The sequence below is a fragment of the Sphingobacterium deserti genome (assembly GCF_000757725.1).
Lineage (GTDB): Bacteria > Bacteroidota > Bacteroidia > Sphingobacteriales > Sphingobacteriaceae > Sphingobacterium > Sphingobacterium deserti.
On the sequence record NZ_JJMU01000054.1, the window covers coordinates 1 to 115,343 of the forward strand.

At 43.9% G+C, this 115,343-nt stretch carries 88 protein-coding genes, 2 tRNA genes and 1 pseudogene (1 of these 91 running past the window's edge); 50 read left to right on the forward strand and 41 right to left on the reverse strand.

Annotated features, from left to right (window positions below):
• Both DI53_RS14535 and DI53_RS14540 read left to right on the forward strand, forming a co-directional pair.
• A pseudogene (locus DI53_RS14535) lies at positions 1-217 on the forward strand (hypothetical protein); the annotation flags it as partial.
• Positions 218-307: 90 nt separating this feature from the next.
• Positions 308-535 carry a hypothetical protein gene (locus tag DI53_RS14540; protein WP_131555300.1) on the forward strand — a complete coding sequence of 76 codons (228 nt, stop codon included), beginning with the start codon at positions 308-310 and terminating at the stop codon, positions 533-535.
• Positions 536-727: 192 nt separating this feature from the next.
• On the opposite strand, the gene DI53_RS14545 is transcribed toward DI53_RS14540, so the two are convergent.
• From DI53_RS14545 to DI53_RS14555, 3 genes are read right to left on the reverse strand one after another with little or no spacing between them, the layout of a single operon-like run.
• A complete protein-coding gene (locus DI53_RS14545) occupies positions 728-1,456 on the reverse strand; it encodes an MIP/aquaporin family protein (protein ID WP_037501187.1) in 729 nt (242 codons plus the stop codon).
• A 29-nt stretch (positions 1,457-1,485) separates the two neighbouring features.
• Positions 1,486-2,982, reverse strand: coding sequence for a glycerol kinase GlpK (glpK, locus tag DI53_RS14550; RefSeq protein WP_037501189.1), 1,497 nt, complete (start codon positions 2,980-2,982; stop codon positions 1,486-1,488).
• Positions 2,983-3,024: 42 nt separating this feature from the next.
• Positions 3,025-4,590: a glycerol-3-phosphate dehydrogenase/oxidase gene (locus DI53_RS14555; protein ID WP_037501192.1), complete on the reverse strand. Its 1,566-nt coding sequence runs from the start codon at positions 4,588-4,590 to the stop codon at positions 3,025-3,027.
• Positions 4,591-4,718: 128 nt separating this feature from the next.
• Between DI53_RS14555 and DI53_RS14560 the strand changes: the two genes are divergently transcribed.
• Genes DI53_RS14560 through DI53_RS14570 form a run of 3 tightly spaced genes read left to right on the forward strand, consistent with a single transcriptional unit; the run spans position 4,719 to position 10,181 of the window.
• Positions 4,719-5,477, forward strand: a complete 759-nt coding sequence (locus tag DI53_RS14560; protein WP_241462437.1) for a DeoR/GlpR family DNA-binding transcription regulator — start codon at positions 4,719-4,721, stop codon at positions 5,475-5,477.
• A 30-nt stretch (positions 5,478-5,507) separates the two neighbouring features.
• Positions 5,508-6,776, forward strand: coding sequence for a Gfo/Idh/MocA family oxidoreductase (locus DI53_RS14565; RefSeq protein WP_037501198.1), 1,269 nt, complete (start codon positions 5,508-5,510; stop codon positions 6,774-6,776).
• 12 nt (positions 6,777-6,788) lie between these two features.
• Complete coding sequence (locus DI53_RS14570; protein ID WP_037501201.1) at positions 6,789-10,181, forward strand: 3-keto-alpha-glucoside-1,2-lyase-like domain-containing protein; 3,393 nt, start codon at positions 6,789-6,791, stop codon at positions 10,179-10,181.
• 551 nt (positions 10,182-10,732) lie between these two features.
• On the opposite strand, the gene DI53_RS14575 is transcribed toward DI53_RS14570, so the two are convergent.
• The 11 genes from DI53_RS14575 to DI53_RS14625 all read right to left on the reverse strand — a co-directional run bounded on the left by DI53_RS14575 (position 10,733) and on the right by DI53_RS14625 (position 26,731).
• The gene (locus DI53_RS14575) at positions 10,733-13,006 is read right to left on the reverse strand and encodes a multicopper oxidase domain-containing protein (protein WP_037501203.1); all 2,274 of its coding nucleotides are present in this window, start codon (positions 13,004-13,006) and stop codon (positions 10,733-10,735) included.
• An 8-nt stretch (positions 13,007-13,014) separates the two neighbouring features.
• Positions 13,015-13,893: a DUF3347 domain-containing protein gene (locus DI53_RS14580; RefSeq protein ID WP_037501421.1), complete on the reverse strand. Its 879-nt coding sequence runs from the start codon at positions 13,891-13,893 to the stop codon at positions 13,015-13,017.
• Between the two features lie 100 nt (positions 13,894-13,993).
• Positions 13,994-14,329 carry a hypothetical protein gene (locus DI53_RS14585; RefSeq protein WP_131555302.1) on the reverse strand — a complete coding sequence of 112 codons (336 nt, stop codon included), beginning with the start codon at positions 14,327-14,329 and terminating at the stop codon, positions 13,994-13,996.
• A gap of 103 nt (positions 14,330-14,432) precedes the next feature.
• Positions 14,433-15,077, reverse strand: a complete 645-nt coding sequence (locus DI53_RS14590; RefSeq protein WP_052072431.1) for a Pr6Pr family membrane protein — start codon at positions 15,075-15,077, stop codon at positions 14,433-14,435.
• A gap of 118 nt (positions 15,078-15,195) precedes the next feature.
• A complete protein-coding gene (locus tag DI53_RS14595; RefSeq protein WP_052072432.1) occupies positions 15,196-16,398 on the reverse strand; it encodes an enolase C-terminal domain-like protein in 1,203 nt (400 codons plus the stop codon).
• A 171-nt stretch (positions 16,399-16,569) separates the two neighbouring features.
• A complete protein-coding gene (locus DI53_RS14600) occupies positions 16,570-17,376 on the reverse strand; it encodes a response regulator transcription factor (RefSeq protein WP_037501209.1) in 807 nt (268 codons plus the stop codon).
• Between the two features lie 132 nt (positions 17,377-17,508).
• Positions 17,509-19,011 (reverse strand): family 43 glycosylhydrolase, encoded by a 1,503-nt coding sequence (locus DI53_RS14605; RefSeq protein WP_037501212.1) that lies wholly within the window; start codon positions 19,009-19,011, stop codon positions 17,509-17,511.
• 37 nt (positions 19,012-19,048) lie between these two features.
• The gene (locus DI53_RS20645) at positions 19,049-20,197 is read right to left on the reverse strand and encodes a DUF4998 domain-containing protein (protein ID WP_037501214.1); all 1,149 of its coding nucleotides are present in this window, start codon (positions 20,195-20,197) and stop codon (positions 19,049-19,051) included.
• Positions 20,198-20,241: 44 nt separating this feature from the next.
• Complete coding sequence (locus tag DI53_RS14615; protein WP_052072433.1) at positions 20,242-21,441, reverse strand: DUF5000 domain-containing lipoprotein; 1,200 nt, start codon at positions 21,439-21,441, stop codon at positions 20,242-20,244.
• Positions 21,442-21,474: 33 nt separating this feature from the next.
• Positions 21,475-23,430, reverse strand: a complete 1,956-nt coding sequence (locus DI53_RS14620; RefSeq protein WP_037501217.1) for a RagB/SusD family nutrient uptake outer membrane protein — start codon at positions 23,428-23,430, stop codon at positions 21,475-21,477.
• Between the two features lie 25 nt (positions 23,431-23,455).
• On the reverse strand, positions 23,456-26,731 hold the full coding sequence (locus DI53_RS14625) for a SusC/RagA family TonB-linked outer membrane protein (RefSeq protein ID WP_081939473.1): 3,276 nt from the start codon (positions 26,729-26,731) through the stop codon (positions 23,456-23,458).
• Between the two features lie 593 nt (positions 26,732-27,324).
• Here DI53_RS14625 and DI53_RS14635 point away from each other — a divergent pair.
• Positions 27,325-28,659 carry a sulfatase family protein gene (locus DI53_RS14635; protein ID WP_071790504.1) on the forward strand — a complete coding sequence of 445 codons (1,335 nt, stop codon included), beginning with the start codon at positions 27,325-27,327 and terminating at the stop codon, positions 28,657-28,659.
• Between the two features lie 110 nt (positions 28,660-28,769).
• On the opposite strand, the gene DI53_RS14640 is transcribed toward DI53_RS14635, so the two are convergent.
• Both DI53_RS14640 and DI53_RS14645 read right to left on the reverse strand, forming a co-directional pair.
• Positions 28,770-30,767 (reverse strand): RagB/SusD family nutrient uptake outer membrane protein, encoded by a 1,998-nt coding sequence (locus DI53_RS14640; RefSeq protein ID WP_037501223.1) that lies wholly within the window; start codon positions 30,765-30,767, stop codon positions 28,770-28,772.
• A 35-nt stretch (positions 30,768-30,802) separates the two neighbouring features.
• The gene (locus DI53_RS14645) at positions 30,803-34,090 is read right to left on the reverse strand and encodes a SusC/RagA family TonB-linked outer membrane protein (RefSeq protein ID WP_117624897.1); all 3,288 of its coding nucleotides are present in this window, start codon (positions 34,088-34,090) and stop codon (positions 30,803-30,805) included.
• 424 nt (positions 34,091-34,514) lie between these two features.
• Here DI53_RS14645 and DI53_RS14650 point away from each other — a divergent pair, with 424 nt between their 5' ends.
• Together DI53_RS14650 and DI53_RS14655 are read left to right on the forward strand one after the other, a co-directional pair.
• The gene (locus tag DI53_RS14650; RefSeq protein ID WP_037501227.1) at positions 34,515-37,703 is read left to right on the forward strand and encodes a ligand-binding sensor domain-containing protein; all 3,189 of its coding nucleotides are present in this window, start codon (positions 34,515-34,517) and stop codon (positions 37,701-37,703) included.
• Positions 37,704-37,708: 5 nt separating this feature from the next.
• Positions 37,709-38,476 (forward strand): response regulator transcription factor, encoded by a 768-nt coding sequence (locus DI53_RS14655; RefSeq protein ID WP_037501442.1) that lies wholly within the window; start codon positions 37,709-37,711, stop codon positions 38,474-38,476.
• Between the two features lie 38 nt (positions 38,477-38,514).
• Here DI53_RS14655 and DI53_RS14660 read toward each other — a convergent pair whose 3' ends face one another.
• Entirely contained in the window at positions 38,515-39,627 is a 1,113-nt protein-coding gene (locus tag DI53_RS14660) for a glycoside hydrolase family 88/105 protein (protein ID WP_241462438.1), read from the reverse strand.
• A 240-nt stretch (positions 39,628-39,867) separates the two neighbouring features.
• Between DI53_RS14660 and DI53_RS14665 the strand changes: the two genes are divergently transcribed.
• The 6 genes from DI53_RS14665 to DI53_RS14690 all read left to right on the forward strand — a co-directional run bounded on the left by DI53_RS14665 (position 39,868) and on the right by DI53_RS14690 (position 44,751).
• Positions 39,868-41,784, forward strand: coding sequence for an AAA domain-containing protein (locus DI53_RS14665; RefSeq protein ID WP_037501232.1), 1,917 nt, complete (start codon positions 39,868-39,870; stop codon positions 41,782-41,784).
• 11 nt (positions 41,785-41,795) lie between these two features.
• The gene (locus DI53_RS14670; RefSeq protein ID WP_131555304.1) at positions 41,796-42,293 is read left to right on the forward strand and encodes a hypothetical protein; all 498 of its coding nucleotides are present in this window, start codon (positions 41,796-41,798) and stop codon (positions 42,291-42,293) included.
• Entirely contained in the window at positions 42,277-43,104 is an 828-nt protein-coding gene (locus DI53_RS19695; RefSeq protein WP_052072435.1) for a tetratricopeptide repeat protein, read from the forward strand. The genes DI53_RS14670 and DI53_RS19695 overlap by 17 nt, the downstream gene beginning before the upstream one ends.
• A 106-nt stretch (positions 43,105-43,210) precedes the next feature.
• Positions 43,211-43,699 (forward strand): T6SS effector amidase Tae4 family protein, encoded by a 489-nt coding sequence (locus DI53_RS19700; protein ID WP_052072436.1) that lies wholly within the window; start codon positions 43,211-43,213, stop codon positions 43,697-43,699.
• Positions 43,700-43,765: 66 nt separating this feature from the next.
• Positions 43,766-44,284 carry a hypothetical protein gene (locus DI53_RS14685; RefSeq protein ID WP_037501237.1) on the forward strand — a complete coding sequence of 173 codons (519 nt, stop codon included), beginning with the start codon at positions 43,766-43,768 and terminating at the stop codon, positions 44,282-44,284.
• Positions 44,285-44,466: 182 nt separating this feature from the next.
• Positions 44,467-44,751: a hypothetical protein gene (locus DI53_RS14690; RefSeq protein WP_037501240.1), complete on the forward strand. Its 285-nt coding sequence runs from the start codon at positions 44,467-44,469 to the stop codon at positions 44,749-44,751.
• A gap of 122 nt (positions 44,752-44,873) precedes the next feature.
• Here DI53_RS14690 and DI53_RS14695 read toward each other — a convergent pair whose 3' ends face one another.
• On the reverse strand, positions 44,874-45,254 hold the full coding sequence (locus DI53_RS14695; protein ID WP_037501243.1) for a response regulator: 381 nt from the start codon (positions 45,252-45,254) through the stop codon (positions 44,874-44,876).
• 400 nt (positions 45,255-45,654) lie between these two features.
• Between DI53_RS14695 and DI53_RS14700 the strand changes: the two genes are divergently transcribed.
• From DI53_RS14700 to DI53_RS14720, 5 genes are all read left to right on the forward strand, one after another.
• Positions 45,655-46,266 (forward strand): RNA polymerase sigma factor, encoded by a 612-nt coding sequence (locus tag DI53_RS14700; protein ID WP_052072437.1) that lies wholly within the window; start codon positions 45,655-45,657, stop codon positions 46,264-46,266.
• Between the two features lie 43 nt (positions 46,267-46,309).
• Positions 46,310-47,527: a FecR family protein gene (locus DI53_RS14705; RefSeq protein WP_037501246.1), complete on the forward strand. Its 1,218-nt coding sequence runs from the start codon at positions 46,310-46,312 to the stop codon at positions 47,525-47,527.
• Positions 47,528-47,662: 135 nt separating this feature from the next.
• Positions 47,663-51,040 (forward strand): SusC/RagA family TonB-linked outer membrane protein, encoded by a 3,378-nt coding sequence (locus DI53_RS14710; protein ID WP_037501248.1) that lies wholly within the window; start codon positions 47,663-47,665, stop codon positions 51,038-51,040.
• Between the two features lie 6 nt (positions 51,041-51,046).
• Positions 51,047-52,717, forward strand: a complete 1,671-nt coding sequence (locus DI53_RS14715) for a RagB/SusD family nutrient uptake outer membrane protein (RefSeq protein WP_071790505.1) — start codon at positions 51,047-51,049, stop codon at positions 52,715-52,717.
• 196 nt (positions 52,718-52,913) lie between these two features.
• Positions 52,914-53,738 carry an endonuclease/exonuclease/phosphatase family protein gene (locus DI53_RS14720; RefSeq protein ID WP_037501251.1) on the forward strand — a complete coding sequence of 275 codons (825 nt, stop codon included), beginning with the start codon at positions 52,914-52,916 and terminating at the stop codon, positions 53,736-53,738.
• A 110-nt stretch (positions 53,739-53,848) separates the two neighbouring features.
• On the opposite strand, the gene DI53_RS14725 is transcribed toward DI53_RS14720, so the two are convergent.
• The 6 genes from DI53_RS14725 to DI53_RS19705 form a co-directional block, all read right to left on the reverse strand.
• Positions 53,849-55,072: a sensor histidine kinase gene (locus tag DI53_RS14725; protein WP_052072439.1), complete on the reverse strand. Its 1,224-nt coding sequence runs from the start codon at positions 55,070-55,072 to the stop codon at positions 53,849-53,851.
• A 1-nt stretch (position 55,073) separates the two neighbouring features.
• Positions 55,074-56,084, reverse strand: coding sequence for an ATP-binding protein (locus tag DI53_RS14730; RefSeq protein ID WP_037501254.1), 1,011 nt, complete (start codon positions 56,082-56,084; stop codon positions 55,074-55,076).
• A complete protein-coding gene (locus tag DI53_RS14735; protein WP_241462439.1) occupies positions 56,077-56,493 on the reverse strand; it encodes an anti-sigma regulatory factor in 417 nt (138 codons plus the stop codon). Before DI53_RS14735 ends, DI53_RS14730 begins: the two co-directional genes overlap by 8 nt.
• A complete protein-coding gene (locus tag DI53_RS14740; RefSeq protein WP_037501255.1) occupies positions 56,471-56,875 on the reverse strand; it encodes an STAS domain-containing protein in 405 nt (134 codons plus the stop codon). Before DI53_RS14740 ends, DI53_RS14735 begins: the two co-directional genes overlap by 23 nt.
• Before the next feature lie 3 nt (positions 56,876-56,878).
• On the reverse strand, positions 56,879-57,739 hold the full coding sequence (locus DI53_RS14745) for an STAS domain-containing protein (protein ID WP_037501257.1): 861 nt from the start codon (positions 57,737-57,739) through the stop codon (positions 56,879-56,881).
• A gap of 310 nt (positions 57,740-58,049) precedes the next feature.
• A complete protein-coding gene (locus DI53_RS19705; RefSeq protein WP_052072440.1) occupies positions 58,050-58,601 on the reverse strand; it encodes a copper resistance protein NlpE in 552 nt (183 codons plus the stop codon).
• A gap of 357 nt (positions 58,602-58,958) precedes the next feature.
• Here DI53_RS19705 and DI53_RS14755 point away from each other — a divergent pair, with 357 nt between their 5' ends.
• Positions 58,959-59,387 carry an EamA family transporter gene (locus DI53_RS14755; protein WP_037501259.1) on the forward strand — a complete coding sequence of 143 codons (429 nt, stop codon included), beginning with the start codon at positions 58,959-58,961 and terminating at the stop codon, positions 59,385-59,387.
• An 87-nt stretch (positions 59,388-59,474) separates the two neighbouring features.
• On the opposite strand, the gene dapA is transcribed toward DI53_RS14755, so the two are convergent.
• From dapA to DI53_RS14775, 4 genes are all read right to left on the reverse strand, one after another.
• Entirely contained in the window at positions 59,475-60,356 is an 882-nt protein-coding gene (gene dapA, locus DI53_RS14760; protein WP_037501261.1) for a 4-hydroxy-tetrahydrodipicolinate synthase, read from the reverse strand.
• A gap of 20 nt (positions 60,357-60,376) precedes the next feature.
• Positions 60,377-62,395: an NAD-dependent DNA ligase LigA gene (ligA, locus tag DI53_RS14765; RefSeq protein ID WP_037501263.1), complete on the reverse strand. Its 2,019-nt coding sequence runs from the start codon at positions 62,393-62,395 to the stop codon at positions 60,377-60,379.
• Positions 62,396-62,517: 122 nt separating this feature from the next.
• Positions 62,518-63,549: a glycosyltransferase family 2 protein gene (locus DI53_RS14770; protein ID WP_037501264.1), complete on the reverse strand. Its 1,032-nt coding sequence runs from the start codon at positions 63,547-63,549 to the stop codon at positions 62,518-62,520.
• Positions 63,546-64,412 carry a lysophospholipid acyltransferase family protein gene (locus tag DI53_RS14775; RefSeq protein ID WP_037501266.1) on the reverse strand — a complete coding sequence of 289 codons (867 nt, stop codon included), beginning with the start codon at positions 64,410-64,412 and terminating at the stop codon, positions 63,546-63,548. The genes DI53_RS14770 and DI53_RS14775 overlap by 4 nt, the downstream gene beginning before the upstream one ends.
• Before the next feature lie 79 nt (positions 64,413-64,491).
• Here DI53_RS14775 and DI53_RS14780 point away from each other — a divergent pair, with 79 nt between their 5' ends.
• From DI53_RS14780 to DI53_RS14795, 4 genes are all read left to right on the forward strand, one after another.
• A complete protein-coding gene (locus DI53_RS14780) occupies positions 64,492-65,103 on the forward strand; it encodes a WbqC family protein (protein WP_037501268.1) in 612 nt (203 codons plus the stop codon).
• A gap of 66 nt (positions 65,104-65,169) precedes the next feature.
• Positions 65,170-65,832: a hypothetical protein gene (locus DI53_RS14785; RefSeq protein ID WP_037501270.1), complete on the forward strand. Its 663-nt coding sequence runs from the start codon at positions 65,170-65,172 to the stop codon at positions 65,830-65,832.
• Positions 65,833-65,835: 3 nt separating this feature from the next.
• The gene (locus tag DI53_RS14790) at positions 65,836-67,491 is read left to right on the forward strand and encodes an ABC1 kinase family protein (protein WP_037501273.1); all 1,656 of its coding nucleotides are present in this window, start codon (positions 65,836-65,838) and stop codon (positions 67,489-67,491) included.
• 90 nt (positions 67,492-67,581) lie between these two features.
• Positions 67,582-68,391, forward strand: coding sequence for an alpha/beta hydrolase (locus DI53_RS14795; RefSeq protein ID WP_037501276.1), 810 nt, complete (start codon positions 67,582-67,584; stop codon positions 68,389-68,391).
• Between the two features lie 54 nt (positions 68,392-68,445).
• Here DI53_RS14795 and DI53_RS14800 read toward each other — a convergent pair whose 3' ends face one another.
• Positions 68,446-69,069, reverse strand: a complete 624-nt coding sequence (locus tag DI53_RS14800) for a sugar O-acetyltransferase (RefSeq protein ID WP_037501279.1) — start codon at positions 69,067-69,069, stop codon at positions 68,446-68,448.
• A gap of 100 nt (positions 69,070-69,169) precedes the next feature.
• On the opposite strand from DI53_RS14800, the gene DI53_RS14805 reads away from it, so the two are divergent.
• Positions 69,170-71,431: a glycosyltransferase family 4 protein gene (locus tag DI53_RS14805; protein ID WP_037501468.1), complete on the forward strand. Its 2,262-nt coding sequence runs from the start codon at positions 69,170-69,172 to the stop codon at positions 71,429-71,431.
• Here DI53_RS14805 and DI53_RS14810 read toward each other — a convergent pair.
• Entirely contained in the window at positions 71,377-72,846 is a 1,470-nt protein-coding gene (locus DI53_RS14810) for a glycoside hydrolase family 130 protein (protein WP_037501282.1), read from the reverse strand. The two genes, DI53_RS14805 and DI53_RS14810, sit on opposite strands and share 55 nt — an antisense overlap.
• A 118-nt stretch (positions 72,847-72,964) precedes the next feature.
• On the opposite strand from DI53_RS14810, the gene DI53_RS14815 reads away from it, so the two are divergent.
• Positions 72,965-74,425 (forward strand): aminoacyl-histidine dipeptidase, encoded by a 1,461-nt coding sequence (locus DI53_RS14815; protein WP_037501471.1) that lies wholly within the window; start codon positions 72,965-72,967, stop codon positions 74,423-74,425.
• A gap of 114 nt (positions 74,426-74,539) precedes the next feature.
• Here the strand turns inward: DI53_RS14815 and DI53_RS14820 are convergent, their stop codons facing one another.
• Positions 74,540-75,172, reverse strand: coding sequence for a nitroreductase family protein (locus tag DI53_RS14820; RefSeq protein WP_037501285.1), 633 nt, complete (start codon positions 75,170-75,172; stop codon positions 74,540-74,542).
• A 4-nt stretch (positions 75,173-75,176) separates the two neighbouring features.
• On the reverse strand, positions 75,177-75,776 hold the full coding sequence (locus tag DI53_RS14825; RefSeq protein WP_037501288.1) for a TetR/AcrR family transcriptional regulator: 600 nt from the start codon (positions 75,774-75,776) through the stop codon (positions 75,177-75,179).
• Positions 75,777-75,905: 129 nt separating this feature from the next.
• Between DI53_RS14825 and DI53_RS14830 the strand changes: the two genes are divergently transcribed.
• A complete protein-coding gene (locus DI53_RS14830) occupies positions 75,906-76,739 on the forward strand; it encodes a patatin-like phospholipase family protein (RefSeq protein WP_071790506.1) in 834 nt (277 codons plus the stop codon).
• Here the strand turns inward: DI53_RS14830 and DI53_RS14835 are convergent.
• The gene (locus tag DI53_RS14835; RefSeq protein ID WP_037501477.1) at positions 76,702-77,526 is read right to left on the reverse strand and encodes an alpha/beta fold hydrolase; all 825 of its coding nucleotides are present in this window, start codon (positions 77,524-77,526) and stop codon (positions 76,702-76,704) included. The two genes, DI53_RS14830 and DI53_RS14835, sit on opposite strands and share 38 nt — an antisense overlap.
• Before the next feature lie 172 nt (positions 77,527-77,698).
• Here DI53_RS14835 and DI53_RS14840 point away from each other — a divergent pair.
• The 4 genes from DI53_RS14840 to obgE all read left to right on the forward strand — a co-directional run bounded on the left by DI53_RS14840 (position 77,699) and on the right by obgE (position 79,827).
• Positions 77,699-77,772 (forward strand) — tRNA-Arg (locus DI53_RS14840).
• Between the two features lie 316 nt (positions 77,773-78,088).
• A tRNA-Arg gene (locus tag DI53_RS14845) sits at positions 78,089-78,162 on the forward strand.
• A 73-nt stretch (positions 78,163-78,235) separates the two neighbouring features.
• A complete protein-coding gene (locus tag DI53_RS14850) occupies positions 78,236-78,805 on the forward strand; it encodes an adenylate kinase (RefSeq protein ID WP_037501292.1) in 570 nt (189 codons plus the stop codon).
• A 17-nt stretch (positions 78,806-78,822) separates the two neighbouring features.
• Positions 78,823-79,827 carry a GTPase ObgE gene (gene obgE / locus DI53_RS14855; RefSeq protein ID WP_037501295.1) on the forward strand — a complete coding sequence of 335 codons (1,005 nt, stop codon included), beginning with the start codon at positions 78,823-78,825 and terminating at the stop codon, positions 79,825-79,827.
• Positions 79,828-79,870: 43 nt separating this feature from the next.
• Here obgE and DI53_RS14860 read toward each other — a convergent pair whose 3' ends face one another.
• Entirely contained in the window at positions 79,871-80,479 is a 609-nt protein-coding gene (locus DI53_RS14860) for a hypothetical protein (protein ID WP_131555305.1), read from the reverse strand.
• A 6-nt stretch (positions 80,480-80,485) separates the two neighbouring features.
• Positions 80,486-81,301 carry a 3-methyl-2-oxobutanoate hydroxymethyltransferase gene (gene panB, locus DI53_RS14865; protein WP_037501301.1) on the reverse strand — a complete coding sequence of 272 codons (816 nt, stop codon included), beginning with the start codon at positions 81,299-81,301 and terminating at the stop codon, positions 80,486-80,488.
• Between the two features lie 113 nt (positions 81,302-81,414).
• On the opposite strand from panB, the gene DI53_RS14870 reads away from it, so the two are divergent.
• The 5 genes from DI53_RS14870 (at position 81,415) to DI53_RS14890 (ending at position 85,138) form a co-directional block, all read left to right on the forward strand.
• On the forward strand, positions 81,415-82,158 hold the full coding sequence (locus tag DI53_RS14870) for an RluA family pseudouridine synthase (RefSeq protein ID WP_037501304.1): 744 nt from the start codon (positions 81,415-81,417) through the stop codon (positions 82,156-82,158).
• A gap of 11 nt (positions 82,159-82,169) precedes the next feature.
• Complete coding sequence (locus DI53_RS14875) at positions 82,170-82,769, forward strand: TlpA family protein disulfide reductase (RefSeq protein ID WP_037501307.1); 600 nt, start codon at positions 82,170-82,172, stop codon at positions 82,767-82,769.
• A 1-nt stretch (position 82,770) separates the two neighbouring features.
• Complete coding sequence (gene pyrF / locus DI53_RS14880; RefSeq protein WP_037501310.1) at positions 82,771-83,604, forward strand: orotidine-5'-phosphate decarboxylase; 834 nt, start codon at positions 82,771-82,773, stop codon at positions 83,602-83,604.
• A 166-nt stretch (positions 83,605-83,770) separates the two neighbouring features.
• Positions 83,771-84,520 (forward strand): hypothetical protein, encoded by a 750-nt coding sequence (locus DI53_RS14885; protein WP_037501313.1) that lies wholly within the window; start codon positions 83,771-83,773, stop codon positions 84,518-84,520.
• A gap of 18 nt (positions 84,521-84,538) precedes the next feature.
• Entirely contained in the window at positions 84,539-85,138 is a 600-nt protein-coding gene (locus DI53_RS14890; RefSeq protein WP_131555307.1) for a hypothetical protein, read from the forward strand.
• A 326-nt stretch (positions 85,139-85,464) separates the two neighbouring features.
• Here DI53_RS14890 and DI53_RS14895 read toward each other — a convergent pair whose 3' ends face one another.
• Positions 85,465-86,601, reverse strand: a complete 1,137-nt coding sequence (locus DI53_RS14895; RefSeq protein ID WP_241462440.1) for an acyloxyacyl hydrolase — start codon at positions 86,599-86,601, stop codon at positions 85,465-85,467.
• A 111-nt stretch (positions 86,602-86,712) separates the two neighbouring features.
• On the opposite strand from DI53_RS14895, the gene DI53_RS14900 reads away from it, so the two are divergent.
• From DI53_RS14900 to DI53_RS14940, 9 genes are all read left to right on the forward strand, one after another.
• Positions 86,713-87,624 carry an AEC family transporter gene (locus DI53_RS14900; protein ID WP_037501318.1) on the forward strand — a complete coding sequence of 304 codons (912 nt, stop codon included), beginning with the start codon at positions 86,713-86,715 and terminating at the stop codon, positions 87,622-87,624.
• Positions 87,625-87,705: 81 nt separating this feature from the next.
• Positions 87,706-88,689: a formylglycine-generating enzyme family protein gene (locus DI53_RS14905; protein ID WP_052072442.1), complete on the forward strand. Its 984-nt coding sequence runs from the start codon at positions 87,706-87,708 to the stop codon at positions 88,687-88,689.
• Positions 88,690-88,716: 27 nt separating this feature from the next.
• Positions 88,717-90,030, forward strand: coding sequence for a Gfo/Idh/MocA family protein (locus DI53_RS14910; protein ID WP_037501321.1), 1,314 nt, complete (start codon positions 88,717-88,719; stop codon positions 90,028-90,030).
• Between the two features lie 2 nt (positions 90,031-90,032).
• Positions 90,033-91,019 (forward strand): FAD:protein FMN transferase, encoded by a 987-nt coding sequence (locus DI53_RS14915; protein ID WP_157836786.1) that lies wholly within the window; start codon positions 90,033-90,035, stop codon positions 91,017-91,019.
• 9 nt (positions 91,020-91,028) lie between these two features.
• Complete coding sequence (locus tag DI53_RS14920; RefSeq protein ID WP_037501328.1) at positions 91,029-91,940, forward strand: hydroxypyruvate isomerase family protein; 912 nt, start codon at positions 91,029-91,031, stop codon at positions 91,938-91,940.
• 77 nt (positions 91,941-92,017) lie between these two features.
• Positions 92,018-93,262 carry a nucleoside permease gene (locus DI53_RS14925; RefSeq protein WP_037501331.1) on the forward strand — a complete coding sequence of 415 codons (1,245 nt, stop codon included), beginning with the start codon at positions 92,018-92,020 and terminating at the stop codon, positions 93,260-93,262.
• A gap of 23 nt (positions 93,263-93,285) precedes the next feature.
• Positions 93,286-94,968 (forward strand): GMC oxidoreductase, encoded by a 1,683-nt coding sequence (locus tag DI53_RS14930; protein WP_037501334.1) that lies wholly within the window; start codon positions 93,286-93,288, stop codon positions 94,966-94,968.
• A gap of 32 nt (positions 94,969-95,000) precedes the next feature.
• The gene (locus DI53_RS14935; protein WP_037501338.1) at positions 95,001-96,428 is read left to right on the forward strand and encodes a Gfo/Idh/MocA family protein; all 1,428 of its coding nucleotides are present in this window, start codon (positions 95,001-95,003) and stop codon (positions 96,426-96,428) included.
• Between the two features lie 11 nt (positions 96,429-96,439).
• Positions 96,440-97,009 carry a gluconate 2-dehydrogenase subunit 3 family protein gene (locus tag DI53_RS14940; RefSeq protein ID WP_037501341.1) on the forward strand — a complete coding sequence of 190 codons (570 nt, stop codon included), beginning with the start codon at positions 96,440-96,442 and terminating at the stop codon, positions 97,007-97,009.
• Positions 97,010-97,168: 159 nt separating this feature from the next.
• Here DI53_RS14940 and DI53_RS14945 read toward each other — a convergent pair whose 3' ends face one another.
• Complete coding sequence (locus tag DI53_RS14945; RefSeq protein ID WP_037501344.1) at positions 97,169-97,891, reverse strand: acyl-[acyl-carrier-protein] thioesterase; 723 nt, start codon at positions 97,889-97,891, stop codon at positions 97,169-97,171.
• 141 nt (positions 97,892-98,032) lie between these two features.
• Between DI53_RS14945 and DI53_RS14950 the strand changes: the two genes are divergently transcribed.
• Positions 98,033-98,299, forward strand: a complete 267-nt coding sequence (locus tag DI53_RS14950; RefSeq protein WP_037501347.1) for a hypothetical protein — start codon at positions 98,033-98,035, stop codon at positions 98,297-98,299.
• Positions 98,300-98,654: 355 nt separating this feature from the next.
• Positions 98,655-102,686 carry a hybrid sensor histidine kinase/response regulator transcription factor gene (locus DI53_RS14955; protein WP_052072444.1) on the forward strand — a complete coding sequence of 1,344 codons (4,032 nt, stop codon included), beginning with the start codon at positions 98,655-98,657 and terminating at the stop codon, positions 102,684-102,686.
• Positions 102,687-103,250: 564 nt separating this feature from the next.
• Here the strand turns inward: DI53_RS14955 and DI53_RS14960 are convergent.
• Genes DI53_RS14960 through DI53_RS14975 form a run of 4 tightly spaced genes read right to left on the reverse strand, consistent with a single transcriptional unit; the run spans position 103,251 to position 109,918 of the window.
• Positions 103,251-104,654: a sulfatase family protein gene (locus DI53_RS14960; RefSeq protein WP_081939476.1), complete on the reverse strand. Its 1,404-nt coding sequence runs from the start codon at positions 104,652-104,654 to the stop codon at positions 103,251-103,253.
• The gene (gene hepC, locus DI53_RS14965) at positions 104,655-106,619 is read right to left on the reverse strand and encodes a heparin-sulfate lyase HepC (RefSeq protein WP_037501350.1); all 1,965 of its coding nucleotides are present in this window, start codon (positions 106,617-106,619) and stop codon (positions 104,655-104,657) included. It lies immediately after the preceding gene.
• 13 nt (positions 106,620-106,632) lie between these two features.
• A complete protein-coding gene (gene hepC, locus DI53_RS14970; RefSeq protein ID WP_052072446.1) occupies positions 106,633-108,660 on the reverse strand; it encodes a heparin-sulfate lyase HepC in 2,028 nt (675 codons plus the stop codon).
• Positions 108,661-108,688: 28 nt separating this feature from the next.
• The gene (locus tag DI53_RS14975; protein WP_241462441.1) at positions 108,689-109,918 is read right to left on the reverse strand and encodes a glycoside hydrolase family 88 protein; all 1,230 of its coding nucleotides are present in this window, start codon (positions 109,916-109,918) and stop codon (positions 108,689-108,691) included.
• A gap of 292 nt (positions 109,919-110,210) precedes the next feature.
• Between DI53_RS14975 and DI53_RS14980 the strand changes: the two genes are divergently transcribed.
• The 3 genes in view from DI53_RS14980 to DI53_RS14990 are tightly spaced (at most 48 nt apart) and all read left to right on the forward strand, a layout consistent with a single transcriptional unit that may run on beyond the window.
• Positions 110,211-113,369: a SusC/RagA family TonB-linked outer membrane protein gene (locus DI53_RS14980; protein WP_052072447.1), complete on the forward strand. Its 3,159-nt coding sequence runs from the start codon at positions 110,211-110,213 to the stop codon at positions 113,367-113,369.
• A 17-nt stretch (positions 113,370-113,386) separates the two neighbouring features.
• On the forward strand, positions 113,387-115,276 hold the full coding sequence (locus DI53_RS14985) for a RagB/SusD family nutrient uptake outer membrane protein (protein WP_052072448.1): 1,890 nt from the start codon (positions 113,387-113,389) through the stop codon (positions 115,274-115,276).
• Between the two features lie 48 nt (positions 115,277-115,324).
• Positions 115,325-115,343: the 5' portion of a heparin lyase I family protein gene (locus DI53_RS14990; RefSeq protein ID WP_052072449.1), read on the forward strand. It continues 872 nt past the right edge of the window; the window shows 19 of its 891 coding nt (coding positions 1-19); it begins with the start codon at positions 115,325-115,327; the stop codon falls past the right edge of the window.

A 115,343-nucleotide genomic window follows, 5' to 3' on the forward strand; every position in this document is an offset into this window, starting at 1 on the left:
AACCAAATTAGGAAGGAGCACCACTATGGGAACGAGAGAATATCTATTGGATAAAGCTACGAAAGAAGGTAAACTTGAGGGTCGTCTTGAAGAGCGTGCAAAAGCGGAAGCTGATAAAAAAGCGTCAGCGAGAAAGATGTTGCAAAACGGTTTTGACGTGGCGCTTATCTCCGATATCATCGGTCTTTCGGTTTCTGAGGTCGAGAAGCTTAAGTAGTTTTTTGGTAGGTGTAAGTTGTTGGTTCATATAATATCACCAGCTATCTTTGAGAGAGAAGTAGAAACCAAATTAGGAAGGAGCACCACTATGGGAACGAGAGAATATCTATTGGATAAAGCTACGAAAGAAGGTAAGCTTGAGGGGCGTCTCGAAGGTAAACTGGAGGGACGGCTGGAAGAGAGAACCAAAGCAGAAGCAGAAAAATTAGCAGATAAAAAAGCGTCAGCGAGAAAGATGTTGGAAAACGGTTTTGAAGTAGCGCTTATCTCCGATATCATCGGTCTTTCGATTTCGGAGGTCGAGGATCTCAAGTAGTTCTTTGCATTTAACAGATTTCTTAGGGATTATTTTAGGTTGCAATTAACGGTATGATCATAAGCTCTGAAGCTGATTTAGCTCGCTGTTTGCGTACTTTGCTTAAGCAAAATAACATATATTGCCATGACAAATGAACATACGGAAACTGAACTTCCAAAAAGTGCAGTTCCCGTTTCATCTACAAAAACCTTATCCGTAAATCAGAACATACAGCAGTACCGCAAACAGGGCGCCTGCTATTGGGCCGACAACTGGAATCCAGGCATATGCTACATCGAAGCCTGCTTTGTTACGGATCGGCAATAACGCATGCATAATACGAGGACCAAGATCTCGTGCCGGGTTAATGGCATAGCCGGTCGTCCCACCCAGTGAAAGGCCGATTACCCAAACCAAAAACGCAACAGGGATAGCACCAATAGAGCCTAGTCCTATCGGCGTTTTGTCGCCCATCATCGGTTCTGTGAAATGGAGAATCGTAAAAATCAAGACGAATGTTCCTACAATTTCACTGATCAGGTTAATTGGTAAATTGCGTATGGCTGGCGCTGTACAAAATACGGCTTGCTTGGTGGCAGCGTCATCTGTGCGCTGAAAATGGTCTTTATATACCAGCCACACGAGCAGCGCTCCGGTCATAGCGCCCAAAAACTGTGCAGCAATGTAAACGAGCGACGTGCTAAGGTCAAGCTTTCCTAAAACAAGGTTTGCTATAGTAACGGCACAGTTAAGGTGCGCGCCACTGTAGGGTCCAGCTATCGTAACGCCTACAAAGACAGCCATTGCCCATGCGGTACAGATTACAATCCAGCCCGAGCTATTGCCTTTGGTATCTTTCAATACCACATTGGCAACCACGCCGCCGCCAAGTAAAATCATGGCTGCGGTTCCTATAAATTCTGCAAGAAAAGGACTCATAAGATATGGTGTTAAAATGTACGATCAGTTTATTTGTAATTTGCCCAGAATTTGACCGTCTCGGTCGCTCTTTTCCATTCTTTAAGCCGTTGGCTATAATCACCTTGTTCATCAAAAGCGAAAGTTTTATCTTCCTGCCATAAGTTCTTTAGGTGGTCTATATCCTTCCAAAATCCGACAGCCAGTCCTGCCAAGAATGCCGCACCAAGTGCCGTGGTTTCTGTAATGGCAGGACGCACGACATTCGTTTTCAGGAGGTCTGCTTGAAACTGCATTAAAAAGTTGTTTTGCGTTGCGCCGCCATCAACACGAAGTTCTTTGATGCTGGCTTGCGAATCTTTCTCCATAGCTTGCAGGATGTCATAGGTCTGATAAGCAATGCTTTCCAATGCGGCTCTTGCGATATGCGCATCATTTGAACCTCTGGATAGTCCTAAAATGGTCCCTCGCGCTTCGGCATTCCAATGTGGAGCGCCCAAACCTGAAAACGCAGGCACTACGTAAACCCCCTCTGTCGTATCTACCTTCATTGCTAAGTCTTCAATTTCGCGTGCATGTCGTACAATACCCAGCTCATCGCGCAACCACTGTACCACAGCGCCGCCAATGAATATGCTCCCCTCCAAAGCGTACTGAACTTCATCGCCGATTTTCCAAGCCACCGTGGTTACCAACTTATGAGTTGAGATAACTGGTTTTTTTCCAATGTTCATCAACAAAAAGCACCCTGTGCCGTAGGTGTTTTTCACCATTCCCTCTTGCGTGCAGAGCTGCCCAAACAGCGCTGCCTGTTGGTCGCCGGCGATGCCGGCAATCGGGATAGGGCGGCTGCCAAGTTCCGTACTTGTTTCCCCGTAAACTTCAGAGCTGCTACATACGGTAGGAAGCATTGATGCCGGAATGTCGAAGATAGCGAGCAGTTCCTCATCCCAAGCGAGAGTATGGATGTTAAAGAGTAGGGTGCGCGACGCATTTGTGACGTCTGTAATATGTTTCTTGCCGCTGGTTAGGTTGTAAACCAGCCAAGAGTCAATTGTACCAAAGGCAAGCTCCCCCTTTTCAGCAAGTTCGCGGGCACCTTCCACGTGGGTCAACATCCAGTTAATCTTGGACGCAGAAAAATAGGCATCAATAAGAAGGCCTGTTTTTTCCTGGATAGTTTTTGCAAGCCCTTTCTCCGCAATCGCTTGGCAATACTCTGCGGTTCGTCGGTCTTGCCATACGATAGCATTATGGATAGGTTCGCCCGTTTTTTTGTTCCATACGACGGTCGTCTCCCGTTGGTTAGTAATACCAATCGCTTTGATTTCATCCAGCTTTACTTTCGATTGCGCGATTACTTCCGTTAGGACGGCCAATTGTGTAGACCAAATCTCTTGGGCATTATGTTCTACCCAACCTGACTTTGGGAAAATTTGTTTAAATTCTTTTTGGGCAACATTTTCAATCTTCCCTTCCTTATTGAACAAGATCGCACGCGAGCTGGTGGTGCCTTGATCTAATGCTAAAATGAACTCTTTTATCATGCTTTTTAGTTTATTTGGTATCTCTCTATATTTCTGTGTTCCTTATATAACGTATTTTTGAACAAGCTGCTTATAGTCGGCCAGCTCATTTTCTATCCATTGCTCGTCTTTGCCCAGTTGTTCTGCCATTAGCGTTGCTACTGCAGGTGCTGCCTGCCAAGATGCCTCTGCATCAAGTAGGAGTAGGCGAATTCGGCGCGCCAAAAAGTCTTCTACCTTACAAATCATTTCATGCTGACAGGCCCAAACCACTTCCGCCAGGCGAAAGTCGTAGCTAGGATGGATCTTTTCCGCCAGTCGAGGTTGGCTATTCATCAGCTCTTCAATATGTGGCATATCGGCACCATAAACCTGCCAGTGCCCTTCCAGCTTCTGTTGGCTGTATCCATGCAGGTGAAGCGCCTGCGTTTTACAGTCTGTCGGTGCAAGGTTAGCGGTGCGAATGGCAAGGTCAACCGTCTCTTCGCCCATTTTCCGGTAGGTAGTCCATTTTCCGCCCGTAATGGTGATCATTCCTGATGCACTCCGTATAAGCTTATGGTCGCGTGATATCTCTTTGGTGCTGTTGCTGTCACCATTAGTCGGGGCAGCTAACGGTCGCAAGCCCGCAAATATACTTTTGATGTCCGCGCGCGTAGGAGCGCCCTCCAGATAAGCATTCGCCGTGTTTAAAATAAAGTTTATCTCTTCTTCTAGAGGACGGGGTTCAATTTGGTGTGCGTTTAGTGGCGTATCGGTGGTGCCAAGCAACACCATGCCATGCCAAGGTACGCCAAAAAGGACGCGACCGTCACTTGTTTCGGGTATCATTAATGCGTCCTGATTACCCAAAAATTTCTTATCAATAACGATGTGGGCACCTTGGCTCGGGCGGACAAGGTTTTTATGTTCTGCCGTATCCAGCTTCAAAATTTCATCAACGAATATCCCTGTTGCATTAATAACGGCTTTCGCTTTCACGCTGTAATCTTTTCCACTTTGTGTATCCTTGAATAGCAAGCCGTTTACAAGATTTTTTTCATCCTTAGTAATCGCTAATACATCTGCGTAATTCAGAACAGAAGCACCTTGTTCAGCCGCCGTCTGTGCCAAGTTGATGGCAAGGCGAGCATCGTCAAACTGTCCATCATAATAAAGAATACCGCCCTGTAAGCCTTTCGTTTTTATTTTGGGAAGTTTTGAAACCACTTCGCTCTTGTTCAGTAGACTTGATTTACCAATTCGAAGCTTACCCGCCATCCAGTCATATAATTTCAGGCCGATAAGAAACTTCATTTTGCTGAAAAAGGAGTAGGAGGGGATCACGAAGCTCTGTACAGAGGAAACATGGGGCGCGTTTTGGAAAATAAGCCCGCGCTCCTTTAGTGCAGATAGCACGAGCTTCACATCTCCATTTGCGAGATAACGTACACCGCCATGTACAAGTTTTGTACTCTTGCTGGATGTGCCTTTGGCAAAATCATATTTTTCCAACAATAGTGTTTTATAGCCGCGAGAGGCAGAATCTACTGCTATTCCCAGCCCTGTCGCTCCACCGCCAATAATGACGATATCCCAATCGGCATCTTGCTCGACTTTTCTTATGGCTTCGATTCGTGTGAATTTCATTTTGATTTCTTTCGTTATTTGTTGTTTTGTAGTGTAAAAATAATAAAAAACGTAAACAAACGAAATCTTTCGAAATAAAAATTGCTTTTTAATCTTTCGTTTATGGCCTAAACATGTATATTAGAATTATGAATAATGTAGAGCGGCATCAATTTATCATTCGAAAAGTAGAAAAGCACGGACACGTTTCCGTCGTTAACCTTTGTGAAGAATTGGGGGTATCATCTGTAACAATTCGAAAGGATTTGCAATTTTTGGAAGATGAACAAATGTTATTGCGCACACACGGTGGTGCAACAAGCGTTAATCCCTATCAAAAAGACCGCTCCATCAATGAAAAGGCGCAGCTCCATGCAGATGCTAAAGAACGGATCGGGCTGGAAGCTGCGAAGTTAGTAGAACCTAACGATTCGATAATTATTGCATCGGGCACCACCATGCAGTTTTTCGCGCAGGCCATTGTGCCGCAAGAGCGCCTCACCGTCATCACTTCCGCTATTAATGTTACGATGGAACTTATCAAACACGAGATGGTAGATGTTATACAGTTGGGCGGGTCAGTGAGGAAAACGTCGGCTTCCATTATGGGGAGCTATGCCGAGGCCTTGCTGAGTGATTTTTTTTGTTCGAAGCTTTTCCTTGGTGTGGATGGCATCGATGCGGAGTTTGGTATTACCACAACCAATGCACAAGAGGCTTTACTGAATAGAAAGATGATGGAATCTGCACATCAAGTAATCGTATTAGCGGATTCCTCAAAATTCGACCGGAAAAGCTTGGGAAAAATAGCTGCAATGGCAAAAATTGATATGTTAATCAGCGATGCGATTCCCCCAAAATACCAACAATTGTGTGACAATTTAGGTATTGCGTATAAAATATGCTAATTTGAAAACTATTTATACTAACTATTAGAAATGAAAGAACAAAATACTTCACGGCGTGATTTCATCAGAAATACGTTGATTGGAGCCGCTGCGTTTACCATTGTACCCCGCCATGTGCTGGGTGGTAACGGTTTTCTGGCTCCGAGCGATCATCTAACAAAAGGTGTTATCGGAACGGGGTCTATGGGGCGGGGGCACTTTGCCTATGCTGGTACGAAAACTGTGGCTATTTGTGATGTAGATACCCGACATTTAGCCTTAGCGCAGAAAGAGCTCGGAGGCGGTATAAAAGAACATCACGACTACCGGGAGTTGATCCAAAACTCGGAGGTAGATATCGTACACATTGCGACACCACCGCATTGGCACGGTATTATGGCAGTTGAGGCAGCACGTTCTGGAAAAGATATATGGTGCGAGAAACCCATGACGCGCACTATTGGCGAAGGGAAGAAAGTGAAAGAAGCCGTTGCGCAGCACGGCAATATTTTCAGGCTTAATACTTGGTTTCGTTTTGATGCCAATTTCTATGGCATGAATGTACCGGTCAAGAAAATTAAAAAACTCGTAGACACAGGGATGTTGGGCTGGCCATTAAAAGTCACGATTAGCAAGCATACTGGTTTCGACTGGAAATTTTATTGGGTAGGTAAAGAAAACTTGCCTATAGAACAAGCTCCGAAGGAATTAGATTACGATATGTGGTTGGGACCAGCCGCTTACAAGCCCTACAGCAAACATCGGGTACACACGACGTTCAGGGGCTATTGGGATTATGATGGTGGTGGCCTGGGTGACATGGGGCAGCATTATCTAGACCCTGTCCAGTACTTTTTAGGAAAAGATGAGGAAAGTCCAATTAAGATAGAAGTGGATGCGCCGCAACAACATTACGATGCTGTAGGCACTTGGCGTAAGATAACATATACCTATGCAGATGGCTGTCAGATTATACTGGATGGTGCTGGTACGGAAGAAGGGCAAGCTTATATCGATGGACCTAAGGGCAAGTTGTACAAAGGATTTGTTTCGGATATTCCTGATATGGAGCGCAAACTATCCCAGTATCCAGAGCCGGCTGCGCAGGTTACTGATTTTGTGGAAGCTTGCCGCACGCGGCAGAAGTTCGCACTGAATGAACAAAATGGTTATTATTCAGCCACGTTGGTAAACTTAGGCTTAGCCGCGTTGCGTTTGAATCGCACCTTGCATTTCGACTCGCAGAAGCAGGAATTCGTCAATGACGAGGGTGCTAATCGCCTGATTAATCAACCTATGCGAGGGCCCTGGACAATCTAACCTATCTGAACCATGAAAAACATATTTAATACGTTATCCGCTTTGCTGTTGTTACAGGTGGCGGCATACGCACAACAACCCGCGAATAGGACTTCCGTAACGAAAATTGCTGATGTTTTGGCACAACAACCTGCTGAGGAGCAGAGCAAGTTTCTTGCTGCCATGAAAGAGCTAGAAGGCTTTACAGCCGACGATATCGCTAATTTACTGAGCGGGATGAAAGGAAACTCGATTGAAAATGTGCCGATTACCTACGCCGCAAATTCATATGCATTTTATGTGATGCAAGAAGGTAAGGAAAGCCTGCGTGCGCAGTTTTCTCAAGGTCTTGTTCAAGCGTTGGAACGTTTACAGGACAAAGAGCACAAAGCCTTTGTGCTGCAATTGATGAAGCAAGCTTCCAAAGATGAGGCCATAGCGGCTATCGTCCCTTATTTAAAAGACGAATATCTTGTTGACAAGGCCGCACTTGCACTAAACGGCGTGCGCACGCCGCAGGCTGTAAAAGCACTCTCATCAGCACTAAACGCGGTATCTTCTGAAAAGATAACGATAGCAATCGTTTCTGCCTTGGGCGATTTGCGGTCAAAAGCTGATGAAGATGCTATCATCGCGACGTTGAAGAAGTACGATGATGAAAATTTTCAACGCGGTGTTTATACGGCTTTAAGTAAAATTGCAGGCGCTAAATCAGCCCCGGTATTTTTAAATAAATTAAAAGCTGTAAACTATTCCTTCGATAAGACGAACGTCGGTGGATTAACCTTGGATTATGCGCACAACCTATTGCGCGAAGGTAACCAAAGACTAGCCCTTTCTGTCGCAAACACCGTTATGAAAGGCGCTGCTACACAAGGATCGGCAACTTTGCAAGCTGGTGCGTTGGGGCTATTGGTGGAAATTAATCCTGCCAAGGCTAAGAAGCAGCTGCTAAAAGCGGCGCTTTCGGAAAATGCGCTTTACCGTAGTACGGCATTGTCTCTATTAAGGGAAAAACCTTCCGCAGCTGATGCAAAAAAATTGGTGACCGCATTAAAATCTGCCTCACCTGATGTTCAAGAAAGCATATTTCTTTATTTAGCTAAAAACGGAGATAATTCAAACGTATCCTCATTAAAGGATCGTGTATCGACCATAAAGGACACGCGCGCAAAAATTGCAGCATTAAATGCCATGTCTTCGCTAAGCGATACACAAAACGCGGCGCAGCTTATCGGAGAGATTAAAGCTAGCGACGAGGCTACTGTACAGGCGATAAGTGCATTGTTGCTATCTAGCAAAGACCCACAAACCGTTCCATTGATCACGAAGGCACTTCCTTCTGCTGATGTGAAAACGCAGCTTGTGTTGTTGGATATTTTGTCGAAACGTACAGATGCCTCGGCATCAAAAGCTGTGCTGCCACTTGTTTCCTCTACAGACGCGCAGGTAAAAGAGGCTGCACTGAAAGCGTTACCCACTGTAGCACAACCCGATGATTTCGATACGCTGGTGCAATTGCTGTCTGCCGCCCCAGAAGCAGATGCCGCTCACCTTCAGAAAGCATTGGTGATGGTATTGAATGCGAGTGACGATAAGGATGCGAAAATACAACGCTTAGCAGCAAATATTTCGCGCTCTGCGGCACCTTCCGCAGCCAATTATTTTCCGGTCTTTGCTGGTGTCGGCGGTGCGGAAGCGATGCGTGCCGTACAAAACTACCTGCCGAATGACGGGCTGAAGGCGCAAGCGCAGCAGTCGCTCGCAGCATGGTCGGACCCAGAGGTGTTGCCAGTGCTTATTGAACTTAGCCGCAAAGAGAAGGGAAACAATTTTGCAACGTTGTTTGCTGGATTGGTGAAACAGATCAATGCGAGTGATCACACAGCGGCGCAAAAGACATTATATCTAAAAGATGCTTTTGCTCAAGCGCAAAATGCGGCGCAGAAAAAACAAGTATTGTCTAGTCTTCAAGCCACAGAAACCTATCAAGCGATGATGTTTGCATCGTTATTTTTGGATGATGCCGAGCTGAAAGGTGCGGCGACTAATACCGCCATGAACATCGCGATGGACAATCCTGATTTTACGGGAACCGATGTGCGTAACATTCTTGAAAAAGCCATGGCAAACCTTTCGGGAAGTGAAAGTTCCTACCTGCGTGAAGCCATTGTGCGGCACCTCGCAGAGATGCCGAAAACACAGGGTTTTGTGTCTATATTTAACGGTAAAGACCTGACGGGATGGAAAGGTTTAGTTGATGACCCTATTAAACGCTCCAAAATGTCGGCAAAGGTACTCGCGGAACGTCAAACTGCTGCGGATAAAAAAATGCGTGAGAGCTGGAAGGCGGTAAACGGAGATCTAGTCTTTAGCGGTCATGGCGATAACATTGCCACGGTAAAGCAATACGGCGATTTCGAAATGTTGGTTGATTGGAAGCTGGATCCAAATGGTAAGGAACCTGACGCGGGCGTCTATCTTCGTGGAACACCGCAGGTGCAGATCTGGGATATTTCACGTACAAATGTTGGTGCGCAAGTGGGCTCTGGTGGGCTTTATAACAACAGCAAAAATCCGAAAGACCCACTCAAAGTAGCTGACAATGCATTGGGCGAATGGAATACCTTTAAAATCCGCATGCAAGGAGAGAAGGTTTCAGTATGGCTGAACGGTGAACTGGTAGTAGATAGCGTGACTCTGGAAAACTATTGGGACCGCAGTCAACCAATATTCCCAATGGAACAAATCGAACTACAAGCCCACGGCTCGCAGGTTTGGTATCGGGATATTTATGTCAAGGAACTACCTCGCAAAGAAAAGTATAGCTTGTCAGATACGGAAAAGAAAGAGGGCTTTGAAATGCTATTCGACGGTACAAATTTGGATAAATGGACGGAAACCTCAGCCTACGAAATAAATCCTGAAGGGTTTATTAGAGCTAATCCTGACGCGAAATTTGGAAAGAATCTGTATACCAAGGCGGAATATGCTGATTTTGTATATCGTTTTGATTTCAAGCTGACACCGGGTGCCAATAATGGCGTAGGCATACGCACACCAATAGAAGGTGACGCCGCGTATGTAGGTACAGAAATTCAGATTCTGGACAATGATGCGGATGTGTATAAGAATCTTAAACCGTATCAATATCATGGTTCTGCCTATGGCATTATACCTGCCAAGCGCACGGCGATGAAACCGATAGGAGAATGGAATAGTCAAGAGATCCGGGTGCAAGGAAACAAGATCAAAGTGACCTTGAATGGTGTCGAGATTTTAAACGGCGATCTAGCCGAAGCTTCCAAAAACGGAACGTTGGATGGTAAAAATCATCCTGGCCTGAAGAATACAAAAGGTCATATTGGCTTTCTGGGTCATGGCTCGGAAGTGTTTTTACGCAATATTCGTATACAACGGTTGTAATACGGATTAACGGTTTTGCAACTAAAAAGAGCGAGGGCGGTTGTTCCTCGCTCTTTTGCGTGATGGGGTAATGCGTATTGGGACAGAATGATTAAATAGTATTTAGTACTTAGTATTTAAAAACGTAGCATTAAAAAATAATTGCACATCCTTCCTTAACAAAAATGTCGCATCGAAAGCTTTGCAATGTGTGAAAATTTGCCATCGCACAAACCTTCCCTGCAAAGGTTTCAAGCGACGGGGTTTTGATTACTTTTGCCCTACAAAAGTAATGCCCTGTCCTGGCAAAGGACGGAAGGGGCGTGCGACGGACAACCGTTTGAACAAACCTTCCCTGCAAAGGTTTCAAGCGACGGGGTTTTGAATACCTTTTGCCCTTCAAAAGTATTTGCCTTGCCTTGCCGCGGCATGCGGCGGAAGGGGTGTGCGATGGACAAACCTTTTAAATAAACCTTCACCCTACAAAGTAATGCCCTGTCCTGGCAAAGGACGAAGGGGACGTGCGATGGACAAAATGCTTACAAGCAAATCATTACTTTACAAAAGTTAAGTTAGTAGTTGAGAGCCAAGCCAACTCCAAATCCCATATCGCTATCATAGTGTGTGCGTATGCCCATATTCTTGTGAAGAATGTACCGAAGGTCTACCATATATTCACGGTCTGTATTCACCATAAATCCAGCGCGTACCCTTCTAGAAATAGGAATATCTTCACGCATGAGAGCGAAGCGAACAATGCCGTCATGATAAACTTCTGCCTGCAGGTTTATCAACAGCGGCAACGTGTACATCACCCCAAGACTAAATGCTCCACGGTCGTCTTTTTTATTAGTTTGGCCGAAGATGTTGGTTTCGTGCTCGTCCATTCCGAGCCTTCTATAGCGCCAGTCGAAACCCACAAACGGCATCAACCATTGCATTTTGCCAATGTAACGTCCGACATGCGTTTCTACCTCGTAGCCGTGCATGTCATTGTAGCCCAGTCTCCATTCCGTTCCGACGCTCCATCGTGCATTTTGCAACATGGCGGAACCATCGTTTCCATTGGTAGCAAAGTCGTTATCAGCCATGAAATGCCACATATTGCTTTCCCGTTGCAACATTTTGTATGATCTATCTGGATTTGGAAGCAACGGGTTTTCGTAATCACCTACCTTAAAAACGCGGTTCATTCCAGCCATCATGTGGTATAGAATATGGCAATGGAAAAACCAATCGCCGTCCCTGCTAGCAGCAAACTCGATGACATTGGTCTCCATGGGCATAATGTCCAACACGTTTTTCATGGGCGAGTAATCACCGTTTTCGTTCAACACCCTAAAATCAAAACCATGCAAATGCATGGGATGTCGCATCATCGAATTATTGTAAAGCGTGATGCGAAGAATCTCCCCCTTCTTAATCTGGATTTTATCCGACTCTGATAAAACGTGATTATCCATACTCCACACATAACGATTCATATTTCCAGTTAGCTCGAAGTGCAATGCTTTCACCGGCGCTGTGCTATCTAGTAGCGTCGAATGCGTGGCGCGAAGCATATTGTAGTTTAAGGTAACTTTCCCTGTGCTCGTTCCAGACCTATGTTGATGATGGTCGTGGCCTTGATGAGGATCGGTATGGCCAGCATGCTCGTCCGTGGCGTCAGGGGATGAAGCGTGCTCGGCCGATTTCTGTTGTTCTGGATACATCACCGCATTCATATCCATTTTTTGCAAGCTCATATCCATCCCCATGTCATTCATGTCGCCATTCATCTTCATCATGTCGTTCATCATCTTCATGCCTTCGAAATATTGCAATCGAGGTAAACGACTGGTGAGTTGCTTGATACCTTTCCCAAGGAATAGAGAGGCCGAGCCCGTTCTATCTTCGGCAGTAGCCAACAGTTCATAAGCCGTGTTTGCTGCGGGAATTTCCACAACAATATCGTAACTTTCCGATACCCCAATAATGAGCTTGTCGACAGCAACAGGTTCCACATCGTTACCATCTGTCGCAACAACGGTCATTTTTTTGCCTGCGTAGGTTAACCAAAAATAGCTGGATGCTCCGCCGTTTGCGATACGCAACCGAACCTTATCGCCCGGCTTAAACTGTGAAAGCTGTTGCTCTGCGTGTCCATTGATTAGAAACTGCTCATAATAGACATCGCTTACATCCATGGCCTCCATGCGTTTCCATTCGTTTGTCAGCTTTGTCTTGAAACGCTTTGCTGCAATAGCTTCTGCATAACTTTGCACGGTATTCTTTTTAATGCTAAACCAATCGTTACCCGTATGCAATAGCCTATCGACCGTGTGCGGATTCATATTGGTCCATTCGCTGAGCACGACGGAGACGCTTGGCAGATCATCAATTCCTTTTCGGAATGTTGTATCGCTCTGCCGCTTATTGAAAACCATAGATCCGTACATGCCTATCTGTTCCTGTAATCCCGAATGGCTATGGTACCAATACGTCCCATTTTGCATAATAGGGAATTGATAGGTATGCGTGGTGCCAGCAGCTATGGGCTGCTGGGTCAAATGAGGCACGCCATCTTCCTTGTTTGGTAGCCATACGCCATGCCAATGCAGGGAAATGCTCTCGTTGAGTAAGTTGTGCACAATTATTTCCGCGGTGTCGCCTTCGGTGAAGGTAAGCGTGGGCATAGGGATTTCTCCGTTTACGGCAATAGCCCGCTTTTCCTTGCCAGCGAAATTTACCAATGTATCTTTCACATACAACTCATAGCGAACTGTTTGTTGCCCATAAACAGTAAAGCCTACGCAAAAATATAGGAGTAGCAGCAGCCACCTCGCTGTGCTTGAAATGTTCCACATAATATTCCCTATAACGTATCTACTGTTTTTCCGCAACTAAGCATTTCTGATCCGTAGTATGGATTTTCTATTGCGCTTTTCTCGCTTATCCAATAAGCGCCCTTCCCATCATTGTACATAGGACAAAACTGGTAATACAGCGCGCCAGATGCTTTATCTGCTTTTAGCAGTTTGTAAAATGAGCTGGAAATCTTCGCAAATTCTTGCCGTTGTTGATCCATAGATTTTGCAGCTTGGAAAGCTTGAAGCGTCTGGTTAAGATGCTTACTCTCGGTATTCCAAATAGCTGTTTCGATGCTGGGTAACTTTTTGCTATTTAGCGCTTGCAGAGCTTCGCTTAGTTCTTTAGCGGCCATGACAGCCTCTTCTTTGTTTGCCTCAACCAGTGCGTTTTTAACCTCTAAATAGGGTGTGATGAGTTTACCCAAACCGGAGGCTGGGCTATGTGCAGCATGGTTTTCATCCGTCGCGTTGGAAGCTATCTTGCGTCCCTCATGTTTGTGTTCAGGTGTATGTTCTGCATCGGCTGTCGCTGTGTCTTCGGTTTTTTTGCTGCGTTCATATTGGCAACAATCATGTAGTGCGCTATATGCTTCGTCGGGTGCTAGATAACGTTCATTGTCATAGCCGGAAAGTGCAATCCGTTTTAAAATCGCATCCTCATTTGTTTTGGTACCGTCGAAAGTAATGGATGCTTTACCGTTTTTGCTGTTCCAAATGACGGCGGCCTCATTTTCTTTATTGCCAGCCTTTTCGATGTTTGATTTGCACATGCCGCAGTTACCATTGATGTCAACGGTAACCAGCTTGCTGTTCCTAATTTGTGCGAATGTTGTGTGCGATAATAGCATTATTGCTACTATCCCTATATATGCGGATAATTTCATGATATATACGAAATAAAATGTAAAAAAATCGTTTGCGTGAACCTGTTGCATACATGCTGAATGATACAACAAGACGTACCTATGGCTAGGCTACGAAAATTTATGCTATTTTAGGAAGTAACCAAGTTGCTGCAAATCCAGACTTAGGTGCGGCTGTAGAAGCTGTAGGATAATGTGCAGGAACAAGTATTGCAATATGGTTTTCGACTGCTGAAAAAGACGTTATAAACATGGGTGTTTTAACGATCGGACAATGACAAGATGCATCGTTTGCACAGTTGTCTTTATTTCCTTTGGCATCGTCTGTGTAATCCGTGCAGCAGTCCTTTGTTAATTCTTTATCAGCTTTTTGATCTTCATCGCAACAGGACATAGAGGCATGCGTATCTGCTTCTTCGCACGCGAAAGAAGCGACAGGCTGTAAGAGTAAGCCCATCAGGAAAACCGATATGTATATAAGCCGTTGCAGCATAGTAAGAAAACAAAAGTAACGATTTTTTTGTAGATGTTCAAAACGACAATATTTTGATTGCGGCGTTTCACTGCTGCTGAACGTTTGGTCTTGCCAATCGCTGAATTGTTTTTCCGATGACAATAAGGAGAGTGAGCATCAAGATCGTGACTAGCGCTATCAGCCCGATGTTTATTGCGGTTTGAGTAAGACCAATGTGCTTCATATTTAGAAACGGATAAGGGTAGAAGCCTGAAGTATACCCGCGACCCAATGCGAATAGGAGATATCCAACAGGGTATAATAGCCAGTTGTATACCGACTTCCATCCGAGATTCTGGTGCTTTATTGTCCCTATCCAATATGCCAACATAAAAAGCGGGATAACGGCGTGCAAGAGTTGATCAACAAGAAGACTTAATCCGGTAGGTTGCCAAAGATCTTTCAGTAGTGCCTGGTAGATGATTCCAACGATTAATATGCAAGTTGTAATTGCTGTTGCAGCCCCGCTGCTGCGTAAACTATTTCGCCAGCCCGTGTTTTTGGGAAACGCTATAGCGGTAAAGTAGCATGCTACTAAAAGATTTGTCGTAATGGTGAAATAGCTGAAAAACCGAATAATTGACTCCATTAACGAAACCTCGCGATTCAAAAGCATAAGCGCAAACTGTGCGAGGATGGCAAACCAGCTCAAACACATGCCAGCACTTGCTAACTTCTTCTTAATGCCCATTGTTAGCGTATAAAGTAAAACTGATTTAAGATAGGTATTATAAAGCTAACTAATAAGTATTGAGGCATTTTACTTGATAGCAAAATAACCTCAATACTTTTGTTATATGCTTTTTGCACTATACCTTTTTGAGTAGCTTCATGCCGAAGCCAGGGCTGCTGGGCGGGGTGAGCTTGCCTTCCTGCAGCTTGTATCCTGACAAGTCAACGTCGTCTGACACACTGCTTACGCCCTCGATGGTGGCTGTGTTGCCGAGTCCGCCCGATAAATGGGCGGTGTAGTAGGTTTTAAGGAGCGAGCCCCAAGCGTGCGGAGAGGCTTGTGCACCCATTCGTTTCAGCTCAGGCATTAATTTCCGCCAGTTGGTAAAGCCTAAACCCTCAATATCTGTTAAATGCACGTCAAGAAGTTTTTTCTCAATTAGTTCTTTAAGCTGTCGTTGGTCTGGGTCTGCCTCGCCGTCGGCCAACAAGGTTTTTATATTTTCTTTCTTTAACCAAGCTCTTAACTTAGTGTAGTCAGCGACTGTTTCGTGGAAAGGTTCCTCAATCCAGAATAAATTGATACCAGCGATACCTTGTAAATACTCCGTAAATCGATCTACGGTGAACCCATTGTTCCCGTCCACAAGAATTTTGCAGTCCGGAAATGCTGCTGCGACCTGCTTCGTCACTTCGATATCTCTTTTTAACCCTTCATCGGGTGACATCCAACGATGGCCACGGCCTATTTTGAGTTTGAACTGCCGATAGCCTAAATCATAGTCTTGTTTACATTCCTCCACAATTTTCCCTACACCAGCTGGCTTCTCTTTCGGTTCTAAATCATCGAAATATAACATACCACTGTAGCAGTCATGAATAATCGGACTTTCCCGACCGAGCAAAGCGAATACCGGCTTATTCAAGATAACGCCTGCCAGATCATGCAAAGCGATATCAAATGGAATGTATTTCGCTGCTGTGAGCCCGATGTTAGTTTGAAATACATCAGCAACCGATTTGCCTAAAAGCTCTTTTGCCAAAGGCTCCGCTTCTTTGCGTGACCCGCGGAGTGATGCCCATCCCATCGCACCCTTATCGGTATGTATGGTACAGATGTCTACCTGCGGGCCATGTCCGTGAAGATCTAAACGGGCATTTTTTCCGACCAGACGGGGATAGCGGAGCTGCACATTTGAAAATCGGATGTCTTTGATGCGGTGGTAACCAAGTTCCTTGTCCATGGCGGTTTTCGTTTGCATGGCAAAAAGGTCGGTACCAAACAATGTGGTGGATGCTATGCCCATGTTTAGGGCATGTAAAAATGTTCTTCTTCTCATAGGTGGTTTATTTTGTGGTTAGGATGAGTGCTCACCAACAATTAATACTAAAACGTTTAACTACTTGTGCTAATATAAACATATTTTGTATTAAATTCGATAACTGCATGAGAGTGAGTAGCTTTTTCTGCATAATTTTTTGTGATGAGGATAGTAGGTGATGGCTGAATCTTAAAAAGGATTTTTTGAAGACGCTCTTTTTGTTAGTTGGTTTCTTCGGTACGTTTTCGGACTGATACCAAATTCCCGGATGAAATTTCGAACAAAGTGCGAGGGTGAACTAAACCCAACCATATTGGATATCTCGTATATCTTGTGGCTGCTCTGAAGCAAAAGTTCCGCACCTTTTTTGAGGCGTGCCATGTTTATTAGCTCCTTCGGCGATAAACTTGAAAGCAACTTGATGCGGCGGAAGAGTGTGGGTCTGCTGATATGCATACAAGCAGCCAAATGGTCAACACATAACGTTCTTAACCCCATGTGTTCCGTAATAAAGAGATTTAGTTTATTTAAAAAATCGCTTCCAGGATTTTCTATATTATGATTTGGAACCGTCCTCGCTGGCGAATGATTGTAATGAAAACGGATATGCTGCCTATTTCTAAACAAACTATCTATGTGTGCTAAAAGAAGGTCGGGAAGGAATGGCTTTTCCAAATACACATCGGCTCCATGTTCGAGACCTTCAATTTTTGCTTTCAGCGTGTTTTTGGCCGTGAGCATAATAAAAGGAATATGCTGCAGTTGCACATCTTCTTTGACTTGTTTACATAGTTCAAACCCGTCGACTAGTGGCATCATCACATCACTAACGATAAGATCAATTGGACTGTCATCGAGGTAGTGGATCGCTTCCATACCATCGCTTGCTTTAATAATGTAGTAACGATCGCTTAGCGCATCTTCCAAGAATTCTATCATATCCGGATTGTCGTCAACGATCATGATGCTGTATTTGACTTTGTTGCTGTTGTGCATAGCCAGGAGGCGAATTTAATGACAAATTAATTAAGCACATTATAAAGAGTAGTACCAGTAACGCACGATGTCCCCAAAGGGTACACATGCGCTACCGGTATAGATATCTTAACGGTTTTTACAACGAGCTACTTAAGGGCTCTTATAGCGGAAAGTACTCACTTCGGCTAATCCGGGTTGTTGTTGGTTGTCGTAGCCTGTTACAGGGTTTAGCTTGAAATACCGAAAGCGTGCGCTATTCGGAAGCGCCACATATTGGTTTCGGCCTTCGATATTTAGTAGTTCAAACTCGCCTAAAGATTGCCAAGATGTATTATCATTGCTGAGAGCTATCGTTAGCGTTTTTACCTTCCTATCGCCATTTTTTTGCGTGATAACGAAGCCATCGACATCGAGTTCCTGATTCATATCTATTGTGATCCAGTGATCTGGATAATTTGTCGGATTATTCGAGTATCGTGTTATCCAATATGAAGAAAGGTTGTTGTCAATAAGACGGTTGGCAAGTCTGTTATTAACAACTTCTTCCGAACTAAAACCTGAGATAGACCAATCGTCCTTAACATGTAGTTCGCGCAGCAGCTCGCCGGACGGCCGTTTGTAGGCTTGGCCTATTTTGGCAGGTACGCCAAAGTTTGGTGTGCCATCAGCCAGCCATTGGAAAGCTTGAATTCGTGCGTTTCGACCATTGTTGCTTCCTCCATTTGGGAGGCTGCGGGCGTGGTAGATGATCCAGTCTTCCGTGCCGTCGGGCGATTGGAAAAAGCCGTTATGTCCAGGACCGTAGGCACCACTTTCAGCAAGCATGGAGAATACAGGTTCGGCTTTCTTCGTCCAGTCTGCAGGGTTCATCGGATCACCGTTTGTTTTAAGACGCAATAAGCCAAGGCAATAGTTGTCTACCCAGTAGCCACTCCCCGAATATACCACGAGTACATCATTTGCTGGATTGCGCAATATCTGGGGCCCTTCATTGATAGGGTTACCAAATTTTTCCCACGGATAGTTAGGCGTTGCTATGCGCACTTTTGGGCCTACGATAGTCCATGGGTCGCTCATTTTTGCAATAAAAATATCTTGGGGAGGGGCCCCGGCATTACCGCCAGACCATAGCATATACATATCATTGCCGTAATGGAGTATGGTGCCATCTATTGCCCATTGATTTGTTGCATCACCCACTTTCCCCTTGAATATCCACTCACCTTCCATAGGGTTTGGTGAATCATTTTCAACAACATACATGCGGTGATTTGCGTTGCTGCCGTTGTCTGCAGAGAAATAGATATACCATTTACCATTTATTTCATGTAACTCTGGTGCCCATAAATTTTTTGAGTAGGCAGTGCCGGCTGGCGGAATCCATGCATCATGGCTTTTGGCAAGAGCAAGTTCCGAAATCCGCCCCGTTTCGTATAGCACTAATTTACTCCCTTGGGTGTAGGTGAAATAGTATTTTCCGTTTTTCTGCGTCACCCAAGGATCGGCTCCTCGTGGTAAGATGGGGTTTATAAAACTATCTTCCAAGACCACGTTGTCTTGTGGAATCACAATATTGAGCTCGCCCATTTTTTCGCATGATACGACAGATAGTAACGCAAGTAAACAGCCTAGTTTAATCATAATTTTTTCCATTTTTAAAGTTTCTTAAAACAGTTGTAGCCTATTATTATTAGTTGCCAAGGGTAAACGTGCCTATTTCTGCCAATCCAGGTTGCTTTTGCGAGTCGTGCCCGCTGAGCGGAACGATTTTGAAGTATCGGAATGTTTTGCGAGCACTCAGATCAATGTATTGATTGGTGCGGTCTACAGCGGCCAGCAGATGTCTCCCCATGCTTTCCCAAGTTTGATTGTCTTGGCTAATTAAGATTTCCAATTCCCGGACTTTTCGGTCGCCATTTTTCTGCGCAAAGAAAAAGCCATCCACCTCTAAGGCGTCTTTCATATCGATGGTGATAAAATGGTTCGGGTAATCAGTCGGATTCACGGAATAGCGTGTAATCCAGAAAGTGGCTACATCACCGTCTATTGCTTTTGTCGCGGAGCGATTGTTAGCAGGTTCTTCGGAGCTAAACCCTGCGACGGACCAGTTTGTTCTGGAATGCAGTGTGCGCTCCGTAGGGATATAACTTAGGGGATCTATATTCTGCGTAGCGGCATAGAAGGTATCAATGGCTAATGGCGTGGGCTGAAAAAGTGTGCGGTAGTTTATACGAGTATTGGCTTTGTAGTTTATAAGTCTTGTTTGGTGAATAGCAGCCTCCGTAAACACTTTTGCTGAATCTCCGGCAGGCGTCAAGTAGGTTACTTCCGTTCCGCGTAGCGTGGTATCTCCCGATTCAGGAATCCAATTAACAACAAGGTCTTGTCCATCTTTCCGTATTTGCTCGATAATTCGGTTGTTTAGATTGGATGAATAATCCGGGCCATATACCCGACCAAAAACCTCGGCCCGCATAGATTGGTTTCCTTCCGCATCAAAGGTGCGGATATCAAACGTGTATATTCCTTCCTCAATGTTTGGGATGAGAATTTCTTTATAGTGGGCAATATCTTCGGCATTGATGGCTGTTTCAAAAGTGCCATTCAGTCCCCAAGAGATCTTCAGTCTCGTCACGCGAGCATCCGTGCTGATTAGTGATTGAATTGCCGCCCTGTTGTAACCAGGCTTGAATGAAATGGAGTCTACGCGCCCGGGATATACCTTTTCGGCATTTTCAAGAAAATCACTGTAATAATAATCGATTGGTGTACATCTGCACAGCAGCATCACGCTCGCGACGAGGAACGTCATGCTAATGAAGTTTTTTGTTCGTTTCATTGTATTTAATCGTAATGATATATCTGCTTTATCTCATGCTTGTATTACTGCGTTTGTCCATAGAAGGTCAATTCGCCCAATGCAACATCTGAGTTTCCACCCCAAGTATCGAGCGTCCGAAAACGCCAATAACGATAGGGTGCGGTTTGTGATTCGACGTCGAATTCTTCACCCGCACGTGCATAATTTATATCGTCTGCCGTTTGTTCACCCAATGGAAGACCAGATGGTTTGATGGAGGTGAATGTGCCTACCAATGTCCAGGAATCGAAGCTTCCATCGGTGCTTGGGTTGCTGGATCCCCATAACTCAAATACTTTGGGATGATTAAAGCGGTACTCGTTGCTCAGGCGCGAATACATGACGAATCGGCTCAACATAGCGCTCACACCCATATCAAAACTGAAGTGTTGTGGAATGCCGGAGCCCGGCTTGGTATGTAGTATTGTCGTTGCGACACGATCTGCACCATCCCAAAGAACTTCCGTAGATCTAAAGCCGGTGTGCGCAGCATACGTATCAGTAGGGAGGTTGTACGTTTTGAAAAGCGACTTATTCATCATCACCTCAAAGACCGGTACAAAGGTGCGCACTAAGGTGTCTGAACGATTGTTCCAGCGGTCGGTGATGTAAACGCCAAAGTCCCGGGCTTCAGCGGAGTATCCACGAACGTTGAATAGACCTGTGCTTCGCTTGGTGTAGTGGTCTGTAGCACGTTCCCATTGCCCTTGCGCATTTTTTGCCAGCACATGGATAACTAAGGGGGCTTCCGCGCTGTTCTCATAATTTAGGCGTATCCCACCGAAGGTAGGAAGCAGGCTTCCATCTTTTTCCAGTGCTTCCAATGTTTTAAGATAGGGTGGGGTGAGCGTTTTAACGGTCAACGGTTGTGGATCTGATTCGACTTCTCCGACACTCACCGAAATAAGGCTGACCGGATAGTCGCCGGCTTGTGCAAAGCCATCGACGACAATGCTGTTCTTGTATATCGAGGCCTTGTTCTCCCGGATACTGCCATCACCAAGTGTATATACTGCTTTGACGTAGCGAAGGTCTCTATTGTTTGGAAGGTCATAGCTTATGATTGCTCCGCCCGCTATGCTTTGTATTTGATAGTTGACGATAGGATCTGGTTTCTCCCCAACACGGGAGGGGGCTGGCTCTTGGTTGTCTTTGCAGGCGCCAACTAGCAAGACAAAATATACTGCTATGCTAATTTGTAATATTCTATGTAGGGTAATCATTACAGTCTTTGTGTTTAGTAAAACCATCGTTCGTTACTGCCAAAGGGGGGATTGCAACAGCCGCGGATTTCTGCGGATTTCTGCAATACTGATCGGCCAAAAGTAGTCGCGCTGCGTAAACGTTCGGTTGTACATCACGACTCTTCGGTAATAGGTTTGCGGGGTAATCTGTCGAATGTCCCAACCGTAAATCGGGGTATTCAATTCTGTTTGTGCAGTCTTCCACCGTCTTAAATCCCAAAATCGTTGCGATTCAAAAGCCAGTTCGATGCTACGTTCGCGGCGTATAATTTCCCTTAGCCCTTCCTGTGAATTTGGCTTGCCTGGATTAATCGAAAAATCTGCCCATGATTCTACCACGCCGCGCAATCCGCTACGCTCGCGTATGCGGTCTAGGTAGGTAAATGCTTCTTCACTGGGTCCATCAATTTCATTGAGTGCTTCGGCGTAAAGCAAGTATAAATTTCCGAGCCGCATCATCGTAAAGGGATAGAGGTAGGTGGTAAAGTTGTTGTTTTCGCCGATCGTATTCATATAGCTGACGAGTTTTTTCGCCGTGTATCCTGTACCGGAGTATTGCGTGGGCGAGTTTGTAGCAGCGATGTTTCCGCCCGGCCGAGCGTTGGTTGCGTAGGCCAGCGAATCGTTGTTATTGTTGTTCATAAAGTAGCGACCGCCGTCGAAAGATAAAGCGCCGTAAAATCTATCTTCCCGATCAAAGTGCATGCCCACGGTGGTATAGCCCGGTGTGAGGTTGTAGGAATATACAGACTCGCCGATAGGCACGGTACGTAGTTCAAAACGCTTAGCGTAATCGTAGGTGAAGTCTTCTTCGATAGGCACCCCATTTTTACTGTAAAATTTTAAAGCCATATTTAGGGTAGGTGCCATGTATCCACCCATTGATTGGTTCGTGATGCGGGCTGGATCAATGCTTCGTGGCATAAACGCCTTTGCTTGTTGATCTGTTCCCGCTGAACTGCGGTTGTTCACCCAAATGACTTCGGAATTATTTTGTCGTTCGGTGACGGCCTGTCTAAGGTTCATCTGGTTAATTGTGCTCTGTTGGGGTATCTTTGCCATAGTAGGTGCGGGCACCCATTTTTGTAGGGAACGTCCAGCAGCATGTGCTGCTTCTATCGCCTCCTTGCATGCTTGTGCTGCCGCGCGCCATTTCTCTGGACTAAATGTGGCATTAAAAAGGGGTTGACCAGCGGCATTGATATACCCAGGGTAGTCGGTATTACCGTTAAATAGCGGACTTGCGGCCGTCACCAGTATCTCCGCTTTCATGGCTTTGGCAACAACTTGAGTAACTCGACCATTTTCCTGCGCGGGCAACGATAGATCTGGCATCAACGCCGGCATCACACTATCTATCTTGGCGACGATATATCCAAAAACTTGATCTGTAGCGGCTCGTTCAAAGATAATGTTTGCCGGGTCTTCAAAGGTGGGTATGTTTGTATCCACGATAGGAATAGGACCATACATGCGCAAAAGATAATAGTGGTAGTAAGCCTTCAGAAATTGAACTTCTGCCGCCCAGCGATCTTTTTCTGTTTGGTCCATATCTGGCACGCCCTGCACATTTTCTAAGAAAATATTACAATCCCGAATGCCGCGCCAAAGTGAAATTTGTTCGTCGTCGCTGCCGCCCTGACTGTTGCCGTCCCAATAATTCAATAGCGGGCTGTTGGTATTTTGTCCAGCTCTGGCGACATACCAGTTAGGCCAACTTCCTTGCGAAAAGTTGGTTATCGAATTCAACCAAAATTCGTCTCCGGCGAGTAGTGCTGGGTTTGAACTCAGGTTGTAGCCTTTGGGCATCCAGCTGTAACAGGTAAAAAGATACCGTTCTGCCATAGTGCGCATCGTAAATGCTTGTTCCAGTTGGGCAACATTGTCGGGGACAATATCCATAAATTTATTGCAGCTTCCGAAGAGCATCAGGCTCAAAAAAAGAACTGCTTTTATGTTATTTTTCATATGTATAGCTCGATTAGTCATCTTTTTATAAAGTCATTAGCAGACCAAGGTTAAATACCCGTTGAATAGGGTAGCGCAGTCCGGCTCCTCCCATTTCAGGATCCCAAAGATCAAAAGAGCTTAGGTTGAAAAGGTTGGTACCACTTGCATAGATCCGGAAGCGATCAATCTTGTACCGCCTTGTAAAATCAGCATTCAGCGTATAGGATAGTTCAACTTGTTTTAGGCGTAAAAACGCACCATTACGCATCCAATGCGTGCTATTTTGCGTGTTATTCGCTAAGGGGTTTTGACTTAACCGTGGCCATAGTGCATATACATCACGATTATCTTCCGACCAATGGCTATCTGCCCAAGCCTGTAAGACAGCATTGGGCGCGGTGAGGCTGCCGAATGGTGCCGAACCACTGTTCTGGGGGTTGTTGGGGTTCCAGGATAGGGGGTTGATAAATAAAGATGTCCTTGACATACCGCTGAAGAAAAAGGAAAAGTCGAAACTTTTATAGCCCGTAGTCAGTCCAAACCCAAAATTTACCTGCGGTGTTGTTGGAAACCCTATAGGAACCACATCATTCGAGTTGACCACCCCATCGCCATTCACATCGAGGTATTTGATATCGCCCCCCATCACCATCTCGCCAAACAGCTGCTGTGGGCTGTTGCGCACCTCTTCGTCATCAATGAATAGCCGCTCGGCAATGTATCCGCGGCGTTGATTCGCGTCTGTACCAATACGCGTGAGATAGGGATATTCAAAATTAGGCTCTTCATAATAGAGGTACTCTCCTTTAGCAAAGGTGAATGTACCGCGTCCTTGAAACCAAAGGTTTTGGTTCACGCTTTGCATATACGTCAGCTCGGCATCAAAGCCCTGACTTTTGTATTTTCCTAGATTGGCGAGTACGGTAGCAGCAAGTCCCATCGATGAGGGCAGGGCAGCCCGATCCTGTACGATATCGCGTCGGATTTGCCGGAACATATCGCCCGTAAACGTGAATTTGCCATTGAACAAACCAAGATCGATACCCAAATTTGTCTGTTGAGAAACTTCCCACTTGACATATGGATTGGCGTAACGCTCTATGCTCACCCCATTTCTATTGTAGTTCTCATTTCCTGTGCTCACGCCAAAGCTGTAACGGCGGGCGGCGTTGTTTAACGCGACCTGTGATAGGTAAAAGAAGCGCGTATCGTGAATGTTGTCGTTACCCACCAGACCGTGTGTCATCCGTAATCTGGCTGTACTGACGATATTCTCCAGGGGCTCCATAAACTTTTCATTATGTATCGTCCAGGCGATACCGGCAGACGGGAAGAAACCCCACCGATGATTTTTAGCAAAAACTTCGGATCCATTGTAACCAAAGGTAAACTGGGCGTGGTAGCGATTGTCGAATACATACGTGAAATTTCCAGAAAAGCTGGCGTTGCGGTAGGGCAGCGTATTGATAACTGTCCCGGCCTCGTCTCTGGGCAGCGTAATACGGTTTCTTATGGTTGAAATCAGCATACCTGTGACGCTGTGTTTCTCTTGGAAAGTACGTGCATAGTTGATCGCGTTTTCCATGTAGAAGAGTGATTCTTGTCCGCGACCGTTGTCGCTGTAGTCTAGGTATTCAGTACCATCTAATGGATTTAAGTTCAAGAAGGAGTACTGATCTGTAGCCGGGTCAATCGATGTTGGCGCGTAGTAGAACGGGTTATATTGCCTGCGGTATTCCATGTAGGCCCCTCTGGATGCGTTTGCCAATCCGCGGTAGCTCAGCCCTTCGATCCATTGCGAAAGATCTTGTTTCAACTCAATCTGCATTTGCATATTGCTTTCAGACCATTCCGAATATCCCCGCACGATTTGTGCATAAGGGTTTAGGTACATATTGCCGCTACCGTCTTCAAAGTTACCAAACAACGGGTGGCGGATGTACGATTGCTGCTGCCCGACTTGATACACGGGTTGGAACAAGGCGGGATTGGCACGCAATGCATTGCGGAATGAAGAGCTACCGCCATCTGGCGGGCCGCTGTAATTTCTATAGTTAGCGATGGCGCGCACCATCAATTGTGTAGACTTGCTGACGTTGATATTGATGTTGCTGCGCAGGTTGTACACCTTGAAGTCTACGTTATTATTAAAATTATTGATCGGGTTTACGCGGATGAGACCATCATCCTGAGTTAAGTTCCCACTGACGAGGTAGCTGGCCACCTGTCCACCGCCCGATATGCTCAGGTTGTAATTTTGGGTGCGGGTGTTCGGCTTCGTTACCTCGCTAAGCCAATCGACAGCTGGATAGCGAATAGGATCTTCACCTGCCGCCGTCATGGCAATCTTCTCTTCGGAATACAGCGGCGGATCAAGAGGATTACGCGTTAGTACAGCTTCATTATGCATTTTCATGAAAGTCACCGGATCCGCTATTTTCGGCATGTTCGTGGGTGTAGAAAGACGCTGCTCTGCACGGAAGGTGATTTTTGGTTTGCCCTCCTTCCCGAGTTTGGTTGTAACGAGAATAACGCCATTTGCGCCACGCGATCCATAGACGGCAGATGCGGTAGCATCTCTTAAGATAGAAAAGCTGGCGATATCATCAACCGGAATTCTTGCAAGATCATCGGTAGATACCTCCATGTTATCAATTAAGATCAACGGTCGTTGATTAACGCCAAAAGTGCCCACACCGCGTATGAAGAAGTCGGCATTATCCAACCCGGGCTCGCCACTTCGCTGAAAGGATATAACACCAGCAACACGCCCCTGCAAGGCACCGGTAAGATTACTACTCGGGATGCGCAATTCTTCCGGGTTGATAGACGATACAGAACCTATCAAGTCATTTTTGCGCTGACGTTGTCCAAATGCAGTCACTACCGTTTCCTCGATCATGTTTTCGGATTCGCTCAGTGTAACGTCAATGACATCGCGACCTGTAGTCGTAAATTCTTGCGTTGTAAATCCAATAAGGGTGAACACGAGCACCGCGTCGGCCGGTACTTTTAAAACGTAACGGCCATTTAGGTCGGTCGTCGTACCTACGCTCGGTTTATTCTTGACGGTGACGGATACCCCCGGCAGAATATTCCCCTTATTATCTTTGATGATACCGCGAATATCTTTTTCCTGTTGCCACACTTTTTCAGAATGGACAGTTTCAGGTGGACTGATAAAAATAACAATAGCTGACTTTTCAGATGCTATTGCATTTGCGGCATAGAGCACGTGTAGCAGAGACACTATTTTTAGAAGTTTGTACCGCTTCTTTTTTTGGTGACTACGTGTACAGTGAGAATCGAGTTTACGCATTCCTGGTACGTTTTAGATTTATAATCGTGGTTAAATTTCAAGCATTCTTTGTTGCGTGCATGCAGCAGAATGCTGTGCATAACGAGGTAAAAATGCAAAGTAAGATCCCTCTTCCTAGCAAGATGACGGCAGGAGGCTTAGCTCTAGCCTAGCACCATTAAGGTCGAGTTTATAGAAAGATTGTTTATCAATAAAAAGTAGTATGATACTGAATTATTTTTAGATTTTTTTCGTTAAAATTTAACGAGATCATGGTTCCGAGGTTAGCGTTTTCTCTCATAAGTATAGTGCGTAAGCGCTTGTCTTACTTGTTTATAATTTGGTGGTTCGTTATATTACAAAACAAATATCCTCAATCAAATTGATATAAAGTTTCTGCTGCGTATCAATTGATAGTTAATTTGTCTCAATGTGCGGAGCAGTTATTGCGATGTGTAATGAAGAACGGTTAATTTGTAGGATAGCCTTATTAAATATCTACAATTTATCTATCATCAAATACTTAAATTATGCTATATATACAAACACAACGGTCCGCCAGTTTCGGGATTTTAATAATAAGCTGTCTAGCTTTTATATGCTGCCACACGCATGTGAGGTCACGGACAGGAGTCTCAGCTGTTGAAAAATTACACGCGTCCGCCAGACCCAATGTGATTATTGTTATGGCCGATGATTTGGACAGTAGACAGCTGAGCTGTTATGGCGGTGTGAATTTGAAAACTACCCATATCGATAGGCTGGCGAAGGAGGGATTGCAATTCAACAACTTGATTGCGTCTGAAGCGATGTGTGTACCCACACGCGCATCTTTATTTACTGGACTTTACCCAGCTAGACACGGCGCTTACCAAAATCATAAACCAGTTATTGATACGCTAAAAAGTGTTGCGCACTATTTGTCCGACTTGGGTTATCGGGTGGGCTTGAGCGGCAAAGACCATGTCACGAAACCTACGTCTTCTTTTCCATTTACAATTGTTCCAGGGTTTGAAACAAATTGTGTAGCGGAAACAGACGAATATTTTTTGGATAGCATTGCAGATTTTATACAAGATGAAGGTCCCTATTGCCTTTTCCTAATGAGTATCAACCCGCATGCACCTTGGACTGTCGGTAATCCGGATGAGTTTGATCCGAAACAGTTAAAATTACCGGCGCATTGGGTAGATACTGAACAAACACGGAAGCAATTTGCAAAGTATTTGGCTGAGGTACGCCGTTTGGATAATCAGGTGGGCGAAGTGTTAGCTCTATTGGAGCGGCAGGGCCAGCTTGATAATACCATTGTAGTTTTTTTAGGGGAGCAGGGGCCGCAGTTTCCCGGAGGTAAATGGACGTTGTACGATAATGGGCAAAGAAGCTCTATGCTCATCCGCTGGCCGGGTGTTGTAGAATCATTATCTAAGACAGATGCTATCGTGCAATATGAAGATATCACGCCTACGCTAATTGACATTGCAGGGGGAAAGCCAGCACGTGGTCTTGATGGGAGAAGCTTTCGAAAGGTGTTAAAAAGTCCGGGTAAGACGCATCGGGATTTTGCTTACGGCATCCATAATAACATTCCGGAAGGGCCAGCTTTTCCCATCCGCAGTGTGCGTGACCAACGTTACAAATTAATTTGGAACATTAATCCGGACAGCCTTTATCACATTAAATTCATGACCAATACGTCCAATAAAGGTCAAGTGTTTACGTCTTGGAATAAGCTTGCTGCTACTGATACGCACGCTCGACTCTTAACAGATCGTATCGTTAAGCATCCAGAATTTGAATTTTATGATCTGCTGCACGACCCAGATGAGTTGCATAACTTGGCAAAAGATAAAGCTTATCAAAAAATTATGGGCAAAATGCATCAGCAGCTGCGGCAGTGGATGAAGGCACAGCATGATCTTGGCGTTGGCATGGATACACCTTTCTAAAGTATAGAAAAGCCCAACAGTTAGACAAAGAAAAGCACGCGTTTCAAGCTTGCAGTAAGCTGTGAAACGCGTGCGCGTGATACGACTTTGAAAGATAAATTGCCTGCTAATTACTCTGTGCTGTTTTCATCGGCTACGGCATCTTCCCAGTTTTCCCACTTCGGCGTTGCTGCGTTATACCCATCGTAGCCAAAATTTTGGCTGAGCTGCCCACGTTTATTGCCCGTGATGGCTGCTTCGGGAATAGGCCAATACATATTCTTTTTGTCCATTGTGTAATTCGGGTTGCTATTTCCAGTGGAATTGATTTGGATAGGCCCCTTATTATACATACTGTAATGGACAATACGTTGGTACCAGTAGCTTCCGCCTTGGGAATCTGTTCCCGCCTGTTTGTCAAATGTTTCTAGCGAATATGTGTTTCCCCATTCGTCTGGGCGACCGCTACGCGCCAGGCATACCGATACTCTTTTTAACTCCACATTACGCCATTCTTCCCAATACAGCTCCCGGGCGCGCTCGTTCATAATATCGCCTATGGTTACCGCGCCTTGGTAAAGCTGCGTACATTGGGCCCTTCGCCTGATGATATTTAGATCATCCTTAATTGTTCCATCGCCAGGGTTAAGGTAGAATTTGGCTTCCGCGCGTAGGAGGTAAGCTTCCGCTAAACGATACAGATACCAATCTGCTGTCGAGCCGTTGGTGGCTCCGCGGTGGCCGTCCGAACCAACAATGTTAGCCTCGCTAACGGGATCGTCTAGGTAAAACTTATAATGCGGCACATCAAACCACCGACGAATTGTATCGCTACATAACAAACGTCCATTGTCAAAAAGCATAAGTGGTTTTCCAAATTCTGTCGATGTTTTATTATTTACTTTGTAATCTTCCATACGGATCCAATTTCCACTGGCTGAACTGTGTCGCAAATCCGTGGCATCCATAGCGCCATTGACACGCCATAAGGCCTTTGTTTGAAAGCTGGTGGGTCTGAACGTTGCGATACCGCGCCCGAAAGCCCGCATATAATCATACGTTGGATTGTAATCTCCCGTGTTACGACGTATGTTTAAAAGGGCTTGCTTACCATCTTTTGTTTGTATGCGATTATCAAACACGAAAGGGTATAGGATACGCATGGTTAGCATTTTTACAAACGATTCCGCTTCGGCACCACGATTGGGCATGCCCATAATAACTTCCCGATTTGCTGCAATAAGCTTATTTTCCGGGCGGTGCATGTCCCAGATCACATTTCTCGTAATCGGCCATGTCCGCGCCTCACCACCGTCGTTAAAAGTTCCGAAACTATTCTCCATAAGAGCATAGCCCGACTCGTTGATGATGATATCCGTTTGTTCCTTTGCTTTTGCATATTCGCCTATGGCTAGGTAGCATTTGGCCAGTAGCATACGACAGGCGCCTTTATTGACAACGCCCACCAACCCAACTTCGCTTTGATTAGGCACCCACTGCACGGCAAGTTCCATATCACGGGTGATCATCTGTAAGATCGCATCACGCTGTGTGCTGCGGTAATTCTGTTTTGGAGCTTCCAAAAGAGTGGCTACTAGAGGTACATCACCAAACTGAAAAACGAGCGCCATGTACCGAAACGCGCGGTGGAAGTAAGCCCTGCCTTTATATGCATTTTTGGTAGCCTCATCAATTTCCTGAACACCATCAACATAGTGAATAACGGTATTGGCAAACATAATGCCTTTGTACGTTTCCTCCCAAAGGTACCAGATGCTGTTTGTGCGGTCTATGTTTTGGTAGGAAGTTTCACTTGTTGGCGTCAGCATATTGGCAATGTCACAAAGCATATTGCGCTTGTCTGTAGCTGCAGCAACCATAAGCTCAGAGAAGATATATTCCGTACCCATGGTGAGCATCTCGTTATGGTCGGTCGCCCAATACAGTTTCAGATGCCTATCCGCTATCGCCATCGCTGACATTAGGCCTGCTTCCGTTGTAAATGTAGCATTAGGCTCGTAAAAAGATAAGGGTTTTGGTGTTAAGAAGTCTCGACTGCAACTGCCGGTCAATAGCATACTAGCCATCAAGAGCGCGAATGATATGGTGTTTACTTTTTTAAATTTCATCGTTGAATAATTTATAAACGCAAGAGCGTTCTGGATTAAAAAACAAGGTTCAGACCAAGGTTGTACAATCGTGTTGCTAAGCCACCGCCTTGATCGAAAGCGGGATTTGCTTCTGGATCACCGTATTCCCAGTCCTTGGCCCAAGTAGCAACATTGCGGATGGTGCCAAATATTTTAACCCGGTTGATGTTATAGCGGGATGTCCAGGCATGTGGCAAGGTGTAGCCGACTGATATATTCTCAAGTCGGATGAACGACCGGTCATACAGTTTTCCTGCACCCGCGGCACCCGTAGGACCAGCAGCTTCAATACGACCATATTCATTTGTTGGGTTATCCGGTGTCCAATATTCCTTCGCCGGCAGATTGGCCATGCCATACTGCATTCTACCACCGTTATCATCGTTATTCAGGTAATCACCGAATAAGCTTTTATGTCCGGCGTAGGAATAGATGTTGAATGAAAAATTTAAGTTCTTCCACAGAATAAACTCGTTACGCATTGACCAGTGGTAAGGGGCGATGCTCTGACCGAGAAACTCTTTGTCAAAATTATTGTAAACGTGCGTCACGGTTCCATTGGCATTCACCACATCATCTGCTGTATAGTTATTTGCGACCTTAGGGTCACCGGGCTTTTGCCCATAACGAGCCGCCTCCTCCACTTCGTTGGATTGCCAGATACCCGTAACACGATAGTTCCATATAACGCCGATAGGCTTGCCGATAAACCAATTGTTTTGTAGATCGTCCGACTCTTTCCGACCTACTACGTTACCTTGATCATCCAACACATCTACGTAGTCATAGTATAAATGTTTGATGGTATTCTTGTTGTAGGAGAAACCAAGTGTTGTAGACCATTGGAAATTGTCTTTCCGGATATTGACTGTGTTTAACGCTAATTCAATACCGCTATTGTCTACCCTTCCGAGGTTGGTAGCGATGCCTTGAAAACCAGTAAAGCTAGCGAGGCGCTCCGTCATAATCATATCCTGCGTCATGGTCTTGTAATACTCAAACGTACCCGAGATACGATCATTCAAAAAGCCAAAATCAAGACCTACATTATAAGAATCCGTTTTTTCCCAGCGTAAATTTGGATTAGCGAGTCGATCCATCATGAGATAGCGATAGAGCGATAAGTCGCCGGTTGAATTGATATACCCATGCATTCGGCCTGCGCCGGCAGAAAGGTTAGCGAGTGCAAAGTAGGGGTTGCCAAGGGCGCGGTTTCCGTTCTCTCCATAAGAGAGTCGTAACTTACCGGAGTTCATGATGTCTCCCCATTTGAAGAACTTTTCGTTGGTGAAAGACCAAGCGCCCGAGATGGAACGGAAAGTTGCATAGGGATTAGATGTGCCAAATGCAGATGAGCCGTCGCGACGGATAGAAGCGGTTACTAAATAGCGGTCGTCGTAGGAATAGAAAAGACGTCCTAAAAGACCATCCGCAGTTTCTTGTGTGTCATCATTGAAGAAATTACTATCCTCCTTAGATCCATAACCTACGTTGTGAAATCCGAGGGCGTCCGACGGGAGTATATTACGCGCTTCGATTCGATCGCGCCACAATCTAAGTTCTTCCGCTTCTTGAACGAGTGTTACGGTAAAGCGATGTTTATCGGCAAATGTCTGATCCCAGGTAATGGTGTTGTTAAGCGACCAGTCCAGCCGTTTCGCTTGTTCACGATTTGCGCCCCGTGTGGCGGGGTTTGATCCGGGTAGTTCTGCCGACATGAAATATCGATCATAGAAAAATTGAAAACGTGGCGAAGCGTTAAATGCATACGTAATATTAAATGGCAACTTAATCTTTGCATAGACGATGCTGTTTAGCACTGTATATCCCTTGTCCAATTCCAAGTATTGGCGCTGGAAATCGTAGTTGTAGCCGCGTTGGCTATATTCTGCGCTCAACGGGAATTGCGTGGGGTTGCCAAACTCATCTCCATAATCAGCGAACGGACTGTTACGCATAGATTGATCCAAATCTATACCCACATTTCCATCCGATCGGTCTTGGAAATTAACGTTTGCACCTACTTCAAACCAGTTGGTTATTTTCGTGTCTACTTTCATATTGGCGCGAATAGCGCGGTAAGCATCACTTACCTCAGCGCCTTGGTTTTTCAGGTAGCCCATAGAAAGGTAGTAGTTCGTGCGGTCGCTTGCTCCACTTACACTGATGTTATAATCTTGATCGAATCCGCTCCGATACGTGCGATCGCGCCAATTCTCTGTTTTGCCGTCAAGAAAATTCTGCAATATATTTCCCTGAAAGCCCAATCTTCTCGCCCAGATACTTAAGTCAGACTGATCGCCCACATTTTGGTCATAGGCGCGCCAGTCTTCCACGGCAACGGAAGAGGGCAAGCGATCTGGGCGAACAAAGTATCCGGGTCTATTGTTGTATCCTCCACCTTGGTACGCTTCGTAGGCACCTGTTTCAGGATTCACGCCGTAGGTATTTTTGGTTAGCCAGTCTTCGCGATGCTGTAAGTAATCCTCTGTGCTGAACCGCTCCCGAATTTTGGCAACCGTAGTTGTACCAATGTTGCTGGTTAAATTGATGACAGGTTTCCCCTGCTTACCCTTTTTGGTGCTGATGATAATAACGCCGCTTGCTGATTTGGATCCGTAGATCGCAGCGGCTGAAGCGTCTTTAAGAACGTCGATTTGCTCAATGTCATCGGGGTTTATTTCGGAGAGTTCCCCATAAAATGGCATACCATCCAAAATCAACAGTGGGCTGTTGCGGTTTCCTGCATCAAAAACGGAACGTTGGCCGCGTATGTTGATACCACCACCGCCCTTTGCGGATGCGTTGTACCCTACGCGAATACCCGGCGTGCCGCGAAGAATATCTTGAACGGTCTTCGGGTTTTCGTTTGCAATCTTATCGGGGCGAATTTGGATGATCGAGCCCGTCAGATCTTTCTTCTGCATGGCACCGTAACCCACGACTACAACCTCTTCAAGAGATTCATTTGTCGAGGTGAGGGTAATTTGTAATGTGCGCCTGCTTTGCAATGGGATAGTTTGGGTTGCATAGCCCACCGAAGAGATAAGTAAAACCGCGTTGGCTGGCGCCTCTATGGTGAATTTCCCCTCGAGGTCCGAACTTGTCGCTACATCAGTGTTCTGTATTTTAATGACCGCACCTTGTACGGAAGTTTCCGTTTGCGCATCCGTCACTGTACCTGTTACGGACAGGTTTTGCGCCCAGGTAAGCATCGGTATAAGGAGGATGCATAGCGATAACAGGAAGTCTTTTTGTTTCACAAACTTACAGGTATGCCGTAGCATGTAGGTGTTTATCATAGGTTTATATTTAGAAGTTTATCATGTTAGGTTTTTGTCGGCAAGTATTGGATGTCGCTGGGCATCCCTATTCGTCATATTTACATAAGCATTCTCCTCGTTTTGGTATCTCATCATCACGCAAATTTTTCCGTTGGCATTCAGGTTTATAGATACTCCGTTGGTAGGAGTAACGGTTCATAGCGCAGGAAAAAGTATTGTGCTGTGTTTATAAATGCGTTAACTATATTTCAAAGTAAAGCAATGCCTATTGTAAAATTTGTTCATCTTTTTGTCGATGCGTCTCAAAATGCATTTCGAAGATTTTAGGCTAGTGGAATCATTGTTTCTTAAGGCGGCTTTAACAACCACTAGCGGCAATAAATCTGCTTTAATGGAGTTGTAACTTCTCCCCCGAATTGTATATATTTGGATATTATAAACTATGCGAAGCCTAATCTTATTGATCTTTATTGAAGTCCTTTCATTTGCTACCGCATTTATATGTCGGGGACAGGATCAATATTATTTCAAGCATTATCAAACGGAAGATGGCTTAGCGCACAATTCCGTTTCTGCCATTATGCAGGACAGCAAAGGCTTAATTTGGGTGGCTACACGCGGCGGATTAAACCGCTTTGACGGGTATAACTTTAAAAGTTTTCGCAATAAGCATGACAAGTATGGCTACCTAGGAAATAATATTATCACGGCGTTAGCGGAGGATAACAACGGGATGTTATGGATAGGTACGGGGCGAGGCATCTTTTGCTACGATCCATTCAAGGAAGTGTTTACCATGCTTAAAACGGTGCCTGACTCCTATGTTAGTCATCTGCAGGTAGATCGTCATAACAACCTCTGGTTTTCACTGAACGCCGAGCTACACCAATATGATATTGCCCAGCAGCATTTAGAAAACTTGAGGATTCAAGCTTCCTGTATCAGTATTGATCAACAAAGAAATGCACTTTGGATAGGAAACCATCAAGGCTCTATTACGGTATACGACATTGACCGACGGCAGCAAGCTACTATTCCCGTACTTGGGCAGCATATTCCGGAAAATTTAAGATCCATCAGTAAGATACTATTCACCGAGCGTAACGAGGTGCTGATAGGTTGCTTTAAACAGGGGTTAAAATCATATGATTTAGGTACCCGTGAATTGAAATCTTTAAGGCTACGATCGCAGGCGAATGCCGATATATATGTTCGCGATCTAGCGCTTTCGGGAAGTGATGAATGCTGGGTGGCAACCGAATCTGGCATTTATATCTACAATTTAAAAACACAGCAGAGTATAAATTTACGTAAACATGCTGACGATCCGTACGCAATCGCTGATAATGCTGTATACAGTGTTTATCAGGATCGGGAAGGGGGCATGTGGGCTGGTACATTTTTCGGAGGGTTGAATTACTATTCACAAGAAAACGCACGCTTCAAAAAATACTATCCCGTGGCGGGTGTAAATGCCATCTCAGGAAGTGCTGTTCGAGAGATTTGTCCAGACAGTCAGGGAAATCTTTGGATAGGCACCGAAGACGGCGGGCTAAATAAGTTAAATTTAGGGAACGGACTATTTACCAATTACATGTATGCTACGGAAAAAGCGATGGTACCCTACCCAAATATTCACGGCATGCTAGCATCGGGTGACGATTTGTTTTTTGGACCCTATTACAACGGTTTGGAGATCCTCGATATAAAGAAAAATGTGGTGAAGAATCGTTTTAAACTGATTGGCGAAAATGGTGGTCCGTCAAGTGATTTCGTACTCTCCGTATATGAAACGCGTGATCATACGATTCTTGTAGGAACGGGATATGGCGGTTCTGGCCTGTTTACATTTGATAGAAAAAAGAACACGTTTGCCCGAGTAAAAGAAATCCCAACGAACAGTTATGTTTTTGACATCATTGAAGATAAGCAAGGTCGAATTTGGACCGGTAGCATCAATAAGGGGGCGTTCTTCTACCATCCTAAAACAGCTGAGAAAGGCAATGTTCGATTCTCCGATAAGGTCAATGGAAAATATGTAGATGAATTTGCGGTGTATGGGATCTATGAGGATAGCGACCATTGCCTTTGGTTTACCACGGGTGGGGGTGGATTGATGAAAGTAAGTCCTGAAGGAAAGCTTCTTCAAAAAATTACCATGGAGCATGGCTTGCCGACCAACATACTTTTCCGTGTGCTTGAGGATGACGAGAAGCGACTTTGGATAAGTTCGCTAAAGGGGCTTATTTGCTATGATCGCCAAAGCGGTAACATAAAAACGTATACGAAAGCAAATGGATTGATCACCGATCAGTTTAATTTTAGTTCAGCCTACAAAGCGCCAAACGGCAAAATGTACTTTGGATCAGTGAAAGGACTGATTGTTTTTGATCCAAAAGATTTTCGACGAACGAGTTCCGGACCTGCAACCTACATTACTGGCTTTCAGATTAACAACAAGGAAGTGGTTCCGGAAACGGAGAACAGTCCGCTCACACGCTCCGTGCTGTATACCGACACGATCGTTTTAAGCTATTTGCAAAATAATTTTAGTATTGAGTTTGCCGCCCTAAATTACGCCTCCCCAGAGGTGACAAGATATGCTTTTTTTATGAGTGGGCTGGACAGCAAAGGTACTTACCTGAGCAGGAATCGTAAAGCCTATTTTACCGATTTATCTCCCGGTGATTATACCTTCACCGTGAGGGCAAAATGTAATGTAGATAGTTGGATTGGCCAAGAACGCCGATTGCATATTAAGATTCTGCCACCATACTGGCGAACGGCCTACGCCTATGCCTCTTATGTGCTCATCTTCATTCTTGCTATTGTTTATGGTGTGCGGGCTTACCATCGATATTTAGAACGTAAAAATCTCCAAAAGCAAAGGCTATTTGAACATGAGAAGGAAAAAGATGTCTATCGTGCAAAAATCGAATTCTTTACCAATATCGCCCATGAGATTCAAACACCGATTACGCTAATCGTGGGGCCGATAGAACTTATGGCTGGACGTGCAAAGGAAGAGTCGATGAAGAAAAGCTTAGCTATGGTGCAGCGAAACGCCAAACGGCTGGTAGAGTTGACCACGCAGCTATTAGATTTTCGAAAAACCGAGATTGATCAGTTTGGATTGAACTTCGTAAATACAGATATTAGTGCATTGCTTATGGAGCAGGTTTCCAATTTTATGCCGGAAGCGCAGCAACAACATATTAGCCTTATGGTGGATGTGCCAGCGGATCCGATATTAGGCTTTGCAGATAAAGAAGCGTTGGTCAAAATTTTTACAAATTTGCTTTCGAATGCTATAAAATATGCCGATAAAATGGCCTCCGTAAAGTTATTTGTTGCAAATGATGGAAAGCAAGAATTTACCTTGCGGGTGCGCAACGATGGTAAAGGTATCCCCGCCGCATTGCGGGAACGGGTGTTTGAGCCATTTTTTCGATTACGCGGAAATAATAGGCCCGGAACGGGGATAGGCCTTTCGCTCGCTAAATCCTTAACGGAATTGCATCATGGATCGTTGACACTGCTTCCTGACCATGAAGGACATGTTGTTTTCGAGCTTAAACTTCCCCTTCGCCACAAAATAGAATTTGAATTAAGTAGTTGGAAAAAAATGTAGAAGGTATGCAGCATAAAATTTTGATCGTTGACGATAATGAAGAAATTTTGGATTTCCTTGCCCAAGTATTGGGCGATGCCTATACGCTTTACTCGGCGATGGATGGCGAGAATGCCCGGAGGATATTGGATGTTGAAATTATCGATTTAGTGATTTCTGATATTATGATGCCCGGTATAGATGGCTTTGAGCTGTGCCGGCTGATCAAATCTAATGTGGATTATTGCCATATTCCTGTTGTACTGCTGACTGCTAAAAACAGCTATGATGCACATATTGAAGGCTTGGAAGTAGGTGCTGATCTCTACATACAAAAGCCATTTTCGCCCGAACTTTTACTCTTGCAGGTAGCAAATCTTTTAGGCAATCGCTTAAAGATAAAAATGCATTTTGCCAGTTCGCCATTCGAAGATGTGCGAGTTATGGCGCATTCCAAAACAGATGAAGCTTTCCTGAAAAAGCTTGATGGCTACATCCGTAAACACCTCGATGATACGGCGTTGAGTATTGATCTATTGGCAGATCATATGAATATGAGTCGGCCAACATTTTACCGGAAAATTAAATCCATATCAGACCTCACACCAAAAGAGCTGATTGATGTAACACGTTTAAAGAAGGCCACGAAGCTTATTGCGCAAAACGAATTTACCATGTCTGAAATCTCAAAGATTGTTGGTTATAGCAGCCAAAGTTTATTTAATAAAAACTTTCAACGCTACTTTAATATTTCACCGCAGAGCTACCGAAATTCATTGGAAAAAGAATCCTGATAGCACGCAAACAAAGTTTGGCGCTATCAGGTTGCAGATTACTTTACATTTTCAAGGAGCGCCACTGTGCACCAAAGGTAGGGCGCTTGGCCGTGGTAATCCCCCACATGTCTAGGCCTATCATAGTAATATTGTTTATCATTCTTTTTGTTCGTGCCTACACAAACCTCTCTGACATCACCATTTTCATTGATGTAAGAGACCAGTGCCAACCATGCTTTGCGAGCGGCGGGTCCATATTCACGGGCATCTAGCCAACCATGCTTTACGCCAGTGATAAAGGCATAGGTAAACATAGCAGATCCCGATGTTTCTGCCCATGAATCTTTTTCGTCAATCAGTTGATTCCACATACCATCCGCAGTTTGGTATTGTTTCAAACTGCTCATCATTAATTGATAGCCTTCCAAGATACGTGGTCGGTGCTTATGATCTTTAGGAAGATAACGAAGCAACTCCGTTACCCCAGCCGCCATCCAGCCATTTCCGCGTCCCCAGTAGAAAGGCACATCGGGCGCATGATAGAAAAGCCCATTGGGGCGTTGCAGTTCATCCAGGTAAAGTACCATCTCTGCAGCAGCACGATCAAGGTATTTTTGGTCCTTTGTCACTTGATAGGCCTGCGTTTGTACAATCGTAATCATATACATATCATCGATCCATAAGCGCGTTTGCCAGGAATAGCCTTTCAATGCCCATTCCTTTTCTTGGGTCTTTGCATTTTCTGGTACCATCCATTGTGTGTCTGCATAGGGCAAGCCTAGCTGATAATAGCGTTGCTCTTTTGTGGTTTGAAAAAGCAAAAGCGGCAAGCTACCAAACATATTTAGATCAACGTGATTCATAGGTGGCAACAAATGTTTTTCTGTCGTGAAGAGCGGCTCAAATCTATCTTGAAGCAGCTTAGCGAGCTTGTCATCTTTTGTTAAAGTAGCGAATTTTACAGCACCTGCCCAGTTGAAAGTTTCCGGATAACTGATCCACTTGCCTGCATGCAACATATGCTTGCCTTCTACAAAGCGGTAGCCTAAACGTTTACCAACTTGTTCAGGGGTGTAACCATCCGGGAAATTTGTCAATAGCTTTTTCTGCCCAAGAAGTCCTGTAGAGAACAACCCAGCAAGTAGAATTAAAAGAAATTTATACATCATAAGGGCTTTAAGTTTATACTCAAAGAAAGGAAATACTACTTGATATTCTCACTCAACCTTTTGTCGATTTGTATCATATTCCTCGTTTTATTCTATAGTGAATAAAGCAAATTTGGTAAATATGGATATGAAAGGTGCAGTATAATGACGTTAGACGGCGAGCGTTTTTTAAAGAAGCTGTTCTGGCGAAATCCCCTTAAAATCCGTTTATTTGTGAGATTGCACTACAATTAGTTTCGTATGGATAATTATTTTGATGAGCTTGCAGCCTTGTTGCGAGATGAGGAAGATTTTGATAGGAATATGCACGAGGCGCTATTACTTAATAAATCTGTAAATGAACGTCGCGCGCAAGGCGTCACTTGGTTTCCTGTGATGTTGACCGATAGTGAAATTGGTCGGGGTGACTATCTAAGTATCACGATCAAAAGGACGAACAGCTTAGAGGAATCGCATAAATTCCGTTTTGGTATGCCCGTCGCGTTGTTTTCAAATTATGCGCCAAATGAAGATCGGGTGAAAGGAACAGTTGCGTATGTCAATAACGATAGCATGCGGATCGCTTTTCGTTTGGACGAGTTGCCCGATTGGAGCAGGAGGGGAAAGCTAGGCATTGACCTGCTATTCGATGAAAATTCCTATAGAGAAATGCATGCTGCACTACAGCAAGCGAAGAAGATAAAGGATGATCCGAAGCAAGGTACACTCGTTCGCATGCTTACAGGCGCACAGCCTATAGATCAGGGTGTTGCTGCCGACTTTTACAAAAACAATATGCTCAATGCCAGTCAAAATGCTGCCGTGCAGCAGGTATTAACAGGCGAAGCGCTTACAATTTTACACGGCCCTCCAGGCACGGGAAAGACAACGACCATTACCCAAGCTGTGAAAGCATTGCTGTCAAACGGGACAAAACAGATTCTTTTGGTTGCTCCCAGCAATACCGCTGTTGATGTGTTAACGGAGCGTTTGGATGCGCTAGGCGTTTCTGTGGTTCGTATAGGGAACCCTGTGAAGGTGTCATCGCATCTTCAGGCCTTGACGCTAGATGGTAAGATAGATAATCATCGCGCAAATAAGGAATGTAAAACCTTGGAGAAACAGGAGCGTGCATACTTGGATATGGGACATAAATACAAGCGTAATTTTGGAAAGAATGAACGCGAACAACGTAAAGCCCTCTTCGAAGAAGCCCGTAAAATACGAAAAGAAATAGATAAAGTCCAGGATTTCATTATGGCTGATATTCTGGATAGTGCATCGGTGATAACAGCTACTTTGGTCGGCGCAAACCACCATAGCATTCAGCAGAGAAACTATGACATCGTGATTATAGACGAAGCTGTACAGGCCTTGGAGCCCGCCTGCTGGATTCCTTTGTTGAAGGCGGATCGTGTGGTGCTCGCGGGGGACCATTGCCAATTACCGCCGACCGTAAAATCGTCAATGAATACACAGAAAGGACTGTATATAACCTTGTTCGAGAAGCTTGTGAAACGTTACCCTGCGCAGGTGTCGCTGTTAGACCTGCAATACCGTATGCATGCCAACATTATGGCCTACCCATCTTTGCGCCTTTATGACAATCGATTACTCGCAGCTTCCGAAGTAGCTGATTGGACGTTGAAGGATGACGATGCGCCAATCCTTTTCATCGATTCGGCAGGAGCGGGTTTTGAAGAAACAGAAGAGGATGGCGCTATTTTTAATACAGAGGAAGCGCAGTTTGTGCGCGCACATCTTCGGGAAACTATCAAGGCATGCGCTATGTCTTATTCAGCCGAAGATATGCCCTCTCTTGGTGTTATAACACCCTACCGAAAGCAGGCACAACTACTGAAGACGCTGATCGAACAGGACGAATATTTGAAGCCTTTTCAAGGAGCAATCCAGATAAATACTATCGATGGTTTCCAAGGGCAGGAAAAGGATATTATCTACATCAGCCTAACACGGTCTAACAATGAGCAACGGATCGGTTTCCTTGCTGATGTGCGCCGTATGAATGTGGCCATGACTCGGGCAAAGAAGAAATTGATTGTGGTAGGGGATAGCAGTACCATTGGCGAACATGAATTCTATAAGGGTTTTCTTGACTACGTGGAAACGCATGGCGCATATAATAGTGTCTGGGAGTGGGTGGGGCATAGTGACTAAATAGTCGAAAAATGAAAATAGCAAATCGCTTGCTCAATTGCTTGTTAGTCCTATCCGTCATCCTTTGGTTGTTCGACATATTTTATATGAGCGAGCACGTAACCGCCATTTCTTACGATAAGACGCTCGGTGATAAACAATCGGATACTGGGTATGGTCTTTATTATCAGTATTATAATTTGGATTCTTTGGAGAGCAGGTATAAGGTAAGAAAGGAGCTAGGAGGATGCTTGTTGGATCCAGCGACACGTTTTCCCGAAGATGGTCTTCTTACCGCTCGGTTCTTGGTTCACAAAGATGGCAAAGCAGACCGTTTTAGAACGGATTACCTAGATGAGAATTACCGCAAAATTGTGGGAGCTGAGGCATTTTCCGGAGTAAAGCATGTTGTTAGCTGCCTGAAGAAAAAGAAACATTGGCAAACGGGAAGGGTAAATGGAAAACCGCGAAAATATATACAATTGTTAAATTTCAGGATAAGAGGAGGGCGTATTGAAGAAATCTTCTAACCAATTATCGGTACGCTCCATCATTGTGTTCGTCAAGCTTCTGTTGGTTGCGATCTTGTTGGCCCCGCTGCTTTACAACTATTATTTAGGGCCTTTTGACTACCGTTTTAAATACGCTGAAAATCGTCAGGGTACGCGTGCATCTGATTATATATTTTCCGTAATGTCTTCCCAATATCCAGATCGCGCGGCTGTGCCTTTGGAACGTTCAGTAGCGTATAACAAGCGCGGTCTGTACGTCAAGGGTTTTGAATTACTGAATAAAGCTGTTGCTATAAATCCGGTGACATCATTAGGATATCGAGGCTACATGAAATTGTATAAAGTAAGAGACTATGCGGGAGCGCTAAGCGATTTTGAGCGGTTAGACTCATTGACAGTGAACCATGTAGATTATCCCATGAGTGAAAATATCCATTTCCTGAAAGCAATTTGTTTGTACAAATTAGGTCATATAGATGCGTGCCTTTCCTCATTTGATGATGCATTGGAAACATCGCTCCCGGGTTTTGTAGATTACAAGATTAAGCTGTATAAGGCGGCAGTATTAATGCAGATGGGAGAATACCTTGATTCACAAAAACTCTTACGTAGCATTTTGCAGGAATACCCAAAAAGTAGTGAAGCAAATTATTACTTTGCGGTAAATCTATTGAGATCGAATCAACTTATTGAAGCAAAGCAGTATGCGTATTTAGCGAAGCGTTACGGCCAGGAGGGATATACGATAACGGATGCTTACAGTGAACTTCCATTCGCAGTTTATCCCGAGAATATTGAAGATTTGATAAATACAATAGAAGAGAGGTAACCTTGTTAAATAAGATCTACATGTAAGTGTTTCAATAATAGGTAGTAAGCAATAAAAAGTCAGGGTAATCGTTTCAATTATATCTAAATTAAGTTGAAAGGAATATATGGCTTTATTCGATAGATTATGGACTAACTTACCTACCAATCTGGTCTTTCCTTGCGATCAAGTTAGGTATCAAAACCAATGTGCGATCCGTATGAGTGTTGCATTGCAAAAGTCTGAGATAAGTGTTAGAGATTGCCCAGCCGTTAAATGTGATTTTCACCTCTCGGAACACAACACTATCAAACACTTCTTGCGTGCTCAAGAACTGGCAAATTGGTTTAAGCAAAGCGGGTTGTTCGGCAAAACGAACATTTACGAGCGAGCTACGCTAAACAAACTGGGAACTAGAGCTGTTTTTAGTAATCGTAAAGGTATAATTTTTATTGAAGACGGTTGGGGACCTACAGATCATATCGATTTATGGAACGGTCAGTTTATAAAGAATGGGGGTTCGGATTATTTAGAAAAGGGTGTTCGAATATGGTTTTGGGACGTATTGCAGAAGGGGCTTCCGGGTTTAGACCATTGCTTGATACCTGATAGATGACACGGCCCACTAACGTGTGGGGATAACAAAATACGTGTATTGAGTTCCTGAAATAATTATATAGACATGAAAAAATATCTTGTTGTAATGAGCAGCCTCTATGCGCTGTTGTGTTTTAGTTTTTGTTCATCCTCCGGTAAAAAAGCGACAGAAGATAACGAAGTTGCTATCAAAAAGGATAGTGTCACTGACTCGTGCACGATCAATGGAACGCGCTTCGTGGTATACCAGAGAGATTCGCTCGCCTATATCAAAGCTTTTGGGAAGCAAGATACCATTTATGGCGAATTGCAATTGCGGGCGCCGGTGTACTTTGTTCGAGCGCATCAGAGCGAGAAAGTGCTGCATTATGCCTATCCACAATTTCAGGTGAATCAGGTGTTGATGTTGTTCGGCAACAAAGCAGATTCCGCGATGCTGGAAGCACGAGGGTTAGCGCCAGATTTATGGTGCGGCACACATATTCAAGGCTTGTTATTGAAAAATGGCCAGGCGTTATTAACCAAGAAGCTCCATGACGGTATAAAATGTAAGGGGTTTTCATCTGATGAGAAAGACTTTTATTCCTTGGCTAGCGAACGCTAAAATCGAAGCTTATTGCATTGTGATTACGAAATTGGTTAGACTGCTCTTTACGCTACATAGATTGCTTTTTAATACTATACCTCGTTTTGTAGTTAATTACCTGTTGATTCGGGTTGACAGGTTGTTTAACAGGGGATTTTTTTATAAATTTAAGTTTCCGCAACCTAAATCGGAAAAAGCTTATGAAACGGATAGACTTAAAAGCAAACGGGGATTCCCTGCAGACTCTAATAAGTATGGATGGTGGCCACGTAACAGAATATTACACTGTACACTGTGATGGTTTTTTAGTCGGCGTAGGCATTTTTCACAACCACAATGAAAAGTGCACTTGCGCCATGGTAAAAGATGAAGTGGGCGAGAAGCATATACTCGGCCGGCTATCCGACGAATTTCCACTAGAAGTGACGGAACTGCATCAGCTCGAAGAGTACTACAACAAGATGTTTCCCGATAACTCATTGTAAATATTCCATCATGATGAACACGTAGTAGGTATACACCTCCAAAGCATACCATCTTGCATGGCTTATTTATCAGCTATGCTATCGAAAAGTGTGTCGTCGAGTATATTGAACCTGCCTAATCTTTATGCGCTTGCACGGATATTTCGACAGTTATTCTCAATTATTTGAAGAATGTCGGTCATTTCAAATGGTTTTGGCAGAAATTGATTTGCACCGGCACGCATCGCGACTTCCTCGCCGTCATCACTGGCGGATAGGCATAAAATGTACATGTTTTTCATTTTATCATCCATCCTGATCTTACTGATGATCTCTTGTCCGGAAAGATTTGGCATCCATAAATCTATAATCAATAAATCTGGACGGTCTTCATTTAGCCGACCAAATAGTTTTGCGCTATCGTCTTCGACCAATACTTCGGCTCCGGAAAATTCGACAATAAGTTTTAATACTTCTAAAATATGTCGGTCGTCATCGCAGACTATTACTTTTTTTGCATCCATAACCCTTCACGTATATCTATATCTATTTTGCATATCTTCCCAAGGTATGTTCAGGAAGCTCCCCTTCTGCACTATAACCTATTAGCAAATTAAGAACCAATAAGTTGTAATTTAATGCGGAATAGCATTTCGCGTATAAATTTGTTTATCGCAGCGTATAAATAATCTGCTCAAATGGAATTAATCGCGCTTATTGAAATCTGTAGCGCAATATAAGATATCACCGAGGGCTCCCATGTTGGCCCACCTTATGTTCGTAGTTGAGGTAGCAGTAAGCGTATATTTCTTCATTTATGCTGTTAAATTGGTTGAGACCATGCTGATTGTTAATATAAAATTAATAATGTAAGCAACGAAATTGAAAAACTGTTATATTAGCTTTGCACGGAGTAAGTAGTGTATGCAAAACCTAAGCAACCATACAAAAGAAATTGAGCTATTAGAGTCTATTCGTCAGGGCGATGAAAAGGCTTTTCAACGGTTGTACCGTATACACGTTGGTCGGGTAGCGCACGAAGTAAGCCGAACGATCCCTGCAAAGGAGCAGACCATGGAGGTGGTCCATGATACTTTTTTAACGCTTTGGCATGGCCGCGCGGAAATTTGTACTATCCGAAATATGGAGGCCTACCTCATAACCGTAGCGCGGCGCCTTTCCCTAAATGCCCTGAAGCAAACCGTTCGAAGAGCCGCTATAGAGAAAAGGTTTGCCTTAGATAATGAATCAGAATTGCACAATCTACCCGAAGACAATAGTGAAGAGTTGCAGTATAGTTGGTTGAATAAAGCTATCGACAGATTGCCACCTCAGCAAAAGCGCGTGTATCAGCTGAGCCGACACGAACGGAAAAAATATGTAGAGATCGCAGAAGAGATGCAGATTTCCCGTGAATCGGTTAAGAAATACTTACAGATTGCTTCTGATTCTATTCGAAAGTACCTAGTGAACAATAGAGATTCCATCGTTTCTATATTTTTTATTTTTTTACCCTTGCAATACCCCCCTTTCTAATCCCGTGTTGTCTTGTATTAAAGCGCGTGCCTTTATACGAAGAATGCAAGACGATAATAAAACATTTATACAATTACTGAAGAAGCAGATTAATGGCACACTGAGCGACGATGAGTTGTTTTTGTTGAATACGCTGTTGGCTGTAATCCCAGAAACCGAACAACGAGCGCTTTTTGATAAGCTGATCGATGAGCATCTGGATGCTGTCGAAACTAACGATCAATATTTGAGCAAAGAGGAAGAAGAAGCAATTATTCAGCGTATTATAGAAAACGAAGATAAAGATCCGAAACCATGCAACCAGCGGAACCAATGGTTTCCGTACAAATGGTTCGCGGCGGCAGCATGTTTGCTCGTGCTGGGCTACAGCACGATAACCTTATGGAATAGGAATGCCGCCTCAACCGAGAAAGTGGTGTCAGCAAGCTTGAACGCTCCAAATGCATCTTTAAACCCTGCTGGGGAGAAAGCAATACTGACTACTGAAGACGGTAGCTTGATCGCACTTGACTCTATAAAGGTGGGAGAGGATGTATTGGGAAGTAATTTCAAAATTGTGCGGATGCCATCAGGTGAATTGCACTATCAGAGCTTATCCAATGTGACTGCCGATGCGAAACACATGATCAATACGCCAAAGGGTGGAATCGTAAACTTTGTTTTGCCCGATGGTAGCAAAGTCTGGTTAAATGCGGCATCGTCACTTACGTTTAATCTCGGGATGCAGCAAGCGGATCGTTTGGTGGAAGTAACTGGAGAGGCATATTTCGAAGTTGCTAAGCGAAAGGCCCAAAAATTCATCGTCAAAAGTCTGTTTGGTGAGATTGAAGTGTTGGGCACAAAATTTAATGTGAATACCTATGTCAGGCAACAAAATAAAATTGCCCTGTTGGAAGGAAGTATACGTCTAAAGACTGCCAAAGCTGCTGTGCGCATGATCCCCTCACAATTAGCTGTTGTGGGCGCAAACGGTAAAACCGAATTAGCGCACCGCACAGATATAGCTGATGTATTACTTTGGAAAGATGGATTTTTCAATTTTCAGGATGCAGATGCTTATCAGGTGGCTGATGAACTTTCACGATGGTACAAAGTAGATGTAGCCGTAACGGGATCAAATTCGAATCATGAAATCAACGGTAAGATTTCCCGCGATCTGGAATTATCAAAGATGCTGGAAATGTTGGGATACCTTGGTCTTGAAGGAAAATATAAAAGTAATAAACTGATTATTAATGTTAAAATGAAGCCACCTATGTAAACAGAAACAGCGCACAGGTAGGGCGATAAAAAGATCAGGAAGTGAGGGAACACTCCCTGAAAGCGATTTCTCGTCCTGCGTAAACAGACTCTTGACATCATCAATATTTTTACAGAACTAAAATCGAACTAAAGTATGCATTTTGATTTAAAAGTTTATGGCGTTAACCGGAATAAACTTTATCGACTTCTAGGAATCATGAAATTTGCTGTAGCAATTCTCCTCCTTTCACTCACATCTGTGAGTGCATCCACTTTCGCCCAACGCATCTCGCTGCATGAACAAAGGGCCAGCCTAACAACCTTACTCTCGAAAATTGAAAGACAGATCCCCTATAGATTTGTTTACGACAATGCTGAGATCGGTGAGATCTACATCGAAAACGCCTATTTAGAGGCGGTAGATCTAAACGCCGGACTGGATATCGTCTTGCGCAAAAGAGGCTTGGACTATAAAATTATTGAAGACTATATCCTGGTGAAAAAAATGGATAGACCGAACATTCCCGTTTTGAAACCTTTGCAAACGATGCTTCGTGGAACGGTACGTGATGAGGCAGGTAAGCCTATAGAAGGAGTAACAATTTCCGTTAAAGGTCAAACCGCCAAAAGAAGCAATAGCGACGAAAACGGAACCTTCAATTTGGCATTAGACCCGGGTAATGCGACGCTTATTTTGGAGCATATAGCTTTTGCAACGAAAGAAGTAGAAACACAAGGACGCCCCAATATTGAGATTACACTACAACCGCAAATGGGTGATATCGAAGAGGTTGTCGTCGTGGGCTACGGTACCCAAAAAAAGGCAAATCTGACGGGCGCTGTAAGTGCCATTTCGGGCGAAGAGTTGGAAAACCGACCTATCGCCAATATAGGGCAAGGCTTGCAGGGACAGCTACCAGGACTTACCGTGCGCAGCACCGGCAATACGGCGCCAGGTAATCGCGCACCACAGTTCCGCATTCGCGGTGTAGGCACCTGGGGCGATGCAAACCCTCTTATCGTTATTGACGGGATACCGGGTGGCAATCTAAATATTCTCAATCCGGATGACATCGAAAGCATTTCGGTATTGAAGGACGCTGCATCGTCTTCCATATACGGTGTGCGAGGCGCGAATGGCGTTATTATGGTGACGACGAAGAAGGGCACTTCGGGTACGCCAAATATCAGCCTAAACAGCTACATGGGTTGGCAAACGCCAACGGCGTTACCTAAATTTCTTGGATCGGCCGACTATATGACTTTACAGAATGAGGCCAACGTGAATGCAGGGCAAAACCCAACGTATACCCCCGAACAAATCGAAATCGCGAGAAATGGCTCGGATCCAAATTATTTCGCGAATACCGATTGGATTTCCGAAGTGTATCGCGCCAGTGCGCCACAGCAAAACCACAACCTGAGCATGAATGGCGGTGCAGATAAAACGCAATATTACGCTTCTTACGGCTATTTAAATGAAGGTGGACTGGTTATAGGTGATAATTTTAAAGCGCATCGCCACAACGCGCGTTTGCGCGTAAGCACACAACTGCTTGATCGATTGAATGTAGATGGAAACTTAGGCTATGTGGATAGATCTTATGACGGTAGCGCCAACGGGTTAAGTGCGCTTTCCGCCGCGACAAGCATACGTCCCCTCGTTCCTGTTAGGTTTACAAACGGTAGCTGGGGATATCACGGCGGGCAGTCGAATCCGGTAGCAATAGCTACTGACGGCGGAACAAATAGCTTTACCTCACAAGAGATTACAGCCAATATCAGCGCCACGCTTAATCTTTTCAAAGGTCTGGATTTAAAAGGTCAATATGGATTAGTGAAGTACAACTCTAAACGGACGACCTTGCTAAAAACCATCAATTATTATAGCCCGGATGACAATGCATTGATCTACCAAACTAACAATCCCAACCGGGTTAATATGGATCATTATTCCGGTACTTATCAAACATTTATTGGAACGGCCAATTATTTCACATCGATCAAAGACAAACATAATATAAAAGGTTTATTGGGTTATTCTCTGGAAGAAAATGTGGGCAATGATTTTGGGGCCTCGAGAACGCATCTTCCTGTCGACTTACCTTCGCTAGCTATTGGGACGGAAAATCAGCTGAACAGCAGTGGAAGTGGACAAAACGCCTTGATGTCTTTCTTTGGACGGGTAAATTATGACTTTGATAATAAGTATTTGTTTGAAGGGAACTTCCGTCGTGACGGCTCATCGCGCTTCCATCCTGATGTGCGCTGGAACTGGTTCGGCTCTTTTTCCGCCGGATGGGTGTTTACCGAAGAGCGCTTTTTTGAACCGCTTAAAAGTTTCTGGAACTTTGGTAAGCTGCGGTTTTCCTACGGAACACAGGGGAATGATAAGGTAGGTCGTGACCATCCATTTATGGCTATCCTTGCTTCAGCCCAGGTAACGTCAAATAATCCCATCGGAAATGTAGGACGCGTAGGTTTTAGGCAGAATTTCATCCCCAATGAGCTGGTAACATGGGAATCCTCTGAAAAGCTTAATGCAGGTTTGGATCTTGCGTTTCTATCGCGCAGATTGAATGTTACCGGCGAATTTTTTGTTAATAAAACGAATGCGTTACTGCTAAACACACCATTGCCGGATGTTATAGGCGTAGGAACTGATTACCCTTCGCAAAATGCTGGAGCGATGGAGAACAGAGGGTGGGAACTCGCAGTAAGTTGGCAGGATAAAATTGGCGCTGTTGGATACCGCGCAAACTTCAACCTTTCCGATGTCCGCAATGAGGTTACTCGTCTCGACGATTATGCGATAGCCTTAGGTGATAAGGTACGTATTGTTGGAGCACCTTTCGATGCGCTATATGGTTTTAAGGCCGATAGGATAGCGCAAATTAGCGACTTTGATGTGGTCAATGGTGAATACGTCCCTAAATTTCCGTTTCAACGCGGTGATCTTGTGGGGCCGGGCGATTTGATCTATGTTCCGACGGATCCCAATGCAACAGAGATTACGGTTGGAGCAGATAGACATGTGTTGGGAAGTGAGATACCTCGCTATACCTATGGCTTTCGCGGGGATCTTTCATACAAAAACTTTGACTTCAGTTTCTTTTTACAGGGGGTTGGCAAGGCTGATGGCTACTTGACTGGAAATGCGCGTCATCCTTTTATCAACAACAGTGCTATGCCGCAGGACATACATCTTGACCGTTGGACACCGGAAAATACCGATGCCAGCTACCCGCGCTTTGTGTATATGCGCACGCATAACACACGTCTATCTTCAAAGTGGGTTGAAGATGCCTCTTACCTTCGCTTGAAAAATGTGCAGATTGGCTATACCTTCTCTCCACAATGGACAGAGAAAATTCGTGTTGCAAAATTCCGTATTTACGCATCGGCCGATAACTTGCTAACAAAAACTGATTTCTTTTACGGATACGATCCTGAGGTGCCGACAGGAAATTCCGGAGATTATTACCCTCAAGTAAAGACCTTTATTATTGGACTGAACTTAAACTTAAAATAGCTAACGATGAAATTTCACTATAAAAATTATACTAGACTTGCCATCCTATTGGGTGGTGTAAGTATCCTTGCATCATGCAGTGATTTTCTTGATAGAGTGCCGCAGGATCAAATTGTAAATGAAACCTATTGGAAAACCCAAGAACATTTGGAAATGGCGGCAACGGGCATATACTCCCGAGTTAAAGCCAAGAATTTTGTAGATATGGAAAACTTGGCGGAAAACACGATGTGGCCTACTACAAACCAATACAAAGATATTGGGTCGGGTGTGTTTCCCGTTACACAACCTACGGTAAATAGTGAATGGGCAAATATGTATCGAGATATTCGGGAATGCAATGCGTTTCTCGAAAATTATCAAGGAGCAACTGAAAACGAACCAGGCGCAAAAGAGCGGCTAGCCGGTGAAGTACGCGTGATTCGTGCCCTGGCGTATAGTTTTCTAACCTCTTTCTATGGTGACATTCCACTCGTTACTAAGACATTAAATCCCGATGATCCAGAACTTTACGGGGAGCGCACGGCGCAAAGTGTCGTGGTAGATTTCTTGTTGAAGGAGTTGGATGAGGCGGCTGTAGCACTTCCTGAGACGATTCCTACTGGCGAGAACTTGGGTCGCGTTAGTCGAGGCACCGCCCTTGCCTTAAAATCTAGAATTGCCCTTACCTATGGGCGTTTTGAATTGGCCGAGCAAGCTGCAAAAGCCGTGATGGATATGGGCGTTTATCAACTTTATACCAGCGGCAATCCAGCAACAGCATATGGTGAGCTTTTTACACGTGCCGGTAAGCTATCGGGCGGACGAAACAAAGAAACGATCTTTGCGCGCTTGCATTTGACGGATGTTATTATGCACAACTTAAGCCGCGAGATCCAGGTGCCCGACCAGTTCGCGCGCTTCGTGCCTACGCGCTCGTTAGTAGAATCTTACCTCTGTGCGGATGGCCTCCCAATAGATAAATCACCGTTGTATAGCGATGCTTCGTATGCGGATGTCTTCAAGAACAGGGATCCACGTATGACACAAACCATCTTGGTGCCCGGCGATAAATGGGGCGGACGTTACGACGGACGACCAGTGGCACAAAATCAAGACCCCTCTATTTTCCAAGTGCCTAAATTTAGTCAGGATGGACGGGGTTCTGTTACCACTACCGGTTATTACTTCAAAAAATATGTAGAACCTACAGCGGTGCCTAATTACAACCGGGATGATAATGATATTCATCATATCCGCTACGCGGAGGTCTTGCTAAATTATGCGGAAGCGCGTCTTGAGCAAAACAATTTAACCCAAGCAGATTTAGATATGTCTATTAATCTATTACGCGATAGGGTAGGGATGAAGCGCATGGATTTAGCCTTCCTTGCACAGCACAATATGGATGTGCGCGAGGAAGTACGCCGCGAGCGTCGGGTGGAACTGGCACTCGAAGGGCATCGGTATTTTGATGTGCGGCGTTGGAAGCAGGGGGAGCTACTTGGGAATGATATAGAAGGCGTAAAAGCGTCGTGGTTTCCGCAACTAAATTCGGCTACCTACAGAAAGGGCGAAGACGGCTATCTATCCGTGCAGTGGAATCGGGCATTTGAAAGTCCAAAAAATTACCTATGGCCCGTGCCGCAAACGCAGTATGATCGGAATAATAAACTGGGACAAAACCCAGGCTGGTAAACCATCAAATTTAAGGTTATAGGTATCGATAATAGGCTGCGGAGGAATTATTCCGTAGCCTATTACTTCTTTCACTTCTGAAATATCCATTATTGTCAAGTGCGAACAAATTTAAAATGAGCAGGCACCTGACATTAAGAAGGATGCTAGTAATTGACAAACTGCGCACAGTGCGCTCATATAATCGTAATAACTTATGAAAATGATACTATTCCGTTATCTGCTCGTATGCAGTTTATCCGTTTACTTAACCGCTAGCGTTGGTCAACATCGGCAGGAACCTGATAAAGGTATACCGCTCAAAGTGATGAGTTACAATATTCACCATGCAAACCCGCCGTCCAAAGATTCGCTTATCGACATTGACGCGATCGTGCAGGTCATCCGTGCCGCAGATGCGGATGTTGTGGCTTTGCAGGAAGTAGATCAATTGACGAAGCGAAGCGGAAAAATGGACCAACCCAAGCTAATTGCTGAAAAGCTTGGCATGCATTATTTTTTTGCAAAAGCTATGGATTATGATGGTGGGGCATATGGTCAGCTGTTATTATCAAAATATCCTATTGCGTCTACGGCAATACATAAATTACCCTCGGTTGCAGGTTTCAAAGGTGAGCCGCGGATTATGGGTGAGATACAAGTTCAGTTGGATCAGAACACAGTAATACGATTTGCAACGGTGCATTTAGATGCCCAAAAAGATAAGGAAAACCGTTTGTTGCAAGCAAAGTACATTGTTAATAGCGTAGGGAAAAAGAAAATTCCAGCTATCGTAGCAGGCGATTTTAATGCTACAGAATATAGCATGCCAATCGAAATTTTAAAGGGTAGCTTAAAACCAACTTGTACAAATTGCGCATTTACCATTCCTGTAATCAATCCGAAAAAGGCAATAGATTTTATTATGCTGGATAAGCGATCAAACTGGGAGGTTGTTTCGCATCAAGTCATTGATGAGCAGTATGCTTCCGATCATTTACCGGTATTGTCTTCGTTGATTTTGCAACGCAAGAAAAAGTAAGCCACAAACCATACGCCCTTAACGTTTGCAGGCATTTGAGGGCGTATTTGTTAAGGCAGACGAGGTTCCGAAAGGCAGATTTGTAGCCAGTATTTTTATGTTAGTCTAAATTATAAAGCTATAGCTTCGTCGTGCCTGTTTGATAGTGTAGGGATTCGAACGTAAAATGTTGATCCTTTGCCTAAAGTACTTTCCGCCCAGATCTCGCCAGCATGATCGAAAACAATTTTTGATGAAATATACAGTCCTACACCCAAACCGGCGATCTTTTTGCTAACGTTTGTAACCCGATAAAACTTGTCAAATACCTTCTTTAAATCATCTTCGGCAAGGCCGATGCCGCTATCTTGAACGGCAAGCAGAATACAATCGGTTTCGTCTTCATAAGATAGTGATACGTTGATAGTGGAACCGTTTTGGGAGTATTTCGCAGCATTACCTATTAAATTGTTGACAACTTGCTCCATGCGAAGTTTATCAATCCGTGCTGCGCAGGGCTCTGGGGAGTCCGTAAAAACTATAAAATGCTGCGGCACGAGGTTTTTGATTAAATCGTGCTGGCTGCGCAAATAGCTATTCAGCTCGACCTCCTCAAATTTATAGTCCATCTTATCGTATTCCGATTTAGAGATATCCAAAAGCTGAGAGATCATATCTTGCATCTTACGCGCCTGCATATCTATCTTTAGCAGTTGTTCGGATAGATCGGCATCCGCATTTTTCTTTAAGGCGAGTTGCGTTAATGCCCGTAAAATGGTCATCGGTGTTTTCAACTCATGGCTTGCCACAGAAAGAAATTCATTCTTTTGTTCGATAATGTACTCCGCAGTGCGCAAAGCCTCGGCAGACTGTTCGTTAGTTTTGAAAAGTTCGGTGTTTCGCTTGCGAAGATTTTCGTAGGGCGTTTGCGGCTCGATCTCCTGAAAGTAGTGTTTTATGCGATTAACGTGGCTTCGGCTTATACCTGCGCTTTGCGGAATTTTCAGCTTGAGAACGACAGTTCCAAATCCATCTTGTACCTGGTGATCGAAGTAAGTTAACAATTTTCCCGCGTAGATGAACCCTTCGCTTCTCTCGTTAAGCGGAATAACTTCTTTATAACGAAGATTCGCTACGATGTGATAACCAATACTTTCATCCGTTTCTACCGCAACGTATAGCTGCCCGTCCAGTCCTTTTTCTATCACTTCCCTGCATACCTCGGATACAGCGGTAGCAAAAGCGGTCCGCATCGATATGGAAATCTTCGTCAGTTCGCCCGCTTTAATAGATTTTCTATAAGCTAACGTTAAATCAAGCTCATTCTCTACGGGTACTTCTATTAATTTAATCATCTCAAAACGTCTTTACAATAACCACAGACATGTCATCAGTTTGCCTTCCATAATCTTTATAGATGGCAGCCGCTTGAATACTGGCGTCATACCTCGTGATAGCCGGTAACTTTCCGTGTTCCCACTTTGATCGGATCCCATCGGAACAAAGCAAGAGATGTGGATATTCCACAGCATCGACCACTTGACTATTAATGGTATTTGGGATGGTATGCCCAATGATGCCATTATAAGGAATGATACTCTTCGTTTTCAGGTAGCTGAAAAATTTAGTGCTGATATTGCCAACACCTGCTATATTCCATTTTTTGGTTTCCAAATGTAGCACGCCGATTGTGGCAACAATGCCTCTGGTTTTCTTTATCGCGTCATGCAGGTGGCGAATTCGTTGCTCTGCCCGGGAGGAACTGTGGGCCTTAAAAGCCTTAATTGCTTCCATCACCGCTTCATGTGCCAGTTGTCCGTGTCCCAAACCGTCGGCTACCAAAAGAAACAAGTGGTTACCTACCTTTTGGTAAAAAGTGCCATCACCGCTTTTCGTCTCGCCCGGCATTCTTATCACCATAGGCTTTATTGTGACTCCGGGTATTGACGGGTATTTTGCCACGCTAATATTTATTCTGCTTAATACGATTGTTCCCCAATTTTTTTGCGAGTATATTTCGAAATAATCTGATAGCCGTTTGATACTGCCCAGACCGATACCCATCGATTGACCGGTAGAAAAGCCATCGACCATAGTGCGTTCGATATCAGCAATTCCGACGCCTCGGTCAAGGCAAATAAGCTCAAGATAGCGCTTTTCATGGCTTTCAAATACGCCCACTAAAATTTCACCTTCTTTCGCATACTTCGTGAGATTAGATGTCATTTCAGAAAGGACAATGTCTAGGTTAGCAAGGCGTGCGCTATCCATACCTTCCAACTCGGCAAATTGCCGTATATCTCTTTTGAGCGTAGCGAAATAACTCCGATCATCTGCACGGTAGCTTACATATGTTTCTTCACCCATTTACCCATTTTATTATGGTAACAGTGGTTCCGCTTCCTACCGTCGATTTGATATCAAACTCGTTCACAAGGCGTTTGGTTCCGGGCAATCCCAGCCCTAGGCTGTTTCCTGTAGAGAATCCGTCTTGCATAGCTTGGTTAATATCGGCGATGCCCGGTCCGTCATCTTGAAACGTCAATTTTACGCCTTGATTCCTTCCAACAGAAACCGTTTCTACGAGTACAGCGCCGCCCTTGGCATAACGCAGCATATTTCGTACAAGCTCGCTCGCCGCAGTAATAAGTTTGGTTTGGTTCACCAGGCCCATCTTAATTTTAACGGCGCATTGCTTGACGGTATTTCGCAGTGGTACGACATCTTGCTCCTTGACAACCAGAACTGTCTCCTTAGTGATCGTTATCGGTATCATCGTCCCACTCTTCTGTAGTGTCGTCAAAAGTTATCAGACTGTTTAGCAATTCCATTCCTCGTTCCACATTCAATGCGGTCCGCACTCCGGTTAGGGGTAAGCCTAATTCTACCAACGTAATAGCTACAGCCGGCTGTATGCCTACCACGACTGTTTGCGCATCAAGAAGTCGCGACATATTGGCTATGTTGCCTAAGATACGTCCCATGAAAGAGTCAACAATACTAACCGCTGAAATATCGATCAATACCCCTTTGGCAGCATTCTTTTCCACGGCATTGATTAAATCAGCTTCGAGGTCTAATGCCAATCTATCATAAAGATCTACTTGGATGGTCACCAGTAAAAATTGACCCATTTTTAAGATTGGGATTCTTTCCATGAATTACTTTTTGATGGTTTTGGTTGTATCGTTATTTCTTACTGCTAAGTTTAAGATGCGAAAGGCATGTTGCAATGCGCTGGCGAGAGTAGATTTGGTCACTATCTGTGAAAGATCGATGCCTAGATACACAATGGTCTGCGCTATCTCTGGGCGGATACCACTGATGATACATTCAGCTCCCATAAGTCGCGTAGCACTAACCGCTTTTAATAAATGTTGTGCGACCAGAGAATCTACAGTTGGCACACCCGAAATATCAAGTATAGCGACGCTGCTGCCCGTTTCCACGATTTCCTGCAATAAATTTTCTAATACCGTTTGTGTACGTGAGCTATCTAGGGTTCCTATTATGGGAAGTGCTAATATCCCGTCCCAAACTTTGATTACAGGTGTGGATATTTCTGAAATCTCGTCTGTTTGTCGATTGATAACGTCTTCCCGCCCTTCGATGAATGTTTCAAAAGTTACGGTAGCTAAGCTGTCCATCAACCGGCTCAACGTGATAATAAATGGAATAGCTTCTTTGCTTTTCTTCAAGTCATCACTCAATACTTCCAGAATGGACTCCTTCAACGAGAAAATGAATAGCCCTGTTTCCCGCGGACTAAAGCCTTGACGTGCGCGTTTGAAAGATACCTCTCGCAATAATTCGATTACAGCATCAAAGTCTGCAGACTTGATGTCGTCGATATTCGAATTTTCAATACTATCAACGAACGTATCAACTAATTTTTCGACGTAGTCATTAATCTCCCCCTCGTCAAAAGGGTTGCCATTGAGGGCTGCGTCGTGTGCCTGCTTATCCAACCAGAGCTTCAAAACATTTTGCTTTCTTTTTTTTAATACCTGAACAATTTCCATAGGGTATGCTGATCTTATAAGTAGAAGAAATTAAACATTCAAATGTAATTAAATTTGTTCCGATTTGAAGATGCTTATTATCGCCAAAAGCCCCTGTAGTAAGGGGCTTCGGAGGTATGAGGATATCCAATATGCTTGTTTTCAACAGAAAAGAAAAGTCTAAAAAATGCCATGTAATATGGTGCGTATTTTTACCAATGCAAAACACGTATTTTCCTATCACTTTTACGTAGATCGCTTGTTGTACAATGAGATGACTTACATCTTAAACGATACGCTAAATTAGGACGTTACTGGAATAAGAGGTAGACTATTGTACTTTGCTATAGACAAACTTCTCGGCCGCATCTCCTTCGATCACTTCTCCTTTTTTATCAAGATGGAGCAGCTTATCTTTTGCAATCTTCAATTTCAGGTCAGTGTCTTTACCTTGAAGGTGTAGAACAGAACCATTGTCGGCTAATTTAAACCGGCCATTGTCTTCTGTTTTTTTGGAGGTTCCTAAATGTTCGGTCGTAATTTGGAAGGTCTCGTTATTGTTGATAACGATTTTCGTACGGATGCCTTGGCAATCATCACAAGGGATAGTGCCCTCATAACTTCCTTCGAAATCAGTTGGATTCACCGCTACGTCCGTAGTAGACTCGTTGTCGCCAGCTGCGGCTGTACCTTGTTGTCCAGTTTGCGCATCAGAGGATGCAGAACCTGTTTCACTAGCCGTTCCTGTGGCGGCTTGACCATCATCTTGCGGTTTTGATAAATCAACACATCCTACAGTAGATAAACAGATTAAACAGGCAAGAGGCAACCATCTGTATTTTTTAAGTTTCGGATTTTTGCTAAAAAAAATTTTATTCATCATTTTCTCCTTCAATAAATAATAATTAAAAAGTAATAAGTGAAAAATAATACACCAAAATAACTATCCTTTTTAGGAACAAACCACGTTACGCATCTATTGCGACATCGTCTTAAGCTTGATATGTATTAAAACTCTTCATTAAAACGCTATTCGTGCCAAGCTCGTTTTTTAAAATCATTATAACGGGTATTTATAGCGCTGCAAACAGGCACTTATTTCTAGCTGTAAACTTTTGAAATGCTATGTGATCTTAACGTGGGTGCAATTCTAGTATTGAAATAAGAGCTGCTCAATTGGCCAAAGTATATTACGTTAAAGCCAACTGTTTTGGCTATCGTGCGTTAATAAAGTAAAACGATGTGGATTATATACGCGTTATTGGCTGCGGTTTCGGCGGCTCTAGTGATTGTCTTGACAAAGGCCGGGTTAAAGAACGTAGATTCCAGCTTAGCATTTGCTATTCAAGCTATATTCATTGTATGTATAACTTGGTCAGTGGTCTTTTATAAAGGGAATTCTTCCGAATATACCAGTATTGATGCCCGCACGTGGATTTACCTCACATGCGCTGGAATTTGTACAACGCTTTCTACCTTACTTTCGTATAAGGCCTTGTCTTTAGGACCAGCGTCATACGTCGTTACCATCGAGCGGACATCGTTGGTCATTGCCATTGTTCTGGCAGTGATTTTTCTGAAAGAAAAAATAACATGGCAAATTGTGGTTGGAAGTTTAGCTATTATAGCTGGGGCCGTGTTGATCGCGGTGTCGGGGAATTCTGACTAGGAGGGGAGGGCTTCGCTAGCTTCTAACAACATAAAATGAGCTACCGTGGCAGCCCATTTTATGCATGTGTCTAAATGCGATTGGCTGTTATTTAAGACCTGCGATTTCTTTGTTGATCGTTTCTTGTAAGGCATTACTTGCAGGTACCAAAGGAAGGCGTACCGCGTCTGACGTTATAATGCCCAATTGTTTCAAAATGTATTTAACTCCACAAGGGTTACTCTCCACAAAGCAAAGGTCAGTAACGCGCAATAAATCCTCATGTATACGACGTGCTTCGACATAATCTCCAGTAGCGCACAGCGCAGTTAGTTTACTCACTTTTGCGGGATAGGCGTTTCCGATTACGGATATTATCCCAACAGCGCCAAGTGCCATCATAGGCAATGTGACAGGGTCATCACCTGAAATCAAATCAAAGTTAGCAGGCTTATCGCGCAGGATTTGGCTGAACTGTGCGAAATTTCCTGAGGCTTCTTTTGTTGCTACAATATTGCTAAAATCTTCTGCTAAGCGTATTGTCGTAGCAGGTGACATGTTGCTACCCGTACGTCCAGGAACATTATACAGAATGATAGGGAGCTTCGAGGCTTCAGCAATTGCCTTATAATGCTGGTAGATACCTTCCTGCGTTGGCTTATTGTAATAAGGTGATACGGAAAGCAATGCACAGTAGCCGCTCCAGTTGAAAGAAGCGATTTGTTTTGCAATTTCAACGGTGTTATTTCCTCCTATACCAGCCACAAGCGGCACCCGATGGTCAACACGCTTCGCCGTATACTCCCAAATTTCCTCTCTCTCCTTTGCTGTTAATGTGGCTGTTTCGCCCGTTGTTCCCAATGAAACCAAATAGTTCATCCCTTCATCGATCTGAAAGTCTATTAGTTTTCCTAACGACTCAAAATCAATCGATCCATCTGCATTAAAAGGGGTAACCAACGCTACACCTGCTCCTTGAAGCTCATTCATTGTATATTGTCTAAATTTTATTATGGAGTAATCATCTTTAAAATGTCCTGATCGGAAACGATAGGAACGTTCAACTTTTCTGCCTTGGCAAGTTTGGACGGTCCCATTTTATCACCAGCGACAAGATAGTTTAGCTTTGCGGAAATGCTTGATAACATTTTTCCACCGTGAGACTCAATCAGAGCAGCCAATTCTTCGCGAGAAAAATCAGCAAACACACCCGATATCAAGAACGTCTTCCCGCTAAGGCTCGTACTTGCCAGCACCGTGTCTTTTTCCGTGATAGCAAAGTTTAGTCCTGCTTCTTTTAATCGTCCGATCTCTATCAAATGTTGTGCGTCATGCAGATATGTATATACACTTTCTGCAATTCGTAACCCTATATCTTGCACTGCGGCCATTTCTTCAGCAGTAGCAGCAATCATATTATCGATATTCTTGAAATGTGTAGCCAACTTCTTTGCGATCGTTTCTCCGACGTGTCGAATACCCAATGCAAAGAGTACCTTTTCGAACGGCTTTTCTTTTGACTGCTCGATGCCGGTAAGCATATTATCGATCGACTTTTCGCCGAAACGAGCTAAACCTTTGAGTTCGCTTTGGTGATCTTTCAAGGAATAGATGTCTGCAATCTTTCGAAGTAAGTTTAATTTAAAGAATGTTTCCATCGTTTCATCGCCCATTCCCTGAATGTCCATCATCTTTCGCCCGATGAAATGCTGTAATTTGCCTACAATCTGCGGTCTGCATCCTTCTTCGTTAGGGCAATAATGCACAGCTTCGCCTTCTTGTCTTACCAGTGTTTCTCCACATTCCGGGCAAACACTCGGATAGACTACCGGTGCGGTGCCTGTTGCTCTTTTTTCGTTATTGACGCCAATAACCTTGGGAATAATTTCGCCACCCTTTTCCACGTACACCGTGTCGCCTTCGTGCAGATCCAAGCGAGCTATTTCGTTCGCATTATGCAAGGACGCTCGTTTTACGGTCGTACCCGCCAGCAATACGGGTTCAAGATTAGCGACGGGTGTAACAGCGCCCGTTCGGCCCACCTGATAGGTGACGCTCTTTAGCGTGGTTTCCACACGCTCAGCTTTGTATTTATAAGAAATGGCCCAGCGTGGCGATTTTGCGGTAAAACCTAATTCTTCCTGCTGCGCATAATCATTCACTTTGATGACGATGCCGTCGATATCGTACGATAAGGTATGTCTAGCTTCATCCCAATAGTTGATAAATGCTAGAATTTCGTCAATGGAATTGCACAGCTTAGTATGTTCGCAAATTTGGAAACCCCAGTTTTTCACCGCTTGTATACTGTCCCAATGACTATCAAATAATTTGTTTCTATTGTCTGCATATAGAAAATATAGGAAGCAATCCAATGGTCTCTTGGCCACTTCCTTCGGATCCTGCAGTTTTATGGTTCCTGAAGCAAAATTTCTTGGATTTGCATAGGTTTGCAAACCAAGATCTTCACGCTGCTTATTTAGCCTTTCGAAGGCTGCACGATGCATGAAAATTTCTCCACGGATTTCAAAAACATCGGGATAATTTGATTTTTTTAAATGATGGGGCACACTGCGAATCGTCTTCACATTATTGGTCACTTCGTCACCCTGCGTTCCATCGCCTCGGGTAACAGCTTGTGCCAGTTCACCATTTTCGTATGTCAAGGAGATAGAAAGGCCATCAAATTTTAATTCACAAACGTACTGGACTTGATCGCCAACGGCTTTTCGCACACGTTCGTCGAACTCACGCAGTTCCGACTCACTATACGTATTTCCCAAGGACATCATCGGCCAGCGGTGACGAACAGTATTAAATTTCTGTGTGATATCTCCGCCAACTTTCTGCGAGGGTGAATTCGGATCTCGATATTGCGGATATTCCTTTTCTAAAGCCTCCAGTTCCTTCAATTTCTGGTCAAAATCGTAATCAGAAATAACAGAATTAGCCAATACATAATACTGGTAATTATAGCTGTTGAGCTCTTGTGTAAGTTGTGCAATTCTCTGCTGTACATCCATTGACATAGGTAGCAAATTTAGTAAAAATAGGGCGTAAATAAATTAAAAGAGCCGTTTTTCGAACAAAGCCAAATTAGCTTTAATCGCTCAAGATAATAATCGAAACGGCACGTTCCGTATTAAGGATGTTATTTAAAATTATCGACTTTTAACGCAGTGAATTTTTGTATTTTATTCACATAAAATGCCCAAATTATGCTTTTTGTATATTGACCCTTTTCGTTTTCTGGCGCCATATGTCGTTGCCGTTTGCTCGCGTTACGGAAAAAATACAATAGAAAATGCTGATGGGCACGGCTGACAGCCCAGGCATCCCTCGGCTTACGGTCTGCAAGAAACTTAATTAGAGCGAGCAGGTCTAGCCACATCCGCGCGAAGATAACCCAGCAAGCTGTAAAAAAAGGAAGGTTCTTCTGCAGCATAACCAGGTTGTTTCTGAAATTAAGGTATGTTTTTTTCGGGTTGCTTGTGCTTAATGTGCCGCCGCCTACATGGTATACCGTGGATGCTGATACATAGCCAATACGATAGCCCATGCGCTTTAATCGCCAACAAAGATCGATCTCCTCCATATGTGCGAAGAAGTCGGCATCAAAACCTGCCGCCGCCCTCCAGGCAGAAGCACGAATGAAGAGCGCAGCGCCAGATGCCCAGAATATTTCGCTGTTGTCGTCATATTGCTGTTGATCCTGCTCGACGATATGAAAAAAGCGACCTCGACAAAAAGGATAACCATATTTGTCGATAAAGCCACCCGCGGCACCCGCGTGTTCGAAATCGCCTTTCGCATGGTAGGCTCTGATTTTAGGCTGTGCCGCTACCATCTGATCTTGCGATTCTAAGTAAGCAATGACCGGCTCGATCCAAGATGGTGTAACTTCCACATCCGAATTTAGCAAAACAAAATAATCTGCCTCTACATGAGACAATACCGCATTGTATCCACCCGCAAAGCCTAGATTTTCATTATTTCTGATAACCCGAATTGTCGGGTAATATTCTTCTACAAACGCCACAGAATCATCAGTAGATGCATTATCGCCCAATACGAATTCTACGTTGGGATAGGTGCTGTTGTATACAGAAGGTAAAAATTTCTCTAAAAAAAATCGCCCGTTCCAGTTAAGGATAACGACGGCTACACGTGGGTAATGCTTCATGTTCTGCGTTTTCTTTTCCAACGTCTGTGCGACCATAGCCAGTATTCTGGCTGCTTTCGTATCATTTCCTCTGTAAAGAGATTATGCTTTAGTGTGATTTCATGTGGTTCGTAATCGTCGGGATTTTCAATCAATGTAGTAAACTTACAATAATAATATCCTCGCTTTTCTTTGCGCCCTATATGGCAATACACAATAGGGTTCTTTGTTAGCCGCGCGATGCGCTCGGTGCCAGTATAGACCAGCGTGTCCTGATTAAGGAAATTCATGTAGTAGTCGGAATCCTGGTACATCGGTGTCTGATCGGCGACAAACATGCTAATGTGGGGTTGATGCCGGAGCTGAACAATATGCCGCAATATCTGTTTCATAGGAACCATCGTAGCACCAAATCTGCAACGCAACGCATTATAGACATCATTGAAATCGCTATTGCTAAGCGGCTTGTAGATGACTAGCCTTGGATATTGCGTCATAACAGACAGCCTGTATATTCCGAGTTCCCAATTACCGTAATGTGCGGTAACACCAATTACGCCTTTACCTTGCCGGAAATGCCTATCTACCTCTTCCTGATTAATTAACTCGATGCGTTTTTTTACGTCTGCTTCCGTCATGCTTCGCATTTTTACCGCCTCCACAACGAGATCGGGCAAGTAGCGGTAAAACTTTTTTGCGATGTCCATGTGTTCTGCAGCTGTCTTTTCCGGGAAAGAATTCCTAATATTTTCAAGAACAACACGCTTCCTGTATTGGATAAGGTAAAAGAGGATATAGTACAGCAAGTCGGACAGTGTGTATAATAGCCAAAATGGTAACAATGATAAAATATAAAGTAATCCCGCTATGCTCTTTTTTCTCATGAATTATGGTCAAATTCCCCTCGGATTTCCTGCAAATATCCCTAAATAAGTTTACTTTTGCCTAAAATAGTTAAAATCGATGAGTTCACAATTGCTTTTGCCTGCATTTTATTTACCTCCTGTGTCCTACTTTCATGCTATAAAACAGCACAGTAACCCTGTTTTGCTGCTAGAACGGTATGAGCACTATGCGAAGCAAAGCTACAGAACGCGGGCAAAGATTGCTACCGCTAATGGTATATTGGATCTCATCGTGCCGATTGTGCACGGGCGGAAAGAGCATGTGCCGATGAAAGACATCCGTATAAACTATGAGCATGATTGGCAGCGCCTGCACTGGCTAAGCCTGCAAACTGCATACCGGAGCTCGCCGTACTTTGAATATTACGAAGATGACTTTTATCAATTTTACGAACGTAAACATGAGTTTCTTTTTGATTTTAATAAAAGCCAATTGACGCTCCTACTGAAGTGCCTGAAATTGGATCGTGATATTCAATCGACCGAAAGCTTTGAAACGCTTGGCGATCACATGGATCTTCGCGCATCTATTCATCCCAAGCGAGATAAGTTTTGGCCGGAGCAGCCCGCCTACTATCAGGTGTTTGAAGAACGTCACGGATTTATTCAAGATTTAAGCATCGTAGACCTTCTTTTTAACCAAGGGCCGCAAAGCAAAAGTTTCTTATAGGTATCGTTTCCGAATGAAAACTTTTAAACCGATTTATTGTTAGAGGATAACAATACTGTTGGTCTCATGAAAAAGCTAATCATCGTGCTGTTGTTGGGCATGTTTGTTCAACACGGATATGCACAAAACGAGCGTGACACAATCCATTATCATAAAATATACTATTTTGGTGGCACCGGGCTATCGTTTCCCTTAGGCAAATCCAATGAAGTATTTACCACGAAGCTTTTCTCAGGAAGCATGGGGCTAGATATTTCGCTTAAAGATCCGCGGTATTTTCTCACACCAACTCTTTATTTGCTCACCTACGGCTATAACCAGCAAATTCCAGACCCTGATTACAACCACATGGTGGAAAATGGGCGTGCTAATTTTTATATGCTTAGTATGGCAGCCGGCAGGCGTCGTCAGTTTAAGCGTCTTAATACCTTTGTTTATCTGGGGCCGGCGCTCGGTGTGGTTAGTGAACCGCGTGGAGAATTGGTAGGGCAGGTGCTCAAGATGGATAATAAATATTCCATGTCTTTTGCCGGTAAGATGGGGGTGGGCGCAGATTACAAATTTCCAGGTTTTTTTCTCGGTGCAGAAGTTGGATACTTGCAACATTTTAGAAAGATAGAAGGTAATTCGGCCCAGTTTCTCACCATTATGTTCGGCTTAAAATCAGATATCACAAGTTTGAGTGAAAAGGTATCGCATGCCATTGGCTTGGATAACTACATCCGTTAAGATATGTACAGTGTTCACAAATTAAAACGCATCGGACAAATTCTTCGCATCCTGTCCAAGCATGGCTTTGAAGAGGTGATTTCACGATCGAATATCGATCGACTGATACCAGATAGCGTATTGCTTTGGAATACCCACACCAAGCGGATTTTTGAGGAAGACTTCAATAAACGCGTTCGATTGGCTATAGAGGAGCTAGGCCCCACGTTTATCAAGCTCGGGCAGCTACTAAGTAACCGTGCAGACATTATTCCAGACGAACTAAGGCAGGAACTTGTGAAACTACAGGATGAGGTGCCGCCCGAAAAGATGGATCTACGCGAAAAGTTAAGCAACTCGCTTGATATTGATGTCGATGCCCATTTTGCACATATCGAACTGCTGCCTATGGCCGCAGCGTCAATTGCACAGGTGTATCAAGCTACGCTGCACGACGGGAGTAAAGTCATACTGAAGATTAAGCGCAGCGGGATCAACCGCCTTGTTCGGGCTGATCTCGACTTTATAGCAGATTTAGTGAAATTGCTGCGTACGAAGTACGAGATCGTGCAGAAGATAAATCTCTATGAAATAGTGCAGTCGTTTGCTAACTCGCTATTAAATGAATTGTCCTTTACAAATGAATTGAATAATATCGAACGGTTTAGACGAAATTTTCGTGGGAACAGCGCTTTATATGTGCCGAAGGTTTATCGATCGTATTCAAACGATGAAATTCTCTGCATGGAGTATATCGACGGGATGAAGATCAATGATTTGGATAGCCTTGCAGAAAATGGTTTTTTACCTAAAGATATTCTCCAGAATTGCTTGGATCTTTATTTGGAACAAGTATTACAGCATGGTTTTTTCCATGCCGATCCGCATCCGGGAAATGTTCTGGTCAATACCAAAGGACAGATTGTTTTTATCGACTTTGGGTCAATGGGCTTTATGATTCCGCATGATCGGGACATTATTGAAGCGATGGTGATTAACTTTTTAATGAATGATGCGAAGGATCTCATTCGGAACATTAAGAAACTAGCTATTGTTCACGACATTGAAGACGAACGGCAGTTGGAAAGAAGCGCCTATGAAATTTTCCAGATGATTGAAGAAAACGCGCTAGACGATATCGATATATCCATCATGTTGCATAAGCTCAACAATATTTTGCAAACCAACAGTATCTTACTGCCTGATTTTGTTTATCTATTGCTCCGCGGTGTCTCGATTTTGGAGGGCACAGGCCGACAGCTAAATGCCGAGCTAAATATACCCGAGAGTATCAAGCCCTTTGCTAAAAAGATCGCCCAACAAAAAATGTCTGCCGAATATATAAAAAGCCAGTTGTTGGAGAAGGTTAAATTTATGAAAAACATACTTACAGAGGTGCCTGAAGATCTTTTAATGTTGTTGGAAAAGGCGAAGTCCGACAAGCTAACACTAAATCATAAGATACAAGATTTCGATCGCATGCAGTTGGTATTTCATCGGATAGGTAATAAGTTTTTGCTTTCTATTTTGGCAATGACCTTTGGTGTCGGTGCGAGCATTTTGGCCCATGGAAGGGTAGGTTATTTGCTATGGGGAATGCCGATCCTATCCTGGCTTGGCTTCACAATGAGCTTCATTTTATCAGGCACGTTGCTGATCTATTTGATTCGAAGCAAGTAAAGACAGCGTTTTCTGCGCGCACTAACTGTACGCTTTGCATTTTGGCTTCTGCTTCCTTTTTGCTACATTGGACGCTAAACATGAAAAACAATGCGAACGATACTACCTTTATTTCTGGCGCTCACCTTATTTTTTTCTGCGAACGCACAAGACCGTACCTACAAGACAGAGGAGAATATTCAGTATGTAGAAAAACCCGCCTCTGATTATCAAAAAACGCAATGTAAACTGGATGTGCACTATCCTACATCAGGAGATTCTATGCCTATCGTATTGTGGTTTCACGGCGGAGGGTTAACAGGTGGGCAAAAAGAAATACCTGCTTTTTTAAAGTCCAAAGGATTTGTGGTGGTCGGTGTTGGATACCGGTTTTCACCAAAGGTGAAGGTGGAAGACATTATTCAGGATGCAGCGAAGGCCGTGTCTTATACGCTAAAAAATGCCCAGAAGTATCGTGGTGATAAACGTAAGGTCTTTCTTTCGGGACATTCCGCAGGCGGTTATCTGGCGCTCATGCTTGCACTTAATAAACGTTATCTTCAGGAAGAGGGCATTGATGCTAACACCTTAAAAGGGATTATTCCCTTTAGTGGGCAAGCAGTAACTCACTTCACAGCGCGCAAAGAAAAAGGTATTGAGGAGAAGCAACCAACGATAGACGAGTATGCCCCACTTTTTTGGGTCAGAAAGGATGCTCCACCCATTATTTTATTGACCGGAGATCGGGAGAAAGAAATACTGGGACGCTATGAGGAAAATGCATATTTAAAGCGAATGCTCGGACTGGTGGGACACCCTGACGTCAAGCTGATGGAATTTGATGGCTACGGACACGATATGGTTTACCCCGGGCTTCCAGTGTTAATAGATGAAATGAATCGCCTTTTAAAAGCGAATTAATAGTTTTCGGGATGGTGTATCTAAAATATCACCATCTCGAAAAATACGCTAGTATTATATTTCCTGCTCGTCTTCTAAATTTGGGAATTTCTCATTCTTGTAGTAATAGTGTTTGTCGCTGTCCGTAATACTGCGAATAACCCGACACGGATTTCCCACAGCAATAACATTTTCAGGAATGTCTTTTGTGACGATAGATCCGGATCCTATGACGGTATTTTTTCCGATGGTTACGCCGGGATTGATAACCGTGTGTCCACCGATCCAAACGTTGTCTTCGATGGTCACCGGCTTAGCAAATTCCCATCCAGCTACGCGAGGTTCAGGGTGCACCGGGTGCCCCGCCGTAAAGATAGAAACGTTAGGCCCAATCATGACATTTGCACCGATCGTCACCGGGGCACAGTCTAAAATCGTTAAGTTAAAATTCGCGTAAAAGTTGTCGCCCAAAAATATATTATAGCCGTAATCACAGCGAAAAGGTGGCTCTATAAAAAATAAGTTCGTCGTTTTCCCAAACAGTTTTTTTATAATCTGATTTCTGCCTTTGACTTTAGACGGTTCTAGGTTGTTAAAGATGTGCAGTTGCTCTTTGGCATACTGTCTCTCGTCAAATAATTCCCTGCCCATAGCCTGATAAATTTCCCCGGCAATCATTTTTTCTTTGGATGTCTTCATCTTTTGCGTTTTTAGGACTGGAAGATACGGAAAATAGTTAGAAGCATCTTTTTAAAACAAAATGCCTGCAAATGCCATTCTATACGGTAGGAAACTTACCATGAAAATAGCTCATATCAGTACATACAGTCCCCGCCAGTGTGGGATAGCAACATTTACGACAGACTTACTCTCTTCGTTAGCCTTTTGCGATAATCGAAAGCAGCTGGAACAGCATGTATTTGCCATCGCCGATACGCCCGGCACTACTGCATATCCCGAAGAGGTTAAATACGAAATCGGGCAACAGCAGCTCCCAGATTATTTGTCGGCACTTCAGACTATCAATAGCGGCGGGTATGAGCTTTGTATCTTACAGCATGAATATGGTATTTACGGGGGCAATAGTGGTGTCTATATCTTATCGATCCTGAAAAAATTGCAAATACCACTGGTCGTTAACTTACATACTGTATTGGACAATCCGTCTACGGATGAAAAAAATATTTTACAGGATATCGCGCAGGTTGCGGATAAAGTTATCGTCACATCCAAATTGGGCGTACAGTTGTTGCAAGACGTGTACGGCATAGCGTTATCCAAAATTGAAGTTATTTCACACGGCGTTCCAGATTTTCCGTACACACAGCGCGAAGCGAAGGGCATGCTCGCACTATCAAACCGGAAGCTATTGCTAACGTTCGGCTTTTTAAGCCGCAACAAAGGAATCGAGACCGTTTTGCACGCTCTCCCGGAAGTCGTTAAGCAAGTTCCTGATCTGCTGTATATCATCGCTGGAAAAACGCACCCGAATGTGTTAAGAGACGCTGGGGAGGAATACAGGGAGTATTTGGAACAGCTCGTCCAACAATTAGGGCTTACGAACCATGTGCTATTTGATAATTCTTTTATGGAAGAGAAGCGTTTGACGACCTATCTCTCCGCCTGTGATATCTATTTAACACCATATCTCAACGAAGCACAGATTAGCAGTGGTACCTTGTCATTTGCTATTGGAGCAGGTGCTTGTGTGGTTTCAACGCCTTATTGGCATGCAAAAGAGTTGCTAGCTGATGGAAGAGGTGTATTGTTTGAAAAGGAAAATGCGAAGCAGCTCGAAAAGATTCTTTTGAACCTACTGTTGCACGAGAAAAACCTACTCCAGATACGTGATACAGTTTCAGCATGCAAAGATACCTTGTCTTGGAAAGCCATTGCGTCAACCTACATCGCGCTTTTTGCGCAGGTAACACAGGAATTTGATGCCGCACGTCGTCATTCGCTGTTGGCCGACAAAGCTGCGAACCCAACACTTAATCTTTCGCACGTGAGACGGCTCACCAACCCGGTAGGCATTGTTCAACATGCGACCTTTGCCACGCCCAATTATCATCACGGCTACTGTTTGGATGACAACGCTCGGGCGCTTTTATTGTTGTTGATGGTAAAAGAGGACGATCCCGCACAAGATGTAGATGCTCTTATATCCACCTACATCAGTTATATTTATTATGCCCAACGGCCTGATGGTTTGTTTAAAAACTTCATGAGCTTCGATAATCGCTTCTTGGAAGATATTGGCTCCGAGGATGCATTCGGCAGAGGAATCTGGGCTATCGGATATCTTGTTCGCTCGCATACGAATTCCAGCTATAGACAAATCGGTAAAGAGATGTTTGTACGTGCATTGCCACATTTCAAAACATTTCGCTCGCTGCGCGCCGTGGGATATATCGTTCTGGGCTTGGTCCACTACCTTGAACACGAACCTCAAAACCAGGAACTGCTGAGCGAACTCCGTCAGCTGGTTTCTTTTATGCGTAGTGAATACGAAAGTAATAGTAATGAGAACTGGCCGTGGTTTGAAAAAGTAGTTTCCTATGATAACGCAATATTGCCTTTAGCACTACTGCGTGCAAATGCTGTGCTGCACGATGACGCTGTAAAAGTCATGGCTATGGATGCGGCAGAATTTCTGGATGGCGTACTGTTTCGTACTGCTCATCTATCGCTGATTGGTAATGAAGGCTGGTATGAAGAAATGGGCGCTATTGCCGCATTTGGACAACAGCCTATAGAGGTTTATTCAACGATGTTGATGTATGAAGAAATGTATAAAGTTTCTGGAGCCGGGCGCTATCTGCAGCAGATCTACCATTCCTTTCAATGGTTTCAGGGTGAAAATGATTTACAGTTGCGTTTGTACGACGCAGAGACTGGCGGCTGTTGTGATGGATTGGAAGCCTTTGGCGTAAATAGAAATCAAGGAGCAGAAAGCACGATCACGTTTTGGCTATCAAGCGTCCACATGAATCGTGCTTTTAAGAACTATACGGAATTGCTAAGTGCATTAAGCAGCTCTTCCAAATTAACAGTGGCGTAGGTCGATGCATAGTCAGACATCGCATAAGGGATGATGAGATTCCCGTTGTGCACCATTTGGCCGCAGGAATACACGACATTAGGTACATAACCTTCACGCTCGATACTATTTGGCGAAAGAATTGGATCTTTTAAACGTCCGATTACTTTCGTTGGGTCATTCAGATCCAATAAAGTAGCGCCAACGGTATACATGCGCATAGGGCCGACACTATGGGTGATAACCAACCATCCTTTTTCAGTCTCGATGGGCGAACCGCAATTTCCTAACTGAATAAATTCCCAAGGTTCTTCCGGTTCGCTCAACAGAATTATTTCTTCATGCCAATTGGTAATGCTGTCCGAAAAAGAAATGTAGTTATTTTCGCCATCAACACGGCAAAGCATAGCATATTTGCCATTGATCTTTCTGGGAAACAAAGCAGCGCCTTTGTTGGCGATCTTCCCGTTTATAGGCTGCACTTTGAAGTGAATGAAATCCTTTGTAGAAAGCAGTTTTGGGAGAATAGAAAAACCATCATAGGCCGTGTAGGTAGCGTAATAGGTAATCTTTCCTTTTTCATCTTCAAATTTTACGAAGCGCGCGTCCTCAATACCGCGTATCTCCGTCTCAGCTATCGGGAAGATAACACGTTCTGAGATGGCCGTGTCCAGAGAATACGTCATTTCGTAATGCGAAGACGCGAGCCACTGCATTTGGTTTGTCAACGTGTCGCTATCTAAACTTAACGTATGCTCTTCCTTAATCTCTTTTACGTACTTACGCAGCTCCTCGTAGGTGAATACTTCAGAAAGTTTGTTCTCGATGATGGTTAGCATTTCCTCCTCCGGAGCATGCAACGCAGATAATCTAGCGATGAAATCTGTTTTTTCGTATTGATGGTTTTTGATTTGTTTTGGTTTTTCCAACAATCTTCCCACTTCGTCGAGCTGAATATCCAAATTCTTATCGATAATTCCAGATCGGAAGACAATAGACGACACATGACCTTCGCCGGTCGCCCTAAAACTCAGGATGATTCGTTTTTCACCATCACGTAATTGCGACTGGTCAGGGTCTTCAATAATGGAAGGATTGAAGAATGCCGCCGCTTCAATGGAATATTCCATCGTAAAATAAGCACCTATGATCAGACGCTCTTTATACGTTATCTCATGATCATCCAGCGCTATCTTCTTTAAAAGTGGGGACACGCGCTTGAAATTTTTCTCCAAGATGGAGACTACGCTACGATGACGTTTAGAAAAACCCCGAAGTATTTGATTGAGCAACTCGTTTTGCCTCGTGCGCGATAAGCCCGTGATGCGTTTAATAATTTTTATCGATCGCTCTTCACTTAGTTGGAAGAAACGTGCTAAGACCCTTTTTGAATCGGGGCTGAAAATGATTGGCTTGCGCTCAACTTGTACCGACATATAGCTATTTTTTATATATAAGCGCCTGTGAGCCGAAATTGTTTTAATAGAAGTTACAACATGTGGTTTGTGTTACAGAATGCTTACTTTTGCCGGGACAACGAAAACAAAATATACTATGTTAGAGCAATTAGAGCCGAAAGCCGTATGGCACCATTTCGAAGCACTAAACGCAGTGCCCCGGGCATCCAAAAAGGAAGAACAAGTTATTCAGTTTATGCTGAATTTTGGAGCAAACCTAGGACTGGAAACAGTGAAGGATAGCGTAGGGAATGTAATTATTCGGAAGCCTGCTACCAAAGGCATGGAATACCGGCAGACGGTCGTGCTGCAATCCCATTTAGATATGGTGCACCAGAAGAACAACGATACCGTGTTTGATTTCGCGAATGAAGGAATACGTATGTTTATAGACGGAGACTGGGTGCGCGCAGAGGGTACCACGCTAGGGGCAGACAATGGGATGGGCGTTGCCGCTATTATGGCTCTCCTCACTGCGCATGATATCGCGCATCCGCCGCTGGAAGCTTTATTTACTGTTGACGAGGAAACCGGAATGACAGGGGCGAAGGGGCTAAAAGGCGGACTGCTGAAAGGAAATATTCTATTAAATCTGGATACCGAGGAGGATACAGAAATTGATATTGGCTGCGCAGGTGGTGTAGATATTACAGCTCGCTTTTCTTATGCACAAGAGAAACCAGCGCAAGATGCATTACAGTACCGCTTGCTAGTGAAAGGCCTTCAGGGCGGCCATTCAGGAATGGAAATCCATAAGGGTTTAGGAAATGCTAATAAAATAGTAAATAGAATCTTGTATGCTATGTCGACTTTGGGACTACGGTTGTCATCCATTGACGGTGGAGGTCTCCGAAATGCAATACCTCGCGAGGCGACAGCTGTCTTAGCTTTTGAAAGCGAAGGGGAAGAGGCTATCTTATCCCATTTCGAAACGATCATCAGCAGCATAAAAAAAGAATTTGCGACAGTGGATGCGGGACTAAGTATGAGCTTAGAGCCTATGCAAGATTCAGATATGCAGGTTTTACCTCTAGAAATACAGCAGAATCTGTTACGCGCTCTATACGCAGCGCCCAATGGTGTTTATCGGATGAGCGCAGACTTTGCCGACTTAGTCGAGACGTCTAATAACATTGCAAGGGTAGAGGTAAAAGATGGTGAAGCTACGATCAAATGCCTCACGCGCTCTTCGGTTGAGTCATCCAAATGGGATCTTGCCACAGCAATCAAAAGTTGTTTCGAGTTGATCGGTGCAAACGTTACATTTTCTGGGGATTATCCCGGTTGGACGCCAAATCCGAATTCCGCTATATTAGAAGTATTAAAGGCTACCTACCAAGATCTTTTTCATGAACCATCAGACGTAGTAGCTTGCCATGCTGGGCTGGAATGTGGAATTTTAGGTGCGCACTATCCAAGTATGGATATGATTTCATTTGGTCCGACAATACGGGGTGCACATTCTCCGCAAGAGCGCGTTTCTATCGCATCCGTTCAGAAATTTTGGAGATTTCTGCTAGAAATCTTACAGCGAATCCCAACGGAAAAACAAGTATAACCATTCCGCTTTCATGAGGGCGGGATTTGGGTTAATCCAAGATTTATCACCTATAAAAAAGGGCCACCATTGCAGGTAGGCCCTTTTCGCTTTGTTTCAATATGTGTTTAGTATTTAGCTGAGCTGAAGCACGAAGTTTTCCTTCGAAACCCGCACTTTTTTCAAATTTACCAACCAGTCGTTGGTTACATCGCGATAACCTAATGCTAAAATAGTTACCGATTTCAATCCGAGTTTACTGAGACCAAGGAGCTCATCAAGATCTGCATTATTAAAGCCTTCCATCGGTGTGGCATCTACTTTTTGTTCTGCTGCAGCCGCTATCGCTAGTCCGAAACCGATGTACGCCTGACGCGCAGCATGCTCAAAATGTTGCTCTTTGCTTTGCTGTTGGAAGTTACTTAGCAACATGTTTTTATAGTCATCTGCATAGCCTTTAGGCAATCCGCGTTCGTTCTCTTGCTGCGCAAAAACCGAGTCTACGCGCTCTAGTGTGTATTCATCGTATGCCGCAAATACTAACAGGTGCGACGCATCCACGATCTGCGATTGATTGAAAGCGATGGGCTGAATCTTAGCTTTCAACTCCGGATCGGAAATTTCGATCACTCGGAATGGATGTAAACCAGATGAGGTGGGCGCTAGCCGTGCGGCCTCGATGATATAGTCAATTTTTTCTTGTGCTACGGCTTCGCCGTTCATTTTTTTTGTAGCATAACGCCAGGATAGATTTTCTAATAGACTCATTTTCTTATTTTTTGTTAATTAAAGTAAACTTAAAGCTGTCCATAGCATCCACGAACATCGGCGTAGGCTCCGCGGGGATAACACTGTTGGACAGCAATTCTATGGATATAAAACCGTGCAGCATAGACCAAAAGGTTTTTAGCTTTAAATAGATGTCTTGATGTTCGTAAGTTTTCGCAAGCTTCTCAATGGCTTCGTACATCAGGGTCGACATTTGCTTCATTTCCACGACACTATTCACCGTTTCGCAGTGCGGGATGCCCAAGCTAAACATGATGCGGTAATACGCTGTGTTGCTCGCTGCAAACCTCCAGTAGGCAAAAGCCATTTCCTGAATACATCCCTCTGGGCTACCTGCTTTTTCCTTTGCGTTTCGCATGTCAGTAGTCAAATTTGCAAAGCCTTCCTTAATGAAATATTCTTGGATAGCTTCTTTGTTTTCAAAGTGTTTATAGATAACAGGAACGCTATATTCAATGGCATCTGCAATACGACGAATGGAAAAAGCTTGCCAGCCCTCCGTTGATATAATCTGCCAGGAAGCCGCTATGATCTGCTGCCTTATTTCATCTTGTTGACGTAACCGACGTTCATTTATCCCCATTCTTGTTTAAACATTTTGTTAACAGTGTTAGCAAAAGTAACAATAATAAATATTCGTGCAATAGATCGTTTGTAAATCGACAAAATTATGACAGACGCTGAAACCTAATAATTTTCTATATTTATACTTATGCAAGGATCAAACGAGGAGAAAAAAGTTTCGTTAGTGCTTGGCAGCGGTGGCGCCCGTGGCATTACACAGATCGGTGTTATACAATATTTGGTGGAACGTGGCTATGTCATTGACGAGATAGTCGGTTGTTCAATAGGCGCATTGGTGGGCGCCGCGTACGCGAGCAACCGTGTTGTCGAGCTTGGCGACTGGATGAAGACGCTCACGAAAGCACAGGTGTTTCGTTTGCTGGATTTCTCGAATCCAAGATTTGGCCTGCTAAAGGGGCAGCGGATTATTGACAAGCTGCATACGGTCTTTGAGGATGTAAATATCGAGGATTTGCCTTTCAAGTACACCGCGGTGGCTACAGATCTGGATCGCGAAGAAGAAGTACTGTTTACAGCGGGGAGTATTTACACAGCGATCCGCGCTTCGATTGCTATTCCAGGTATATTTACCGGCGTTGCTTATGACGACCGTTTTTTGGTTGACGGGGGCGTGCTCAATCCCTTACCGCTCAATCATGTCACGAAAAAAGGTAATATCGTAATTGCTGTAAACCTAGACGGCTTGCCCACCAAGGCAACCGGGTTCGTCGCTAAACTTAATCCAGTTGCTCTTCTGCAAGAATCTTATTTTGCCATGCGCAGACGGCTTAGCACCTTGACGCTAGCCTATTACAAGCCAGACTTTACGATTACCATTCCGCATGATTCCGCCGGGATATGGGATTTTCACCGCGCTATGGAGCTAATCGAGATGGGCTATAATTTAGCAGACGAAATATTGAAGGCTAAGAAAGATAGTTCAATTAAACCTTCTCAAGAAATTCCGTCAATAGATCGGTAAATCGCCTTGCATCTTCTAAATTTGGAAGATGTCCTGCATTTTCTATTTCCACAAATCTATTGTTCGGTATAGCATTCGCCATGTCAGTCATATCCTGTTTAGACGTAATTTTATCTTCTGCACCTCGAATCAACAGACAGGGAACTTCAATTTGGAATAAACTTTCTGAAGTATCGGTGCGTGACGCTAAAGCCAGTAAGGTTGCACAAATTGTACTTATGCTATTCCTGCGAATACTACTTTTTATCAATTCTGTAGCATCGGGCATTTCGTCAATACTGCGTGCCGCGAAGACATTTTCAACAAAACCTATGGCAAAGGGCCTGCGTCCATGATTAAGCACGGCCTGTATACTATCAAAGCGCTTTTGTTTTGCGGCATTGCTATCCGCTTTACTGTGCGTATCGGAAAGCACGAGGCCCGTAATTTTCTCTGGGAAAAGTTCATATGCACGAAGCGCAATATACCCCCCCATAGATACGCCGCAGAGAACGCATTGCTGAATGTCTAATTTTTCCATAAACACCCGCAAATCTTTGGCGAACACATCAATCGAGAAGAAGCCGTGCCCGGCAGTACTGTTTCCATGTCCACGAATATCTACAGCAATGGCCGACACATGGTCTGGTAAATTTTCCAATTGTGGACGCCACATATTTTTGTTAAACGGAAAACCGTGCAGAAAAATGATGGTCGTTTCTGATTCCGTCTTTGCTTTTTTGTGATAATAGGAGATGCTTATGTCACCGATACGAATTTTGTTGCTTTTTATTAAGCGTTCAGCCATGTCATTAAAATTAATAGAAAAAATCGAATTACGTTTTAAATCAACAATATACATACCACACATCACTTAAACGGGGATTTTTTCGAAAAATAATTTGGAAAAAAAGAAAAAGTGTCGATATTTGCATCACTGAAAACGACAACAACGTTGTTGCCTATTACCTTCAGTAAATGCGCTCATAGCTTAATTGGATAGAGCACCTGACTACGGATCAGGAGGTTAGGGGTTCGACTCCCTTTGAGCGCACACTTTTCTTTTTACGACCATATTCTTTTTAGCTTTCACACTTTTTTTAATTAGCAGCATCAATTTTCGGGCAAACTCTCGTGGTGTTAATTTAATCGATTAGAACTCGCTAAAACTAGGTAGCCGTGAAATGCTGCTGAAGTTTTAAATGATACTCGTTTACCTATCCATCTAAAAAGCTCAGTACATTGTCCTTATCTTATAGGCGCCCCAGCAAACACTACAAAGTTGAAAAAAAATTTGCAGAGCAAATCCATTTCCCTATATTTGCATCACCAAAACGGAAATGGCTATACGCCTGAAAGTGTTGGTTGCCGCGCTCATAGCTTAATTGGATAGAGCACCTGACTACGGATCAGGAGGTTAGGGGTTCGACTCCCTTTGAGCGCACATAGTACACGAAGCCTAATTCTCATTGGATTAGGCTTTTTTTTCGAACATAGAACAAAATATACTAAAAACTATGCTAAACCTTGTCTTATTCGGTCCTCCAGGTGCTGGTAAGGGTACTCAATCAGAAAAACTTATCGAGAAATACCAACTGGTACACATTTCAACGGGTGACATTTTCCGTGCTCATATCAAAAACCAGACTGAGCTCGGGCAGCAGGTAAGTCAGATCATTGCGGAAGGTAATCTTGTGCCGGATTCCATTACCATTGCCATGCTGGAAAAAGAGATTAAAGAAAACTCGGAAGCTAAAGGGTTTATTTTTGATGGCTTTCCACGGACTGTGGCTCAGGCCGAAGCATTGGATGCGTTCTTGACATCGATAGGTCAGCGTATAACGGGTGTTGTAGCGTTGGATGTGAATGAAGAAGAACTTACACAGCGTATCGCCAAACGTCAGGAAATTTCCGGTCGTGCAGATGACGCCGCAGATAAATTGAAAAAACGTATTGAGGAGTACTTCAATAAAACGATTCATGTACTTCCATATTACGAAAAGCAAGGCAAGCTTGCTAAAGTTGATGGTATAGGAGAGATTGATACAATCTTCCAGTCTTTGACATATATCATCGATAAATACTAAATAAATAGAAAAGGACTATGGCCCAAGGCTCAAATTTTGTTGATTATGTGAAGGTATGCTGCCGTTCTGGACACGGCGGATCTGGTTCTGCGCATTTACATCGCGATAAATTTACCGCGAAAGGCGGGCCGGATGGCGGAGATGGTGGTCGTGGCGGCCATATCATTCTAAAGGGATCAACGCAGCACTGGACGCTATTGCATTTAAAGTTTCGTAAGCATATCATTGCGCCAAATGGCGAACCGGGAGGATCCGCATTGCGTAGCGGTGCAACGGGTAAAGATGAAATTTTAGAGGTGCCGCTTGGAACGATCGCAAAGGATGCTGAAACGGGTGAGGTGCTTTTTGATATCACGGAAGATGGTGAAACAAAGATCTTAACGCCGGGCGGTAAAGGTGGTTTAGGAAACTGGCACTTTAAATCGTCTACGCAGCAGACGCCTCGGTTTTCTCAACCGGGATTGCCGGGCCAAGAGCAGTGGATTATCCTGGAGCTGAAAGTCCTCGCAGATGTCGGTTTGGTAGGTTTCCCCAATGCTGGTAAATCGACGTTGCTGTCGGTGGTTTCGGCGGCTAAGCCAGAGATTGCAAATTACCCGTTCACAACCTTGGTACCGAATCTAGGAATTGTAGGCTACCGCGATAACAAATCGTTTATCATGGCGGATATTCCGGGGATCATTGAAGGTGCTTCGCAAGGAAAAGGGCTTGGCTATCGATTTTTACGCCATATCGAACGTAACTCTGTATTGCTTTTCATGGTACCTGCAGATACGGATAGAAGCATTGAAGAAGAATATCAGATTTTATTACGTGAATTGACAGCCTATAATCCTGAACTTAAAGACAAACCACGTTTGTTAGCAATTACAAAAGCAGATATGCTAGATGATGAATTGGAAGCCGAAATGGCGGAAACGCTGCCGAAAGGCATACCGGCTATATTTATCTCATCAGTTGCCGGCAAAAACATTACACAGCTAAAAGATATGCTGTGGAAAGCGATTAACACGGAAGCATAACATAACATAAAAAAAAGCACTCTCGAGTGCTTTTTTTTATATCTTAAATAATTGGGAATAATTTTGTTTCTACTTCTATCTTAAAGTTTTGATTCAGCGCGTCAAAGAATTGCCTGTTTATGGACGCTCCATGCTGTTCAACCAAATACGGAATAACCAGTTCACCTTTTGACGTGCGTAATTTGTAATATCCAAACAGCGTTCCCTTATTTGCTTGTACCGACTTTACTTCTGATACCGATTGAACATCACGCAATAGATTAAAGTGCATGCTTTCGCCAGCGGCATTGTATACCAGCACATCGGCCTGTTCAGGATCGTAATACATCCGATATTTCCGGATTGCCTTCAGATGATTGCTGTATACGAATAGCTGACCGATGAGGTAAAGGGCGAGTGGAAGTGCTATCCATAAAATCTTGATTTTAAATCCAATCAATAGGATAACAAAGAATAGTATAATGCCTATTCCGACGGTGACAAGGGTGCTTTTTGCTGCTTTCGCAATCACTTGGGTGTCGCTATCGACCAGTTGCAGATTGTGCTGCTGTGTAGGCTTCATGATGCTCGTCGTCGGCCCCTTCATAAAGAACCGCCGAGAGATGTAATACATCAATATCGCAACGAGAATAACAAGCAGTAAAATGCGCATAGTTTATTAGTATTGCTCTTGCTCGTTGGGGTATGTTCCAGCTTTCACATCAGCCGCATACTGACTTGCTGCCTGAACCATATCGCCATACATATCCATGTAACGTCGCAAAAACTTTGGTTTAAAATCCTTCGTAAATCCCAACATATCATTAACCACCAATACCTGCCCGTCACAGCCGTTTCCAGCGCCTATCCCGATTGTTGGTATGGCGACAGATGCTGAGACTTCTTGTGCTAATTTAGCTGGAATCTTTTCCAAAACAACTGCAAAACAGCCAATTTCTTGCAGGGCTAATGCGTCTGATTTTAATTTTGCTGCTTCAGCCTCTTCCTGCGCACGCACGCCAAAGGTGCCAAATTTATTAATAGATTGCGGCGTGAGCCCTAGATGTCCACAAACAGGAATGCCAGCATCTATAATTTTTTTTATGTTTTCCAGAATTTCTACGCCACCTTCGAGCTTTAGGGCGTGGGCACCAGATTCTTTCATCATGCGTACGGCGGCTTTGAAAGCGTCTTCCGATGTTCCCTGATATTCTCCAAACGGAAGGTCGACCAACACCAACGCCCGTTTCGTGCCGCGCGCCACAGCGCTCGCGTGATAGATCATGTTATCTAAAGTGATAGGAAGGGTGGTTTCATATCCGGCGAATACATTGGCCGCAGAATCACCCACTAATAAAATGTCGATCCCAGCCTCGTCCAGTGCCTTTGCTGTAGAAAAATCATAAGCTGTCAACATGCTGATCTTTTCACCAGTTTGTTTCATGCCCAATATCGTATTCGTGGTTACTCGTTTTATAATCTTATTTACTGACATTTTCTTCGCTTTAGTTCAGCAAAACTAAATAATTAAAATAGAAATATGCTAAATAATCCCATATTGGAAAGGCTTCCTCTTTTATCTCTCCTAGAATTTGTACTTTTGTGGTTATGCAAGAAAGCGAAAATCGTTTATTTAAATTCCCGAAATTTGAGGACCTAATTATTTTCGAGGATGATGACTTGATCGTGATCAACAAACCCCCTTTTGTGGCATCGTTGGACGATAGAGGTGGCGGTGAGGTGAATATACTTCGCTTAGCAAAGCGGTACCATGCCGATGCTCAAGTGTGCCACCGATTGGACAAAGAGACATCAGGCATATTACTTATTGCAAAAAATCCGCAAACATACCGCGCCGTTTCTATGGCGTTTGAGCATCGTCGGGTAAATAAAGTTTACCACGCCGTTATCGGCGGTACGCATACTTTTGAACAGCTTGTTGTCGATCTGCCAATATTAAACCAAGGGAATAAAAGTGTTTCTATCGATCGGGCGAATGGTAAGGCGGCTGAGACAATCTTTAATTCCATTCAGTATTTCAAGCATTATACGTTAGTGGAATGTAAACCTGTCACAGGCAGAATGCACCAGATCAGGATCCATTTAGCCACGCAGCATGCTGCTATTGTAGGTGACGGGATGTACCGGGGCAAGCCGGTTTTCTTATCGCAGATTAAGAAGCGAGGTTTTACGATGGCGAAAGATCAAGAGGAGTTGCCTATTATGAAACGATTTGCGCTCCATTCAAAAAATGTCAGTTTTTCTATAGAAGGTAAGGATTATGCTTTTGAAGCGCCTTATCCGAAAGACTTTGCGACTTTGGTAAAACTTTTGGAAAAATTTGACAGTTAAGATTTACAGGTATGACGGATAAAAAGAGAACATGGAAAATTGTAGGCAATGTAGTATTTGTCGTGCTTATCGTCGCTATGATTATCCCAACAAGCCGGTCATGGTTTCAGCAAGGTTTGATGAAGTTAGGCTTATTCAAGCCTGATTTGGAGACGCCGCAAGATACCGTTAAGCCGACGGACGCTACCTCAACCACCACCACACAGCAGGTTTCTTTTACTGATGACGATGGCAAGATTATTAAAATTTCTGATCTGGCCGGCAAAGTTGTTTTCCTAAACTTTTGGGCTACCTGGTGTCCACCGTGCAAGGCCGAGATGCCATCCATCCAAGCGTTGAAGGATAAATTCCAAGATGACGATCGCGTTGTATTTATGCTGGTTGAGATTGATGGAGAGGCCGAGAAAGCACATGAATTTATGAAACAGGGAAAAATGGATCTCCCGATATTTTACCCGGAAAGTGAAATTCCGTCTAACTGGCTCGGACAATCCATTCCCACTACAGTTATTTTAGATAAGGAGGGCAACGTTGCTGCCCACCATGAGGGTATGGCTGATTACTCCCGTAAAGAAGTATTTGATTTTATAACAACCTTAATAAACAAGTAAAATGACGAGAGCGGAGTTGGTTCGCGAGATTAAAACAAAGAAGAGCTTCCTTTGTGTCGGTTTGGATACAGATATCACTAAAATTCCGGAGCACCTGCTCGAAGATGAAGATCCAATATTTAGCTTTAACAAGGCGATCGTAGAAGCGACCGAAGATCTTTGTGTAGCCTACAAGCCCAACATTGCTTTTTACGAATGCTACGGTGTTAAAGGTTGGCAATCTTTACAGAAAACTTGGGAGATCTTACCGAAAAACTGTTTTAGTATAGCGGATGCGAAGCGCGGCGATATCGGCAATACCTCCGCGATGTATGCCCAAGCATTTTTCGATCAACAAGTTTCGGGTCTTGGTTTCGACTCGATAACTATTGCTCCCTATATGGGTAATGATTCCGTAACGCCTTTTCTTACCTCCGCTGATAAATGGGCGATCGTTTTAGCCTTAACATCAAATGTAGGAAGCGGAGATTTTCAAAATATAACAAATGGACAAGGAGAACAGCTATTTGAGTCTGTTTTGCAAAAGGTTGCTTCTTGGGGCACAGTAGATAATACGATGTTTGTCGTGGGTGCGACACGCGGTGAGGCTTTTTTGACGGTTCGTAAGCATGTTCCTGACCACTTTTTGCTGGTACCTGGGGTTGGCGCGCAGGGCGGTTCGCTTCAAGAGGTTTGCCGTTATGGGATGAACAGCAATTGCGGCCTACTTGTAAACAGCACGCGTGGGATAATCTATGCTTCTAAAGGAAGGGATTTTGCGGAGCGTGCTAGAGCGGAAGCATTGCTTTTGCAGCAGGAAATGCAAATCGAACTCGAGCGCGCGGGCATCTTGTAAGTGGAGTACTAACGGATTTTACGCTTGTCAAAATTGCAGAATGTGATATCATACTTCCTCGCAAGGAAGCGTTTTTTAGGTGTTTACTATCCTCTTTAGAAACGCCTTTGCTTTTTGCACTATATTTTGGCACAATAATTACTGCGTAAGACTGGTGAAAATAATTATGCGTATCAAAAAATCCCATCTTGTAGCTTTACCCATTGCATTGTCTTTGGGAGCTTGCAGCTCCATATATATGCCGAATGTGCCGGCAACCCCTATGTTTAGGGAGCAAGGCGAAGTTTACCTTGCAGCGCATAGCAATATCAAAGGAAACATCAGTGGCAACGCTGGTGTAGCTGTTGGCAAACATGTGGCTGTTATTGCTAACGGATCTTATATCGATAACGGTGGCGACAACAGTAATGAACTCTTTAGGCAGCAATCTGTGGAAGGCGCTATTGGCTATTTTACAAAAATCGGAAAGGAGAAAAGACAGGTCTTTGAGGTCTATGGCGGTTATGGCGTCGGAACATCAACCGAGGTTGATCGTCGCGCGACGACGACGGGTATGGAACCGGTAGAAACGCGAGATATGGACTTTGACAAAATCTTCGTACAAATAAATTATTCGTCGACACGTAAGCAAAAGCTCAATCTATTTGGTAAAAGACGGGAATTGAACTACGGTACAGCTATACGCGCCAGCAGAGTCGCAATGAAAAACTTTACAATTAACAATTTGGCGAGTCCAACGGAGGAAGCTTTTTTTATTGAGCCACTGTTTTTCACAAGAATGGAGCTTCATAAAGGGTTGCAATTGCAATACACAAACGGTTTTAATTTTAACGTGGTGGATAACGACTATTTGAAAGCCGGAAATGCGGTGTTCACCCTGGGCGTGACCTATAATTTTGGGGGTAGAAAAAGATAATAATATAGATTGTAAGCTATGAAAAGAAGAAATTTATTTTTGATGTGTTTAGCCGTTTTGGCTATTTGTGTAGGGGGATGTGCCGTCAGCAAAAACAATATAGATGCGTTGGCGAAGTGTGATTATACCGTGGAATCCCTGCAGGATGTTCGCTTGGCTGGCCGCGCCGTAAGTAGTTATACACAGGGAAATAGCGTGAATATCGCGTCGTTGCCCGCAGTAGCGCTAGCAATGTTGCGCAAGGAATTGCCGCTAGAAGCGCGCGTTAATATGAAAATTAGCAATCCGACAGCAAACAGGACCTCTATTAACTCCTTCAAATACCTTATCGAAATTCAAGGAAAACCATTATTTGAAGGTGATGTGAACCAAAACGTTCAATTAGCAACGGGTGAGAGTACGGTAGTGCCGCTAACATTCAAAGCGAATATCTTTGGCGCCACGCAGGAAAAGGGCTTGGAGAATGTGTTGAACGAAATTTTTACCCGAGAAGGAGAAGGTTTTCTGGTTTTAAAAATCAAGCCTTCCATGAGAATCGGAAACAGCAATATCTACTACCCAGGCTACATTACCGTCGATAGAAATCTAGCAAAAAGCATCCGCAAGCTGGTGATGTGATAATGAGTAGTGCGTAGTGAGTAGTGAGTAGTGAGTAGTTAGTAATGAGTAGTGAGTAGTGCGAAAAAGAGCGTCATTGCGAGCCGGAGGCACGACGGCGCGGCAATCTTTAATCTTTGGTATTGAGTAATGTGTAGTGGGTAATGAGTAGTGATAATAGATGATAGTAGGTAGATTTTAGTACTTAGTATGTAGAATTGTTACTGTCTATAAAATTCTTTTAATTTTTACTTTTTACTTTCAAATGCGAGCAGGAGGCACGAGGACGAAGTAATCTTTGCGTTTGCAAAAATGCAGATTGCCGCGGCATGCGACGTAAGCATAAACTATTTTCTATTAAAAGTATACCCCATAGTCCACTCAATAAAATCTGCTTTCCCTTTATGCGCTTTTATCGATACGCCGGCATTGATATTCTTATATACATAGTATCGCGCGCCTGCGCGTAAAAAGATGCGTGTTATCTCGCCATTAAAGTATTGTTTGTGCAGGTAATAACCAACGTTTCCATTCAATACTAAATTGCGGGTGAGCACATGGGCAAGGTAATAGGAGGGGCCGTAGGAAAGTTTAGCGCTGAGCTTGCCGCTTTTGTCGCCGGCGATTTGGTCGCTGTTTCCAGATTCTGAGTAAAATAAATCTAATCCCGCTCCCATGCGCCATTTGTGCGATATGTGCTTGCTCGCATAGGCACTAACAGTAGATTTAAAGAATCGACGGTCGTTATCGCGCTCTAGCTGTTTCCATCCCAAGCCATAGTTCACATGAAACAAGATCCGCTCGCTATAGGGTTCTATATGGCTCTTATCTGGTAAGACGGTTTGCCCGTTTGGCTGATAGGTGATAGACGCTGTAAGCGGAATAAGGTTTACGCCTTTATTGGGCAATCGCATCGCTCCATTGGAGAAGTGATGGAAAGCCAGACCCAAGCCTGCTCTCCAATTGGGATTGATCTTGTATTGTGCCCGGATACCCAAATCAATGAAAACATTGTTCTTGGCACCAATGACAACGTTCAGCGGATTGGTTTCCTCATCGTACGGGGTGAAGTTTCCGGAGATACCTAACCCGATTCGATAATCAAAACCCCATCTCTTGTTGGCTAAATTGCCAAAAGGCGATTGCATAAAGCCATATATAGCGTAAGGGCTGCCTATAATATCCGTATTAAAAGTACTACTGTAAAGGCCTACGCCATAGATAGGGTTATTGTACAGCGTAAAATATTGATCATCAGAATGCTGTATTTTCCAACCTATCTTCAAATTTAGACCGTTGTAAAATGCACTTTGAAAAGCAGTCTCTTTGACCTCTTTTGATGCTATTATCCCCCCGTTTTCCACCTCCAATTCGATAATCAATGGGTTTTTTACGCGCTTGGCCTGCGAAACGGAATCTGTTTGTGCCCACGCGACAGATAAACCAGAAAATAACAGACCTATTATTAAATATATATTTTTCAATTTTACTTCCTAAATAATCGATAATTTTGGGTTGCAAAGTTATTAATTTTTGCGAAAAACCGAGACCCTATCTTCGTTTTTAAATGAAGATCTCAGACTATTTACGAATTTATGTCAAACTTCTTTATTATAATCTTTTGTCTTGTTGCGGGCTATGTGTTAAAAAAGCAGAAAATTGTTCCAGCACATGGATTTAAAAGTATAAACGCCTGGATCATCTACATTGGTCTACCTGCTACATCATTTAAATATTTGCCCGGCCTGCAATGGGATAACAGTTTATTGTTGTCGTTGGCGGCGCCGGTTTTCATTTTAGGTGGATCAATCTTGTTTGTCTCTATACTAAGTCCCTGGCTGGGTCTCTCTCGTCGCAGCACACATACCTTAATGCTTGTTTCTGGGTTTAGTAATACGTCTTTTGTTGGCTTTCCACTCGTAGCCACATATTTTGGAGAAAAGCAAATAAGCTGGGCAATTATTAGTGACCAAATGACGTTTTTCCTATTGTCTACAGTGGGTACAGTTATAGCCTTACGGGGAAGTGCATTACGCAACGAAGGATTGCAGATCTCACAATTAGCGAAAAGAGTGTTGTCTTTTCCGCCACTATGGGGGTGCATAGGAGCATTGGTAGTTCCCCGGGTTTTGGATATTACGCCCTTAGCACCATTTTTCGCGCAACTGGCCAGCACCGTTTCCCCTTTAGCTTTATTTTCCATAGGGATGCAGTTATCATTTTCGTTTTACAGATCCGAGCTGTATCTCGTTTCGCTTTCTTTGCTTTACAAATTAGCGCTCGGCCCTATGCTATTGATCGCGGTCTGCTATTTTTTAAATATTAAAGGAGAAATTGCGCAAGTCGCTGTATTCGAAATGGCTATGCCGAGCCTCGTTGCGACGAGTCTTTTACTACAGCAATTCAATCTCAATGCCAAGTTGGGAAATACGATAATTGGGATAAGCATACTGATAGGATTGTTGACTACCTGGCTTACCTACCATTACCTAGTTTTATTTTTGTAACTTGCTTGTTGTAAAACCTACTTAGTGTATATTTTACAATATATTTTATATATTTAGTTCCAATTACAAAGATCTAGATTGATGATGTTAACTATCGTAAGAAAAAACGCAATCGTTTCCGGTCTACTCATAGTATGTCTTTTTGCACATGCGCAAACCAAGCATGAGCCTTACATCCAGAAACTGGATGGGACAAATTTACAGTTTTCCATGGAGGCTATTCCCGGAGGAGAATTTGTTATGGGTAGCGAAGTTGGCGGGAACGACGATGAAAAACCTTCGCACAAGGTCAAAATATCGCCCTTTTGGATGGGCACTTATGAAGTTACTTGGGATCTTTACGAACCGTTTGTTTATAAAGATTTAGAGGCTAGCCAAACCGTTGATGGTAATGTCGATAGCAAGGTGGATGCCGTTACGCGTCCTACAAAACCTTATTTGGATATGACATTCGGGATGGGCAAAGAAGGGCACCCCGCATTGGCCATGACCCACTACAACGCGATACAATTTTGTAAATGGTTGTATGTTCGTACTGGGGTATTTTACAGACTGCCTACAGAAGCCGAATGGGAATATGCGTGCAGAGCAGGGTCACAAACGGCATATTTCTTTGGTGATGACCCGGCTCAATTAGCCGACCACGCCTGGTTTACAAGCAATAGTGATGCACAAACCGCCCCTGTAGGAAAAAAGAAGCCGAACGCATGGGGCCTATATGATATGTTAGGCAATGTTGCCGAGTGGACTTACGATCAATACCATGCTGATTTTTACGCGCAATTTGCAGATAAGGTAAGCGAAAATCCAATTGCGATACCAACAGCTCTTTACCCCCATAGTGTCCGTGGCGGCTCATTTGAAAGCGCTGCAGAAGATTTACGATCAGCGGCACGCGGTGCGTCCGATCCGATATGGAAACAGTTGGATCCGCAGATCCCAAAATCCAATTGGTGGTTTCCCGAAGCTCCATTTGTTGGGCTACGACTCGTCCGTCCTGCTGTGCAACCGTCACACGAGGATATCATGGCTTACTATGACAAAGCGCCAATAAAAGATTTCTAACGAATAACATTATAAACTGAAATACTTATGGATACTTTTAAAAGACGGGATTTTATCAAAGCAGGGTCAGCTTTGGCCGGCGCTTCGGTTTTAGCCTCGACGCCGGTAGGCAGTGTTTTCGCGGCCGGAACGGATGAGATCAAAATAGCACTTATCGGTTGCGGGGGTAGAGGTACGGGCGCTGCTTTTGACGCTTTTGCATCTGGGCAAAACATCAAGTTGGTTGCTATGGCGGATGCATTTCAAGATAATCTGCAAACTACATACGACACCTTAAAAGAAAAGTTTGGCGATAAAGTCGATGTGCCTGATAGCCGCCGATACGTGGGCTTTGATGGCTACAAAGCGGCTATTAAAGATGCTGATGTGGTATTGTTGACAACGCCACCCGGCTTTCGTCCGCTCCATTTCGAAGAGGCGGTAAAAGCAGGTAAGCATGTTTTTATGGAAAAGCCGGTCGCAGTGGATATCCCCGGCATACATAAGGTTTTAGCTATTGCAAAGGAAGCAAAGGCGAAAAAGTTAAACGTCGTCGTTGGTCTGCAGAGACGCTATCAGACTAATTATAGAGAGGCTATAAAACGTATCCAAGATGGTGCGATTGGCGATATATATTCCGGGCAGGTGTATTGGAACAGCGGCGGGGTGTGGGTTCGTCCGCGCCAAGCTAATCAGACGGAGATGGAATACCAAATGCGGAACTGGTATTATTTTAACTGGCTATGCGGTGATCATATTGTTGAACAACATGTGCACAATATTGATGTAGCGAACTGGATAAAAGGTAAATATCCGGTATCAATACAGGGAACAGGAAGCCGTGCGCACCGAACCGGCAAAGAGTATGGTGAAATCTACGACAACTTCGCTGTAGAACTTACCTATGACGACGGCACAGTCGTCTATAGCCAATGTCGCCATTTTGAAGGTATCTCAAACCGTGTTGATGAAACCTTCCAAGCATCTAAAGGACGTGTATATCTTTCAGCAGGCAACCAAGCAATTTTATGGGATGCAAAAGGAAACGAAATCTACAGGCACAACCCCAAAGGTAATCCAAATCCGTACCAACAAGAGCACAAGGAGCTATTCGAAGCTGTTGCAAACAATGAGTATAAATTTGACAATACGGAGTATGGCGCCTACAGTACGCTTACGGGAATTATTGGTAGAATAGCTTGCTATACGGGTAAAGTTATCAAGTGGGACAAAGCTATGGATTCGACCATTGACCTTTCGCCGGCAACTTACGCCTGGAATGCCAATCCGAAAATCGTTCCCAATCAAAACGGCGAGTATCCAGTCGCTATCCCAGGAATCAATACAGAATTATACCTATAAAATTGTTGCGGTTTTTTACGATATCGATCATCTTATTGTGTGGATTTACTGCATATGCCAAGCAGTTGAAATTCACGCTGGATGGCCGTGCTCAGGGAACAACCTATCACGTGCATTATTATGCTTCTCAAGCTTTAATAACGCAAAAGATGATCGACAGCACGCTACATGTGATCGACGAGTCGATGTCTTTATACAAAAAAAGCTCATTAATCAGTAGATTTAATGAACCTGGGAAGTGTAGTATGGCCATAGATAGCCATATTAAAAATGTTATCCAACAATCATTTACCGTGAATAAGGAGTCGAAGGGAATTTTTGATATCACGGTTAAACCGTTGGTAGCGTTATGGGGTTTTGGTGCAGCGCATATCACTACGTTTCCTAAGCAGGCAACACTGGATAGTGTGTTAGCTTTCGTCGGGATGGACAAGCTTGCGCTACGAGGCAGTACGCTTTGCAAGAGCGACCCGCGCGTAGCAATAGACCTTGACGGCATAGCGCAAGGCTACTCCGTTGACGTTTTAGCAGACCTGCTCGAAAAGCATGGTATTCGGAATTATCTTGTGGAGTTGGGTGGCGAAATTAAAACAAAAGGAGCGAAAGCGAACAAAGTACCGTTTGAAGTAGCTATCGAGCGCCCTACGGGCGCCGAAGGCTCTCGCTTTGTCTTGCAATTGAGCAATAGGGCTGTCACCACCTCGGGCAATTATCGGAAGGCTTACAACTATGCCGGTAAAAGAATTCATCATCACATCAACCCTATAGACGGTTACCCATCACAGAATAATGTGGCCAGTGTCACCGTTATAGCCAAGACGGCGATGGAGGCTGATGCTTATGATAATGTTTTTATGGCTTTGTCGGCAACGGAAGGTGTAACCTTCGCTAACCGTAGAAAGGGAATGGAGGTTTATATCATTTATACAGAGGGAAATACATACAAAGAAGCGTTTTCGAAAGGTTTCTCACGCTATATAAAAAATTAAAAGGATCATATGAAGCGATCAGATTTTATAAAAAGTGGTGCCGCGCTGCTAAGCAGCTCGGTGCTTTTAAATAACGACCTCATGGCAGAGAATAAGGAGGTAACTAAAGGGGCTACCTTCAAATTAGACTATGCCCCACACCAGGGTATGTTTTCTGCAACGGCAGGAAAGAAATTCGTCGATGAAATTCAGTATATGCACGATCTTGGTTTTCGGAGTATCGAAGACAATGGCCTGCCTGAACGATCTATTGAAGAGCAAAAAAGCATTGGTGAAACCTTGGCTCGCTTGGGCATGCGTATGGGTGTTTTCGTTGTTCCGAAAGGCGGAAATGGAGCAAATACGTTGGCTGCTGGTAAAAAGGATTTCGTCGATATCTTTTTGAAAGGCTGTCGCGAATCTGTGGAGACTGCAAAACGTGTAAACGCTAAATGGGCTACTGTGGTGCCCGGCGATTACCAGCGTAATCTTCCTATCGGTGTGCAGACTGCCAATGTAGTGGAAGCGCTAAAAAGAGGAGCCGAGATTTTTGAGCCACATGGCATTACGATGGTGCTTGAGCCATTAAGTGATACACCTGACTTGTTTCTACGCTATACAGACCAGACTTACGAGATATGTAAAGCGGTGGGAAGCCCATCTTGTAAGATACTGTATGACGCCTACCATCAGCAAAAAAATGAAGGTAATCTTATCAACTTGATGGATCTGTGCTGGAGCGAAATCGCCTATATTCAGGTGGGTGATAACCCAGGTAGAAGGGAACCCACTACCGGCGAGATCAATTACAAGAATGTATTCAAATGGTTGAAAGAAAAAGGGTATTCGGGTATCGTAGGGATGGAACATGGCATGTCCAAATCCGGCGTGGAAGGCGAAAAGCTGCTCGTCGCCGCCTACAGAGAAGTGGATAATTTCTAAACTAAATGAATTTAGCAGCAAAATATTTCTGTTATTTACAGAGAAGTAATATATTTATACTATAAACCTATCAATAAATGTCAACATCAATAAAATTCAAATTGTCTTTTATGATGTTCCTCGAATTTTTCATTTGGGGAGCATGGTTCGTAACTTTAGGAAGATTTCTTCCAGTAAATTTGAATGCGTCTGGTTTCGAGATTGCCAATGTATTCTCGACACAATCCTGGGGAGCTATCATTGCTCCGTTTATTATCGGTATGATTGCCGATCGCTTTTTTAACGCTGAACGTATTTTAGGCGTATTACACCTTATAGGTGCCGTGCTCATGTACTTGATGTATCAAGCGACGGACATCTCCGCCTTTTTTCCTTACGTTTTTGCTTACATGATTTTGTTCATGCCTACGCTAGCTTTGGTGAATTCCGTATCATTTAGGCAATTGACTAATCCTGAAAAACAATTCTCCAATATCCGTATTTGGGGAACAATTGGGTGGATTGCAGCCGGATTAAGCATTTCCTTCTTATTTCATTGGGATTCGACTGAAGGTGTTGCAAATGGCTTGCTGCGGAATACATTTTTAATGGCTGCTGTAGGGTCACTCATTTTGGGCTTGTTTAGTTTTGCATTACCTAAAACGCCACCGACTAAAATTGATGCTTCAGAGAAGCCTTCATTTGCATCAATTGTTGGTTTGGATGCGATTAAGTTGCTGAAAGACAAAAACTTCTTAGTGTTCTTCGTATCGTCGATTTTGATATGTATTCCGTTAGCGTTCTATTATCAAAATGCCAATAATTTCTTGGGTGAAGTGGGTATGGAAAATGTAACGGGCTTTATGACCATTGGTCAAATATCTGAGGCGTTGTGTCTATTGTTGCTTCCCATATTTTTTACACGCTTTGGCTTCAAAAACACTATTTTGATCGGGATGTTGGCATGGTCTATTCGCTATTTACTATTTGCTTACGGAGATGCAGGTTCTGGTATGTACATGCTATTGATAGGGATCGCGCTACATGGGATCTGTTATGATTTCTTTTTCGTATCAGGCCAGATCTATACCGATTCTAAAGCCGGGGTAAAATATAAAAGTGCAGCACAGGGGTTAATTACGTTGGCGACGTATGGCGTAGGCCAATTAATTGGATTTTGGGTAGCAGGTTACATCGGCACCATGTACGCCGATATTAAAGGATCGGACGTCGGTGCATTTTGGCAACAGGTGTGGTTGGTTCCTGCCGGCATTGCATTCGTAGTTTTTCTTTTATTCTTAATTTTCTTTAAGAATGAAAAAATAGAGAGTAAAACAGTATAAAAATCAAACTAAATAGAAGAGATATGGCAGATAATGTTTATGACGCAATTGTCATTGGTTCCGGAATTAGTGGAGGCTGGGCTGCAAAAGAATTAACAGAAAAGGGCTTGAAGACCATTATGTTGGAAAGAGGTAGAAACGTAGAGCACGTGAAAGACTATCACGCCAACAAAAATACTTGGGAGTATCCGCATAGAGGAGGACGCACCAAGCAAATGGAAGCTGATTATCCTGTATTGAAGCGTGATTACCCGCTTAATGAAAAGAATTTGGACTTTTGGGTAAACGAGAAGGAAAGTCCGTACACAGAAGTCAAACGTTTTGACTGGTTTAGAGGGTATCATGTGGGCGGTAGGTCCCTTATGTGGGGGCGTCAAAGCTATCGTTTTTCGGATCTGGATTTCGAAGCTAACGTGAAAGATGGGCATGGTACAGACTGGCCAATCCGTTATGCGGATATTGCGCCTTGGTATAGCTACGCCGAGAAATGGGCTGGTATTTCTGGAAATCGTGATGGACTTGATGTTTTACCCGACGGCGACTTCTTACCAGCGATGGATTTTACGATCGTGGAGAAAGATCTTGCAGATCGTTTGAAGAAAGAATACGGTGGGAAAAGGCATTTCATTATGGGACGTACCGCCAATATCACAAAGCCTCACCACGGTCGTATCAATTGTCAGTATCAAAACCAATGCTGGTTAGGGTGTAACTTCGGCGCATATTTCAGCACACAGTCGTCTACGCTCCCTCCAGCGATGGCAACGGGCAACTTGACGTTGCGTCCATTCTCCATTGTTTCTAAAATTATATACGATAAAGATTCACAAAAGGCCAAAGGTGTCGAAATTGTGGATGCTGAGACAGGAAAAACCTACGAGTATTTTGCGAAGGTTATTTTCGTCTGTGCTTCTGCATTTAACTCTACTTGGGTATTGATGAATTCGGCTACCGATGTCTGGGAAGGCGGTTTAGGAAGTAGCTCTGGCGAGTTGGGTCACAACGCAATGGATCACCATTTCCGTTGTGGAGCGGGCGGCCGCGTGGAAGGCTATGAAGATAAATATGTGTTTGGTCGTCGCCCTACGGGCTTGTATGTGCCGCGCTTTCAAAATGTTCCTGGCGATGATAAAAAGCGAGACTATGTACGTGGTTTTGGTTATCAGGGAGCAGCAAGTCGTGGACGCTGGTCGGGAGAGATTGCAGAAATGAGCGTAGGTGCTGATTGGAAAGATGCGATGCTGGAACCGGGTTCTTGGTCGGTTGGCTTTACCGCTTTTGGGGAGATACTTCCTTATCATGAAAACAGAATCTTCTTAGATAAAGATAAAAAAGATAAATGGGGTCTTCCGGTATTGTCTATGGATATGGAGATCAAGGATAACGAGAAGAAGATGCGTCCGGATATGCAAGAAGATATGAAAGAGATGTTGGAAAAAATCGGCGTAAAGGACGTATACACCTACGACAATGAGTACACCTTTGGTATGGGTATCCACGAAATGGGTACCGCCCGTATGGGAACTGACCCGAAAAACTCGGTGCTCAATAAGCACAACCAGGTTTGGGATGCAAAAAACGTATTTGTCACCGATGGCGCAGCCATGGCATCCGCAGCTTGTGTAAACCCTTCCTTAACCTACATGGCATTAACAGCACGTGCTGTTGATTTTGCTGTAAGCGAGTTGAAAAAGGGAAATCTGTAAACGAATATCAACTTAAACTTAGAATAGCTAAAATGAAAGAAACGAATAACTCTCGTAGAGATTTCATCAAAAACGCAGCGCTCGCGGCGGCAGGTTTTATGGTTGTACCGCGCCACGTATTGGGCGGTAAGGGATTTATAGCACCCAGCGACAAATTGATGATAGCAGGTATCGGCGTAGGTGGTAAGGGCCAAAGCGATATCGCTTCCTTCTACAAAAGTGGAAAGGCGGAAATCGCTTACCTGTGTGATGTGGATGACAGGCGTGCGGCCAACTCCGCGAAGGCATTCCCGAAAGCGAAGTACTACAAAGACTATCGCCAAATGTTGGATAAGGAGCATAAGCATATCGATGCTGTATCTATATCAACTCCTGATCACAACCACGCGATACAAACCTTGGCAGCGATGCAATTGGGCAAACACGTATATGTGCAAAAGCCATTAACGCATGATATTTGGGAAGCACGGGCACTTACCGAAGCAGCGAAAAAATACAAAGTGGTTACACAAATGGGAAACCAAGGTGCTTCCAACGATGGACCGCGTGAAATAAAGGAATGGTATGAAGCCGGCCTTATTGGCGATGTACATACCGTATACTGTTGGACTGACCGCCCTGTGTGGCCTTCCGGTATTCCTTGGCCAAACCAAACTGCTCAAGTTCCAAAAGAATTGGATTGGGAATTGTGGTTGGGGACGGCACCGAAAAAAGATTACATCGAAAAACTTGTGCCATTCAATTGGCGAGGCTGGTGGGATTATGGTACAGGTGCACTAGGCGATATGGGGTGTCACTTACTCGAGGTTCCATTCAGTACATTAGGACTGAAGTATATCCAAGATGTTCAGGCAACGGTGGGTACAGTTTATGCCGATGAATTTAAACGCGCTTACTATCCAGAAAGCTGTCCGCCATCGAGCCACGTAACAATGACATTTCCAAAGACACCAAAAACCAGTGGACCGGTTACTTTGCATTGGATGGATGGTGGTATTCAACCGACCCGTCCAGATGAATTGGGTCCTAATGAGATATTCGGTGACGGCGGTAACGGTATTCTGTTAATCGGTAGCAAAGGTAAAATTCTAGCAGACACCTATGGCGAAAATGCCCGCTTATTGCCTACTACAAGAAAAGAGCAAGTAGCACAAAAATATGCCCGCGTGGAAGGTAAAGCAAATGGTCACTACGCGCAATGGGTAGAGGCTGCGATAGCTGGTTATGGCAAGATGGAAGTCAGTGCACCGTTTGAAATTTCCGGTCCTTTGACGGAGGCATTATTGATGGCAAACTTGGCCATCCGTGGTGCGGATTTGCGTATCGATAACAACTATCCGGGAAGAAACCTGAAATTGTTGTGGGACAACAACCAAATGAAAGTAACTAACTTTGACGTGGTGAATCAATTTGTGAAACGCCAATACCGTCAAGGTTGGGAGGTTAATTACACGATTTAAAATAGCAGACTATGAATAGAAGAGAGGCACTTCAACGTGTAGCTATGCTGGTCGGCGGCTCGGTAATCGGGGCAAATTTGTTCCTTGAAGGATGTACCAGGCCAGCCTCCAAAGATGTAGCAACATTATTTGAAAAAGATAGGATGAATTTTTTGGGCGATCTTGCGGAAGCAATATTGCCTAAGACTTCAACACCTGGTGCAAAAGAGGCCGGCGTTGGAGAATTTATTCCCGTGATGATTCGCGATTGTTATGACGAAGTAGACCAAAAAGCATTCATGAAGGGTTTAGCAGACGTTGACGATCGTTCTAAGAAAGAGTTTAACAAACCTTTCCAGGAACTGTCGAAAGAGGAGCAACTGCAGTTTGTCAATAAATACGACAAGGAAGCTACAGAATACCAAAAGAATAGAAAGGAAGGCGAGGCCAACGATTTCTTCCATATGTTGAAGCAATTGACTTTGACCGGTTTCTTTACTTCTGAGGTAGGCATGACCAAAGCACAACGCTACGTCAAGATTCCAGGTCGATTCGACGGAAATTACCCTTACAAAAAAGGTGATTTGGCATTTGCCTTTTAAAGCTTTGCCAGAAGCCGTTCGTTCGAGCCAGAAGGCGCGATGAGGATTTTTACGGTTAGTCATTTACATACATCAGTGAGCACTGTCAAAAATACAGTTGCTCACTGATGCTTTTCTAAGGACGCTTACACGCATATATACCGTTTTAGTATTTATGCATTAGAAATTTGCTTGCATAAGGAAAATAGTCTTTCCGCCGCGGGCGATAGCAAATCGTGCAGCGTTATCGTCCACACGGCTGTGGATGTCAACAAGCTCTGCCAACTTAAGTTCCTTCAGGTAGTTGATGTCTATTGTATGGAACGGTTTTTTCAAAACGAGATCCGCGGGCAGAAGATCAAAACACCAATCTGTATACTTGACGTTGTTTACGTGATTTACGATATCAAGATCGGACAATTTCGGCACATATTGGCTCGTTTCCGTATATTCTGTCTCTTGCTCTATGCGCTTGAACGATTCGCGCGTAGCACTTCGCTCGGGAAGCACAATCGCCGGATCGATCTTTATAGCAAGATTTTCAGAACGTCGTAATGCCGTGCTAAATACCGCCCAAAAGCTGCAAACGCCAATGACTTTTTTATCATCCCTATAAACTTCAAAATTCCGAATAGATCTATTTCCAAGAAAATCTTGAACCCAGGTTTTCACGGTTACCTCATCCAGAAATTTGGGCAGACGGTCTATCTCCATCCGCATACGACTTAAAACCCATGATTGCTTATTGGCAGCCATTTCACGATATCCAAAGCCCAAGGCTTCCGCATGTTCAGAAGCGGTGAGCTGCAGCAAGTTGTTCAATTCGCTATACTTCAGGCGGCCGTTGGAATAGCATTGCGTGAAATTCAAAGTGACTGTTTTTGAATAAATTTCTGTCTGCATAAAATAAATGTCATAAAGTTCCCTAATAATGTAAATAATTTGTTGCTGTTTCTAAAAAATAAATGACAAATAATTATATTTAGTCATGACGTACGACGAAGTACGTTTTTACGTTTTATTCATTAAAATAACATAAGCAGCATGATAGGACAGATTATAGAGAAGGAGCATATAGTGGATTATAAAATTGTTCCAGCGGACGTAGATAAAACGGCTAGTTTACAATATAAATTGCTAGCGGCGCAACGCTTAGGCAATGAATTCAAATCCAAAACAACCATTGTTTTTCAAACGGAAGATGGACCTAAACGTATCGAAACTACCGTTTGGTCACTTACCGAACAATACATTCAGATCAAAAATGGTATCCTTATACCATTAAAATCGATTATTGAAGTCGAGTATTAAAATACGAGTTTGTTTACGCTATTCGCATTTCCAGAGGTGCCCTACTTTTGGAGATGCGAATTTTTAAATGCGGCCTTGCCGCGGCGAGCGACGGAATCGTCGGACCGATGGGCAAAACCTTATAAAAATATCACTTTATCAAAGCAGTTCTTGCCGTGGCATATGAAGATCATGTTGCCGTCGAGCATGCGGATGGGCAAACTCTAAAACTCAGTAAATTTCTTATTGACTTATCGCAATCATTTAGACCGATCTGCGATAAAGGTTTGCGATAAGATTTCAAATGAGGTACGGTTAGTGTATCTTTGTTTAGTATTTGTAGCCATTTTTCATAAATCTAATACCAGGCTTTCTCATGTATAAACAAAGAGTGATTCTTTTCATCATCTGGAGTTTCACAATAACAAGTTTCCTTAGCACAGGCATGTCGCAGACGGCTTTGCCAACTGCGTTCCTCAAAATTTCGACGGAAGATGGATTATCCCATAGTACGGTTTATGACATAGCGCAGGATCGCATCGGTAATATGTGGTTTGCTACAGCCGATGGGCTAAACAAGTATGATGGCTACCGTCTTACTGTTTATCGGCATAACGAGCGTGATTCAAATTCGTTATCGTCTGATTACATCAGAGCTGTCCAATACATGCAACACGATCACTTGCTAATTGCCGGAAAACGTGGCATAACCTTATTTGATATTCGTAAAAATAAATTTCGACACTGGCTGATGGATGAAGAAATTGAGCACATTGAGCAGGTGGGTGACAATGTGTTCTATCTCAATAGCTCGCACACTATCTACCAATTCAATCCTCATACGTACAGCGTCACGAAGATTTGCCAGGCACATAGCGGTCATACCTTTTCATTTGTAAAAAAGTATCAGGGAGTCTTGCTCGTTGGTGCAAGCGACGGTCTGTACACATTGGAAGGTAAGCAGCTTCGCGCCAGCTTCGTACCTATACGGTCGAACGTGCAGGATATTGCTGCGACGGATAGCGGCTTATGGATTGCAACCGAGGGTAATGGTCTGTATTGGTTTGCAAAAGATGGTTCATCTAAACACTATCTTCCTGCTTCGGGCAAAAACCATTTGATCTCTGCTTATATCAGGAGGCTTCAGTGGGACGAGGATGGTCATCTATGGATCGGAACGTTAAATGGGTTGAGTATTTATAATCCCCAACATGATCAATTTACGAGTTACGATGCTGAACCTCATGGCCGGCCACAGCTAAGCCATAATTCTATCCGCTGCATCTTTCTGGATAAGCAGAAGGGTCTGTGGCTAGGCACTTATTTTGGAGGCGTTAATTATGTTCACGCTAAGCAGCAGCAGTTCGGCTTGTTCCAAAAGACCGTACAACGCAATAGTTTAAATGATAATATTATCGGTGCTATGGCTGAGGGGGAGGGACAAGATCTGTGGATTGGCACCAACGATGGCGGCGTAAATAGGCTCGACCGTCGTACCGGGGAGTTTACCTATTTTTCAAAGCGGAACGGGTTGCGGTCAAACATGGTTAAAGCGCTGTATGTGGACGGTCCAAAAGTGTACATTGGCACGCATGCTGGTGGATTAGCTAAATTAGACGTGCCAACGCAACGCATCACAAATTATTCTTCGGGCACAATTTCAGAATCTGACGATCATGTTTATGGTATTGTCGATGCTGGAGGCGCAAAGCTTTGGATTGGCACGCTCGCGGGCTTACGTTTGTTTGATAAGGCTTCTGAGCAATATGTGCCGATACCAAAACCACTAAATGCTTCGTCCGAACTTAGCAGGAATTGGAATGATATGTTATCAGGAGCTGTCTACGCACTCTATAAAGATAGTCGCAATAGATTGTGGATAGGTACGGATAGGCGGGTTTATCGTTTTGATTTGTCGAGGAATGAGCTGAAGAGCTTCAATCTCGCAGACAATAAGCGCTATGATCGTATCAACTGCTTTTTGGAAGACCATGCAAAGCAGCTGTGGGTGGGTATGCACCGAGGATTGGGGCGCATAGATCAAAAGATGTTTAGTATCACTATTTTCGATACGGAAAACGGGCTTCCCAATAATAATGTTTACAGTATACTGCAAGATAAGGACAATCAGCTTTGGATTAGTACGAATAAAGGAATAGCTTCATTAACGACCGAGCCGAAAATCCTTCGGAGATACACCTATCGCGATGGGCTACAGGGCGATCAGTTCAATTACTACGCTGCTTTGCTAACACATGATTATGAAATTTACATGGGCGGCATTAATGGCGTAAGCCATTTTTATCCGGATAGACTGCTGGTAAACCCATTCGCACCTGCACCGTTCATCAGTGAATTTCGTTTATTTGGCGAAGTCATAAAGGCCGGGGATAGGTCAAAGATTTTAGCTGATGATATCAGCTACAGCAAAGAAATCACGCTGGCGCCAGATCAGCAATCTTTCACCCTCTCTTTAGCAGTCAGTAACTTCCTTTCCAGACAAAATAATAAATTTTCATATAAGCTGCTAGGCCAGGACGATGAGTGGGTAAATGCCGATTATCCATACCCAATAGCCTATGCGAACCTGCCTGCAGGTTCCTATACATTTGTGGCGCGTGCTGCGAATAGTGATGGAAAATGGAGCGAGGAGGTATCGCTTCTCAACATAAGGGTGCTGCCTTACTGGTGGGATACCTGGACGTTTAAAGTTGCATTGATGTTAGTAGTTTTAGCGACCGGATTTTATTGGTTCAAAAGTTGGAAAAACAAGCAGAAACTTAAAAATGAACTGCTATTAGAAAAGATTCAACAAGAGAAATCCGAAGAGCTCAATCAGGCTAAATTTCGCTTTTTTACTAATATTTCCCATGAATTTAGAACACCGCTTACGTTAATAAAGTCGCCTCTTGATGAGCTGCAGAAAATATCGACGGATAAGCGCACGCTAAAACAGCTCGATCTGGTGGTGCGTAATGCGAATAAGTTGACACATTTGGTAGACCAACTGATGGATTACCGGCGGGCCGATTTGGGGGTATTTGCATTGAAAGTCGTTAAAGGAAATCCGATACCGCAATTACAACAACTGACCGACATGTTCGGACGAGTGGCGCAGCAAAAGGGAATTTCATTGTTGTTTGATGTAAAAGCTGCGGTAGGAGAGGTGTGGTATGATCCGCTGTACTTCGATTTAATATTCAGTAATTTGCTCTCAAACGCATTTAAGTTTACCACGGAAGGATCGGTGATGCTTCAAGTCGAACGCCATGGCGAAGAGTTGGTCATCAAAGTGCTGGATACGGGTATAGGGATGAAGCAAGATAGCATCGATCGTGTTTTTGATGAGTTTTTCCAAGAAAACCATGATGCGAGGGGAACGGGCGTTGGATTGGCATTGGTCAAGCGTTTAATGGAGATGCATCACGCTACTATAGCTGTAGAAAGTACTTTCGGGAAAGGAACAACCTTCACGCTTCGCTTTTCAATGAATGAAGATATCTATCTGGATTCAGAAAAAGGAACGCAGGAACTTAATCCGTCAAACCGCATTTTGACGGAAGAACTCACGCCCTATACACCGTTAGACGAATGGGCAATTGATGGAGTCGAGATGGTTAACTTCGATGCTGTCGAAGGCGTAGAACGGCCAAGGATCTTAATTGTTGACGACAATGATGATGTTCTGGAACTGTTGATTGATCACTTTCAACAGTTCGCAAATGTATCTTCCGCGCCGAATGGTGAGGAGGCGCTAGCGTTGATCGACCAGACGGAAGTAGATCTCATTATTACAGATGTGATGATGCCTTTGCTGGATGGACTATCTTTTTGTAAACATATCAAGCAGCACGTGTCGACTAGCCATATTCCGGTGGTGATGTTGACGGCTAGAGCATATGATATGGACGAAATCGGTGGACTTACGGCAGGTGCCGATGTGTATGTCAAAAAGCCGTTCGACCTCCGTAAATTAAGTTTGCAAGTGCGTAATTTATTGCAGGTGCGCTACCGCATTAAGCAGTTCTATAGCAAAAGTTTGCTCATTGAGCCGCAGAAATTAGTATTTAACGAACTAGATCGATCGTTTTTGGAGAAGGCTAAGAAGATCGTTGAAAGCAACCTAGACAATATCAGTTTTTCGGTCGATGACTTCGCTGATGCGATGGCGATGAGCCGTTCGACTTTGCATCTAAAAATGAAGGCTATTACCGGTGAATCCACTGTGGATTTTATTCGCAAAGTTCGCTTTTCGGAAGCATCAAATTTGTTGGTGGAGGGCAATCATTCGGTTACACAGATCAGTACGATGGTGGGGTTTAACACGGTATCTTATTTCGCGACCAGTTTCAAGAACTATTTTGGCGTGTCACCCTCAGAATATGCGAAAGGTAAACGGGGGTTATAATTTTGTTTGTACACGGATTGTCCCTCGCTCAAACCTTTCCGCCGCATGCCGCGGCACGGCAAATACTTTTAAAATTAAAAAGTCAAAATTAAAAAGTTAAAAGTCAAAATTATCTTTTATGAGTTTGCTGCGCTCGGTTAAAAAGTCATAAGTGACGAGTTGTAAACTAGAAGTCGTAAGAGATGTTAAAGGAGCGCGCCAAAACCTCGGACTGCATGACAAAATCTCTTTATCACACGTTATATCTCACTACGCACTACCCCATACTAAAGATTGCCGCGCCGTCGTGCCTCCGGCTCGCAATGACGTTTAAGCCCAAAAAAGCGTCATCGCGAGGAAGTATGACGCGGCAATCTGCATTTTTGCAAATGCAAAAAATTGCTTCGTCCTCGTTCCTCCTCCTCGCAACGACGCCTCCTTTTATTCAACACAATATCGCAATTCGCATTACTCAATACTACATACTAAGTACTAAAATCTATACTACATACTAAGTACTAAAATCTAAATACTCCCTACTAATATCGCAATTCCCACTACTCATTACGCGCTACGCATGACTCACTACCTATTATGCACCAACAGGCGTTGCAATACCCGGTCATTTGTTTTCACTGCCCAATCGTAAAGCTTTTTTCGAAACATGACCGTTGTCTCTTCGTATGCCTTATTGACCGCAAGATTTTGAATTTCGTGGGGATCACTGCTGAGATTAAATAGCTGCTCATTGTTTTTGAAGTTGCGATAGAGCACGTATTTAAAATCTTTAGTCACCACAGCCCAGCCTCGGGTTTGTACAGCATCGAGTAAGGTCTCTATAAAGACCTCCTCGTGGAGCGTATCCGTGCTTCCATCCAGCACAGGTCGGAGGCTTTTGCCTAAAAGTTGCTGTTTAGGCTTTACTTGGGCGTAGTCCAAGATGGTTTGGTAAATGTCCAACGAAGTATTGACTAACGCCCTTTCATTGATTACGCCCGCTTGCTGTTGATTTGGTTTTTTAACAATAAAGGGTACACGAACAACCTCCTCTTGCAATGTTCGCTTTTGATTGCCACGTTGCGCGCCTACAGCATCTCCGTGATCGCTCACGAAAAGAATTACGCTGCTATCGTACAGATTGTTCGCTTTAAGGGCGGCAATTAATTTGCTAATTTCACCATCTACGCGTTCTACCAAGCGGTAGTAAGCATGTAAGTAAGCTCTCCAATCGTCGTCCGTGTAAAGCTTCGTCGGGTAGGACCGCGGGTCCGCGTCTCGGTTAAGCAGTACCGCCTCTGGAAAATAAGCTGGTATTGCTGCATTGTAAGGTAGCTGTGGATAATCTTTCACATTTCCGGCTTCCACGGGTCCCGTCGGGAGAAATTCAGAGCGGGCATATTCACATATTTCATGGGGGTTGAGGAAAGATGCCACATAAAAAAGTGGTTTATTGCGTTTCTGCTGAAAATGCGGAATGCTCATTAGTACAATCTGCATATCATCCATATCAAAAACTTTTGTAAATCCGGTGCCGTCCTTTGGAAGATTTACTTTGGTAGGGGCGTGCCATTTTCCGGCATACAAGCAGTCGTAACCGGCATCTGCAAGGAGACGCCCCAGACTATATTGCAGATGTTCCTCTGGAAGATTGGGCCCATGATCTGGGCCGTTATCTGCGACATTAATCTGAACGGGCATTTTTCCGGTAATCAGACTGGCTCGTGAAGGACCGCACACCGGGTAGGATACATATGAACGTTTAAATAACATGCCGTCGCGTGCGAGCGCATCTATACCCGGCGTATGCAAATCTTTATTGCCGACATAGCTCAATGCGTTAGCTGTTTGTTGATCGGTTATAATGAGAATAATGTTTGGCCTGGTGCCTTTGGTCTGCGCCTGACTTCGTATAGTGTATCCGAAGAAGAGCAGCAAGGAGATAACGGTGAATTTCATTGACCGTTGAGTCTGGCAGTATAATTCGTTCATTTACTTGTCTTTTATAATTATATTGTAAACCTTCTTATCTACAGAAACGCGCACGATCTGTTTTTGCCTATCATTTTCTAATAGTTTTACAGTGGGTGGCTTCATACCATCGAACGGATGGATGAGGGTCATGAAATATTCCGTGTTTTGCTCCTTCGTGCGTTGAAACGCGAAAGCTGGACGGGATACTTCTTCCCGATAACGATAAGATACCTTGCCTTCTTCCGTAACAAGTGTGGATGGGGCTGCAATCAGTTCCTGTATAAGTAGGTTGTTTCCATCGCCATATTGCGTATACACTCTTTTTTTCTTTTTATCGATAATAGGCTGGCCGTTCTCTGCTAATTGAAAATGCACATCAAGCTGGCCGGTTGAAGCGCCTTCAGCACGGTCGAGAATCAGAAAGAAGGATTTATCGATATACAACACTGTTCGTTGATGGCTAAGTTCAGGATAGCTTGGATTACTATAGGTTAACTGATCCACGCTATCGCTTGCTGACCAATGCAGCAGTTTCGCCTCTGTGGTTGTCATGTTTTGATTATTCAATGTGAGGGTTTGGTGTACCTTCGTTTGTCGGTACCAGTCCCGCATCTTCATAATCTCCTCGTTGCCGCTGTATACGAAGCAGCCAGCGTCAGGCATAAAGTTCCGTCCTTTCACCCAGAGTTCAAATGTGCCATTATCAGGTTGAGCATGGAAAAAACCTTGCGGTCCAGCCTTTAAAACCATCACCGTCGAAAGGCTGTCCCATCCATTTCGGAATGTATAGAAGCCAGCATCTTTTAGTGCTTTTGAGAGGTACGCGGGGGCGCTTCCCTCACGACCTTCGGTAGCGAAATAGGCGAAAACTGGATTATCAGGAAACGACTTTCGCCAAAAACCATATTGCTGTAGCGTGCTCTTTTTGTCCGCACGCCAGCTATCGCCAAACATAGGAAAGCTGTAATCAGGAAACGAAAAGTTGATCGTGGCTATAATCATTTTTTCGACAGTTTTTCGGTATTCAGTGGGAAACTCTTGGGCTAATCCTGCCAACTGTGCCGTGTATAAAGCGCGCAGAAAAATATCAATTGCTGCATTATGGTAGGTGGGCGAGAGCTCAAATTGCACGCCATCCTCGAAAACCTGCTTCTTGATTTCTGTGTTCAATACGTTGATGCCGCCCTGACGCCACTCGGAAGCCTGCCGAAACTCCGGGAAAAAGCATCCGGCCAATACCATGCGTTCTGCTTCGAAAAGGAGGTGGTTGCCGATAGCCGAATAATGCGCAGGTATATAGCTGGCTTGTTCGTGATAACTCCTTAAAAATTCCATCAAAAACTCCGGCGTGAATAATGGCGATTCGATAAATAAGGAAAACGTAATGGGTAAGCTTTTCACGCGATCAGAAACCTCCAGCGGGCGCCAAGCATAACGATCGTTATCCTCTGAAAGCCCTTTTGGATTTTTTCTTACCCAGTCTCTAAATTGATAGATCCACTCTTTGGCATATTTTTCATCTCCAGTTGATTGATAAGCTTTACCCAAGGATTCCCACCAACCGACGCGATGCAATTGCCAGCGTACTTCATTGTCTTTCACCGGCCAATATTGCCAGTCAATATCTTCGCCGTAATGGAAAAAGTCGTAGCCTTTATGAGGCTGAAACCGATGTTTAAGCGCATTATCTGCCTTTTGCAGATCGATCTTGTTCATGGCACGGCCTTTCAGTCTTTGGAGTTCTTCGCTGCTGAAAGTTGGGTGACTTTTTAACGGTCTGTTGCGAAAATAGCTTAATAGCGTGGTAGCCGCTTTTTCATATTCCCTATTTTGGTAATAGCCATTGACCTCTTCCAACCCTGGGTAGGTTAAATCAATTGTTGAAAAACTTTCTTTGTTAATTGTTTGAAAGCCTAATTGGGCAAACGCTAGTGTATGGCAGAGTAAAAGCAGTAAAATATAGAGTGAATTTGGTTTAATCATGGTTTTAGCGTTGTTAGAGTTGTTCTCGAATATGAATAGTTTTTCCAGAGACGTTTAGCGATAAATCTATTTTACCGCTTTCCGGATCGTGCCCTTTATTTTTTGTTAGCACAACAGCTGGCGCCTGATGACCTTGGAATGGGAGTAAGAATGTCATGAAAGATGCTGCTCGCTTGTCTTTGTTTTTATTTATAGCAAATGCCGGCCGCTGGATTTCTTCTTGGTAGCGATAAGAAACGAAGCCTTTTTCTTCCATTATCGAGACTGTAGAAGAATCAAGCGATTGAATAAGTAAATTGTTGCCATCGGCGTATTGTGTGATGATGCGCTTTTGACCCTGATCAATAATAGGGTCGCTTTGTTCGTGTAGGGTAAAATGGATGTCAAGTTCGCCTGTAGCGTCTCCGGTTGCCCGATCAATAAGTAGAAAACAATCCTTGTCAATAAAAAAAAATATGCGCTGGTGATGCAATGAAGCATAACTTGGATTCGTAAATGATAGCAACTCGTAGTCCTGCTTTGACGTCCATTGGTCTAAACGAGCGTCATTATGGATATTTTCTCCATTTAATGTGAGGGTTTGGTGCACGAGACTTTGTCTGTACCAGTCTTTTTTATTGTTCGTTTTTGCGTTGTCGTTATAGATGTAACTTCCCGAATCTGGCGTGAAATTTCTACCTTTTACCCAAAGATTAAACGTGCCGTTATCTGGATGCGCATGAAAATAGGCTGGGGGACCGGCTTTTATCTGCATGACGGTTGCAGTCGGCAGCCAGCTATCTCGAAAGCTGTAAAATCCCGAATTTTCCATCGCAGACGATAGATAGTTTGGTGACATACCTTCTTTTCCTTCGGTAGCAAAGTACTGGACGACGCTGTCAGCAGGGAAAAGTTTCCGCCATTGCTGATAGCGCTCCAACATCTTTATTTTTGTTGGTTCAAAGGAGTTTCCATACAACGGAAAGCTGTAGTCTGGGAACGAATAATTAATTACAGCAGCGATCATTTTCCTTATGGTACGTTTATAATTTTCTGGAAATACATTTTCCATTCCGTTGCTTTGTGCAATATGAAGTGCATCCGCAAAGATTTCAATGGCTCCAATGTGGTAAGATGTCGATAGCTCGTACTGTACACCATCAGCTAACACTTGTTTTTGTATCTCCGTGTTTAGCACCTGTGCCCCGCTCTGGCGCCATTCGGCAGCGTTCTTAAATTCTGGGAATGTGGACCCCGCATACATCATGTGCAGCGCTTCATACAACAAATGGTTACCAATATCGGTATAATTTGCTTTCACATAGTCGGCCTGTTGCTGGTAGCTGTTTAAAAATTTTATCAGAAAGTCAGGCGTTAGGCTAGGGGAGTCGATGAACATATTGAAGTATGCTGACCAATTGTTCAGGCGGAATGAGACGACAAAAGCTTTCCATGCATAGTCCTTCTCGTTTGGATAGCTGCCCAATTGGTTGTTATCGATCCAACTTAACGTTTGATTCATCCATTCTCTCGCATATTTTTCATCGCCGGTTGACCAATATGCTAAACCCAATTGTTCCCACCAGTTTGTTCGATGTAAGAACGTACGGATGAGTTGATCTTGCACGGGCTGATGCTGCCAATCAATAGTCTTCTTTCCATAATTATAATACGGATAAGCCTTATGCGGTTTGAGGACGTGAACAAGGGCGCTGTCTGCCATTTCCTGATCGCCCGGTGAAAGTGGCTTGCCCTCGTAGGTAGTTTTATCTGCGCGGTCGTAACGGATATGTCTTACTGAGGTACGTTGACGATAGTATTGAAGAAGCTTTTGTGCTGCTTCATCATAACGCTTCCTGCTGACATTATCTTTTACTTCCTCTAAGCCCGGATAATCCAAATTGATATTTGCGAAGTCCTTCGCAGCGAGCTTACACCCGAAGGCATGCGCTGCAAGATGTTCGGTTGCAGCTGTTGTCTTGCTTTTTTGAGAAGGTGGTTCCCCCTGACCCAAGTGGGTTAGTCCGGCGAGGATTAGTCCTATAGAAATATGATTGTACATTGCATAATAGGTTTATGTAAATATTTTGCTAGCCAGCTACATCTGTTTTCTCCATCTTTAATGCTTTGTAGCGAAGGAGCGCCTCTAAAAAATAATAATCTGCGTAATTGATGGGCGTGTCTATTTCAGAATTATATAGGAAAGCTCCGACGCTGTGCTTCAATATAAAGTAGGCATTTTGATCTTTTTTTGCGAGGTATTGGTCCGAACATAAGGTTTTGAGGATATCTTCTGCATAGTCTGCATAGATTTGCCCCTTCGCCGTTTGCGTACTTAATCGAATCAATGCTGACGCAATAACGGCAGCGGCTGATACATCCCGTGGTGCGCCGTGCTCTTCTAAGGCATTATGAACATCGAAATCCCAGGCAGGAATTTTGTCTTCGGGCATACGTGGATGGTTCATGATAAATCTAGCAATTTTTTCAGCCTGCTTTAAAAATATTGGATCTTTCGTGTTTTCATAAGACATCACATAACCATATAGACCCCAAGCCTGCCCGCGCGCCCAGGAAGACTCGTCCGTTAAGCCCTGATGTGTTTCTTTACTTACGACTTTTCCAGACTTCGGGTTATAGTTTATAAGATGATAAGAGCTGTAGTTTGGTCTGAAATGGTGGCGAAGCGTCGTTTTTGCATGTTGATTTGCCGCTTCGAAATAACTGTTGACTTGAAATTGCTTTTTTGCCCAAAACAAAAATTCCAGGTTCATCATATTGTCAATGATCACTGGAAATTGCCAATTTCCAAAGTCCCAGGAACGAATGGCACCAACTTTAGGATTATACCGTGCATAGAGATGCTTTGCTCCTTGTCGAAGTACGGGTAGATAGATCGAATCTGAAGTAAGTCTAAAAGCATTGCCGTAGGAGCAGTAAAGCATAAAACCTAAGTCGTGTGTGTCAGTAATATGCTGTACAGAATCCAGCGCCAGTGTAAAGCGTTTCGCATCAGCGGCAAGTGTAGGATCTTTCGATAATTCGTAACCATACCAAAGGCTGCCTGGAAAGAATCCATTTGTCCAGTCGCGCATTGACACTAGACGAACGGTTCCGTCGGCATTCACAGAGCGTGGATTTTGTTGTACTTTGTAAACCGAAGCTGCTTTCTTCAATTGATATACAGCGCGCTCTTCTGCATTGGAAAACCAATTGTTGCCGTTCCCTGAACCTTGACAAACCGCGGACGAGTATAGCATAGTACTTAAAAAAAAGGCGACGATAGCGCGTTTGAATACGAAGAATAATGATTTGTTCATATGAGTTAGATACAAAATTTAGATTTTGATAAAGTTATGGTCTTCGGAATGTTAGCGATTTCAATTTCGTTGAAATTTATTTCAATTTTGTCGTGATCGCCGGGTTTCCTTTACCTCTTACTCGACTGTAAAAGATTGTCTTGAACGGACTAAGCGTTGTAAACCTTTCTCAATTGCACTTTTATTTTAACACAATATTGAAAGTTTTTGAAGCAATATTGAAAGTGCTTTTTTTACCTGAACCCTATATTTGTGAGATAAGCTAAGTGCCAATTTTAAAAAATCTACAATTATGGTTAAACGATACGTTTGGTTATTTATAATCATTTGTTTTCAAGTCAGCGCGCACGCACAGCAATCCGTGAAGGTGCGTGGAAAAGTAACACGAAAAAATGGTCTCCCCATCGCCGGAGCCACGGTGCAGGAAAATGGGAAAGCCGCGTCAACAGTTACAAATAAGGATGGCGCATATGAGATTGAGGTTTCATCTGCCGGCACCTTGCTATTCTCTTTCGTTGGTTATACGAAATCGCAGGAAAATGTAAGCGGTAGGCGAATTATAAACGTCGAGTTGCAGGAGAATGAAAACACCATGGATGAAGTTGTCGTTATTGGCTATGGCCAAGTGCAACGTAAAGATCTCACTGGAGCGGTATCTTCCTTAAAAGGAGAAGAAATTGCGAAGGTTCCCGTGCAAAGTGTTGCCCAAGCGATGCAAGGGCGTTTAGCAGGTGTGCAGGTCGCCATGTCTGATGGTACACCAGGCGCGGAACCATCCATCAAAATTAGGGGCGGAACATCGATTACACAAAGTAATGAACCGCTTTACGTAGTGGACGGCATTCCGCAGACAGAGGGATTGGCTTTCCTTGATCCCATGGATGTGGAGTCTGTTGATGTACTAAAAGACGCTTCCGCAACAGCAATATACGGCGCCCAGGGTGCCAACGGTGTTGTGCTTGTGACGACGAAACGTCTAAAGAGCAGTAAGCTACGAATTAACTACGACAACTACGTTGGCGCGAAAAAGATCACCAATGAAATTGCCGTCATGAATCCCTATCAATACACCACCTTATTGTATGAAAACGCCCTTCGAGATCCGCTATTGCTTGAGCGCTTTACGGCTAACTATGGAAGTTTCGATTCCTTACAGATGTTGTATGGAGATCGTCCCGGTATAAATTGGCAGCGCGAACTTTTTGGACAGGCAGTGATCAATCAATACCATAAAGTGAGCATTAATGGAGGTAGCAATGAGACTAAATTCAATATATTTTATGCCTTGAATGATGATGAAGGTCTATTGAAGAACAGCGGTTCCACTAAGAATATTGCGAAACTGACGTTGAACCACAATGCAAATAACAAGTTTCTGGTAAACGGAATTATCAATTATTCAGACCAAAAGATCACAGGAATGGGCACGCAGGAGGGCGGCAATGCTCGGTTGAGTATGTTGCAAACCCTATTGCAATACAGGCCTGTCATCGGCCGATTGGGAAATGATGAAAGCTTACTGGATTTCGAAACTGATCCGCTCGATAATCCTGAATCTCCAGCTTTTCAAAGTCCTTTAATTACGGTGGAATCACAGTTGCGAGAATCAATCAGTAAAGCGCTAAATGCAAATTTAACGCTGCAATATAATTTTAGTAAAAAGCTCAATTACAAGGGGTTGTTAGGCTACACAGACCGGGGAGTGAAAAGTAAGCAGTTTAACGATGCGCGTGGAATCGCTGCTCTTCGGAGCGGCGGTCCTTTCGGTAGTGTATCACACAATCTTTATCGCCGGTTTAATTACAATAACACCTTAAATTATAAAAATACATTTGCAGATGTGCACAGGCTGGATGTAACGTTGGGGCAAGAGTATATCTACAATTACAGCGAAGGGCTTTTAGCAAGTGCTTCCGTTTTTCCAAGTGTAAACTTGGGATGGGATAATTTGGGACTAGGCACCGTTGCGGGATTTCCGCAGACTTTTGCCGAAGACGATAAAATGCTGTCGTTCTTTGCTCGAGCGAATTACACCTACCGTGATCGGTATTTGTTTACCGGAAGTTTGCGGGCTGATGGATCATCCAAATTCGGAACGGAAAATCAGTGGGGGATTTTTCCGTCGGCTGCGGTTGCCTGGCGAGTTATTAACGAACCGTTTATGAAAAATTTAACCGCGTTCTCAGATCTTAAGTTACGCTTAAGTTACGGTATGGCGGGAAACAACCGTATTGCCAACTATGCAGCACTCGGCATCTTCACCCCGGGAGTATACCCGTTGGGAAATCAGGTAGTGGCCGCGGCATTTCAGGGTAATCTTCCAAATCCTAATTTGAAGTGGGAAGCTGTTGAATCGAAAAATCTGGGATTAGATATTGGATTTTTAAAACAGCGGCTAACCTTAACAGCCGAATTGTATGACAACCGGTCAAGAGATTTGCTCTATAACACCCGAATACCGTCGAGTTCCGGATTCGTGACGCAGTTTCAAAACATTGGTACGACATCCAGTAGGGGTTTGGAACTCACGCTTAATACGACGAATATCAATCGTAACGACTTTAAGTGGAATTCTAGTTTTAACATTGCTTTTAACCGTACTAAAGTTCTTAGTTTAAGCGATGGGGAAACATCCTTGCTAACGAATAGCTACACGACAATATCGGATTATATCTTGGAAGTTGGGCGCCCTGTGGGGTTAATGTATGGTTATCAGCGAGAGGGTCTATACCAGGTAGATGACTTTAATTTCGATCCGGGCACGGGTGTGTACACGCTTAAAGACGGCGTGGTGAAAGATAATATAGCCGTGCAGCCTGGCTTTATCAAGTTTAGAGATATCAGTGGTCCCGATGGCCAACCTGATGGGCTAATTAATGAACATGATCGGACTGTTATTGGGAATGCGAATCCGGCGTACAGTGGAGGCTTGAACAACAGCTTTAGCTACAAGGGGTTTGATCTGAGCATATTTATCAATTTTACCGTGGGCCATGATATCTATAATGCGAACGTTTTAAACAATGCCAATTTGCAAACCGAGTATGCAAACAGATTTGCACGTTTTGCGGATCGTTGGACTACAATTGACGTCGCTGGGAATCGTATCACCGATCCTGTCCAATTGGCCGCCGTAAACCAGGGTAAGACTAACCCGGCATGGAATGGAAACAATACCGGCCGTTTATACGATGATATTATTGAAGACGGTTCTTTCCTGCGTATCAATAACGTAAGTTTGGGTTACACCTTTCCGAGATCTTGGGTGAACAAGATAAAGTTGTCAAACCTTCGCGTTTACTGCACCGCATACAATCTTCATGTTTTTACGAAGTATTCTGGCTATGATCCTGAGGTGAGCGTTATTCGAACCGCGTTAACGCCAGGCGTAGATTTTAGTGCTTACCCGCGTGCCATGTCTTTTGTCGCCGGTTTAAATCTTTCCTTATAATTCAATAAAGACAAACTATGAAATTCTTTTCAAACCGATTTAATATCTACTTCTGGAGCTTTTTCTTTAGCGCTCTTGCTTCCTTTACTGCCTGTAAAAAAGCGTTGGAGGTAGAACCCTATTCTTACTTCACGAGCAGCAACTTTTTCGCTGACGAAGATGAGGCCTATATGGCCACATTAGGCGTGTATGAAGTTATGTCAAGTTTAGACACCTACGGTTGGTTTATTCCATTGGTGTTTGATGCTGCAACGGATGTCGCCCAGATGGCGCCAGGGGCAGATGACTATCGAAATATCGGGCACTATTTAGGAATAGGCCAGAATCCTACATTCTACACGGTATGGTCGAAACTGTATAGCGGAATAGACCGCGCCAATGTAGTTATTGAAAAAATCCCGCAGATGGAGCAGTTTAACACAGGTACTTTGCAAGAAAAAAATAACCTCAATCGTATGCTGGGCGAGGCCAAGTTTTTACGCGGATTTTACGCATCTGAGTTAGTACGCCTTTGGGGTGACGTGCCCTTTAAAACAAAAAGTTCGCAAACGGGGGATGAATTGCGAGGATCTTTGGTGGATCGCTACGCAATTTATGAGCAGATTATGAAGGACATGCAGGAGGCCGCAACGGTGCTACCTGCAGAGCTTCCGAAAGACGAGCGAGTGAACAAATGGGCAGCAAAAGCAATGTTAGCGAAAGTTGCGCTTTTTGCAGGTGGCTACTCGCTCCGAGCCAATGGACAAATGGAAAGACCCACAGACTACAAAAGATATTACGAACTAGCAAAGAGCTTGATCGATGAGGTCATGGCCGCGCAACTTTACAAGTTGAATCCTGTGTATTCGCAAATTTTCAAGAATCAAAGCCAACATGTTTTTGATCCAAATGAAAACATATTTGAGATTGCGTTTTACAACCCTGCCGGACAGCGCGGCAACGCTTCTTGGGTAGGCCACTACAATGCACCTACGACTGCAAATGGCGTTTATGGCAGCACAAACCCGCGCTGGCGAGTTATGAAACCTTTTTATTCGAGTTTCAAACCGGGCGATCTACGCCGCGACTTTTCTATTGCGAGCTACTCGATCAATGCGCAAGGAAATCGCGTTCCCTTGTTTACGGGTAGGCAGGACGAATCTTGGGCGCCCGGAAAGTGGAGCCGAGAATACCAGACAAACAGCCCACTTGAAAGAGCGTATACACACATCAACTGGGTGGTAATGCGCTATGCTGATCTACTCCTTATGCGGGCAGAAGTGGAAAATGAGTTGAATGAAGGCCCCAACAGCTTGGCTTATGAAGCTATAAATCAAGTTCGAAGACGTGGTTTTGGAGTGGACAACAGCGGGTCACAGATCGCGGTGCAGCTAACCAATGCTGGCACAGGCTATGGTGCTCCGACAAACGTAGTCTTCAGCGTGGAGGGCGGCGGAGGTAGCGACGCTTCCATTGCTGCAACGACAACTGTAGCAGCAACAGGTGCGATCGGAAACATCGTGTTGCTGAATGCAGGGAAAGGCTACACGGCCGCACCCACAATTACGATAAGGAGTGTAAACGGAAATGGAAACGGTGCAACGGCGGTAGCCCGGTTAGTGCCAAAACCGATAGTCTCAAGCGTGGAATTGTCAGCAGGACTTTCAAAAGACGCATTTTTCCAGGCTATTGTAAGGGAGCGCGCTTGGGAGCTTTGCTTTGAAGGTATGCGACGTGCAGACCTTATCCGTTGGAATTTGCTATCCACTAAAATACAGGAAACGACAGCTGCGGTGCGGGCGATAAGGGCAAATTACTCCTACGAAGCAGGCGTGAATTTTAGAGCTAGTAAGCACGAACTATGGCCTTTTCCTTCAAATGAAACCGATGTAAATAGAAATATAGACCGGAATAACCCCGGCTATTGATGTCGATTCAACCGAGATGAATGCACACATTACCAAATATAAACACATATGAAAAAGAATCAAACCT

What these genes read in the sequence shown, in the direction of transcription:
- DI53_RS14900 (WP_037501318.1), top strand. Translation starts at nt 86,713, where the DNA reads ATGTCAAACTTCTTTATTATAATCTTTTGTCTTGTTGCGGGCTATGTG.
- DI53_RS14815 (WP_037501471.1), top strand. Translation starts at nt 72,965, where the DNA reads ATGTTAGAGCAATTAGAGCCGAAAGCCGTATGGCACCATTTCGAAGCA.
- DI53_RS14935 (WP_037501338.1), top strand. Translation starts at nt 95,001, where the DNA reads ATGAAAGAAACGAATAACTCTCGTAGAGATTTCATCAAAAACGCAGCG.
- DI53_RS14870 (WP_037501304.1), top strand. Translation starts at nt 81,415, where the DNA reads ATGCAAGAAAGCGAAAATCGTTTATTTAAATTCCCGAAATTTGAGGAC.
- DI53_RS14805 (WP_037501468.1), top strand. Translation starts at nt 69,170, where the DNA reads ATGAAAATAGCTCATATCAGTACATACAGTCCCCGCCAGTGTGGGATA.
- DI53_RS14785 (WP_037501270.1), top strand. Translation starts at nt 65,170, where the DNA reads ATGAAAAAGCTAATCATCGTGCTGTTGTTGGGCATGTTTGTTCAACAC.
- DI53_RS14950 (WP_037501347.1), top strand. Translation starts at nt 98,033, where the DNA reads ATGATAGGACAGATTATAGAGAAGGAGCATATAGTGGATTATAAAATT.
- DI53_RS14850 (WP_037501292.1), top strand. Translation starts at nt 78,236, where the DNA reads ATGCTAAACCTTGTCTTATTCGGTCCTCCAGGTGCTGGTAAGGGTACT.
- DI53_RS14820 (WP_037501285.1), bottom strand. Translation starts at nt 75,172, where the DNA reads ATGAGTCTATTAGAAAATCTATCCTGGCGTTATGCTACAAAAAAAATG.
- DI53_RS14600 (WP_037501209.1), bottom strand. Translation starts at nt 17,376, where the DNA reads ATGCACAACAGCAACAAAGTCAAATACAGCATCATGATCGTTGACGAC.
- DI53_RS14975 (WP_241462441.1), bottom strand. Translation starts at nt 109,918, where the DNA reads ATGAACAAATCATTATTCTTCGTATTCAAACGCGCTATCGTCGCCTTT.
- DI53_RS14770 (WP_037501264.1), bottom strand. Translation starts at nt 63,549, where the DNA reads ATGAAGCATTACCCACGTGTAGCCGTCGTTATCCTTAACTGGAACGGG.
- DI53_RS14560 (WP_241462437.1), top strand. Translation starts at nt 4,719, where the DNA reads ATGAATAATGTAGAGCGGCATCAATTTATCATTCGAAAAGTAGAAAAG.
- DI53_RS14930 (WP_037501334.1), top strand. Translation starts at nt 93,286, where the DNA reads ATGGCAGATAATGTTTATGACGCAATTGTCATTGGTTCCGGAATTAGT.
- DI53_RS14775 (WP_037501266.1), bottom strand. Translation starts at nt 64,412, where the DNA reads ATGAGAAAAAAGAGCATAGCGGGATTACTTTATATTTTATCATTGTTA.
- DI53_RS14620 (WP_037501217.1), bottom strand. Translation starts at nt 23,430, where the DNA reads ATGAAAAATAACATAAAAGCAGTTCTTTTTTTGAGCCTGATGCTCTTC.
- DI53_RS14875 (WP_037501307.1), top strand. Translation starts at nt 82,170, where the DNA reads ATGACGGATAAAAAGAGAACATGGAAAATTGTAGGCAATGTAGTATTT.
- DI53_RS14660 (WP_241462438.1), bottom strand. Translation starts at nt 39,627, where the DNA reads ATGATGTATAAATTTCTTTTAATTCTACTTGCTGGGTTGTTCTCTACA.
- DI53_RS14885 (WP_037501313.1), top strand. Translation starts at nt 83,771, where the DNA reads ATGCGTATCAAAAAATCCCATCTTGTAGCTTTACCCATTGCATTGTCT.
- DI53_RS14540 (WP_131555300.1), top strand. Translation starts at nt 308, where the DNA reads ATGGGAACGAGAGAATATCTATTGGATAAAGCTACGAAAGAAGGTAAG.
- DI53_RS14925 (WP_037501331.1), top strand. Translation starts at nt 92,018, where the DNA reads ATGTCAACATCAATAAAATTCAAATTGTCTTTTATGATGTTCCTCGAA.
- DI53_RS14640 (WP_037501223.1), bottom strand. Translation starts at nt 30,767, where the DNA reads ATGAAATTTAAAAAAGTAAACACCATATCATTCGCGCTCTTGATGGCT.
- DI53_RS14745 (WP_037501257.1), bottom strand. Translation starts at nt 57,739, where the DNA reads ATGGAAATTGTTCAGGTATTAAAAAAAAGAAAGCAAAATGTTTTGAAG.
- DI53_RS14860 (WP_131555305.1), bottom strand. Translation starts at nt 80,479, where the DNA reads ATGCGCATTTTACTGCTTGTTATTCTCGTTGCGATATTGATGTATTAC.
- DI53_RS14955 (WP_052072444.1), top strand. Translation starts at nt 98,655, where the DNA reads ATGTATAAACAAAGAGTGATTCTTTTCATCATCTGGAGTTTCACAATA.
- DI53_RS14920 (WP_037501328.1), top strand. Translation starts at nt 91,029, where the DNA reads ATGAAGCGATCAGATTTTATAAAAAGTGGTGCCGCGCTGCTAAGCAGC.
- DI53_RS14585 (WP_131555302.1), bottom strand. Translation starts at nt 14,329, where the DNA reads ATGGGCTTACTCTTACAGCCTGTCGCTTCTTTCGCGTGCGAAGAAGCA.
- DI53_RS14890 (WP_131555307.1), top strand. Translation starts at nt 84,539, where the DNA reads ATGAAAAGAAGAAATTTATTTTTGATGTGTTTAGCCGTTTTGGCTATT.
- DI53_RS14835 (WP_037501477.1), bottom strand. Translation starts at nt 77,526, where the DNA reads ATGGCTGAACGCTTAATAAAAAGCAACAAAATTCGTATCGGTGACATA.
- DI53_RS14905 (WP_052072442.1), top strand. Translation starts at nt 87,706, where the DNA reads ATGATGTTAACTATCGTAAGAAAAAACGCAATCGTTTCCGGTCTACTC.
- DI53_RS14740 (WP_037501255.1), bottom strand. Translation starts at nt 56,875, where the DNA reads ATGGAAAGAATCCCAATCTTAAAAATGGGTCAATTTTTACTGGTGACC.
- DI53_RS14980 (WP_052072447.1), top strand. Translation starts at nt 110,211, where the DNA reads ATGGTTAAACGATACGTTTGGTTATTTATAATCATTTGTTTTCAAGTC.
- DI53_RS14715 (WP_071790505.1), top strand. Translation starts at nt 51,047, where the DNA reads ATGAAATTTCACTATAAAAATTATACTAGACTTGCCATCCTATTGGGT.
- DI53_RS14985 (WP_052072448.1), top strand. Translation starts at nt 113,387, where the DNA reads ATGAAATTCTTTTCAAACCGATTTAATATCTACTTCTGGAGCTTTTTC.
- DI53_RS14710 (WP_037501248.1), top strand. Translation starts at nt 47,663, where the DNA reads ATGCATTTTGATTTAAAAGTTTATGGCGTTAACCGGAATAAACTTTAT.
- DI53_RS14670 (WP_131555304.1), top strand. Translation starts at nt 41,796, where the DNA reads ATGAAAATAGCAAATCGCTTGCTCAATTGCTTGTTAGTCCTATCCGTC.
- obgE (WP_037501295.1), top strand. Translation starts at nt 78,823, where the DNA reads ATGGCCCAAGGCTCAAATTTTGTTGATTATGTGAAGGTATGCTGCCGT.
- DI53_RS14825 (WP_037501288.1), bottom strand. Translation starts at nt 75,776, where the DNA reads ATGGGGATAAATGAACGTCGGTTACGTCAACAAGATGAAATAAGGCAG.
- DI53_RS14695 (WP_037501243.1), bottom strand. Translation starts at nt 45,254, where the DNA reads ATGGATGCAAAAAAAGTAATAGTCTGCGATGACGACCGACATATTTTA.
- DI53_RS14595 (WP_052072432.1), bottom strand. Translation starts at nt 16,398, where the DNA reads ATGAGAAGAAGAACATTTTTACATGCCCTAAACATGGGCATAGCATCC.
- DI53_RS19705 (WP_052072440.1), bottom strand. Translation starts at nt 58,601, where the DNA reads ATGATGAATAAAATTTTTTTTAGCAAAAATCCGAAACTTAAAAAATAC.
- DI53_RS14705 (WP_037501246.1), top strand. Translation starts at nt 46,310, where the DNA reads ATGCAAGACGATAATAAAACATTTATACAATTACTGAAGAAGCAGATT.
- DI53_RS14940 (WP_037501341.1), top strand. Translation starts at nt 96,440, where the DNA reads ATGAATAGAAGAGAGGCACTTCAACGTGTAGCTATGCTGGTCGGCGGC.
- DI53_RS14625 (WP_081939473.1), bottom strand. Translation starts at nt 26,731, where the DNA reads ATGCGTAAACTCGATTCTCACTGTACACGTAGTCACCAAAAAAAGAAG.
- DI53_RS14720 (WP_037501251.1), top strand. Translation starts at nt 52,914, where the DNA reads ATGAAAATGATACTATTCCGTTATCTGCTCGTATGCAGTTTATCCGTT.
- DI53_RS14565 (WP_037501198.1), top strand. Translation starts at nt 5,508, where the DNA reads ATGAAAGAACAAAATACTTCACGGCGTGATTTCATCAGAAATACGTTG.
- panB (WP_037501301.1), bottom strand. Translation starts at nt 81,301, where the DNA reads ATGTCAGTAAATAAGATTATAAAACGAGTAACCACGAATACGATATTG.
- DI53_RS14700 (WP_052072437.1), top strand. Translation starts at nt 45,655, where the DNA reads ATGCAAAACCTAAGCAACCATACAAAAGAAATTGAGCTATTAGAGTCT.
- DI53_RS14945 (WP_037501344.1), bottom strand. Translation starts at nt 97,891, where the DNA reads ATGCAGACAGAAATTTATTCAAAAACAGTCACTTTGAATTTCACGCAA.
- DI53_RS14830 (WP_071790506.1), top strand. Translation starts at nt 75,906, where the DNA reads ATGCAAGGATCAAACGAGGAGAAAAAAGTTTCGTTAGTGCTTGGCAGC.
- DI53_RS14590 (WP_052072431.1), bottom strand. Translation starts at nt 15,077, where the DNA reads ATGGGCATTAAGAAGAAGTTAGCAAGTGCTGGCATGTGTTTGAGCTGG.
- ligA (WP_037501263.1), bottom strand. Translation starts at nt 62,395, where the DNA reads ATGTCAATGGATGTACAGCAGAGAATTGCACAACTTACACAAGAGCTC.
- DI53_RS14555 (WP_037501192.1), bottom strand. Translation starts at nt 4,590, where the DNA reads ATGAAATTCACACGAATCGAAGCCATAAGAAAAGTCGAGCAAGATGCC.
- DI53_RS14960 (WP_081939476.1), bottom strand. Translation starts at nt 104,654, where the DNA reads ATGAACGAATTATACTGCCAGACTCAACGGTCAATGAAATTCACCGTT.
- DI53_RS14685 (WP_037501237.1), top strand. Translation starts at nt 43,766, where the DNA reads ATGAAAAAATATCTTGTTGTAATGAGCAGCCTCTATGCGCTGTTGTGT.
- DI53_RS19700 (WP_052072436.1), top strand. Translation starts at nt 43,211, where the DNA reads ATGGCTTTATTCGATAGATTATGGACTAACTTACCTACCAATCTGGTC.
- DI53_RS14580 (WP_037501421.1), bottom strand. Translation starts at nt 13,893, where the DNA reads ATGAAATTATCCGCATATATAGGGATAGTAGCAATAATGCTATTATCG.
- DI53_RS14690 (WP_037501240.1), top strand. Translation starts at nt 44,467, where the DNA reads ATGAAACGGATAGACTTAAAAGCAAACGGGGATTCCCTGCAGACTCTA.
- DI53_RS14545 (WP_037501187.1), bottom strand. Translation starts at nt 1,456, where the DNA reads ATGAGTCCTTTTCTTGCAGAATTTATAGGAACCGCAGCCATGATTTTA.
- DI53_RS14755 (WP_037501259.1), top strand. Translation starts at nt 58,959, where the DNA reads ATGTGGATTATATACGCGTTATTGGCTGCGGTTTCGGCGGCTCTAGTG.
- DI53_RS14810 (WP_037501282.1), bottom strand. Translation starts at nt 72,846, where the DNA reads ATGTCGGTACAAGTTGAGCGCAAGCCAATCATTTTCAGCCCCGATTCA.
- DI53_RS14725 (WP_052072439.1), bottom strand. Translation starts at nt 55,072, where the DNA reads ATGATTAAATTAATAGAAGTACCCGTAGAGAATGAGCTTGATTTAACG.
- DI53_RS14800 (WP_037501279.1), bottom strand. Translation starts at nt 69,069, where the DNA reads ATGAAGACATCCAAAGAAAAAATGATTGCCGGGGAAATTTATCAGGCT.
- DI53_RS14575 (WP_037501203.1), bottom strand. Translation starts at nt 13,006, where the DNA reads ATGTGGAACATTTCAAGCACAGCGAGGTGGCTGCTGCTACTCCTATAT.
- DI53_RS14795 (WP_037501276.1), top strand. Translation starts at nt 67,582, where the DNA reads ATGCGAACGATACTACCTTTATTTCTGGCGCTCACCTTATTTTTTTCT.
- glpK (WP_037501189.1), bottom strand. Translation starts at nt 2,982, where the DNA reads ATGATAAAAGAGTTCATTTTAGCATTAGATCAAGGCACCACCAGCTCG.
- DI53_RS14910 (WP_037501321.1), top strand. Translation starts at nt 88,717, where the DNA reads ATGGATACTTTTAAAAGACGGGATTTTATCAAAGCAGGGTCAGCTTTG.
- DI53_RS14665 (WP_037501232.1), top strand. Translation starts at nt 39,868, where the DNA reads ATGGATAATTATTTTGATGAGCTTGCAGCCTTGTTGCGAGATGAGGAA.
- DI53_RS20645 (WP_037501214.1), bottom strand. Translation starts at nt 20,197, where the DNA reads ATGAAACGAACAAAAAACTTCATTAGCATGACGTTCCTCGTCGCGAGC.
- DI53_RS14735 (WP_241462439.1), bottom strand. Translation starts at nt 56,493, where the DNA reads ATGATACCGATAACGATCACTAAGGAGACAGTTCTGGTTGTCAAGGAG.
- DI53_RS14655 (WP_037501442.1), top strand. Translation starts at nt 37,709, where the DNA reads ATGCAGCATAAAATTTTGATCGTTGACGATAATGAAGAAATTTTGGAT.
- pyrF (WP_037501310.1), top strand. Translation starts at nt 82,771, where the DNA reads ATGACGAGAGCGGAGTTGGTTCGCGAGATTAAAACAAAGAAGAGCTTC.
- hepC (WP_052072446.1), bottom strand. Translation starts at nt 108,660, where the DNA reads ATGTACAATCATATTTCTATAGGACTAATCCTCGCCGGACTAACCCAC.
- hepC (WP_037501350.1), bottom strand. Translation starts at nt 106,619, where the DNA reads ATGATTAAACCAAATTCACTCTATATTTTACTGCTTTTACTCTGCCAT.
- DI53_RS14570 (WP_037501201.1), top strand. Translation starts at nt 6,789, where the DNA reads ATGAAAAACATATTTAATACGTTATCCGCTTTGCTGTTGTTACAGGTG.
- DI53_RS14790 (WP_037501273.1), top strand. Translation starts at nt 65,836, where the DNA reads ATGTACAGTGTTCACAAATTAAAACGCATCGGACAAATTCTTCGCATC.
- DI53_RS14730 (WP_037501254.1), bottom strand. Translation starts at nt 56,084, where the DNA reads ATGGGTGAAGAAACATATGTAAGCTACCGTGCAGATGATCGGAGTTAT.
- DI53_RS14645 (WP_117624897.1), bottom strand. Translation starts at nt 34,090, where the DNA reads ATGATAAACACCTACATGCTACGGCATACCTGTAAGTTTGTGAAACAA.
- DI53_RS14615 (WP_052072433.1), bottom strand. Translation starts at nt 21,441, where the DNA reads ATGATTACCCTACATAGAATATTACAAATTAGCATAGCAGTATATTTT.
- dapA (WP_037501261.1), bottom strand. Translation starts at nt 60,356, where the DNA reads ATGAATGAGCTTCAAGGAGCAGGTGTAGCGTTGGTTACCCCTTTTAAT.
- DI53_RS14650 (WP_037501227.1), top strand. Translation starts at nt 34,515, where the DNA reads ATGCGAAGCCTAATCTTATTGATCTTTATTGAAGTCCTTTCATTTGCT.
- DI53_RS14605 (WP_037501212.1), bottom strand. Translation starts at nt 19,011, where the DNA reads ATGGAAAAAATTATGATTAAACTAGGCTGTTTACTTGCGTTACTATCT.
- DI53_RS14780 (WP_037501268.1), top strand. Translation starts at nt 64,492, where the DNA reads ATGAGTTCACAATTGCTTTTGCCTGCATTTTATTTACCTCCTGTGTCC.